99 protein-coding genes and 1 riboswitch (2 of these 100 running past the window's edge) are annotated in these 114,856 nt (G+C 72.0%); of the genes, 52 read left to right on the top strand and 47 right to left on the bottom strand.

All coding sequences use genetic code 11. The features are described 5' to 3' along the window. Positions 1-840: the 3' portion of an MFS transporter gene (locus ACFYXA_RS15075; protein WP_389032590.1), read on the top strand. The gene continues 384 nt to the left of window position 1, outside the view; 840 of the gene's 1,224 nt are visible here — the last part of the coding sequence; its start codon lies off the left edge, out of view; it ends in the stop codon at positions 838-840. A gap of 101 nt (positions 841-941) precedes the next feature. Here the strand turns inward: ACFYXA_RS15075 and ACFYXA_RS15070 are convergent, their stop codons facing one another. The 3 genes from ACFYXA_RS15070 to ACFYXA_RS15060 form a co-directional block, all read right to left on the bottom strand. Further along, on the bottom strand, positions 942-2,882 hold the full coding sequence (locus ACFYXA_RS15070; protein WP_389032587.1) for a protease pro-enzyme activation domain-containing protein: 1,941 nt from the start codon (positions 2,880-2,882) through the stop codon (positions 942-944). 193 nt (positions 2,883-3,075) lie between these two features. Beyond that, positions 3,076-3,687, bottom strand: a complete 612-nt coding sequence (locus ACFYXA_RS15065; RefSeq protein WP_352249973.1) for a DUF305 domain-containing protein — start codon at positions 3,685-3,687, stop codon at positions 3,076-3,078. Continuing rightward, positions 3,684-4,349 carry a DUF3105 domain-containing protein gene (locus ACFYXA_RS15060; protein ID WP_389032584.1) on the bottom strand — a complete coding sequence of 222 codons (666 nt, stop codon included), beginning with the start codon at positions 4,347-4,349 and terminating at the stop codon, positions 3,684-3,686. The genes ACFYXA_RS15065 and ACFYXA_RS15060 overlap by 4 nt, the downstream gene beginning before the upstream one ends. 371 nt (positions 4,350-4,720) lie before the next feature. On the opposite strand from ACFYXA_RS15060, the gene glnA (ACFYXA_RS15055) reads away from it, so the two are divergent. The 3 genes from glnA (ACFYXA_RS15055) (at position 4,721) to ACFYXA_RS15045 (ending at position 7,255) form a co-directional block, all read left to right on the top strand. Next, positions 4,721-6,082: a type I glutamate--ammonia ligase gene (glnA, locus tag ACFYXA_RS15055; protein WP_351334256.1), complete on the top strand. Its 1,362-nt coding sequence runs from the start codon at positions 4,721-4,723 to the stop codon at positions 6,080-6,082. Positions 6,083-6,345: 263 nt separating this feature from the next. Next, a complete protein-coding gene (locus ACFYXA_RS15050; RefSeq protein WP_389032580.1) occupies positions 6,346-7,065 on the top strand; it encodes an SDR family NAD(P)-dependent oxidoreductase in 720 nt (239 codons plus the stop codon). Positions 7,066-7,129: 64 nt separating this feature from the next. Further along, positions 7,130-7,255: a hypothetical protein gene (locus ACFYXA_RS15045; protein ID WP_389032576.1), complete on the top strand. Its 126-nt coding sequence runs from the start codon at positions 7,130-7,132 to the stop codon at positions 7,253-7,255. A gap of 31 nt (positions 7,256-7,286) precedes the next feature. On the opposite strand, the gene ACFYXA_RS15040 is transcribed toward ACFYXA_RS15045, so the two are convergent. Continuing rightward, on the bottom strand, positions 7,287-7,730 hold the full coding sequence (locus tag ACFYXA_RS15040) for a VOC family protein (RefSeq protein WP_389032573.1): 444 nt from the start codon (positions 7,728-7,730) through the stop codon (positions 7,287-7,289). 627 nt (positions 7,731-8,357) lie between these two features. On the opposite strand from ACFYXA_RS15040, the gene ACFYXA_RS15035 reads away from it, so the two are divergent. Continuing rightward, entirely contained in the window at positions 8,358-11,387 is a 3,030-nt protein-coding gene (locus ACFYXA_RS15035; protein ID WP_389032570.1) for a bifunctional [glutamine synthetase] adenylyltransferase/[glutamine synthetase]-adenylyl-L-tyrosine phosphorylase, read from the top strand. Positions 11,388-11,958: 571 nt separating this feature from the next. On the opposite strand, the gene ACFYXA_RS15030 is transcribed toward ACFYXA_RS15035, so the two are convergent. Then, entirely contained in the window at positions 11,959-12,795 is an 837-nt protein-coding gene (locus tag ACFYXA_RS15030; RefSeq protein ID WP_352249944.1) for a phosphatase PAP2 family protein, read from the bottom strand. 78 nt (positions 12,796-12,873) lie between these two features. Beyond that, positions 12,874-13,902 (bottom strand): LacI family DNA-binding transcriptional regulator, encoded by a 1,029-nt coding sequence (locus tag ACFYXA_RS15025; protein ID WP_352249942.1) that lies wholly within the window; start codon positions 13,900-13,902, stop codon positions 12,874-12,876. Between the two features lie 391 nt (positions 13,903-14,293). On the opposite strand from ACFYXA_RS15025, the gene ACFYXA_RS15020 reads away from it, so the two are divergent. From ACFYXA_RS15020 to ACFYXA_RS14985, 8 genes are all read left to right on the top strand, one after another. After that, positions 14,294-15,565: an extracellular solute-binding protein gene (locus ACFYXA_RS15020; RefSeq protein WP_389032566.1), complete on the top strand. Its 1,272-nt coding sequence runs from the start codon at positions 14,294-14,296 to the stop codon at positions 15,563-15,565. A gap of 130 nt (positions 15,566-15,695) precedes the next feature. Continuing rightward, a complete protein-coding gene (locus tag ACFYXA_RS15015; protein ID WP_389032563.1) occupies positions 15,696-16,700 on the top strand; it encodes a carbohydrate ABC transporter permease in 1,005 nt (334 codons plus the stop codon). A gap of 13 nt (positions 16,701-16,713) precedes the next feature. Next, a complete protein-coding gene (locus tag ACFYXA_RS15010) occupies positions 16,714-17,625 on the top strand; it encodes an ABC transporter permease subunit (RefSeq protein WP_352249936.1) in 912 nt (303 codons plus the stop codon). 156 nt (positions 17,626-17,781) lie between these two features. Further along, the gene (locus ACFYXA_RS15005) at positions 17,782-19,446 is read left to right on the top strand and encodes a glycoside hydrolase family 13 protein (protein ID WP_389032560.1); all 1,665 of its coding nucleotides are present in this window, start codon (positions 17,782-17,784) and stop codon (positions 19,444-19,446) included. Between the two features lie 154 nt (positions 19,447-19,600). Continuing rightward, on the top strand, positions 19,601-20,980 hold the full coding sequence (locus tag ACFYXA_RS15000; protein WP_389032558.1) for an alpha-amylase family protein: 1,380 nt from the start codon (positions 19,601-19,603) through the stop codon (positions 20,978-20,980). 116 nt (positions 20,981-21,096) lie between these two features. Next, positions 21,097-26,493: a pullulanase-type alpha-1,6-glucosidase gene (gene pulA, locus ACFYXA_RS14995; RefSeq protein ID WP_389032555.1), complete on the top strand. Its 5,397-nt coding sequence runs from the start codon at positions 21,097-21,099 to the stop codon at positions 26,491-26,493. Between the two features lie 72 nt (positions 26,494-26,565). Beyond that, positions 26,566-28,188 (top strand): SpoIIE family protein phosphatase, encoded by a 1,623-nt coding sequence (locus ACFYXA_RS14990; RefSeq protein ID WP_389032552.1) that lies wholly within the window; start codon positions 26,566-26,568, stop codon positions 28,186-28,188. 58 nt (positions 28,189-28,246) lie between these two features. Next, positions 28,247-28,603: a 5-carboxymethyl-2-hydroxymuconate Delta-isomerase gene (locus tag ACFYXA_RS14985; protein ID WP_389032549.1), complete on the top strand. Its 357-nt coding sequence runs from the start codon at positions 28,247-28,249 to the stop codon at positions 28,601-28,603. Between the two features lie 4 nt (positions 28,604-28,607). Here the strand turns inward: ACFYXA_RS14985 and ACFYXA_RS14980 are convergent, their stop codons facing one another. The 3 genes from ACFYXA_RS14980 to ACFYXA_RS14970 all read right to left on the bottom strand — a co-directional run bounded on the left by ACFYXA_RS14980 (position 28,608) and on the right by ACFYXA_RS14970 (position 32,104). Further along, positions 28,608-29,324 (bottom strand): TetR/AcrR family transcriptional regulator, encoded by a 717-nt coding sequence (locus ACFYXA_RS14980; RefSeq protein ID WP_352249926.1) that lies wholly within the window; start codon positions 29,322-29,324, stop codon positions 28,608-28,610. A 58-nt stretch (positions 29,325-29,382) separates the two neighbouring features. After that, positions 29,383-31,308 (bottom strand): hypothetical protein, encoded by a 1,926-nt coding sequence (locus tag ACFYXA_RS14975; protein WP_389032544.1) that lies wholly within the window; start codon positions 31,306-31,308, stop codon positions 29,383-29,385. A gap of 286 nt (positions 31,309-31,594) precedes the next feature. Next, on the bottom strand, positions 31,595-32,104 hold the full coding sequence (locus tag ACFYXA_RS14970) for a tetratricopeptide repeat protein (protein WP_389032541.1): 510 nt from the start codon (positions 32,102-32,104) through the stop codon (positions 31,595-31,597). Positions 32,105-32,208: 104 nt separating this feature from the next. Here ACFYXA_RS14970 and ACFYXA_RS14965 point away from each other — a divergent pair, with 104 nt between their 5' ends. Further along, on the top strand, positions 32,209-32,682 hold the full coding sequence (locus ACFYXA_RS14965) for a hypothetical protein (RefSeq protein ID WP_389032538.1): 474 nt from the start codon (positions 32,209-32,211) through the stop codon (positions 32,680-32,682). Between the two features lie 140 nt (positions 32,683-32,822). On the opposite strand, the gene ACFYXA_RS14960 is transcribed toward ACFYXA_RS14965, so the two are convergent. The 6 genes from ACFYXA_RS14960 to ACFYXA_RS14935 form a co-directional block, all read right to left on the bottom strand. Beyond that, positions 32,823-34,460, bottom strand: coding sequence for a DUF1996 domain-containing protein (locus ACFYXA_RS14960; RefSeq protein WP_389032536.1), 1,638 nt, complete (start codon positions 34,458-34,460; stop codon positions 32,823-32,825). Between the two features lie 195 nt (positions 34,461-34,655). Then, a complete protein-coding gene (locus tag ACFYXA_RS14955) occupies positions 34,656-35,660 on the bottom strand; it encodes an NAD-dependent epimerase/dehydratase family protein (RefSeq protein ID WP_389032533.1) in 1,005 nt (334 codons plus the stop codon). Between the two features lie 97 nt (positions 35,661-35,757). Beyond that, positions 35,758-36,378, bottom strand: a complete 621-nt coding sequence (locus ACFYXA_RS14950) for a winged helix-turn-helix domain-containing protein (protein WP_389032530.1) — start codon at positions 36,376-36,378, stop codon at positions 35,758-35,760. Between the two features lie 400 nt (positions 36,379-36,778). Then, a complete protein-coding gene (gene glnII / locus ACFYXA_RS14945) occupies positions 36,779-37,807 on the bottom strand; it encodes a glutamine synthetase (RefSeq protein ID WP_352249912.1) in 1,029 nt (342 codons plus the stop codon). 394 nt (positions 37,808-38,201) lie between these two features. Continuing rightward, positions 38,202-38,891 carry a hypothetical protein gene (locus ACFYXA_RS14940; RefSeq protein ID WP_352249910.1) on the bottom strand — a complete coding sequence of 230 codons (690 nt, stop codon included), beginning with the start codon at positions 38,889-38,891 and terminating at the stop codon, positions 38,202-38,204. Positions 38,892-39,014: 123 nt separating this feature from the next. Continuing rightward, a complete protein-coding gene (locus ACFYXA_RS14935; RefSeq protein ID WP_352249908.1) occupies positions 39,015-39,374 on the bottom strand; it encodes an arsenate reductase family protein in 360 nt (119 codons plus the stop codon). Positions 39,375-39,531: 157 nt separating this feature from the next. Between ACFYXA_RS14935 and ACFYXA_RS14930 the strand changes: the two genes are divergently transcribed. Then, positions 39,532-39,801 (top strand): hypothetical protein, encoded by a 270-nt coding sequence (locus ACFYXA_RS14930; protein ID WP_352249906.1) that lies wholly within the window; start codon positions 39,532-39,534, stop codon positions 39,799-39,801. 49 nt (positions 39,802-39,850) lie between these two features. Here the strand turns inward: ACFYXA_RS14930 and ACFYXA_RS14925 are convergent, their stop codons facing one another. Then, positions 39,851-41,530 (bottom strand): alpha/beta fold hydrolase, encoded by a 1,680-nt coding sequence (locus tag ACFYXA_RS14925; RefSeq protein WP_352249904.1) that lies wholly within the window; start codon positions 41,528-41,530, stop codon positions 39,851-39,853. 186 nt (positions 41,531-41,716) lie between these two features. Here ACFYXA_RS14925 and ACFYXA_RS14920 point away from each other — a divergent pair, with 186 nt between their 5' ends. Continuing rightward, a complete protein-coding gene (locus ACFYXA_RS14920; protein WP_352249902.1) occupies positions 41,717-41,992 on the top strand; it encodes a hypothetical protein in 276 nt (91 codons plus the stop codon). A gap of 75 nt (positions 41,993-42,067) precedes the next feature. Here ACFYXA_RS14920 and ACFYXA_RS14915 read toward each other — a convergent pair whose 3' ends face one another. The 5 genes from ACFYXA_RS14915 to glnA (ACFYXA_RS14895) form a co-directional block, all read right to left on the bottom strand. Next, complete coding sequence (locus ACFYXA_RS14915) at positions 42,068-42,457, bottom strand: hypothetical protein (RefSeq protein WP_389033405.1); 390 nt, start codon at positions 42,455-42,457, stop codon at positions 42,068-42,070. A gap of 56 nt (positions 42,458-42,513) precedes the next feature. Beyond that, complete coding sequence (locus ACFYXA_RS14910) at positions 42,514-43,101, bottom strand: hypothetical protein (RefSeq protein WP_389032523.1); 588 nt, start codon at positions 43,099-43,101, stop codon at positions 42,514-42,516. A gap of 2 nt (positions 43,102-43,103) precedes the next feature. Further along, positions 43,104-44,030, bottom strand: coding sequence for a zinc metalloprotease HtpX (gene htpX, locus ACFYXA_RS14905; RefSeq protein ID WP_352250011.1), 927 nt, complete (start codon positions 44,028-44,030; stop codon positions 43,104-43,106). 121 nt (positions 44,031-44,151) lie between these two features. Next, on the bottom strand, positions 44,152-44,409 hold the full coding sequence (locus ACFYXA_RS14900) for a hypothetical protein (protein ID WP_352249896.1): 258 nt from the start codon (positions 44,407-44,409) through the stop codon (positions 44,152-44,154). A gap of 149 nt (positions 44,410-44,558) precedes the next feature. Next, the gene (glnA, locus tag ACFYXA_RS14895; RefSeq protein ID WP_130437118.1) at positions 44,559-45,968 is read right to left on the bottom strand and encodes a type I glutamate--ammonia ligase; all 1,410 of its coding nucleotides are present in this window, start codon (positions 45,966-45,968) and stop codon (positions 44,559-44,561) included. 221 nt (positions 45,969-46,189) lie between these two features. Here glnA (ACFYXA_RS14895) and ACFYXA_RS14890 point away from each other — a divergent pair, with 221 nt between their 5' ends. Then, positions 46,190-46,657: an RDD family protein gene (locus tag ACFYXA_RS14890; RefSeq protein WP_130437119.1), complete on the top strand. Its 468-nt coding sequence runs from the start codon at positions 46,190-46,192 to the stop codon at positions 46,655-46,657. Positions 46,658-46,748: 91 nt separating this feature from the next. Here ACFYXA_RS14890 and ACFYXA_RS14885 read toward each other — a convergent pair whose 3' ends face one another. The 4 genes from ACFYXA_RS14885 to lipB all read right to left on the bottom strand — a co-directional run bounded on the left by ACFYXA_RS14885 (position 46,749) and on the right by lipB (position 49,931). Beyond that, on the bottom strand, positions 46,749-47,450 hold the full coding sequence (locus ACFYXA_RS14885; RefSeq protein WP_352249893.1) for a DUF4191 domain-containing protein: 702 nt from the start codon (positions 47,448-47,450) through the stop codon (positions 46,749-46,751). A gap of 69 nt (positions 47,451-47,519) precedes the next feature. Further along, the gene (locus tag ACFYXA_RS14880; protein WP_130437121.1) at positions 47,520-47,720 is read right to left on the bottom strand and encodes a hypothetical protein; all 201 of its coding nucleotides are present in this window, start codon (positions 47,718-47,720) and stop codon (positions 47,520-47,522) included. Between the two features lie 280 nt (positions 47,721-48,000). Beyond that, positions 48,001-48,990: a lipoyl synthase gene (gene lipA / locus ACFYXA_RS14875; RefSeq protein ID WP_352249891.1), complete on the bottom strand. Its 990-nt coding sequence runs from the start codon at positions 48,988-48,990 to the stop codon at positions 48,001-48,003. A 131-nt stretch (positions 48,991-49,121) separates the two neighbouring features. Next, positions 49,122-49,931: a lipoyl(octanoyl) transferase LipB gene (gene lipB, locus ACFYXA_RS14870; protein WP_351093345.1), complete on the bottom strand. Its 810-nt coding sequence runs from the start codon at positions 49,929-49,931 to the stop codon at positions 49,122-49,124. A 234-nt stretch (positions 49,932-50,165) separates the two neighbouring features. Between lipB and ACFYXA_RS14865 the strand changes: the two genes are divergently transcribed. After that, positions 50,166-51,740, top strand: a complete 1,575-nt coding sequence (locus ACFYXA_RS14865) for a regulator (RefSeq protein ID WP_389032517.1) — start codon at positions 50,166-50,168, stop codon at positions 51,738-51,740. A gap of 80 nt (positions 51,741-51,820) precedes the next feature. Here the strand turns inward: ACFYXA_RS14865 and ACFYXA_RS14860 are convergent, their stop codons facing one another. Together ACFYXA_RS14860 and ACFYXA_RS14855 are read right to left on the bottom strand one after the other, a co-directional pair. After that, positions 51,821-53,251 carry an NAD(P)/FAD-dependent oxidoreductase gene (locus ACFYXA_RS14860; protein WP_352253530.1) on the bottom strand — a complete coding sequence of 477 codons (1,431 nt, stop codon included), beginning with the start codon at positions 53,249-53,251 and terminating at the stop codon, positions 51,821-51,823. 198 nt (positions 53,252-53,449) lie between these two features. Next, on the bottom strand, positions 53,450-54,349 hold the full coding sequence (locus tag ACFYXA_RS14855) for a TIGR01777 family oxidoreductase (RefSeq protein WP_352253532.1): 900 nt from the start codon (positions 54,347-54,349) through the stop codon (positions 53,450-53,452). A gap of 71 nt (positions 54,350-54,420) precedes the next feature. On the opposite strand from ACFYXA_RS14855, the gene ACFYXA_RS14850 reads away from it, so the two are divergent. Further along, on the top strand, positions 54,421-54,954 hold the full coding sequence (locus ACFYXA_RS14850) for a GNAT family N-acetyltransferase (RefSeq protein ID WP_352253534.1): 534 nt from the start codon (positions 54,421-54,423) through the stop codon (positions 54,952-54,954). A 31-nt stretch (positions 54,955-54,985) separates the two neighbouring features. Here the strand turns inward: ACFYXA_RS14850 and ACFYXA_RS14845 are convergent, their stop codons facing one another. Continuing rightward, positions 54,986-56,170: a MarP family serine protease gene (locus ACFYXA_RS14845; RefSeq protein ID WP_352253536.1), complete on the bottom strand. Its 1,185-nt coding sequence runs from the start codon at positions 56,168-56,170 to the stop codon at positions 54,986-54,988. Positions 56,171-56,367: 197 nt separating this feature from the next. Here ACFYXA_RS14845 and ACFYXA_RS14840 point away from each other — a divergent pair, with 197 nt between their 5' ends. Further along, positions 56,368-57,222, top strand: coding sequence for a peptidoglycan recognition protein (locus tag ACFYXA_RS14840; protein WP_389032512.1), 855 nt, complete (start codon positions 56,368-56,370; stop codon positions 57,220-57,222). On the opposite strand, the gene ACFYXA_RS14835 is transcribed toward ACFYXA_RS14840, so the two are convergent. The 7 genes from ACFYXA_RS14835 to ACFYXA_RS14805 all read right to left on the bottom strand — a co-directional run bounded on the left by ACFYXA_RS14835 (position 57,212) and on the right by ACFYXA_RS14805 (position 68,190). After that, the gene (locus ACFYXA_RS14835) at positions 57,212-57,730 is read right to left on the bottom strand and encodes a DUF4240 domain-containing protein (RefSeq protein ID WP_389033401.1); all 519 of its coding nucleotides are present in this window, start codon (positions 57,728-57,730) and stop codon (positions 57,212-57,214) included. The two genes, ACFYXA_RS14840 and ACFYXA_RS14835, sit on opposite strands and share 11 nt — an antisense overlap. Positions 57,731-57,887: 157 nt before the next feature. Next, positions 57,888-60,599 carry a pyruvate dehydrogenase (acetyl-transferring), homodimeric type gene (gene aceE, locus ACFYXA_RS14830; RefSeq protein WP_389032509.1) on the bottom strand — a complete coding sequence of 904 codons (2,712 nt, stop codon included), beginning with the start codon at positions 60,597-60,599 and terminating at the stop codon, positions 57,888-57,890. Positions 60,600-61,127: 528 nt separating this feature from the next. Next, positions 61,128-61,766: a GntR family transcriptional regulator gene (locus tag ACFYXA_RS14825; RefSeq protein ID WP_130437130.1), complete on the bottom strand. Its 639-nt coding sequence runs from the start codon at positions 61,764-61,766 to the stop codon at positions 61,128-61,130. Between the two features lie 216 nt (positions 61,767-61,982). Beyond that, the gene (sucB, locus tag ACFYXA_RS14820) at positions 61,983-63,797 is read right to left on the bottom strand and encodes a 2-oxoglutarate dehydrogenase, E2 component, dihydrolipoamide succinyltransferase (protein WP_389032505.1); all 1,815 of its coding nucleotides are present in this window, start codon (positions 63,795-63,797) and stop codon (positions 61,983-61,985) included. A 60-nt stretch (positions 63,798-63,857) separates the two neighbouring features. After that, on the bottom strand, positions 63,858-65,246 hold the full coding sequence (gene lpdA, locus ACFYXA_RS14815) for a dihydrolipoyl dehydrogenase (protein WP_351093326.1): 1,389 nt from the start codon (positions 65,244-65,246) through the stop codon (positions 63,858-63,860). A 283-nt stretch (positions 65,247-65,529) separates the two neighbouring features. Continuing rightward, positions 65,530-67,068: a leucyl aminopeptidase gene (locus ACFYXA_RS14810; RefSeq protein WP_352253685.1), complete on the bottom strand. Its 1,539-nt coding sequence runs from the start codon at positions 67,066-67,068 to the stop codon at positions 65,530-65,532. Between the two features lie 297 nt (positions 67,069-67,365). Continuing rightward, complete coding sequence (locus ACFYXA_RS14805; RefSeq protein ID WP_389032501.1) at positions 67,366-68,190, bottom strand: adenosylcobinamide-GDP ribazoletransferase; 825 nt, start codon at positions 68,188-68,190, stop codon at positions 67,366-67,368. A 61-nt stretch (positions 68,191-68,251) separates the two neighbouring features. On the opposite strand from ACFYXA_RS14805, the gene ACFYXA_RS14800 reads away from it, so the two are divergent. Further along, on the top strand, positions 68,252-69,013 hold the full coding sequence (locus ACFYXA_RS14800; RefSeq protein ID WP_389032498.1) for a hypothetical protein: 762 nt from the start codon (positions 68,252-68,254) through the stop codon (positions 69,011-69,013). 346 nt (positions 69,014-69,359) lie between these two features. On the opposite strand, the gene cobT is transcribed toward ACFYXA_RS14800, so the two are convergent. After that, entirely contained in the window at positions 69,360-70,520 is a 1,161-nt protein-coding gene (cobT, locus tag ACFYXA_RS14795; RefSeq protein WP_389032495.1) for a nicotinate-nucleotide--dimethylbenzimidazole phosphoribosyltransferase, read from the bottom strand. Positions 70,521-70,704: 184 nt separating this feature from the next. Between cobT and ACFYXA_RS14790 the strand changes: the two genes are divergently transcribed. Then, a complete protein-coding gene (locus ACFYXA_RS14790; RefSeq protein ID WP_351093316.1) occupies positions 70,705-71,634 on the top strand; it encodes a class I SAM-dependent methyltransferase in 930 nt (309 codons plus the stop codon). A 39-nt stretch (positions 71,635-71,673) separates the two neighbouring features. On the opposite strand, the gene ACFYXA_RS14785 is transcribed toward ACFYXA_RS14790, so the two are convergent. Next, entirely contained in the window at positions 71,674-72,891 is a 1,218-nt protein-coding gene (locus ACFYXA_RS14785; RefSeq protein ID WP_389032491.1) for a bifunctional adenosylcobinamide kinase/adenosylcobinamide-phosphate guanylyltransferase, read from the bottom strand. Between the two features lie 113 nt (positions 72,892-73,004). Between ACFYXA_RS14785 and ACFYXA_RS14780 the strand changes: the two genes are divergently transcribed. Continuing rightward, a complete protein-coding gene (locus tag ACFYXA_RS14780; protein ID WP_130437139.1) occupies positions 73,005-73,217 on the top strand; it encodes a hypothetical protein in 213 nt (70 codons plus the stop codon). 67 nt (positions 73,218-73,284) lie between these two features. Here the strand turns inward: ACFYXA_RS14780 and ACFYXA_RS14775 are convergent, their stop codons facing one another. After that, on the bottom strand, positions 73,285-73,986 hold the full coding sequence (locus tag ACFYXA_RS14775) for a methyltransferase domain-containing protein (RefSeq protein WP_352246364.1): 702 nt from the start codon (positions 73,984-73,986) through the stop codon (positions 73,285-73,287). An 83-nt stretch (positions 73,987-74,069) separates the two neighbouring features. Beyond that, positions 74,070-74,699: a DUF3043 domain-containing protein gene (locus ACFYXA_RS14770; RefSeq protein ID WP_130437140.1), complete on the bottom strand. Its 630-nt coding sequence runs from the start codon at positions 74,697-74,699 to the stop codon at positions 74,070-74,072. A 271-nt stretch (positions 74,700-74,970) separates the two neighbouring features. Here ACFYXA_RS14770 and ACFYXA_RS14765 point away from each other — a divergent pair, with 271 nt between their 5' ends. The 5 genes from ACFYXA_RS14765 (at position 74,971) to ACFYXA_RS14745 (ending at position 80,514) form a co-directional block, all read left to right on the top strand. Beyond that, positions 74,971-75,771, top strand: a complete 801-nt coding sequence (locus tag ACFYXA_RS14765; RefSeq protein ID WP_130437141.1) for a PspA/IM30 family protein — start codon at positions 74,971-74,973, stop codon at positions 75,769-75,771. A 33-nt stretch (positions 75,772-75,804) separates the two neighbouring features. Continuing rightward, positions 75,805-76,083 carry a hypothetical protein gene (locus tag ACFYXA_RS14760; RefSeq protein ID WP_352246351.1) on the top strand — a complete coding sequence of 93 codons (279 nt, stop codon included), beginning with the start codon at positions 75,805-75,807 and terminating at the stop codon, positions 76,081-76,083. A gap of 175 nt (positions 76,084-76,258) precedes the next feature. Beyond that, a complete protein-coding gene (locus ACFYXA_RS14755) occupies positions 76,259-77,485 on the top strand; it encodes a sensor histidine kinase (protein ID WP_389032485.1) in 1,227 nt (408 codons plus the stop codon). Beyond that, positions 77,482-78,162 (top strand): response regulator, encoded by a 681-nt coding sequence (locus ACFYXA_RS14750; RefSeq protein ID WP_389032482.1) that lies wholly within the window; start codon positions 77,482-77,484, stop codon positions 78,160-78,162. The genes ACFYXA_RS14755 and ACFYXA_RS14750 overlap by 4 nt, the downstream gene beginning before the upstream one ends. Positions 78,163-78,261: 99 nt before the next feature. Then, a complete protein-coding gene (locus tag ACFYXA_RS14745; RefSeq protein ID WP_389032479.1) occupies positions 78,262-80,514 on the top strand; it encodes a PQQ-binding-like beta-propeller repeat protein in 2,253 nt (750 codons plus the stop codon). Positions 80,515-80,547: 33 nt separating this feature from the next. Here the strand turns inward: ACFYXA_RS14745 and nadA are convergent, their stop codons facing one another. After that, positions 80,548-81,732: a quinolinate synthase NadA gene (nadA, locus tag ACFYXA_RS14740; protein WP_389032476.1), complete on the bottom strand. Its 1,185-nt coding sequence runs from the start codon at positions 81,730-81,732 to the stop codon at positions 80,548-80,550. A 278-nt stretch (positions 81,733-82,010) separates the two neighbouring features. On the opposite strand from nadA, the gene erpA reads away from it, so the two are divergent. Continuing rightward, on the top strand, positions 82,011-82,367 hold the full coding sequence (erpA, locus tag ACFYXA_RS14735; RefSeq protein WP_130437147.1) for an iron-sulfur cluster insertion protein ErpA: 357 nt from the start codon (positions 82,011-82,013) through the stop codon (positions 82,365-82,367). A 78-nt stretch (positions 82,368-82,445) separates the two neighbouring features. On the opposite strand, the gene ACFYXA_RS14730 is transcribed toward erpA, so the two are convergent. Beyond that, positions 82,446-84,449 carry a hypothetical protein gene (locus tag ACFYXA_RS14730; protein ID WP_389032473.1) on the bottom strand — a complete coding sequence of 668 codons (2,004 nt, stop codon included), beginning with the start codon at positions 84,447-84,449 and terminating at the stop codon, positions 82,446-82,448. A gap of 144 nt (positions 84,450-84,593) precedes the next feature. Then, positions 84,594-84,830: a hypothetical protein gene (locus ACFYXA_RS14725; RefSeq protein ID WP_352246346.1), complete on the bottom strand. Its 237-nt coding sequence runs from the start codon at positions 84,828-84,830 to the stop codon at positions 84,594-84,596. Positions 84,831-84,962: 132 nt separating this feature from the next. On the opposite strand from ACFYXA_RS14725, the gene ACFYXA_RS14720 reads away from it, so the two are divergent. Beyond that, positions 84,963-85,937, top strand: a complete 975-nt coding sequence (locus tag ACFYXA_RS14720) for a carbohydrate kinase family protein (protein WP_352246345.1) — start codon at positions 84,963-84,965, stop codon at positions 85,935-85,937. Between the two features lie 6 nt (positions 85,938-85,943). Here the strand turns inward: ACFYXA_RS14720 and ACFYXA_RS14715 are convergent, their stop codons facing one another. Further along, positions 85,944-87,326 (bottom strand): cysteine desulfurase/sulfurtransferase TusA family protein, encoded by a 1,383-nt coding sequence (locus ACFYXA_RS14715; protein WP_389032469.1) that lies wholly within the window; start codon positions 87,324-87,326, stop codon positions 85,944-85,946. Between the two features lie 284 nt (positions 87,327-87,610). On the opposite strand from ACFYXA_RS14715, the gene coxB reads away from it, so the two are divergent. The 4 genes from coxB (at position 87,611) to ACFYXA_RS14695 (ending at position 92,130) form a co-directional block, all read left to right on the top strand. Next, positions 87,611-88,570 (top strand): cytochrome c oxidase subunit II, encoded by a 960-nt coding sequence (gene coxB, locus ACFYXA_RS14710; protein ID WP_352246343.1) that lies wholly within the window; start codon positions 87,611-87,613, stop codon positions 88,568-88,570. Next, positions 88,567-90,303: a cytochrome c oxidase subunit I gene (ctaD, locus tag ACFYXA_RS14705; RefSeq protein ID WP_130437152.1), complete on the top strand. Its 1,737-nt coding sequence runs from the start codon at positions 88,567-88,569 to the stop codon at positions 90,301-90,303. Before coxB ends, ctaD begins: the two co-directional genes overlap by 4 nt. Further along, on the top strand, positions 90,300-90,698 hold the full coding sequence (locus ACFYXA_RS14700; RefSeq protein ID WP_130437153.1) for a cytochrome c oxidase subunit 4: 399 nt from the start codon (positions 90,300-90,302) through the stop codon (positions 90,696-90,698). Before ctaD ends, ACFYXA_RS14700 begins: the two co-directional genes overlap by 4 nt. Positions 90,699-90,861: 163 nt before the next feature. After that, positions 90,862-92,130, top strand: a complete 1,269-nt coding sequence (locus ACFYXA_RS14695) for an Ig-like domain-containing protein (protein ID WP_389032464.1) — start codon at positions 90,862-90,864, stop codon at positions 92,128-92,130. 115 nt (positions 92,131-92,245) lie between these two features. Here ACFYXA_RS14695 and ACFYXA_RS14690 read toward each other — a convergent pair whose 3' ends face one another. Then, entirely contained in the window at positions 92,246-92,647 is a 402-nt protein-coding gene (locus tag ACFYXA_RS14690) for a hypothetical protein (protein WP_130437155.1), read from the bottom strand. A gap of 179 nt (positions 92,648-92,826) precedes the next feature. Here ACFYXA_RS14690 and ACFYXA_RS14685 point away from each other — a divergent pair, with 179 nt between their 5' ends. The 6 genes from ACFYXA_RS14685 to ACFYXA_RS14660 all read left to right on the top strand — a co-directional run bounded on the left by ACFYXA_RS14685 (position 92,827) and on the right by ACFYXA_RS14660 (position 99,923). Next, entirely contained in the window at positions 92,827-93,447 is a 621-nt protein-coding gene (locus ACFYXA_RS14685; RefSeq protein WP_130437156.1) for a heme-copper oxidase subunit III, read from the top strand. A gap of 64 nt (positions 93,448-93,511) precedes the next feature. Further along, the gene (locus tag ACFYXA_RS14680) at positions 93,512-94,324 is read left to right on the top strand and encodes a c-type cytochrome (RefSeq protein ID WP_130437157.1); all 813 of its coding nucleotides are present in this window, start codon (positions 93,512-93,514) and stop codon (positions 94,322-94,324) included. Then, positions 94,321-95,388, top strand: coding sequence for a Rieske 2Fe-2S domain-containing protein (locus ACFYXA_RS14675; protein ID WP_352246341.1), 1,068 nt, complete (start codon positions 94,321-94,323; stop codon positions 95,386-95,388). The genes ACFYXA_RS14680 and ACFYXA_RS14675 overlap by 4 nt, the downstream gene beginning before the upstream one ends. After that, entirely contained in the window at positions 95,385-97,007 is a 1,623-nt protein-coding gene (locus ACFYXA_RS14670) for a cytochrome bc complex cytochrome b subunit (RefSeq protein WP_351093291.1), read from the top strand. Before ACFYXA_RS14675 ends, ACFYXA_RS14670 begins: the two co-directional genes overlap by 4 nt. A gap of 118 nt (positions 97,008-97,125) precedes the next feature. After that, entirely contained in the window at positions 97,126-98,190 is a 1,065-nt protein-coding gene (gene trpD / locus ACFYXA_RS14665; RefSeq protein ID WP_352246340.1) for an anthranilate phosphoribosyltransferase, read from the top strand. A gap of 73 nt (positions 98,191-98,263) precedes the next feature. Then, a riboswitch (SAM riboswitch) is annotated at positions 98,264-98,380 on the top strand. Positions 98,381-98,561: 181 nt separating this feature from the next. Further along, positions 98,562-99,923 (top strand): aminotransferase class V-fold PLP-dependent enzyme, encoded by a 1,362-nt coding sequence (locus tag ACFYXA_RS14660; protein WP_389032457.1) that lies wholly within the window; start codon positions 98,562-98,564, stop codon positions 99,921-99,923. A 136-nt stretch (positions 99,924-100,059) separates the two neighbouring features. Here the strand turns inward: ACFYXA_RS14660 and ACFYXA_RS14655 are convergent, their stop codons facing one another. Next, positions 100,060-100,341 carry an Lrp/AsnC family transcriptional regulator gene (locus ACFYXA_RS14655; protein ID WP_130437162.1) on the bottom strand — a complete coding sequence of 94 codons (282 nt, stop codon included), beginning with the start codon at positions 100,339-100,341 and terminating at the stop codon, positions 100,060-100,062. Next, positions 100,338-101,072 carry a rhomboid family intramembrane serine protease gene (locus tag ACFYXA_RS14650; protein ID WP_352246363.1) on the bottom strand — a complete coding sequence of 245 codons (735 nt, stop codon included), beginning with the start codon at positions 101,070-101,072 and terminating at the stop codon, positions 100,338-100,340. The genes ACFYXA_RS14655 and ACFYXA_RS14650 overlap by 4 nt, the downstream gene beginning before the upstream one ends. 181 nt (positions 101,073-101,253) lie before the next feature. Between ACFYXA_RS14650 and ACFYXA_RS14645 the strand changes: the two genes are divergently transcribed. The 7 genes from ACFYXA_RS14645 to ACFYXA_RS14615 all read left to right on the top strand — a co-directional run bounded on the left by ACFYXA_RS14645 (position 101,254) and on the right by ACFYXA_RS14615 (position 109,451). Next, complete coding sequence (locus ACFYXA_RS14645; RefSeq protein ID WP_020939540.1) at positions 101,254-101,493, top strand: hypothetical protein; 240 nt, start codon at positions 101,254-101,256, stop codon at positions 101,491-101,493. 36 nt (positions 101,494-101,529) lie between these two features. Beyond that, the gene (locus ACFYXA_RS14640) at positions 101,530-102,873 is read left to right on the top strand and encodes an NYN domain-containing protein (protein ID WP_351334350.1); all 1,344 of its coding nucleotides are present in this window, start codon (positions 101,530-101,532) and stop codon (positions 102,871-102,873) included. Between the two features lie 210 nt (positions 102,874-103,083). Then, the gene (locus ACFYXA_RS14635) at positions 103,084-104,118 is read left to right on the top strand and encodes an NlpC/P60 family protein (protein ID WP_351093280.1); all 1,035 of its coding nucleotides are present in this window, start codon (positions 103,084-103,086) and stop codon (positions 104,116-104,118) included. Positions 104,119-104,340: 222 nt separating this feature from the next. Continuing rightward, positions 104,341-105,351: an NlpC/P60 family protein gene (locus ACFYXA_RS14630; protein WP_389032452.1), complete on the top strand. Its 1,011-nt coding sequence runs from the start codon at positions 104,341-104,343 to the stop codon at positions 105,349-105,351. A gap of 47 nt (positions 105,352-105,398) precedes the next feature. Then, a complete protein-coding gene (locus tag ACFYXA_RS14625) occupies positions 105,399-106,589 on the top strand; it encodes a hypothetical protein (protein ID WP_389032449.1) in 1,191 nt (396 codons plus the stop codon). A gap of 31 nt (positions 106,590-106,620) precedes the next feature. Then, positions 106,621-107,763, top strand: a complete 1,143-nt coding sequence (locus tag ACFYXA_RS14620) for a glycosyltransferase family 4 protein (RefSeq protein WP_389032446.1) — start codon at positions 106,621-106,623, stop codon at positions 107,761-107,763. 101 nt (positions 107,764-107,864) lie between these two features. Continuing rightward, positions 107,865-109,451: a GMC oxidoreductase gene (locus ACFYXA_RS14615; protein WP_389032443.1), complete on the top strand. Its 1,587-nt coding sequence runs from the start codon at positions 107,865-107,867 to the stop codon at positions 109,449-109,451. 51 nt (positions 109,452-109,502) lie between these two features. Here the strand turns inward: ACFYXA_RS14615 and ACFYXA_RS14610 are convergent, their stop codons facing one another. Continuing rightward, positions 109,503-111,299, bottom strand: a complete 1,797-nt coding sequence (locus ACFYXA_RS14610) for an AMP-binding protein (protein ID WP_352246334.1) — start codon at positions 111,297-111,299, stop codon at positions 109,503-109,505. 353 nt (positions 111,300-111,652) lie between these two features. On the opposite strand from ACFYXA_RS14610, the gene ACFYXA_RS14605 reads away from it, so the two are divergent. From ACFYXA_RS14605 to ACFYXA_RS14585, 5 genes are all read left to right on the top strand, one after another. Continuing rightward, the gene (locus ACFYXA_RS14605) at positions 111,653-112,408 is read left to right on the top strand and encodes a metallophosphoesterase (protein ID WP_389033396.1); all 756 of its coding nucleotides are present in this window, start codon (positions 111,653-111,655) and stop codon (positions 112,406-112,408) included. A gap of 93 nt (positions 112,409-112,501) precedes the next feature. Beyond that, entirely contained in the window at positions 112,502-112,942 is a 441-nt protein-coding gene (locus ACFYXA_RS14600; RefSeq protein ID WP_130437173.1) for an SRPBCC family protein, read from the top strand. A gap of 103 nt (positions 112,943-113,045) precedes the next feature. Next, positions 113,046-114,212 (top strand): ArsA family ATPase, encoded by a 1,167-nt coding sequence (locus tag ACFYXA_RS14595; RefSeq protein WP_389032439.1) that lies wholly within the window; start codon positions 113,046-113,048, stop codon positions 114,210-114,212. A gap of 56 nt (positions 114,213-114,268) precedes the next feature. Continuing rightward, positions 114,269-114,772, top strand: coding sequence for a DUF5304 domain-containing protein (locus ACFYXA_RS14590; RefSeq protein WP_352246331.1), 504 nt, complete (start codon positions 114,269-114,271; stop codon positions 114,770-114,772). A gap of 53 nt (positions 114,773-114,825) precedes the next feature. Further along, on the top strand, positions 114,826-114,856 hold the beginning of the coding sequence (locus tag ACFYXA_RS14585) for an ROK family glucokinase (RefSeq protein WP_351093264.1). It continues 923 nt past the right edge of the window; 31 of the gene's 954 nt are visible here — the first part of the coding sequence; it begins with the start codon at positions 114,826-114,828; its stop codon lies off the right edge, out of view.

Here is a 114,856-nt window from a genome sequence, read left to right as displayed (position 1 = left end):
GTGTCCCTGATGTTCCTCGGCCTGACCGTCGCCAACGTCGCGGGCGTCCCCGTCGCCACCCTCATGGGCCAGCACCTCGGCTGGCGGGCCACGTTCCTCGGCGTGAGCGCGATCGGCCTGGTCGCGATAGCCGCCCTGGCGCTGCTCATCCCGCACGACCACCAGCACGCGGCCTCCGGCGCCGGACTGCGCGGCGAACTCGCCGCCCTGCGCTCGCTGCCGGTGTGGCTCGCGCTCGGCACGACCGTCGCCGGCTTCGGCGCGCTGTTCTCCGCCTACAGCTACATCACCCCGATGCTGACCGAGTCCGCCGGGTTCGCCGACTCCGACGTGACGCTGCTGCTCGCCCTGTTCGGCGTCGGCGCCACGGCCGGCAACCTGCTGGGCGGCCGCCTCGCCGACCACCACCTGCGCGCCACCCTGTTCGGGGGCCTCGGCTCGCTGGTCGCCGTGCTGTCGCTGTTCCCGCTGCTGATGTCGGCGCAGTGGAGCGCGGCGCTGGGCGTGGTCCTGCTGGGCGTGGCCGCGTTCGCGACCGGATCGCCGCTGCAGCTGATGGTGATGGAGAAGGCCGCCTCGGCCCCCTCCCTCGCCTCCTCCGCCAACCAGGCGGCCTTCAACCTCGCCAACGCCGGCGGCGCCTGGATCGGCGGCCTCGCCCTGGCGGCCGGCCTCGGCGCCACGGCCCCCGCGGTGGCGGGCGCGGCCCTGGCCGTCCTCGGCCTCGCGGTCGCCGCGACGGCCTGGACGGTCGACCGCCGCAGGAACCCGGCCCCGTCCCCGGCGCGCATCGTCGCGAAGTCCGCCGCGGGCCGGCGCGAGGAAGCCCTGCACCACTGACCCACCCGCACGGCGCGAAGCCGCTGCGCGCGAAAGGACCCCGGAGCCCGGCTCCGGGGTCCTTCACGGTTCCGGCCCGTCCGGGCCCGGCCGTCGGGCCGTCAGCGGCGGCGGAACGACGGGACGTAGCCCCGCGCGGGCGTGCCCACGCCGGTGACGTCGTCGTAACCCCGCACCGCCGACAGTGAACTGTCCTCGCCGAGACTGCGCACGGACGTGGTCAGGCCCTCCGCACCGTCATAGCCGTTCACGTAGTCGACGCGGGCCACCGCGAGCCCCGCCGCACCCGTCGGCCGGTCGGTCACGTCGTGGTACGCAGCCGAGCCGTACCGGGCGTAGATCGCCGGGTTGGCGAAGCCGATCGCCCCGCCCCGCGCCTGCTGCGCCAGCGCCTGCACGCCCGCGATGACCGGCGCGGCGAGCGAGGTGCCGCCGATCCGGTATTCGCTGTAGCGCTGCGAGCCGTCCGGGAAGGTCTGCGTCTGCCCGACCCGGAAGCCGGTGTTCGGGTCGGCGATCGCCGAGATGTCCGGCACGACGCGGTTGCCGGCCGCGCTGTTGGCCGTGGCGAGCGCCTTCGGCACCACGCCCCGCTGGTAGTACGGCTCGGCCACGGTCCTGCTGGTGCCGCCGCCCGCACCCGAGTTGAAGGCGCCGGGGAAGTCCGTCCAGGCGGAGCCGTCGGCGGACAGGGTCGCCTTCAGGGTGCCCCAGCCGGTCTCCCACAGGTACCGGTCGCCCTTGCCGACCGCCAGCGAGGTCCCGCCGACCGCCGTCACCCACGCCGAGTTCGCCGGGGTGTCGACCTGCTTGGTCCCGGTGTTCGCGACCTCGTCGCCGTCGTCCCCGGAGGAGAAGTAGAACCCGATGCCCTCGACCGCGCCGAGCTGGAAGACCTGGTCGTAGGCGGCGGCGAGGCCCGGCGTCTGGCTGGCCTCCACATCGCCCCAGGAGTTGGAGACGATGTCGGCGAGATGGTTGTCGACGACCTTCCCGAGCGAGTCCAGCAGATCGTCGTCGTAGCAGGAGGCGGCGCCCACGTAGGTGACCTGCGCGGCCGGCGCGAGAGCGTGCACCGCCTCGATGTCGAGGGTCTCCTCGCCGTACCAGCCGGCCGCCGAGCACTCCTCGGTGCGGGTGTACTCCCCGGGCAGCACCTGGGTGAACTGCCCGCTCTTCCACGCCGCGTCACCGTGCTTCTTCGCGTAGCGGGCGGCGTCCCGGGCGATGGTCGGGGAGGCGTACGCGTCGGTGACGGCCACGCGCACCCCCTTGCCGGTGTAGCCGCCCGCCCCGTACGCGGCGCGCAACTGCCGCCCGGTGTACCCCTGCACGGCGTACGGGACCTTCGTGCCGTACGCCGACGGCAGGGACCGTGCGATGTTGGAGCCGTAAGAGGAGGAGAACGGCCCGGCGTTGCGGAACACCGCGTCCGGCGGCGGCAGTTGGTCCTTGGCCCTCGCCCGGTGCGGCGCGTTGTCCAGGCCGGTGACGGTGAGCACCGCGCCGTCCAGGCCCGCCGGCACGGTGGCCGCGGCCGAGGGCGCGCGGTAGGTCCCGGCCCCCTTGGCGTAGTCGTGCAACTGGGTGCCGAACGCCTTCTCCGCGGCGGCGACGTCACCGCTGACGGCGAGGTAACGAGGCGTGACCGACGTGACCTTGAGCCCGGCCGACGTCAACCACGCCCTCACAGCGGCCACTTGGGCGGGAGTCGCACCGAAGCGGGCCCGCGACTGCTGTGCGCTCAGGTACTCGCCGTACGAGGGCGAGCCCGGGTCGGACACCGCCCGGGCGTACGCGGCGAGGCCGGCCGCGTCCCGCCCCGCCAGATAGACCCGCGCGGACACCCGCGCGCCGTCGGGCGTCGCACCCCGGTCCGCCTCGGCCGTGGCCCACGCGGGCCTGGTCCCGGCCAGCGCGTCCCGCGCGGGACCGCCCGCGGCGTGGGCGGCCGGAACGCCGAACGCCAGCGCGCCGGCGAGCACGGGCAGTGCCGCCGCCATGGCCGCCCCGGCGCGCGGCACAGCACGGTTGGATCTCATGGAGCCCCCTGCGTGTGGTTCGTCGTGAGTGATCACTCGACGTCGGCCACTCTCCCGATGAACCGTTCATGCCAGGGGAATAGGCGCCCCAAGAACCCCCCTGGCCACCCCAAGAAGCCCCCAAGTCGCTTTCTGCCGGGGCGATTTGCGGCTTACATGCCGTGAGGGCTCAGGCCCCCGGGGGTCCGGGTGTCTAGGGCGCCTTCGCTCCGCGCTCCTCGAGGAGGTCGGCCATCAGCCGGATCTCCGACTCCTGCGCCTCGACCATCCCCTGCGCCAGGCGCTTCTCCACCGGGACCTCGCACCGCGAGACGCACGCCTCGGCCATGTGGACGCCGCCCCGGTGGTGGGCCGTCATGAGCTGGAGGTAGTAGACCTCCGCCTGGCGGCCGTCGAGAGTGCCGAGCTTCTTCATCTCGGCGTCGGTGGCCATGCCCGGCATCAGGGCGCCGTCCTCGCCGCCGGCCATGCCCTTCATGCCCATCCACGCCATCGGCCCGTCCGACGACACCTTCGGCAGCTCCCACAGATCCAGCCAGCCCAGCAGCATCCCGCGCTGGTTGGCCTGGGTCTGGGCGATGTCGTAGGCGAGCCGCCGTATCTCCTCGTCCTTCGTGCGGTCGCGCACGACGTACGACATCTCGACGGCCTGCTGGTGGTGCACCGCCATGTCCCGGGCGAACCCGGCGTCCGCCGAGGCGGCCGACGGGACCCCGGGGCCGTTGTCCCCGGCCACCGAGTAGCTGATCGCACCGGCCGCGACCAGCACCCCCGCCACGGCCACGGCGACTGACGCGTACCTCACTGCGACAGACCGCCCGTGCACGCCGCGCCCGGCTCGGGCGTCTGCTCGCCCTGCACGAACTTCTCGAAGAACGCGGCCAGCTTCGGGTCGCTCGCCCCCGTCACCGTCCGCTGGTGCCCCCAAGCGCTCAGCATGATCGGATCGGCCTGCCCCTGGACCGGGCTCATCAGCGTGTACGGCGTCTTCCTCACCTTCGCCGCCAGCGCGTCCACCTCGGCCTTGGGGACCTTGTCGGTGTACGTCACCCAGACCGCGCCGTGCTCCAGCGAGTGCACGGCGTTCATGTCGTTCAGCGCCTTGGTGTAGACGTCGCCGTTGCAGTTCATCCACGCCCGGTCGTGGTCGCCGCCCACGGGAGGCTCGGTCGGGTACTTCACCTTCTTGGTGACATGGGTACGGCCGAGCTTCCCCTGCCACGTCTTCACGCCGTCGGTACCGGTGACGAACTTGCCCGTCGCCTTGGCGTCGGCGGCCGCCGTACCGTCGTCGTCCGACTGCGACCGCACGAGGACCACGGTCCCGGCGACGAGCGCGGCGACCGCGACGACGCTCGCCGTGACGATCAGGACGCGGTTGCGGCGCTCCCGGGACTGCTCGGCGCGCCGCATCTCCTCTATGCGCGCCTTGCGTGCGGCGTTGCTGCTCTTGTTGGCGGAACCCATGGGGCTGTCCTTCGGGGGATCAGGGGGCGGAAGGGTAGGGCGGGGCCGGGCGGGGCGGTGCGTGGAACGCTGATGATCGTAAGGGCCCCGCCGCGGTTTCCGTAGGCCGCGGACAGCCGGCAACGCTCCTGGAATGGAGGGGCGGGGTGGGACGCGGGGGGCCGGGCATTACGGATGTCGGTCCGAGCAGGCAAGATGGGCGGCAGAGCAGTACGCCCGCCGTGCGTGGGGCGTTCAGGCCGGGGTCGCCGCGGCGATCAAGGTCCGCAACGCGTACGAAACGCGTGTGTGGTGGGATGCTCAGGTGCCCGACCGCCCTCCCGTGGGACGGGGGACAGGCGGCCTGACCAGCAAGGATGGGGAAGCGGAAGATGGACAAGCAGCAGGAGTTCGTGCTCCGGACCTTGGAGGAGCGCGACATCCGGTTCGTACGCCTGTGGTTCACGGACGTGCTGGGCTTCCTCAAGTCCGTCGCCGTGGCCCCGGCCGAGCTGGAGCAGGCGTTCGACGAGGGCATCGGGTTCGACGGTTCCGCCATCGAGGGCTTCGCCCGGGTCTACGAGTCCGACATGATCGCCAAGCCGGACCCCTCCACCTTCCAGGTCCTGCCCTGGCGCGCCGAGGCCCCCGGCACCGCCCGCATGTTCTGCGACATCCTCATGCCGGACGGCTCGCCCTCCTTCGCCGACCCGCGCTACGTCCTCAAGCGTGCCCTCGCCCGCACCTCCGACCTGGGCTTCACCTTCTACACCCACCCCGAGATCGAGTTCTTCCTGCTGAAGGACCGCCCCCTCGACGGCAGCCGCCCCACCCCCGCCGACAACTCCGGCTACTTCGACCACACCCCGCAGAACATCGGCATGGACTTCCGCCGCCAGGCGATCACCATGCTGGAGTCGATGGGCATCTCCGTCGAGTTCTCCCACCACGAGGGCGCCCCCGGCCAGCAGGAGATCGACCTGCGCTACGCCGACGCGCTCTCCACGGCCGACAACATCATGACGTTCCGCCTGGTCATGAAGCAGGTGGCGCTGGAGCAGGGCGTCCAGGCCACGTTCATGCCCAAGCCGTTCTCCGAGCACCCCGGCAGCGGCATGCACACCCACCTGTCGCTGTTCGAGGGCGACCGCAACGCGTTCTACGAGTCCGGCGCGGAGTACCAGCTCTCCAAGGTCGGCCGCTCCTTCATCGCCGGTCTGCTCAAGCACGCGGCGGAGATCTCCGCGGTCACCAACCAGTGGGTCAACTCCTACAAGCGCATCTGGGGCGGCGCCGAGCGCACCGCCGGCGCGGGCGGCGAGGCCCCCTCCTACATCTGCTGGGGCCACAACAACCGCTCCGCGCTGGTCCGCGTCCCGATGTACAAGCCCGGCAAGACCGGCTCGGCGCGCATCGAGGTCCGCTCCCTGGACTCCGGCGCCAACCCCTACCTGGCCTACGCGATGCTCCTCGCCGCCGGCCTCAAGGGCGTCGAGGAGGGCTACGAACTCCCGCCGGGCGCCGAGGACGACGTCTGGGCCCTCTCCGACGCCGAACGCCGCGCGATGGGCATCGAGCCGCTCCCGCAGAACCTGGGCGAGGCCCTCACCCTGATGGAACGCAGCGACCTCGTCGCCGAAACCCTCGGCGAACACGTCTTCGACTTCTTCCTGCGCAACAAGAAGAGCGAGTGGGAGGAGTACCGCTCGGAGGTCACCGCGTTCGAACTGCGGAAGAACCTGCCGGTGCTGTAATCGCAGGTCGCGGCGGGTTAGCCGCCGAGGCATCACATGGGGTCGACGGTCGCGGACCGTCGGCCCCGTTGCGTTTCATCGGCTCTGGTCCGTCCCTGGGCCGTCGGAGCGAAGGCCGACGCGCTCCAGCCACGATCGGTGTCCCCTGGAAGTCAGGAGTTGTTACCTCTTTCCCTGCCTCGCTCAACGCCCGCGCCTGAGCCGGCGGCGCCGGTTCTGCCTACCCTCGATGTAGGGGGTGACCAACCCGGAAAAGGACCGCCATGGACCTCCAGCTCAAGGACAGGGTCACCGTCGGCAGCCGGAGCATCACTCCCGAGCTCAAAGAGCTCCACGAGAAGTACGGCGTCACCGCAGTCCCGGTCGACTTGTCCACCGCGGACGGACCGGGCGCACTCGTCCGACACGCGGTGGACCAGTACGGCAGGGTCGACGTCCTGGTCAACTGTTTGGGTACCGCGACGCCCCGTCCGAGCTTCCTGGACATCGACGACGCCGAGTGGCAACGGATCTTCGACATGACCCTGTTCAGCGCGGTCCGGGCCAGCCGCGCTGCGCTTCCTCACCTGCTGGGCGTGGACGGGGGTTCCATCATCAACATCAGCTCCATCAACGCGCGTCTGCCCTTCCCCGTGGTCGTGGACTACTCCGCGGCCAAAGCCGGGCTGAGCAGCCTGACCAAGTCGCTGTCCGAGGAGTTCGCACCCCGAGGCGTCCGGGTCAACGCGATCGCCCCGGGGCCGGTTCGCACTCCCTTCTGGACGGCGCCGGGCGGCTTCGCCGATGCCACGGCAGCCCAGGCCGGCACCACCGCGCAGGAAGCCATCGATACAGTCGTGCCGGAGAGCATGGGCATCTCCACAGGACGAGTCACCGAAGCTCACGAAGTCGCCGATCTGGCTCTCTTCCTCGCCTCCCCGCTCGCCGGCAACATCACAGGAGCCGAGTTCACCATCGATGGCGGCCAGGTCAAGACATTGTGATCTCTCGCCCCTGCCTGCACACCCGGTCGCTGAGCACCGGGCGGTAGGAATCGTCCGGCCGCAGGTGGGCTCCGGGTACCTCATCGACGACCTCGACCGCCCGGGAGGGCACATACCGGTCGTGGCCCTCGCCGCGTACGTCCTGCTCGGTGCGGTGCTGGTCGGGGCAAGCCCCGACCGCCGCGATTGAGGTTCGTTTCGCGACGGCCGGTCGCGGCTGGTCAGTCCTCCAGGGGAAGGCCGGCCAGTACCTCGTGGAGCGGCTCCTTCGCCCGGCGGCGGTACTCCTGGATCGACCAGCCGTTGCCGTCCGGGTCGGTGAAGTACATGAACGTCGCGCCGTCCGCCTCGGAGTAGCGGACCGGTTCGGAGACGTCCAGGCCGCGCGCCACCAGCTCCGCGTGGGCGGCCTCGATGTCGGCCACGCACAGCTGGAGCCCCTGGTACGACCCGGGTGCCGGGCGCGGCCCCTTCGTCATCTCCCAGATGCTGTCGCCCAGCGCGATCGAACAGCCCGAGCCGGGAGGGGTCAGCTGGACGATCCGCATGCCCGGCATGACCTCCTGGTCGATATCGACGTGGAACCCGGCCTTGTCGCGGTAGAAGTCCCGGGCCCGGTCGATGTCGCTGACGGGCAACGGGACGACTTCCAAGGTGTACTGCATCGCTGTTCCCTTCCCCTGAGGCCTGCGTGCCGCTGCCTGCGGCTCTCCACACCGAAGCCGAAAACCGGCCGCCGCGCCACCGCGCCGCCCCGCCCGCCGCCGGTTCACGCCACCGCGCGGTCCCGCCCGCGGTGGGTTCGCACCATCGCGCCCGGCGGGTTCGCCTGACGATGCCGGTCCGCGGCGGGTTCGCATCCGCGCCGCCCCGCCTGCCGCCGGTTCGCGCCACCGCGCCGCCCGCGCCCGGCGGGTTCGCCTGACGATGCCGGTCCGCGGCGGGTCCGCATCCGCGCCGTCCCGCCTGCCGCCGGTTCGCGCCACCGCGCCGCCCGCGCCCGGCGGGCTCGCCTGACGATGCCGGTCCGTCCGCGGCGGGTCCGCGTCCGCGCCATCCCGCCTCGCCGCCGGTTCGTCTACCGCGCCGACCCGCGCCCGGATGGTTCGCGCCGGCCGCAGCCGTCCCGCGCGCGCCGGGTTCGCGTCACCGTGCCGCCCCCCCGCCCCCCGCCGATCCGCGCCGCCGTCGCGTCCGCCCGCGGCCGGTTTGCGGTGCTCGTCCCGGGGCTTCGGCCCAGGTCTGCGGTTAGGCTCGGTGGGTACGACCTTGATCGGACTCAGGAGGCCGGGATGACGGGGCCGGGACGCAGGAGCAGTACCTTCACTCGGCTGCTGCGGCACGGTTTCACCGACCCCTCCGCCGCCGAACGCCTCCTCGACGGCGGCGAGCTGGCCGCCGTGCGCAACGACCCCGTCCTGCTGGAGGCCCTCGGCCGGACCGCCGACCCCGACCTCGCGCTGCACGGACTCGTACGGCTGCTGGAAGCGCAGCCCGGGGCGACCGCGCGGCGGGAACTGCTCGACACCGTGATCGCCGCCAAGCCGCTGCGGGACCGGCTGCTCGGGGTGCTCGGCGCGTCCGCCGCGCTCGCCGACCACCTCGCCCGCCACCCGCGGGACTGGGAGGCCCTCGTCACCTACGAGCCGCGCGACCTCCACCCCGGGGTGGAGGAGTTCGAACGCGGGCTCGCCGAGGCGGACGACCTCGTCTCGCTGCGCGTCGCCTACCGGCGGTGCCTGCTGTCCATAGCCGCGCGGGACGTGTGCGGGACCACCGACGTCGCCGAGACCGCCGCCGAGCTGGCGGACCTCGCCACGGCCACCCTGCGCGCCGCCCTCGCGCTGGCCCGCGACGCCGCGCCCGACGACGCCGCGCTGTGCCGGCTCGCCGTCATCGCGATGGGCAAGTGCGGCGGGCACGAACTCAACTACGTCTCCGACGTCGACGTCATCTTCGTCGGCGAGGCCGTCGAGGGCGCCGACGAGGGCAAGGCGCTGCGCGCCGCCACCAAGCTCGCCTCGCACATGATGCGGATCTGCTCCGAGACCACCGTGGAAGGCTCGATCTGGCCCGTCGACGCCAACCTGCGCCCCGAGGGACGCAACGGCCCGCTGGTGCGCACCCTCAGCAGCCACCTCGCCTACTACCAGCGCTGGGCCAAGACCTGGGAGTTCCAGGCCCTGCTCAAGGCCCGGCCGGTCGCCGGCGACCTCAGCCTCGGCGAGGAGTACGTCGCCGCCGTCGGGCCGATGGTGTGGCAGGCCGCCGAGCGGGAGAACTTCGTCGCCGACGTGCAGAAGATGCGGCGCCGGGTCGTGGAGAACATCCCCGCCGCCGAGGTCGAGCGCGAGCTGAAACTCGGGCCGGGCGGCCTGCGGGACGTCGAGTTCGCCGTCCAGCTGCTCCAGCTGGTGCACGGGCGCGCGGACGCCTCCCTGCGCAGCGGCACGACCCTGAACGCGCTGCAGGCGCTCGCCGCCGGCGGGTACGTGGGGCGGGCGGACGCCGTGCAGCTCGACGACGCCTACCGCTTCCTGCGGTCCATGGAACACCGGATCCAGCTCTACCGGCTGCGGCGCACCCACCTCGTGCCCGAGGACGAGGGCGACCAGCGGCGGCTCGGACGGTCGCTGGGGCTGCGCTCCGACCCCGTGGGGGAGCTCAACCGCGAGTGGAAGCGGCACGCCGCCGTGGTGCGGCGGTTGCACGAGAAGCTGTTCTACCGGCCGCTGCTCGACGCCGTCGCCCAACTCGCGCCGGGCGAGGCCAGGTTGAGCACGGTCGCCGCCAGGGAGCGGCTCGTCGCGCTGGGATACGCCGACCCCGCGGCCGCGCTGCGGCACCTGGAGGCGCTGGCCTCCGGGGTGTCGCGCAAGGCCGCCATCCAGCGGACGCTGCTGCCCGTGCTGCTCGGCTGGTTCGCCGACTCCGCCGACCCCGACGCCGGGCTGCTGAACTTCCGCAAGGTGTCCGACGCGCTCGGCAAGACCCCCTGGTACCTGCGCCTCCTGCGCGACGAGGGCGCCGCCGCGGAGAACCTCGCCCGGGTGCTGTCCGCCGGGCGGCTCGCCCCCGACCTGCTGATGCGCGCCCCGGAAGCCGTCGCGCTGCTCGGCGACGGCGACGGCGGGCGCGGCGGCTTCGGCGGCCTGGGCGTGGGCGGCGGCCTGGAACCGCGCGGGCGCAGGGCTCTCGAGCAGGAGATACTCGCCGCCGTCGGCCGCGCGGACGGTGCGGTCCAGGCCGTCACCGCCGCGCGCGGTGTCCGACGGCGCGAGCTGTTCCGTACGGCCGCCGCGGACATCGTCGGCTCCTACGGCACCGAGTCCCAGCCCGCCGAGGCCGACCAGGGCGCCCTGGTGGACCTCGTCGGCGGGGCGGTGTCCGACCTCACGGCGGCGACCCTCGCCGGAACCCTGCGCGCGGTCGTGCGCGCGGGCTGGGGGGACACCCTGCCCACCCGGTTCGCGATCATCGGCATGGGCCGGTTCGGCGGGCACGAGCTGGGCTACGGCTCGGACGCCGACGTCGTCTTCGTCCACGAGGCGCGGGAGGGCGTCGGGGAGGAGGAGGCCGCGCGGGCCGCCGCGGCCGTCGTGGCGGAGATGCGGCGGCTGCTGCAGCTCCCGAGCGCGGATCCGCCGCTGCTGGTCGACGCCGATCTGCGGCCCGAGGGGAAGTCGGGGCCGCTGGTGCGGACGCTGAAGTCGTACGAGGCGTACTACCGGCGGTGGTCGCTGGTGTGGGAGTCGCAGGCGCTGCTGCGGGCGGAACCGGTCGCCGGGGACGAGGAGCTGGCCGGGCGGTTCATGGAGCTCGTCGACCCGCTGCGGTATCCGCGGGGCGGGCTGGGCGAGGAGGCCGTGCGGGAGATCCGGCGGCTGAAGGCGCGGATGGAGTCGGAGCGGCTGCCGCGGGGGTCCGATCCCAAGCTGCACACCAAGCTGGGGCCCGGGGGGCTGTCCGACGTGGAGTGGACCGTGCAGTTGCTGCAGCTGCGGCACGGGGCCGAGGAGCCGGGGCTGCGGACCACGCGGACGCGTGCCGCGCTGGCCGCCGCGCGGGACGCGGGGCTGCTGTCGGAGGAGGACGCGGCGACGCTCGACGAGGCGTGGGTGCTGGCCACCCGGGTGCGCAACGCGGTGATGCTGGTGCGCGGGCGGGCGGGCGACACGTTCCCGTCGGACGCCCGGGAGCTGGGCGCCGTCGGGCGGTACCTGGGGTACGGCCCGGGGCGGGTGGGCGACATGCTGGACGACTACCGCCGCACGGCCCGCCGCGCCCGGACCGTGGTGGACGAGCTGTTCTACGGCGGGTGAGCCGCGCGCCCGGGGCGGGGCACGCCTCTTGTGGTCGCGCGCCCGGGGCGGGCAGGCCCTGTGTGGCCGCGCCCCGGGCAGGGCACGCCCTGTGCAGCCGCGGGCACGCCCCCTGTGGCCGCGACCGGGCAGGGCACGCCTTGTGTCGACCCGGGCGGGGCACGCCCGGTGTGGCCGCGACCCGGGCGGGGCACGCCCTGTGTGGCCGCGACCCGGGCGGGGCACGCCCTGTGCAGCCGCGCCCCGGGCGGGACACGTCCCCTGTGGCCGCGACCGGGCAGGGCACGCCCTGTGTCGACCCGGGCGGGGCACGCCCTGTGTGGCCGCGACCCGGGCGGGACACGCCCTCTGCAGCCGCGCCCGGGCGGGCCGCGACCGGGCAGGGCACCCTCTGTGTGGCCGCGACCCGGGCGGGACGCCTGTGCAGCCGCGACCCGGGCGGGACACCCCCCCGTGGCCGCGACCGGGCAGGCCACGCCCTGTGCAGCCGCGGCCCGGGCGGGACACGCCCCGTGTAACCGCGCCGCGCAAGACACGCCCCGTGTAGCCGCGCCCCGGGGCGAGACACCCCCTACGTCTCCGGCAGCAGCACCCCCGTCGCCGTAGTCCTCGGGAGGCGGTGCGGGAGGGTGCCGTACCAGAGGCGGGACAGGGCGCAGCCGAAGGCGAGGCACAGGGCGCCGCCCACCGCGTCCAGCCAGAAGTGGTTGGCGGTGGCGACGATCACCACCAGGGTGAGGGTCGGGTAGAGCAGGCCCAGGACGCGGGCCCAGGGCGTCGCGGCCAGGGCGAAGACCGTCAGACCGCACCACAGGGACCAGCCGATGTGCATGGACGGCATCGCGGCGTACTGGTTGGACATGCTCTTCAGGTCGCCGGAGGCCATCGAGCCCCAGGTCCGGTGGACCACCACCGTGTCGACGAAGTGGGCGCCGGTCATCAGACGCGGCGGCGCCAGCGGATAGAAGTAGTAGCCGGCCAGGGCCACGCCCGTGGTCGCGAAGAGGCCCAGCCGGCAGGCGGCGTAGCGGCCGGGGTGGGCGCGGTAGAGCCAGACCAGCACGCCGAGGGTGACGACGAAGTGCAGGGTGGCGTAGTAGTAGTTCATCCCGACGATGAGCCAGGTCGCCGAGTTGACGGTGTGGTTGATCGACTGTTCGGCCGCGATGCCGAGCTGGTGCTCGGCCCGCCAGATCCAGTCGGCGTTGCGCAGCGCCTCGGTCCGCTGCTCCGGGACCGCGTTGCGGATCAGGGAGTACGTCCAGTAACTCAGTGCGATGAGCAGGACCTCGAACCACACCCGGGGCCGGCGGGGAGCGCGCAGCCGCCGCAGGGGGTTCGCGGCCGTGAAAGAGTGTGGGACGGCCTTGTCGTGGCCTTCCGGACATGTCACGGTCGGTTCGCCCATGGACACAAAGTCTGCCAGATCGGCGTTATCTCCGAATCGTCCCTCGGTGTCGTCCCACCCGCATGCCGAGGGGAGAGTTCACGCGCGGTTGCGGTCTCCGGAGGCGGTGGAGCCGCGGACGACCAGTTCGGGCATGAACACGAACTCGCTGTGCGGGGCGGGTGTGCCGCCGATCTCCTCCAGGAGCGTGCGCACGGCTGCCTGGCCCATCGCGGGCACCGGCTTGCGGATGGTCGTCAGGGGCGGGTCGGTGAAGGCGATCAGCGGGGAGTCGTCGAAACCGACCACGGAGACGTCCTTGGGGACGTCGAGTCCCCGCTGGCGGACCGCCCGGATCGCGCCCAGGGCCATCATGTCGCTGGCGCAGACCACGGCCGTGCAGTCCCTCTCCAGCAGGGCGGCGGCGGCCGCCTGGCCGCCCTCCAGGGTGTACAGGGAGTGCTGGACCAGCTCCGACTCGATGGTCTCGGGGCTGATGCCCAACTGGTCCTGCACGGCGCGGACGAAGCCCTCGATCTTGCGCTGCACGGGGACGAAGCGCTTCGGGCCGAGGGCGAGGCCGATGCGGGTGTGGCCGAGGGAGACCAGATGGGTGACCGCGAGGATCATCGCCGCGCGGTCGTCGGGGGAGATGAAGGGGGCCTGCACCTTCGGCGAGAACCCGTCGACCAGGACGAAGGGAACGCCCTGTGCGCGCAGTTGCTCGTAGCGCTGCATGTCGGCCGTGGTGTCCGCGTGCAGTCCCGATACGTAGATGATGCCGGCGACGCCGCGGTCGACCAGCATCTCGGTCAGCTCGTCCTCGGTGGAGCCGCCCGGGGTCTGGGTGGCGAGGACCGGCGTGTAGCCCTGGCGGGTGAGGGCCTGGCCGATGACCTGGGCCAGCGCCGGGAAGATCGGGTTCTCCAGCTCCGGCGTGATGAGGCCGACGAGGCCCGCGCTGCGCTGCCGCAGCCGGACGGGGCGCTCGTAGCCCAGCACGTCGAGGGCGGCGAGCACGGACTCACGGGTGGTGGCGGCGACGCCGGGCTTGCCGTTGAGCACCCGGCTGACGGTCGCTTCGCTCACCCCCGCCTGCGCTGCGATGTCGGCAAGCCGTGTGGTCACAGGGCTGGACTGTACCCGCCGGGCGACACCCGGCGCACCGGACGGCCGCAGTGGCCGACCGGTCGAACGGCCGGGCCCGGGCTGCTGTGTCATCGCGCTCCCTCTGGAAAGTGAAAGCAAGGGTTTGCAGAACCTTGCAGGGGCGTCCGTATAGCGCTCGACCCTTGTGAACAAGCGTCTCATGACGGTCGCCGAGAGGTCACGCCCGGATAACTTCGAAGCCGTCTTGCGCTTTTTTGCTGCAAGGTCTTTCGCGACGCTTACAACGCTGTTACGTTCACGTCGCCCGGCGGCCGCCGCAACGGCGCAGTCGGCAAGTCGGCAAGTCGACAGGGGCGCGGACGGGACCGCCCCCTGTGGCTACTCGGGCCTTACCCTCAAGGAGAACTCAATGCGGCGTGGCATAGCGGCCAGCGCGCTGGTGGCGTCCCTCGCCCTCGCGGCGACGGCGTGCGGCGGGAGCGACAGCGGCGACTCGGCCGGCGGCCCGGTCACCATCACCTGGTGGGACACCTCCAACGCCACCAACGAGGCGCCGACGTACCAGGCCCTGGTCAAGGAGTTCGAGGCCGCCAACAAGGACATCAAGGTCAAGTACGTCAACGTCCCCTTCGACCAGGCGCAGAACAAGTTCGACACCGCCGCCGGCTCCAAGGGCGCCCCGGACGTGCTGCGCTCGGAGGTCGGCTGGACCCCCGCCTTCGCCAAGAAGGGCTTCTTCCTGCCGCTGGACGGCACCGAGGCCCTCGCGGACCAGGCGAAGTTCAAGCCCAACCTGATCCAGCAGGCCCAGTACGAGGGCAAGACCTACGGCGTGCCGATCGTCACCGACACGCTCGCGCTCGTCTACAACAAGCAGCTCTTCGCCAAGGCCGGCCTCACCGCCGCCCCGAAGACCTGGGACGAGCTGAAGACGGCCGCCGCCACCGTCAAGGACAAGACCGGCGTCGACGGCTACTGGGGCTCCACCCAGGCCTACTACGCCCAGTCCTTCCTCCACGGCGAGGGCGCCGACACCGTCGACGTCGACGCCAAGAAGGTCACCGTCAACTCGCCGGCCGCGAAGAAGGCGTACGGCACCTGGCTCGGCCTCTTCGACGGCAAGGGCCTGCACAAGGCCGACACCACCGCCGACGCCTACGCCCACATCCAGGACGCCTTCGTCAACGGCAAGGTCGCCGCGATCGTCCAGGGCCCCTGGGAGATCACCAACTTCTACAAGGGCTCGGCGTTCAAGGACAAGGCCAACCTGGGCATCGCCCCCGTCCCGGCCGGCTCCACCGGCAAGGCGGGCGCCCCGACCGGCGGCCACAACCTGTCGGTCTACGCCGGCTCCGACGCCGCCCACCAGAAGGCCGCGCTGAAGTTCCTCAACTTCATGACCTCCGCGAAGTCCCAGGCGACCGTCGCACAGAAGAACTCCACGCTGCCCACCCGCGACGACGCCTACACCGACCAGGTCAAGGCCGACCCGGGCATCGCCGGCTACGGCGCCGTCCTGTCCGCCGCCCGGCCGCGCCCCGCGCTGCCGGAGTACAGCTCCCTGTGGGGCCCGCTCGACAGCGAGCTGCCCAAGATCGCAGGCGGCAAGGAGACCCTCGACGAGGGCCTCGGCAACGCCGAGACGGCCATCGCCAAGCTGGTGCCCGACTTCGGCAAGTGAGCCCCGCCGTGGCCGCCCTGGACGCCGGCCACACCACGGGCACACCCGGCCGCCGGACCTCCCTCGGGGAGGGCCCGGCGGCCCCGAGCCCGCCCGGCCCACCCCCTGATCCCCCAGAAGGTGTCGAACCATGACAGTCGCCATCGACCGAGCGACCGGCAAGCGGCGCGGTGAGCGAGACCCGCGGCCCGGGCCGGGCCGGCGCCTGATGCAGGCCTATCAGAAGCACTGGTACGCCTACGCGATGATCGCCCCGGTGGCGATCGTCCTCGGCGTCCTCGTGCTCTACCCCCTCGCCTACGGCTTCTACCTCACCCTCACCGACGCCGACAGCCTCAACACGGCCCGCACCATCGGCGTCAACGAGATCGAGGCCACCTACAAGTTCATCGGCCTCGACAACTACGCCGACATCCTGTGGGGCCCGACGGCCTACGACCGCTTCTGGTCGCACTTCCTGTGGACCATCGCCTGGACCGCGCTCTGCGTCACCCTGCACTACTTCATCGGACTCGGCCTCGCGCTGCTGCTCAACCGCGAGTTCCGCGGCCGCACCCTCTACCGCATGATCCTCGTGCTGCCCTGGGCCGTCCCCACGTTCGTCACCGTCTTCGGCTGGCGCTTCATGCTCGCCGACGGCGGCGTCGTCAACGCCGCGCTGGACGCCCTGCACCTGCCCTCGCCGCTGTGGCTGGAGGACACCTTCTGGCAGCGGTTCGCCGCGATCATGGTCAACACCTGGTGCGGTGTGCCGTTCATGATGCTCTCGCTGCTCGGCGGCCTCCAGTCCATCGACTCCTCGCTCTACGAGGCGGCCGAGATGGACGGGGCCGACGCCTGGCAGCGGTTCCGGTACGTCACCCTGCCCGGCCTGAGGTCCGTCAGCTCCACGGTCGTCCTCCTCGGCGTCATCTGGACGTTCAACCAGTTCGCCATCATCTTCCTGCTGTTCGGCGACACCGCCCCGGACGCGCAGATCCTCGTCACCTGGGCGTACTACCTCGGCTTCGGACAGCAGCCGCGCGACTTCGCCCAGTCGGCCGCCTACGGCATCCTGCTGCTGGCCGTCCTGATCGTCTTCACCTCCTTCTACCGCCGCTGGCTGAGCCGCAACGACGAGCAGCTCGCGATCTGAGGCAGGAGCCCCCATGAGCACCAGCACCGCCCCCACCTCCGTCGCGACGACCGACCGGCCCGCCGGGACCGCCCCGGCGGGCGCCGTCCGCCGCCGCGGCCGGCGCGGCCCCCTCGCCACCCTCGCCACCCACGGCGTCCTCGTCGCGGCGAGCCTCGTCGCCTTCTTCCCGGTCGCCTGGCTGATCTTCCTCTCCCTCGGCCCGGACAAGGACGACTACCTGCACCCCGGCGGGATCTGGCGCAAGGCGACGCTCGACAACTACACGTTCGTCCTGGAGCACACCGCGTTCTTCGACTGGCTGCGCAGCACGCTCGTCGTCGTCCTCGGCACCACCGCCATCGGCGTGATCATCGCCGCCACCAGCGGCTACGCCGTCTCCCGGATGCGCTTCCCGGGCTACAAGAAGTTCATGTGGGTCCTGCTCGTCACCCAGATGTTCCCGGTCGCCGTCCTGATCGTGCCGATGTACCAGATCATGTCGGAGCTGCAGCTCATCGACACCTACCTCGGACTGATCCTCGTCAACTGCACCACCGTCGTCCCCTACAGCGCCTGGCTGCTCAAGGGCTACTTCGACACCATCCCGTTCGAGATCGACGAGGCCGGACGCGTCGACGGACTCAGCCCCTTCGGCGCCTTCCTGCGGCTGGTCCTGCCGCTGGCCAGGCCCGGCCTCGCCGTCGCCGCCTTCTACAACTTCCTCACCGCCTTCGGCGAGGTCGCCTTCGCCTCGACGTTCATGCTGTCCGACTCCAAGTACACCTTCGCCGTCGGCCTGCAGAGCTTCGTCAGCGAGCACGACGCCCAGCGCAACCTGATGGCCGCCACCGCCGTGCTGATCGCGATACCCGTCTCCGTCTTCTTCTACCTTGTCCAGAAGAACCTGGTGACCGGCCTCACCGCCGGCGGCACGAAGGGCTGACGCCCCGGCCGTGAGAACGACTCCCGCGCGCCCCGCCGCGCGGGCGGCGGCCGCGGTGCCCTTCCGACCCCGCAGGCACCGCGGCCGCCTCGTCACCCGCCGCCGAAACCCCGAGCACCGACCGTGACCGCGACTCCGTTACCTACCAAGGACACCATGAGCCAGCACTCCGCCGACCCGGCACCGAACTCCGCCGTCGCCACCGTCGCCAAGCGCCGCGACTGGTGGCGTGACGCGGTGATCTACCAGGTCTATCCGCGCAGCTTCGCCGACAGCAACGGCGACGGCATGGGGGACCTGGAAGGCGTACGATCCCGCCTCCCGTACCTGCGCGACCTCGGCGTGGACGCCGTGTGGCTCAGCCCCTTCTACGCCTCCCCCCAGGCCGACGCCGGCTACGACGTGGCCGACTACCGGGCCGTCGACCCCATGTTCGGCAACCTCCTCGACGCCGACGCGCTGATCCGCGACGCCCACGAACTGGGCCTCAGGATCATCGTCGACCTGGTGCCCAACCACTCCTCCGACCAGCACGAGTGGTTCCGGCGCGCCGTCGCCGAGGGACCCGGCTCACCCCTGCGGGAGCGCTACCACTTCCGCCCCGGCACCGGGAAGAACGGCGAACTCCCGCCCAACGACTGGGAGTCCATCTTCGGCGGGCCCGCCTGGACACGCGTCGAGGACGGCGAGTGGTACCTGCACCTCTTCGCGCCCGAGCAGCCCGACTTCAACTGGGAACACCCAGCGGTCGGCGACGAGTTCCGTTCGATCCTGCGGTTCTGGCTCGACATGGGCGTGGACGGTTTCCGCATCGATGTGGCACACGGACTGGTGAAGGCGGAGGGCCTCCCCGACCTTGGATCCCACGACCAGCTCAAGCTGCTGGGCAACGACGTCATGCCGTTCTTCGACCAGGACGGCGTCCACGAGATCTACCGGCAGTGGCGCGAGGTCCTCGACGAGTATGCGGGCGAACGTATCTTCGTCGCCGAGGCGTGGACCCCGACCGTCGAGCGCACCGCGAACTACGTCCGCCCCGACGAACTGCACCAGGCCTTCAACTTCCAGTACCTGAGCACCGACTGGGACGCGAAGGAGCTGCGCAAGGTCGTCGACCTCACCCTGGAGGCCATGCGGCCCGTCGGCGCCCCCGCCACCTGGGTGCTGTCCAACCACGACGTCACCCGGCACGCCACCCGCTTCGCCAACCCGCCCGGCCTCGGCACCCAGATCCGCCTCGCCGGCGACCGCGAGCTGGGCCTCCGGCGCGCCCGGGCGGCCACCCTGCTCATGCTGGCGCTGCCCGGCTCGGCGTACATCTACCAGGGCGAGGAGCTGGGCCTCCCGGACGTCGTCGACCTGCCCGACGAGGTGCGCCAGGACCCGGCGTACTTCCGTGGCGCCGGCCAGGACGGCTTCCGTGACGGCTGCCGGGTGCCGATCCCGTGGACCCGCACGGGATCGTCGTACGGCTTCGGCAGCGGCGGCAGTTGGCTGCCCCAGCCGCAGAGCTGGGGGGAGCTGAGCATCGAGGCGCAGACGGGAGCGGCCGGCTCCACTCTCGAGCTCTACCGCGCCGCGCTCGCCGTCCGCCGTGAGCAGCCCGACCTCGGCGCGGGCGACTCGGTGGAGTGGCTGAAGGCTCCGGAGGGCGTTCTGGCATTCCGGCGCGGGGAGTTCGTGTGCGTCGCCAACACCGGCGGCGAGTCGGTGACGACCCCCGCCCACGGCCGCCTCCTCCTCGCCAGCGGCGAGATCGCCGAGACGGACGGCGAGACGAAGATCCCGGCGGACACCACGGTGTGGTGGACGACGGCCTGACAGCCGGTCACGTCTCACGGGGGATCGCTTCGGCGGTCCCCCGTGAAAATGTTTACTCAGAGTTTCAACTCTATTGCTGTAAACCTTTCACGGCGGTACGTTCGCGCGGCGCCAGGCAAAGACGCCTGGCCGTCGTCGCAAGGAGTACACGCCCGTGATATCGAGATGGTCCGTCACCGCGACCGCGCTCGCCGCCACCGCCGCGGCCCTCGTCGCGCCCGCCACCACCGCACACGCCTCCCCGCCCGGCGCCAAGGACGTCACCGCCGTCCTCTTCGAGTGGAAGTTCGCCTCGGTCGCGAAGGAGTGCACCAGCACCCTCGGCCCGGCGGGCTACGGCTACGTCCAGGTCTCGCCGCCCGCCGAGCACATCCAGGGCTCCCAGTGGTGGACGTCCTACCAGCCGGTGAGCTACCGGATCGCGGGCCGGCTCGGTGACCGCACGGCCTTCAAGGCCATGGTGGACACCTGCCACGCGGCCGGTGTGAAGGTCGTCGTCGACACCGTCGTCAACCACATGGCGGCGGGCGGCGGCACCGGCACCGGCGGCTCGTCGTACACCAAGTACGACTATCCGGGCCTGTACTCCTCCTACGACTTCGACGACTGCACGTCCCAGGTGACCAACTACCAGGACCGCTGGAACGTCCAGCACTGCGAACTCGTCGGCCTCGCCGACCTCGACACCGGCGAGGACTACGTCCGCAACACCGTCGCCGGTTACCTGAACGACCTGCTCACCCTCGGCGTCGACGGCTTCCGCATCGACGCGGCCAAGCACGTCGACTCCGCCGACCTCGCCGCCGTCAAGTCCAGGCTGACCAACCCGAACGCCTACTGGAAACAGGAGGTCATCCACGGCAGCGGAGAGGCCGTGCAGCCCACCGAGTACGCGGGCAACGGGGACGTCCAGGAGTTCCGCTACGCCTACGACCTCAAGCGCGTCTTCCGCAACGAGAACCTCGCCTACCTGAAGAACTACGGCGAGGGCTGGGGCTACATGAAGAGCTCGGCGGCCGGCGTCTTCGTCGACAACCACGACACCGAGCGCAACGGCTCCACGCTCAGCTACAAGGACAACGCCGCCTACACCCTGGCCAACGTCTTCATGCTCGCCTGGCCCTACGGCGCGCCCGACGTCAACTCCGGCTACGAGTGGTCGGACGCGGACGCGGGGCCGCCCAACGGCGGCACGGTCAACGCCTGCTGGCAGGACGGCTGGAAGTGCCAGCACGCCTGGCCGGAGATCCTGCGCATGGTCGCCTTCCGCAACGCCACCCGCGGCGAGCCGGTCACCGACTGGTGGGACAACGGCGGCGACGCCATCGCCTTCGGGCGGGGCGCCAAGGGCTTCGTGGCCGTCAACCACGAGTCGGGCTCACTGACCCGCACCTACCAGACGTCGCTGCCTGCGGGGACGTACTGCAACGTCCAGAACAACACCACGGTGAGCGTGAACTCCGGCGGCCGGTTCACGGCGACCCTGGGCCCCGACACCGCCCTGGCCATCCACGCGGGCAGGGGCAGCTGTTGAGCGATCTCTGAAAGTTCTTTCCCATTGTTTCAGGACTCTTGCTGTAAGTGTTTCGGCGGCGATACGGTCGCGCGGGGTCGGACCCACAAGAGCCGTCATGCAAGGAGTCCACGTCAGTGATACCGAGATGGCCGGTGCCGTCCAGGCGCCCAACCGCCCGTGCCGGACGGGTCGCTGCGGTCACCGCGACCGCGCTGGCCGCAGCGCTCGTCCAGCCCCTCGCCGCCCGGGCCGAGACCCCGCCCGCCCCGCCGTCCGACGCACGGCTCGCCGCCCAGCCCGCCCGGCACGACGACACGCGCGAGCAGTTCTACTTCGTCCTGCCGGACCGGTTCGCCAACGGTGACACCGCCAACGACAAGGGCGGCCTGACCGGTTCGCGCCTCGCCACCGGCTACGACCCCACCGACAAGGGCTTCTACCAGGGCGGCGACCTCAAGGGCCTGACCGGGAAACTCGACTACATCAAGGGCCTCGGCACCACCGCCATCTGGATGGCCCCGATCTTCAAGAACCGTCCGGTGCAGGGCACCGGGGCCAACGCCTCGGCCGGCTACCACGGGTACTGGATCACGGACTTCACCCAGGTCGACCCGCACTTCGGCACGAACAAGGACCTCGAGACCCTCATCGACAAGGCCCACGACAAGGGCATGAAGGTCTTCTTCGACGTCATCACCAACCACACGGCGGACGTCGTCGACTACGAGGAGAAGTCCTACGACTACCTCTCCAAGGGCGCCTTCCCGTACCTGACGAAGGACGGACAGCCCTTCGACGACGCCGACTACGCGGACGGGCGGCGCGCCTTCCCCGCCGTCGACCGGGACTCCTTCCCGCGCACCCCGGTCGTCACCAGGAAGAACAAGGTGCCGTCGTGGCTCAACGACCCGACGATGTACCACAATCGCGGCGACTCCACCTTCGCCGGTGAGAGCTCCACCCACGGCGACTTCTCCGGCCTCGACGACCTGTGGACCGAACGTCCCGAGGTCGTCAGCGGCATGGAGAAGATCTACCAGCGGTGGGTGCGGGACTTCGACATCGACGGCTTCCGGATCGACACCGTGAAGCACGTGAACATGGAGTTCTGGACCCAGTGGGCGACCGCTCTGGACGCCTACGCGGCCCGGCACGGACGCGACGACTTCTTCATGTTCGGCGAGGTCTACTCCGCCGACACGGACATCACGTCCCCGTACGTCACCCAGGGCCGCCTCGACGCCACGCTCGACTTCCCCTTCCAGGAGGCGGCACGGCAGTACGCCTCCCAGGGCGGCAGCGCGCGAGAGCTCGCCTCCGTCTTCGGCGACGACTACAAGTACACGACCGACAAGGCCAACGCCTACGAGCAGGTCACCTTCCTCGGCAACCACGACATGGGCCGCATCGGCCACTTCCTGAAGCAGGACGACCCGAAGGCCACCGACGCCGAACTGCTCGGGAAGGACCGGCTCGCCAACGAGCTGATGTTCCTCAGCCGCGGCAACCCGGTCGTCTACTACGGCGACGAGCAGGGCTTCACCGGCGCCGGCGGCGACAAGGACGCCCGCCAGACGATGTTCGCGTCGAAGACCGCCGACTACCTCGACGACGACCAGCTCGGCACCGACCGCACCCACGCGAGCGCCGCCTACGACACGCACGCACCGCTCTACCGGCAGATCGCGGCCCTGGCCGAGCTGCGCAAGGCCAACCCGGCCCTCACGGACGGCGTCCAGACCGAGCGCTACGCGGCGGACGGCCCGGGCGTCTACGCCTTCTCCCGCACCGACGCGAAGACCGGCACCGACTACGTCGTCGCCTTCAACAACGCCGACGACGCGAAGTCGGCGACCTTCGCGACCGGTTCGGCGGACATGGCGTTCCGAGGCGTCTACGGCAGCAAGGACACGCTGACGTCCGGCGCCGACAAGAAGCTCACCGTCCGCGTCCCGGCCGGCTCGGCGATCGTCCTCAAGGCGGCGGGCAGGCTCGCCAGGCCCGCGACCAAGCCGGTCATCACCCTCGACGCCCCTGCCACCGGCGCCACCGGCACCGTCGAACTGGGCGCCGACGTCGAGGGCGGGCAGCTCAACCGGGTCGTCTTCGCCGCCCAGGTCGGCAACGGCGCATGGCACACCCTCGGCTCCGCCGACCACGCCCCGTACAAGGTCAGGCAGGTCATCGGCAAGGACGTACCGCCGGGGACCGCCCTGCGCTACAAGGCGGTCGTGATCGACTCGGCCGGGCGGACGTCGAGCGCGACCGCCGGCAGCACCACCGGCACCCCGCCCGCCCCCGAGCCCCCCACCGCCTCCTCCCGCGACCACGCGATCGTCCACTACAAGCGCACCGACGGCGACTACGCCGACTGGGGCCTGTACGCCTGGGGCGACCTCGCCGACGGCGAGTCCACGAACTGGCCCGACAGCCACCCCTTCGCCGGCCGGGACGCCTACGGCGCCTTCGCCTACGTCAGGCTGAAGCCGGGCGCGTCGAACGTCGGCTTCCTCGTCATCGACAAGCAGGGGAACAAGGACGTCTCCGCCGACCGCACGATCGACGTCACCAAGACGGGTGAGGTGTGGATCGAGCAGGGCAAGGAGACCGTACGGACCGAGCGTCCCGAGTACCCCGCGCAGGACAAGTCCAAGGCCGTCCTGCACTACCACCGCGCCGACGGGAACCACGACGGCTGGGGGCTGCACGTCTGGACGGGCGCCGCACACCCCACCGACTGGTCGAACCCCCTGAAGCCGGTGAAGACTGACCCCTATGGCGCGGTCTTCGAGGTGCCGCTCACCGAGGGTGCCACCAGTCTCAGCTACATCATCCACAAGGGCGACGAGAAGGACCTGCCCGCCGACCAGTCGCTGGACCTCACGGCGAACGGCCACGAGGTGTGGCTGTTGAACGGCCAGGAGAAGTACCTGCTGCCGCAGCCCGCGGGCAGCGCGGCCGCCCTCGACCTGACCACCTCCAAGGCGGTCTGGATCGACCGGCACACCGTCGCCTGGAACGGCTCCGACGCGGCCGCCTCCACCCAGCTGCTGTACTCCCGCGACGGCTCGATCGAGGTGAAGGACGGGGCGCTGACCAGCGACGACGAGCGCTGGCTGCGGCTGTCCAGGACCACCCTCACCGACGCCCAGAAAGCGAAGTTCCCGCACTTGAAGGACTACACCGTGTGGTCCGTCGACCCGCGCGACCGCGACCGGGTGCGCGAGGCGCTCAGCGGCCAGCTCGTCGCCTCCCAGCGGGCCGTGAACAGCGCGGTGCTCGCGGCGACCGGCGTGCAGATCGCCGGCGTGCTCGACGACCTGTACCCCGGGGCGACGAAGGCGGAGCTCGGGCCGACGTTCCGCCACGGCCGTCCGACGCTGGCCGTCTGGGCGCCGACGGCACAGAGCGTCGCCCTGGAGCTCGACGGCTCCACGGTGCCGATGCGGCGCGACGACACCACCGGCGTCTGGTCCGTCACCGGCCCCGCGTCCTGGAAGAACAAGCCGTACCGGTACGTCGTCCGGGTCTGGGCGCCCAGCGTCCGCCAGATCGTCACCAACAAGGTCACCGACCCGTACTCGCTCGCCCTCACCGCGAACTCCGGGCGCAGCCTCGTCGTGGACCTCGGCGACAAGTCCCTCGCCCCCGGCGGCTGGGCCGCCCTGCGCAAGCCCCGGGCTGTACCGCTGCGGGACGCCCAGATCCAGGAACTGCACATCCGGGACTTCTCCGTCGCGGACCGGACGGCTCGGCACCCCGGCACCTACCTGGCCTTCGCCGACAAGGAGAGCGCCGGTTCGAAGCACCTGCGGGAGCTGGCGAAGGCGGGCACCTCCTACGTCCACCTGCTGCCCGCGTTCGACATCGCCACCATCCCCGAGCGGAAGGCCGACCAGGCGACACCGGACTGCGATCTCGCCTCCTACCCGGCCGACTCCGACCGGCAGCAGGCGTGCGTCGGGAAGACCGCCGCGAAGGACGCCTACAACTGGGGCTACGACCCCTACCACTACACGGTCCCCGAGGGCTCCTACGCCACCGACCCGGACGGCACGGCGCGCACCGTCGAGTTCCGCAGGATGGTGAAGGCGCTGAACGAGGACGGCCTGCGGGTCGTCATGGACGTCGTCTACAACCACACCGCGGCGAGCGGCCAGGCGGACACCAGCGTCCTCGACCGGATCGTGCCCGGCTACTACCAGCGGCTCCTCGCCGACGGCTCGGTGGCGAACAGCACCTGCTGCGCCAACACCGCCACCGAGAACGCCATGATGGGCAAGCTGGTCGTCGACTCGGTCGTCACCTGGGCCAGGGAGTACAAGGTCGACGGCTTCCGCTTCGACCTCATGGGCCACCACCCGAAGGCCAACATCCTCGCGGTCCGCAAGGCCCTCGACGCGCTGACCGTGGACAGGGACGGAGTCGACGGCAAGAAGATCATCCTCTACGGCGAGGGCTGGAACTTCGGCGAGGTCGCCGACGACGCCCGCTTCGTCCAGGCCACCCAGAAGAACATGGCCGGCACCGGCGTCGCCACCTTCTCCGACCGCGCCCGGGACGCGGTGCGCGGCGGCGGCCCCTTCGACGAGGACCCCGGCGTCCAGGGCTTCGCCTCGGGGCTGTACACCGAGCCCAACTCCTCGGCGCACAACGGCACTCCGGACGAGCAGAAGGCCCGGCTGCTGCACTACCAGGACCTCATCAAGGTGGGCCTGACCGGCAACCTGGCCCGCTACCGCTTCGCCGGCGCGGACGGCACGGAGGTCACCGGTGCCGACGTCGACTACAACGGTGCCCCCGCCGGGTACGCGGACGCTCCCGGCGACGCCCTCGCCTACGCCGACGCGCACGACAACGAGTCGCTGTTCGACGCGCTGGCCTACAAACTGCCCCCGTCGGTGAGCGCGTCCGACCGGGCCCGGATGCAGGTCCTCGCCATGGCCACGGCGACCCTCTCGCAGGGGCCCTCCCTGTCCCAGGCGGGCACGGACCTGCTGCGCTCCAAGTCCCTGGACCGCAACTCCTTCGACAGCGGTGACTGGTTCAACGCGATCCACTGGGACTGCCGGGACGGCAACGGCTTCGGGCGCGGGCTGCCGATGGCCGCCGACAACGCGTCCAAGTGGCCGTATGCCAAGCCGTTGCTCGGCACCGTCTCGGTGGGCTGCCCGCAGATCGAGGGGGCCTCTGCGGCCTACCGCGACCTGCTGCGGATCCGTACGACGGAGAAGGACTTCTCCCTCGGCACGGCCGAGCGGGTGCAGTCCCGGCTCTCCTTCCCGCTGTCGGGGAAGGACGAGACGCCCGGCGTGATCACCATGCGCCTCGGTGACCTGGTCGTCGTCTTCAACGCCACGCCGACCACCCAGGAGCAGCGACTCGCGGTGGCGGCCGGGACCGGCTACCGCCTGCACCCGGTGCAGGCGGCGGGCGCGGACCCTACAGTCAAGTCCTCGACATACCAAGCGGAATCGGGCACGTTCGCCGTTCCGGGCAGGACCGTGGCGGTCTTCTCCCGCACACGCTGAACAAGGGCTTACCTTGGTGGAGCGGGCCACGGACGCGGTCCGCTCCACCAAGGGGTGCCCGAGGGCTGACATTTGGACGTCGACGGCAAGCGGACCGACGCGACCGTCCTGGTCGTGGACGATGTGCCGGCCAGCCGGTTCGCCATGGGCGCGCTGCTGCGCCGCGCCGGCCACCAGGTCGTCCCCGTGGCCAGCGGCCGGGAGGCGCTCGTCGAACTCGACGTGCGGCTGCGCCGTGGCGCCCTGCCCGACGTGGCGCTGGTCGACGTGGGCCTGCCCGACATGAGCGGCTTCGACCTGTGCCGCCGGCTCAAGGCCCGCCCGCACATGGCCGGATTACCCGTCGTGCACTTCTCGGCCGCCGCCCTCGCCTCCGGCGACCGCTGCCAGGGACTGGACGCGGGCGGCGAGGCCTATCTGACGATGCCCGCCGAACCCGAGGAGATCGCCGCCGTCGTCCGGGCCGCCGTGCGCGCCGCCCGGCTGCGGGCCGGCGACCAGGCGCTGGCCCGCAGACTGTCCCTGCTGTCGGAGACCATCGTCACCGTGCAGTCGGCGCGCTCCCTCCAGGAACTCGCCGACGCCGCCGCCGAGGGCGCCGGGCGGCTCACCGGCGGACCCGCCGCCGTCTTCGTCCTCGCCCCGGACGACGAGCTCTACCGCGGTGCCTCCCGCGACCGCACCTCCCTCGCGCTGCCCGACGCGGACGCCCACCGCACCGTGGCCGCGCTGCTGCGCCGGCTCACCCGCGGACAGGCCGGGGTGCAGATCACCACCGTGCCCGCCCCGCTGTGGCCGGCCGGCTTCTTCCGGCCCGGCCTCCAGCACGACGCCCGCCTGGTGCTGGTGCCCACCCAGGACGGCAGGGCGTCGGTGTGCCTCGCCACACCCACCCGTGAGGTGCGCAGGGTCGACCCCGAGCGGGAGGCGGTGGCCGCCCGGCTCGCGCAGGCCGCCGCGCTCGCCGCCCAGCCGCTGCTCATGTACCAGGTCGAGCGGCACGTCGCCCTCACCCTCCAGCACAGCTTCCTGCCCCAGCCGCACCGGCTGCCCGAACTGCCCGGCGTCGACATCGCCGTCCGCTACGTGCCCGCCTCCCGGGACACCGAGATCGGCGGCGACTTCTACGCCGCCCAGCGCACCGCCGACGGCGTGCTCACCGCCGTCGGCGACGTCGTCGGGCACTCGCTGGAGGCGGCCACCGTCATGGTCGAGATCCGGCACGCGCTGCGCGCCTACTGCGTCGACGAGAGCGACCCGGCCGTGCTCGCCGAGCGCCTGGACCGGATGCTCCAGCACCACCACCCCGAGGTCACCGCGACGGTGTGCCTGGCGCTGATCGACCCCGGCACCGGAGAGACCCGCGTCGCCAACGCCGGTCACATCCCGCCGCTCGTCGTCCGCGACGGCCGCGGCGCCGACTACGTCAAGGCCGCCGGCCCTCTGCTGGGCCTCGGCGTGCCCCACCCGCCGCCCACCGAACTGCGCTTGGCGCCCGGCGACCGGCTCCTCATGGTCACCGACGGTCTGATCGAGACCCGAGGCATCGACCTCGCCGTCTCCATGGAGCACCTGCGGGCCGCGGCGGCCGGCGCGCTGCCAGGCCTGGACGCCCTGTGCGACACCCTGCTCGGCTGCTTCGGCCACGACCGGGACGACGACATCGCGATGCTGGCGCTGAGCCGCACCGGCTGAGCGGGGCCCACCAGCGCCGGCGCACTAGGGTGATCGCGACCCCAGAACAGGAGTGCCCATGCCGCAGATCACCGTCGACTACTCCGACCGGCTCGCCGACGACTTCGACCGGCCCGGATTCGCCCGGGCGCTGCACACCGCCGTCGTCGACATCGCGGCCGCCAAGCCGCCCGCCTGCAAGACGCAGTTCCGCCGCACCGAGGACGCCGTCGTCGGCCCCGACACCGAGGGGCACGCCATCGTCCACGTCCACATCGGGCTGCTCGCCGGACGCAGCGAGGAGACCAGGTCCCGGCTGACCGACGTGGTGCTGGACCTGCTGCGCCAGTACGTCAAGCCCGCCGGGTCACTGGCCGTGCACGCCTCCGCCGAGGTCCGCGACCTCGACCCCTCCTACCGCAAGTACGACGCCTGACCGGTCAGGACGCCAGAGCGATGAGCCCGGCCGCCAGTGTGCCGAAGGGGCCGTCGGCCGGCTCGTCGCCCAGGACGGGCCGCAGCAGCTCACGCAGCCGCGGGTCGTGGGCGGCGCTCACCGCGGCGAGGGCGGCGAAGTCCTGCACGAGCTGCACCTCCAGCTCCTCGCGCGGGATGCGCCGCCCGTCCAGCCACAGCAGCGCGGTCGACTCGGCCAGGGAGATCCAGGAGCGGACGACCAGCTCCAGACGCGCGGGCGGATCACAGACGCCCAGATGCGACAGGATCTCCTCGTAGGCGGCCTGACGCACGGAGTCGATGAGCGCGTTCGTGGTCGAGACATGACTGATCGTGTCCGCTGCTGCGGCGGAGACCGCCGGGCCGCCGCGCATCAGGGCGGAGAAACCGGGACCGTGCGCGTCGACGAAGTCGAAGAACCGGCCCATCACCCGCAGCAACCGCGCCCCCAGCGGCCCTTCGTGCGGCTCGGCGAACCGGCTCCTCAGATCCTGCGCGGCCCGCTGCAACGCGGCCTCGTACAGACTGAGTTTGCCGGGGAAGTAGTGGTAGACGAGAGGGCGGGAGATACCGGCGGTCGCGGCTATCTCGTCGATGGAGACCTCGTCGGGCGAACGACGGGCGAACAGTTCGAGGGCGACGCCGATCAACTGCTGCCGACGCTCCTCCACACCCATCCTGCGGCGGACCCCGGTAGTCATAAGACCACCTTACCGATCGAATCCGGACGCGAACGGACCGGACCTTTCACGCCGTTCGTCACCGCAGTCCGCTGACCGACCGCCCGCCCTTCAACGTCCCCTCCAGATCAGCCCGCGCGCCCCGCTTCGTCCGCACGGCCAGCAGATTGCCGGCGGACTCCCCGCGCACCCCGCCGGTCGCCCGCACCGACTCCGCCGCGCGGTCACCGGCCGCGAGGAGGTACCAGGAACCGGCCTCGGACTTCCACAGCACACCCGCCAGGACGTGCGGGTCGCGCGGACCGCACGCCGGCACGTCCCCGGCCGCCGCCACGACCGCCCCGAACAGACCGCCCGGCGTGCGGAACTGGGCCAGCGCCCGCGTCCCGTCGCCCCGCCAGGTCTCCGCCCGCGTGCACACCCAGCCGCCGGAGCCGCTCCCGTCGGGCAGCGGCTGCCGCGCGTACGCCCAGGCGTTGACCGACCGCACGCCCTGCGCGCGCACCTCGCCCAGCGAGCAGGCGAACGGCGCCCAGGCGCGCAGCGCCTCCGCGCCCGTCGCGTCCTTCGGCGCGGCCGGCCGGCCGGCGGTGATCCGGGCGGGCAGGATCTCGCCGAGGTCGCTCAGCAGGTACGAGCCGGACGCGTCCGACAGTTGCAGCACGTTCCAGGTGGTGCAGGCCCCGGCGCGGGTCGCGGGGCTCGCCAGAGGCGAGGTGACACCGCGGGTCAGCGTCAGGTTCATCAGCCCCGCGCCCGGCTTCGACAGGTCCCGCTCGGCCGCCTGGCGCACCCAGGGGGCCGCCAGATAGCGGACGTTGCCGTCGGCCCGGTCCAGCACCACCGCCCCGGCCTCCGGGCCGAGCGCGCCGTCCGCCCGCGCGAGGTCGAGGACGGCGCCGGCCGTGCCGTTCTCCGGCTCGGCGTAGCGGGCGATGCGCAGACCGTCGTAGAGGATCACCACGCGCGCGACGCCGACGTCACCCGCGTAGAGCAGCTGGGGCGGTCCGGAAGGGCCGCCGGCCGGAGTGCCGGGCGTCGCCGAGACCCGGACCGCGTCACCGGGGCGCGCCCACACGGCGAGCGCCCGGCGCAGCAACGCGTCGTCCCCGGTGAGCTCGCCGCGCGCGGGCCACACGGAGAAGTCGGCGCGGGTGGCGGTCTTCCAGGCGACGGGGGAGACCCGGACCAGCCGGCCCGGGTCGAGGGCGGCCTCCGCCGCGGGGTTGCGCGCGTACGGCGGGGCGGCGGCGCCGTCGGGACCCCAGTCGCGGTCGGGCAGCGCGAACAGCGCGCCGCACACGGCGAGCGCGGCCGCGGCGGCGAGCGCGGCCCGTGTGTGCCGGCGGCGGCGCATCAGGTCGGTGGGGCGGGCCTGGAGCGAGCAGGGGTCGAACTCGGGGGACTCCAGCAGGGAGTACCGGGCGGGGACGGCGCCGGCCGCTTCCAGCGCGGCGTCCACGTCGTCCACCCCGGCCTCGGTCAGCGCCCTGCGCACCTCAGCGTCGTCGAGTCGCTCAAGGCCCCGCAGCACGTAGGCGGCGCGGGCCGGGGCCGACAGCGAGGCCAGCGACTGGTCCAGGGCGAGTTCCTCGGCGCCGCCGGAACGGGGGAAGAGACGCAGCCCCCACACCATCGGCAGCACCGGCGGCACCAGCGCGTGCCGGGACCTGCGGGCCCGCTGCCTCAGCGGCAGAGTGGCCTCCAGCGCCGAGCGCAGCACGCGCAGCCGGACGTAGCCGTAGCCGGCGTCGCCGTCGCGGGCGGTGGACTGGGCGGGGATGACGGGGGCCGGGGCGCCGGGGCGGGGCAGGGCGCGCTGGGCGAGGGCGTGCGCGGTCAGGACGCGCCGGCCGCGGCCGAGATCCGGGGAGAGCACCAGGTAGGCGATCCGGACGAGACGCGGATAGTGCTCGACGAGCGCGGCCTCGGCCTGCTCGACGTCGACGACCCGATCGGCGACGGATCCGGAAACGGGGCGCGGGACGACATCCTGTGGCTGCACGCCCAGGGCAACGAGCGAGCCGACGGATGGTCACACGGGCCGAGCGGCTTCGCTGCGCCGGGCGGACGCGGACGCGGGTGGGCTGCCGCGGTGTTCGTGTTGTTCCGCCCCGGACGGCCCGTTCCGCCGGGTGGACTGTGCGGTCGGGCGAGCTGTAGCGCCGAGCGAGCCGTCGGGCCGGGTGAGCGGCCCTGCCGTTCGGGCGGCTTGTGCGGGTGAGTTGAGCGGCGGGGTGCGCGGGCGCGGGCACGGGTGAGTGGTCGGGCGGGTGGATGGCCCCGCAGGGTCAGTTCTCCGGTTCGGTCAGGGCTCGGGCGTAGTTCGCCATCGACCGCTGGTAGCGGGGGAGATGGGCTGCCAGGGCCTCCAGGACCAGGGCGAGGCCCTCGCGGTCGCGGTCGAGGCTCGACAGGCACAGCGCGAGTGTCGCGCGGACTGCGTCGTCCAACTCGTCGGAAGGGGCGTCCAGTTCCGGGGTGAGGAGCTTGACGCCTTCCTCCGGCCGCCCCACGTTCCGCAGGGAGCTGGACAGCTGGATCTTCGCGCGCCGCCCCCGGTACCCGTCGAGGCCGCCCGCGAGCGCCTCCCGGTACAGCGGGACCGCGCGGTCGGAGTGCCCTGTCGAGTCCCAGGCGCAGGCCCGCTCGAACAGGCCCAGCGGGCTGTCCGCCGGCAGTTCCGCGGCCAGCGCGTCGATCACGGCCCGGAAGTCGGCCGCATCCTGTTCGCCGTAGGTGTCGAAGGAGGCCCAGGCGGCGGCCACCCGGTCGTCCCATGCTCGGTCGTCGTGGTTCACCGGCCCACCTTGGCACGGGTGGGGCCGCCGGGGCACCGGTATTTTGAGCGGACCGTGCGCGGGAGCCGTATCCAGGACGAGGCTCTTCCAGGGAGGACGGACAGATGAAGGTGACCCGACCGATGCTCGCGGCGGCAGCCGCCGCGGCGGCGCTCGTGCTGACCGGCTGCGGCGGCTCCGGCGGTTCCGGCGGTGACGCTCCGGCCGTCCCCGAGGCCGCCACGGGCAGCCTGGAGCAACTGGCCGCCGAGGTGAAGTGCAAGCCGAACATGCAGACCGACGCGGACGAACTGCGCCAGGCCATCTGCAAGAATCCCGAGGGCAAGTTCATCCTCGTCACCTTCGCCACCGACCGCGGACAGCGCGAGTGGATCAACGGGGCGAAGGACTACGGCGGTCACTACCTGGTCGGCCGCAAGTGGGTCGCCGTGGGCGAGACCAGCACCGTGACGGCGCTGCGCAAGAAGCTCGGCGGCGACATCGAGGAGGGCACGGACCACTCGGCGCACACGGGGTCGCACGAAGGCCACGAGGGCTCGGCCGAACCCTCCGCCGGGGCGACGCACTCCGGTCACTGAACCGGCTGCCGAAGTCGCCGCTCAGCAAGCACACTGAGCGCTCGGAAGACGGACACAGCACGAAGGCCGGCGGTGAGGGAATCTCACCGCCGGCCTTCGGCGTTTCACGACCGGACCGCCGGGGGCGCGGTCCTAGGCCGTCACTGGCACTTCTGGCCGCTGTTGATGCAGTTGACCATCTTGTTCATCAGGTTCTTCGAGAAGAAGTTGATGAAGTCGTTGTGGTCGGTGATCGGCTTGTGCAGGTTCTCCGGGAAGGAGTCCACCGCGTACGCGTTCACGACCTGGCCGTTCTGGATCTTGGGAGCCGGAACGTTGTAGACCAGTCGGACCTGCAGCTGGGGGATCGCCTTGAAGCCGTTCGCGCAGCTGCCGTCACCCTGCACGAAGGCCACGTGCGTACGGTGGTTGGCGCTGTCGATGTTCTTGCCGTCCCAGCAGCTCTGGAAGTTGGACGTGCGCACGACCTGGCTGCCCTGCGGGCAGATCGGGTACTTGTCCTTCAGCTGCACCTTGTTCTCGAAGCCGGTGCAGCTCCAGTTCACGTTGGCGTTGGCGTTGCCGTTGACGAAGGCCTTCGCGTCACCGGTGATGATGCGCAGGGCCGTCGGCATCGCGACGACGTTGCCCTTCTTGTTGCCGACGAACTTCAGCTGCGCCTGGGCGGGCTGAAGGATCTTGCCGACGTTGCCTTCCTTGCCGCCGCCGTCCTTGTTCTGGTCGAAGTCCTGCGAACCGTCCTGGACGCGGAGCACCGGCCAGAAGTACGAGGACTTGTCGCCCTGGTTCTGGCAGCTGGTGCCGGCGCCCGCCAGCTCCTGGTCGCTCGCGAAGGCGTCGTTGTTCTGGTTGCCGACGTAGTCGTGCAGGTGGTGCGCGCCGTTGGTGACACCGGGGGCCACGATCACGTTGTCCGTGTTGTGGTTGTCGTTGCCGTTGGTGCCGCACTTGGTGGTGAAGGAGCCCTTCGAACCGCCGTTGCCGTTGGCGGCGAGTCCGTTCTGGCCGACACCGAGCTGGGCGTTGTTCCCGGCCTTGGTGATGTCCACGAAGTCCGCCGCGACCGGGCCGTTGCCGGCCTGACCGCCGTTGCCCTGCTGACCGCCGTTGTTCTGGCCGCCGTTGTTCTGCTGGCCGCCGTTCTGCTGCTGGCCGCCGTTGTTGTTCTGGCCGCCGTTCTGCTGCTGGCCGCCGTTGTTCTGCTGGCCGCCGTTCTGCTGCTGGCCACCGTTGTTGTTCTGGCCGCCGTTCTGCTGCTGGCCGCCATTGTTCTGCTGGCCACCGTTCTGCTGGCCGCCGGCGTTGGTCTGCACGACCTGCGGCGTGCAGCCCGACAGCTGGTTCAGGTTCGCGGCCTGCCCGCCGGCCCGCTGGATGTTGATCCGGATGCGGTCGATCGTGGCGGCCCGCTTTTCCTTCAGGGGGCCGAGGATCGCGTTGTTCACGAATCCGGGGTCACCTGCCTGGGCCTGACGGGTGGAGGCGAGCCGGGCGTAGGCCTCGGTGATCTGCTTGTCCAGCAGCGCCAACTCCTGGTCGACACCAGAGCGTGCGCCCCTGGGCACGTTCGTCAGCTTCTGCCCCACGTCGGGGCAGGAGATGGTCGCCACCTGCCCGGCCGCGGCCTTGACCTGGTTGTTCTGCGACGAGTTCTTCTCGTGCGCGGAAGCGTAGAAATTCGCCCAGACAAGCCCGCCCCCACCGAGCGCTAGGGCCGCCGATGCTGCTATGGCCTTGCCGGCCATCGATGAACGGCGTTTACGTGTGTTGCGTCCCATGGAACTCCTCTGACTTCCTTGCGGGGCAGCATTGAGGCGCCCGACAGGAGTGAAGCGGCGTCCATCCATACGCATGCCGCCCCGCAGGTGTTCAGCGGTCTCAGAAATTGATGAGAGGTCCGTGGAACAATTCGACCCCAACGCCCCCACAGGCGACATAGCCAACACGCCTGTGTCTCAAGGGAGTTGTGTGGATCACGCCTCCTCCAGGCGGGCGAGCACCTTCGCCTCCACCTCCGGGTCCAGTCCCTTGCTCGTCCGGTCGGGACGCTGGGGAGCGGTGCCGCCGATCGCGCCCAGCCATCGCCAGGTGTCGGCCACCGTCTCCCCGACGGGCCGGCAGTCCAGCCCCGTCGCCACCGCCCGTGAGACGTCCGCGGCGTACACGCTGTCGTGCATCTCGCTGTCCGGCGGCACCCACATCGGCAGTTGCGTCCACGGCTCGATGCCCGCGTCCAGGATCACCTGCGGCTCGGCCCACCGCAGTTCGGCGGCCCCGCCGGTGACCTGCACGCAGGATTCGAGCAACTCGCCCATGGTCGCGTGCCTTTGGGGGCTCATCAGGTTGTAGGGGCCGCTCAGTTCCCGCTCCACCGCCCCGACGGTCCACTCGGCGAGGTCGCGGACGTCGATGTACTGCAGGGGCAGCTCGCGGGGCCCCGGCGCCAGGACCGGGCCGCCGCGGGCGATCCGGGTCAGCCACCAGGGCAGCCGGCCGACGTTCTCGTACGGGCCGATGATCACGCCGGCCCGGACCAGCACCGAGGCCTCGGCCCCGAACGCGGCGATCGCCGCCAGCTCGCCGCCCCGCTTGTCCCGGGCGTAGTCGGTCTTCTCCGCGTCGGGCTCGGCGCCCTCGACCACGGCCGCGTCCTCGGCGTACCCGGCGGGCGGGGCGTACGCGTACACCGAGCAGCTCGACACGTACACGTACCGGCGGGCGCGGCCCCGCAGCAGCCGCGCCGCCTCGTGCACCGCGCGGGGCGCCCCCGACCAGGTGTCGACGACGGCGTCCCACTCGCCCTCCGCGAGGGCGGCCAGGCCCCCGGACGCCGTGCGGTCGCCGACCAGCGACCGTGTCCCGGGGGCGGGCGTGTGCCGCCCCCGGTTGAAGACCGTCACGTCCCAGCCGCGCCCGAGGGCCGCCTCCACGACGGCCCGTCCCACGAACTCCGTACCACCCAGTACCAGTAGTTTCATGCCGGTGACTGTGCCCGGCCCGGGCACGGGAGGGAACCCCGGTCTGCCGACGGCAGAACAGGTCGACGGGAGCGGGGCGTCCGGGGCCGGCGTCCGGTCAACGCCCGGTCGGCGGCGTGTACTTGTAGCCGACCCGGCGCACCGTCTGGATCGAGTGGCGGTGCTCCGCGCCCAGCTTGCGGCGCAGCCGGGCGACGTGGACGTCGACCGTGCGGCCGTCGCCCACGTGGCCGTAGCCCCACACCGTGGTGACGAGCTGGTCGCGGGTGTGCACCCGGTTCGGGTGCGCCACGAGGTGGGCGAGCAGCTCGAACTCCAGGTAGGTCAGGTCGAGTTCCCGCCCGTCGACGAAGGCGGTGCGCTGCACGGGGTCGACCCGCACAGGCCGGTCGTCCGTGTCCGCCTCCACTGCGGCGGTCACCGGGGCGGCGGTGTCCTCCGGCCGGTCGGGCACCGCCACCGGCAGGAACGGCGGCTGCTGGTCGGCCGGGACGAGCACCAGGTAGCCGACCATCTCGGGCCGTCCGGGCAGGGCGGGCAGGGTGTGCTGCGGGGCGGGCAGCCAGGTGGCGCCCGGCGGGAGGAAGTCCGCGACGTCCACCACCTCGTCCCGGTCCACGGCCCGCAGCCGGTGACGGGCGGGCACGGGGGCGGTCGCGGCGCCGGAGACGGCCGGGGCGGAGAGGGGAGCGGCGGAGAGAGAACGAGTGGTCGCCATGAGAGGTCAGCTCTTTCGCGCGAGGAGTTCGTCGGGAGGACGACGGCCGCGATTCGTGGTCGGGCCTGTCGAGGGACGTACGTCGTGCGCGCTGGCCGAAGGCCGGGGTGAACGGCTTTAAAGGGCCTGCGCGTTCCTCACGCGGCAACACACCCGGTCGAAGTCGTGATGCTGACGGGAAGGCCAGAAGGGCTCGAGGTCGTAGCGACCCGAGGCGCAGAACTTCTGGAAGCCGGTCATGTGCCCATTGAAGCAGACACACGCCCGTCACAGCAGACTCCTCTCACAGCTTGGACGCCTCGCCCGCGTCCGTGTGGCGTGAAGTCGCCGTCGGCGGGGACGCGGAAGGGGCGTCCACCGCCGACGACGGTGGACGCCCCTTCCGGGAGCGCGAGCGGGATCAGACCTGGCCGGCCTTCTCCAGGGCGGAGCAGCAGGTGTCCACCAGCAGACGGGTCACCGTGTACGGGTCGACGTTGGCGTTGGGGCGGCGGTCCTCGATGTAGCCCTTGCCGTCCTTCTCCACCTGCCACGGGATGCGCACCGAGGCGCCGCGGTTGGAGACGCCGTAGGAGTACTCGTTCCACGGGGCGGTCTCGTGCAGGCCGGTCAGGCGGTCGTCGATGCCGGCGCCGTAGTTCTTGACGTGGTCGAGCGGCTTGGAACCCTCGCCGAGCGACTCACACGCCGTGATGATCGCCTCGTAGCCCTCGCGCATCGCCTTGGTCGAGAAGTTGGTGTGCGCGCCGGCGCCGTTCCAGTCGCCCTTGACCGGCTTGGGGTCGAGGGTCGCCGAGACGCCGAAGTCCTCGGCGGTGCGGTAGAGCAGCCAGCGGGCCACCCACAGCTGGTCGGAGACCACCAGCGGGGACAGCGGGCCGACCTGGAACTCCCACTGACCGGGCATGACCTCGGCGTTGATGCCGGAGATGCCCAGGCCCGCCTTCAGGCAGTTCTCCAGGTGCGCCTCGACGACGTCACGGCCGAAGATCTCGTCCGCGCCGACACCGCAGTAGTAGCCGCCCTGGGGGGCCGGGAAGCCGCCCTTGGGGAAGCCGAGCGGGTAGCCGTCCTTGAAGAAGGTGTACTCCTGCTCGATGCCGAAGATCGGCTCCTGGTCGGCGAACCTCGCGGCGACCTCGGCCAGCGCGGCGCGGGTGTTGGTGGCGTGCGGGGCGAGGTCGATGTCGAGGACCTCGCACAGCACCAGGACGTCGTCGCCGCCGCGGATCGGGTCCGGACAGACGAAGACCGGCTTGAGCACGCAGTCCGAGGCGTGGCCCTCGGCCTGGTTGGTGGAGGACCCGTCGAAGCCCCAGATCGGCAGCTCGGCACCCTTGGCGTCGTCCGCGAGGATCTTCGTCTTCGAGCGAAGCTTGGCGGTCGGCTCGGTGCCGTCGATCCAGATGTACTCAGCCTTGAAGCTCACGGGCCACATCCTTCGGGGGTGTGTCAGGGCGCGATGCGGGTGCTGCGGCGCTGCGGCACTGGGGCGCCGCGGTTCGATGTGCGCGAGCTTGTCAACAGGCGATTTCCCGGCCGTTGCCCGAGTGTGAACCCCGTGTTACCTGGTGGTGCCGTGACCCGCCCCAGGGCGTGAGACCGCCCGCGCGCGTGCGGCGGCTCGTATGCGAGCGGTCCCGCCTGTTCGTGGCCGCGAACAGAACGGGACCCACTGCGACACATACGAGGTGACGGCCCGGGCGGGCGAGCTTGCTCGCGGGGAGACGGACGTCCGGTCGGACGCGTCCCCTCACGTGCCCCCGCTCGCCGCGCCCTCCGGTAGGGGCCGGCGCCTCAGCGAGTCACCTCTCGTCGCCGCCTCACCCCACCTTCTCGATCACAGCCCGGCGGATCAGGAACTTGCCGGGCTCACGGACCTGTTCGAAGGCCGCGTTGTTCAGCAGCACACAGCTGCCGGACACCGACGTCACCTCGACGGTCGTGGACTTGTTGTTGTCGAGGTTGGTGACCTTCAGCTTCGTCCCCGCCGGGAACTGGTTGCTGGACGCGGCCGGGGCGCCGCCCTCGCCGGAGAGGGTGACCGTCGAGCCGTTGCAGACCTGCTGACCGGAGGCGGCGCCACCGGCACCGCCGCCGTTCCCGGCAGGGGCGCTCTGCGCGGGGGGTGCCGCGGACTGGGCGGGCTGCGAGGGCTGCGCGGGCTGGGCCGACTGCGCCGGCTGCGTGGTCTGGGAGCCCTGAGCCGACTCCCCGACGACGCAACCGGACGCCTCCTGCTGCACCTTGATCTGCGCGATGACCGCCTCGCGGTTGGCGATCCTGGCCGCCGACTGCGCGTCGGGCTTCGCCTGCTGGTCCGCGATGAACCGCTGGTTGTTGCCGAGAGCGGTGGCGAGACCCTGACAGACGGTCGACTCGGCGGCCGTCTGCGGGCTCTGCGCGGCGTTCGAGGTGGTCGCCATGACGAAGGCCCCGCCTCCCGCCACGCTCGCGGCGCTCACGAACAGAGCGAGCTTCTTCTTCGTGCTGAGAGTTCTCCTGCGCGACATGCGCGCCTCCTGAGAGGTAGGGGAGCGTACGCCGCTATGTACGAGATCCCGAACGAGGTTACTCAGTGGTCACGGAAGCCGGTCGAGTGGCGCGCGTCACAACTGCCCCCCGGGGAGCCGCTGTTACCGGGACAGAGCGTCCCGAACGGCCTCGTCCGTGCGGGCCACGACCGCCGTGCCGTCGTCCGCCGTGATGATGGGGCGCTGGATGAGCTTGGGGTGCCGGGCGAGCGCACTGATCCACCGCTCGCGCGAACCGGCGTCCCGTTCCCACTCCTTGAGCCCGAGCTCCACGGCTTCGGCCTCCCCGGTGCGGGTGATGTCCCACGGCTCCAGGTTCAGCCGGTCGAGCACGCCCCTGATCTCGTCCTCGCTCGGCACGTCCTCCAGGTAGCGGCGGACGGTGTACTCGGCTCCCTCGGCGTCGAGCAGGCTCAGCGCGCTGCGGCACTTGGAACAGGCGGGGTTGATCCAGATCTCCATGGGTTCACGGTATCCGCAGGGGGTGCGGCCGGAACGCTCGGGAGGCCCCGAAAGCCCCTGTGGCCAGGGGCTTTTGTCAGTGGTCGGCAGTAGAATAGAAGCAGTGTTCGAGGGTCCCGCCGGAGTCGCCGGCGGGCGCCCTGACCGCGACAGGAGGATGCCCGTGCCCGCTGCCGCACTCGACCTGCCCCACGTCCCCGTCCAGAAGAGGGCGCTGCCGCCCGGCCGGCCGCGCGACTGGTACATCACCCACAACCGCCGCCTGAAGGCGATGCGCCTCGCCATCGCCCTCCTCGACTCCGGCGTCTACCTTCCCGGCCAGGCCCGCAACGAGAGGATCCGCAGCACGGCCCGACTCCTCGGCATCCACCCGCCGTCGGACACGACGTGCCACATGGTGCGAGCCCTGATGCGCTACTCCCGCTGACCCCCCGGCCGGGCGCCCGCCCCATCGGCCCGCGCCCGGCCCACCCGACCTACCGTGCCACCGGGACCTCCGGCGTCACGACGGTGCCGTACTTGGCCGATGCCTGCGTCACGTACTCCTCCAGACGGGCGCCCAGCCGCTCAGGGGTCAGGTCCGTTCGGCCCAGGTCCCTCCACGGACCCGCCAGTTTGGCCGCGTCGGGTGCGTAGCCCAAGGCGTCGAGCAGGAGCCAGTACAGGTGGTCGGGTCCGTCGGCCAGGCGGCGGCCGCCGTGCGCCTCGTAACGCTCACGGAAGCCGAGCCCGTGCTCGGGACCGTGCAGCAGCGCCAGCGCCGTCGAGCAGTGGGCGACGTCCAGATCGGCCGGCCCCCACGAGGTCTCCACCCAGTCGACGATCCCGCTGATCCGCGGCCCGTCGCCGGCGTCGTCGAACAGCACGTTGCCCGGATGGAAGTCCCGGTGCAGGAAGCACCCTTCGTACGACGGCGGTTCGCGGCGGATCACGTCCACCGCCCGCTCCCACGGCGCCCCCTCCGGCGCCCGCACCCGCTCCGGTGACGTCCAGGCCTGGTAGGCGCGCGGCAGCGGATCCGGCACGACCGCGTGGATCCGGGCGAGCCCGCCCGCCAGCAGGTCGAGCCGCCGCTCCAGGTCCTCTTCGTCCACCCGCACCCGGCCGGGCAGCAGGGACGCCAACAGGCTCGGGTGGTCGCAGTGTTCGGCCGTCGCGTCGACGGCGACCAGCCGTGCCGACGGGATCCCCTCCTCCCCGGCGAGCAGCCTCAGCACCGACGCCTCGCGCTCCAGCAGCCCCGGCGCGTGACGGCGGAAGAACGGCTTCACGAACGTCCTCAGCACCAGCCCCGTGCCGTCGTCGAGCGTCAGCCGGCGCATCTGCGCGCTCCAACCGCCCTTCAAAGGTTGGGAGTCGCGCACGGTCCGGCCCCGCGGCACCTGTTCCGCCAGCCAGGAGCGGGTCGCGGTCCAGCCGCGATCACTCAGACCGGTCAGCAGCGCCGACGCGAACTCCTTCGCGTCGGACGGATGATCCCGGAACCACAGACCCAACCGGTGCTCCGCTTCCGGGAGTTCGAAGCGGGTGTACTGCGCGCGCGTCGCCAGGGCATCCTGCACGGCCTCCGTCACCGCCGCCGGGATCACCGCGTCCGTGCCCGGCACGGCGAGCACCGCGCGGCCCTCGAAGTCACGCAGCGCCGAGAGCGCGGGTGAGTCCCGCCAGCTGTCCGCCGTGCGGATGACCGCGCTGAACCGCCCGTCCCCCTCACCGAACGGCTCCTCCCACGCCTCACCCGCGTACACCGCCGGCGCACACAACCCCACCGCGGCCACCCGACCGCCGTAGTGCGCGACCAGATCGGCCACGGTGTGCCCGCTCATGCTGAACCCGGCCAGCACCAGCGCCCCGTCCGCCGGGACGAACGCGTCGATCACCGACACGGCCTGCTCGAACCGCCGCCGCAGGCTCGACTCCCGCAGCTCACCGCTGCTTTCACCGTGCCCGGAGAAGTCGAAGGCGAGCGAGCGGCAGCCGTGCGCCGCGAACTCGCCCACCAGCGGCAGGAGTCGGGCCGCGCTGCTGTCGCCGGCGCCGTGCAGAAGGACGACGGTGCCGGCGGCGCCCGGGCCGCCGCCGGCCTGGACGCCGCTGAGACGTTCACCGCCGTGCTCGTGCAGAAAGGGCGTCAGGGAGAGGGGCTGCTCGCTCATCCGCCCATTGACTCACGCCGCCCGGCCCCTCGGAGCGCCGTTCCGCGCCGAAAAGGAGATGCACGGCGAGTGACGGACTCCTTACGCTGAGAGCACCCCCCACCGCATCACACCACCCGCACCCCATCCATCACGCCCTACGACCACGCACAGCCACCCGATCCCCGACCAGGAAGGAGGCACACCATGGGTACCGTCGTCCTCTCCGGCACCGTCGTCCTGGTGGTCCTGGGATTCGGCAACCACCTGTACTGGCTCGCCGCCGTCGCCGTCCTCTTCCTGTACGTGCGCCACGGACGCGACGCGACCTCCCAGGCCGCTCCCGGCCCCACCCCGAGTGCCGGGCCCACCTCCTACAAGGCCTACCGTGACCGCCGCGACCAGCAGGCCAAGTGGGAGCGGCGCTACCGCAGGGAGCGTCCCGTCGAGTCCCGCCGGCAGGACCGCGAGCGCGCCAACTGAGGCGCACCCGCCCGGGAGTGGGCGCCCCCGGCCGTCACAGGCCGGGAGCGCTCCGCAAGGGGGTGCCTGGTGGGGTCAGGCGCCGGGGTCGACCTCGGGGTGCGTGAACCGCACGGGCTGGCCCAGGGACCGGGCGTAGCCGATCTCGGCCCGGGTGCTGTCCCCGATGTAGTCGCCGACCACGAGCACATCGTCAGCGAGCCGGATCTTCGCCCGGTGCAGGTCGTCGAGTCGAACCTTCAGCGCCTCGGCCTCGACGGGATCGGACCACAGTTCGTGCGGCGACTTCAGGTCGCACCCCGGCTTGACGACGATCTTCCCGGCTTCGGTCTCCCGCAGATCGGCCTCGGCCATCTCGGCCATGAAACGGGTGGAGCCGCAGATCGCGACGATACGCGGGAGGCTCAGCCGCTTCTTCGCGTCGGCGAGTGACTCCTCGGGGGTGAGCGGTCGCGGGTATGATATCGGTTTGATCCCTCGGGTCACAGCTCGGTCGGGTCACTGCTCACTCGGGTCACTGCTCAGTCGGCCAGTCCGGGTGCGCCCCAGATGGGGAACCAGCGCGACTTGTCGGGCTCGATCCGCAGATCGGCCCTGAGCAGGGCGGCTGTCTGGATCTCCAGCGCGTTGTCGCGTTTCCCGGGGTCGGAGCGGATGCACAGCGGATAGAACGTACCCCTCTTGTAGAGGTACACCAGCCCCAGTGTCCGCCCCGTCTCGTCGCGGAAGCCGGCCAGGGAGCACAGGAGTTGAGGGCCGAAGCCGTTGGCCTCCATCGAGCTGTTCACCGCGTGCAGGTCGTTGACGAGCAGCGACAGCTCGTCGGGCGCCCGGCGTGAGACCAGCCAGGAGTAGCCGTAGTCGTCCCGGGCGAGTTCCACCGGCGGGCCCGTGCGGTCGGCGTCCGCGTCGAGGAGGGCCTGCACCTCGCGGTGCGTCTGCTCGAACGCGGCGCCCTCGACCGTCGCGAAGCACACCGCGCCCTGCCCGGTCGGGGTGAACCCGGTCGCCGCCTCCAGCGTCACCGCCGCCGACGGCAGCGCGAACAACTGGTCGAGATCGGGCGCGACCGGCTTCGTACGGCCGAGGAGGATGTCGAGCAGCCCCATGCTCAGCCCGCCTTCCCGGGAGCCGCCGCCCCGCCCAGCTCGGCCGAGATCCGGCCCAGCTGGTCGAGCCGCTGCTCAAGGCTCGGGTGGGTGGAGAAGTACCGCTCGAGACCGGGCTCCCTGCCGGACGCCGGGGTGAAGTAGAAGGCGTTGAAGGCCTGGGCCGTGCGCAGGTCCTTCGTGGGGATCCGGGCGATGTCGCCCGAGACCTTGGTGAGCGCGGCCGCCAGTGCCGAGGGCCGGCCGGTGAGCAGCGCCGCCGCCCGGTCCGCGGCCAGCTCCCGGTACCGCGACAGCGCCCTGATCAGCAGGAAGCTGACCGCGTACACGGCCGCCGAGACGCCCATCACCGCGGCGAAGACCATCGCGGTGTTCTGGTCCCTGCGTCCTGTGCCGAAGACCTGCGAGTAGAAGGCGAACCGCACGATCAGGCCCGCGATCACACCGAGGAAGGACGCGACGGTGATCACGGCGACGTCCTTGTGCGCCACGTGCGACAGCTCGTGCGCGAGCACGCCCTCCAGCTCCGCGGGCTCCAGCCTGCGCAGCAGCCCCGTGGTCACGCAGACCACGGCGTGGTCGGGGTCGCGCCCGGTCGCGAACGCGTTCGGCATGTCCATCTCGGACACGGCGACGACCGGCTTCGGCATGCCGGCCATCGCGCACAGCCGGTCGACGACCGCGTGCAGCTCGGGATACTCCTCGCGTTCCACGACCCGCCCGCGCATGGCGAACATCGCGATCCGGTCGGAGAACCAGAACTGCGCGACGAACATCGCCGCGATCAGCACGACGACCAGCAGCCAGGACTTCAGCAGGACGATCAACGCGGCGACGAAGGCCACGTACAGCAGGCCGAGCAGGAACATCGTGACCGTCATCCGCACGGTCAGGCCCCGGTCGCCCTGGAAACGGCTCCGCATCTGCATCACCACCCCGCGCTCAGGCACTCGTCCCAAGCCCAGTGTGCCCCCACACACCCCATGACCGGGTCGCGCCCGCACCTAGGTGCCGCAAAGGGTCACGGGCGAAACGCCCGCGAGGGCCTCTCTAGTACGGCGACCGGTACTGCGCGTACCCCAGCAGGAAGATCACCGCGGCCACGCAGCCCAGCACGATCGTCGTCGACACCCAGGACGATCTGCGCGGTGCGGCCGGGGTCGGGTCGGCCCGGAACGGCTGCGGCTCGGGCGGGTTCTCCTTCCAGCGGGCGGCCAGCATCCGGGCCCGCGCGGAGGGCTCCTTGTGCTCCGCCGCGTCCGCCCATCTGAGGTCGAACTCCCTCTCCACGTCGTCCTGTTCGGACATCCCCGTCTCCCCGTCGCCTCTGTCGAACAGCTGTGCACGAACCATACGACGACCCGCCGGGCCCCTGCCAACGAAACGACGGCGCCCCCGCCCTGAGGAACAGGAGCGGGGGCGCCGGGAGCCTCACGCGTCACGCACGCGCGGTCCGGTCACACGTCGAAGTACAGCTCGAACTCGTGCGGGTGCGGACGCAGCTGGAGCGGCGCGATCTCGTTGGTGCGCTTGTAGTCGATCCACGTCTCGATCAGGTCGGACGTGAAGACGTCACCGGCGAGCAGGAACTCGTGGTCCGCCTCGAGGCGGTCCAGGACGGCCGGCAGCGAGGTCGGGACCTGCGCGACGCCCGCGTGCTCCTCGGGGGCCAGCTCGTAGAGGTCCTTGTCGATCGGCTCGGCCGGCTCGATCTTGTTCTTGATGCCGTCCAGGCCCGCGAGCAGCAGCGCGGAGAACGCCAGGTACGGGTTGCCGGAGGAGTCGGGCGCGCGGAACTCGACGCGCTTGGCCTTCGGGTTGGAACCCGTGATCGGGATACGCATGGCCGCGGAGCGGTTGCGCTGCGAGTACACCAGGTTGACCGGCGCCTCGAAGCCCGGGACCAGGCGGTGGTAGGAGTTCACCGTCGGGTTGGTGAAGGCCAGCAGCGACGGGGCGTGCTTGAGGATGCCGCCGATGTAGTAGCGGGCCATGTCCGACAGGCCCGCGTAGCCGGCCTCGTCGTAGAACAGCGGGGAGCCGCCGGCCCACAGCGACTGGTGCACGTGCATGCCCGAGCCGTTGTCGCCGAAGATCGGCTTCGGCATGAAGGTCGCGGTCTTGCCGTTGCGCCAGGCGACGTTCTTCACGATGTACTTGAAGAGCTGGAGGTCGTCGGCCGCGGCGAGCAGCGTGTTGAACTTGTAGTTGATCTCGGCCTGGCCGGCCGTGCCCACCTCGTGGTGCTGGCGCTCGACCTTCAGGCCGTTCTTCTCCAGCTCCAGGGAGATCTCGGCGCGCAGGTCGGCGAAGTGGTCGACCGGCGGGACCGGGAAGTAGCCGCCCTTGTAACGGACCTTGTAACCGCGGTTGTCCTCCAGCGCACCGGTGTTCCAGGCGCCGGCCTCGGAGTCGATGTGGTAGAAGGACTCGTTCGCGGAGGTCTGGAAGCGCACGCTGTCGAAAACGTAGAACTCGGCCTCGGGGCCGAAGTACGCGGTGTCCGCGATACCGGTCGACGCGAGGTAGGCCTCGGCCTTCTTCGCCACGTTGCGCGGGTCACGGGAGTACTGCTCGCCCGTGATCGGGTCGTGGATGAAGAAGTTGATGTTCAGCGTCTTGTCACGGCGGAACGGGTCCACGCGCGCGGTCGACAGGTCGGCGCGCAGCGCCATGTCGGACTCGTGGATCGCCTGGAACCCGCGGATCGACGAGCCGTCGAACGCGAGCTCCTCGTCCGGGTCGAACGCCTCGACGGGCACCGTGAAGTGCTGCATGACGCCCGGCAGGTCGCAGAAGCGGACGTCGACGAACTTGACGTCCTCGTCCGCGATGAACTTCTTGGCCTCGTCGGCGTTCTGGAACATCCAGCTCCTCCTACTCCCGACCGTCGCGCCGGGGTGGTAGTTCGTTCGTGCGGCCAGTGCGGTGGCACACGCTGACCCCGACCCTAGGGACGGGTGATTTCTCGGGCGTGACCCATTTGTTTCGCAGAAGTTAACCGCCCTCGGTTCCACCGTAGCCCCGCCGGCGGGCGCCGCCACCCCCGCCGTGCCCGGGTCGTACGCGGGCGCAGTACCGTGGTCGGGTGGACAACAGGCAAGCACTCGGATCGTGGCTGTCCGGGCCCCGCGCGGCCATGGAGGACGCCGGCGCCGACTTCGGGTACCGGGGCGAGCAGCTCGGCCTGCCCGAGTCGGGACCCGGCTCGATCGCCCGTCCCGGCCGCCGGCTCGGCGCGCTGGCCGTCGACTGGGGGCTGTGCCTCCTGATCGCATACGGCCTGATCACCGACGGCTACGGGCAGGCGACCAGCAACTGGGCGTTGCTCATCTTCTTCGTGACCGGCGTGCTGACCGTCGGCACCCTCGGCTTCACCCCCGGCAAGCGGCTCTTCGGCCTGCGGGTGGTCGCCCTGGACACCGGCACGGTCAACCCGCTGCGCGCCCTGCTGCGCACCGCGCTGCTCTGCCTCGCCCTTCCGCCCCTGATCTGGGACCGCGACGGCCGCGGCCTCCACGACCGGCTGGCCAGGACCGTCGAAGTGCGGATCTAGATCTAGAAGGACTTCAAAGAGAAGAGACGAAGGAGGGGCGCCCGGTCGATCGGGCGCCCCTCCTTCGTCGTCGACGGGGGTCGGACAGGGGTCAGCGGGTCTTCGGGCCGCCCCTCGGCATGCGCATGCCCTTGGGCATCGGGCCCTTGGGCAGCGGCATGTTGCTCATCAGGTCGCCCATGGCGCGCAGCCGGTCGTTGGTGGACGTCACCTGGGGGCCGGTCAGCACCCGCGGCAGCTTCAGCATGGTGGTCCGCAGCTTCTTCAGCTCGACCTGTCCCTCGCCCGTGCCCACGATCAGGTCGTGCACCGGGACGTCCGCGACCACGCGGTTCATCTTCTTCTTCTCGGCGGCCAGCAGGCCCTTCACCCGGTTCGGGTTGCCCTCGGCGACCAGGACGATGCCGGCCTTGCCGACGGCCCGGTGCACCACGTCCTGGCTGCGGTTCATGGCCACCGCCGGGGTGGTGGTCCATCCTCGGCCGACGTTGTCCAGGACGGCCGCCGCAGCGCCCGGCTGGCCTTCCATCTGGCCGAAGGCGGCCCGCTCGGCCCTGCGGCCGAACACGATCGCCGTCGCGAGGAAGGCGAGCAGGAGGCCCAGGATGCCGAGATAGATGGGGTGGCCGATCAAGAAGCCGATCGCGAGGAAGACACCGAAGGTGACGATTCCGACAGCCGCGAGCACAAGACCGATCTTCTTGTCGGCCTTGCGAGTCATCTTGTAGGTCAGGGCGATCTGCTTCAGTCGCCCGGGGTTAGCGGCGTCCGCCGCCGTGTCCTTCCTCGCCATGCCACGCAGTCTACGTGGCCCCGGCGGCGCCGACGACGGCAGTGTCCGGCTGCTGGAAGGCCGGGCCGGTCAGGAGGTGACGGAGGTGAACTCCTCGAGGACGCGCTGCGCCTCGAAACGGTCCTTGGCGCGGCGGCGGTCCTCCAGCACGGAGGTCCAGGCGTTGCGCCGGGCGGTGCGCTGGCCGCCGCTCATGAGCAGGGACTCGACGGCGCGCAGGGCGTCGGTGAAGGAAGGGATCGCGGTGGCGCGGACGGGCGCGGCCTGCATGTGGAGGTCCCCCTCGGTGCGGCTTGGGCACGAAACGACGTGATCGACGTGAAGTGGTACCAGCGTCACTGTTTGGTGTTACCAGGGCGTGACCGACCGGTCAAACGTCCATGAAGCCCCGGTGCGCTGGGCATAAACGCCGACGCGGCCCTGACGTATGCCCTCATCTGCGAGGACGGTCAGGACCGCGTCGTTTCGGCCGCTACCGGCCAGTAGCCGCTTGTGCCCGAATTCACACGCTTGCCCGGCGGCCATCCGGGGAACGGTGATTGACCCGGCGTCAGACGGCCTGGGCTGCCGCGACCTCGTCGCCGAGCCGCGAAGCGGAGGACTCGCGCGACTCCATCGCCATCCCGTAGAGCCGGCCGGCGCGGTACGACGAGCGCACCAGCGGGCCCGACATCACACCGGAGAAGCCGATCTCCTCGGCCTCCTCCTTCAGCTCGACGAACTCCTGCGGCTTCACCCAGCGCTCCACCGGGTGGTGGCGCACCGAGGGCCGCAGGTACTGGGTGATGGTGATGAGCTCGCAGCCCGCCTCGTGCAGCTGGCGCAGCGCCTCGCTGACCTCCTCGCGGGTCTCGCCCATCCCGAGGATCAGGTTCGACTTGGTGACGAGCCCGTAGTCGCGGGCGGCGGTCAGCACGCCGAGGGAGCGCTCGTAGCGGAAGCCGGGGCGGATCCGCTTGAAGATGCGGGGCACGGTCTCGACGTTGTGCGCGAAGACCTCGGGCCGGGAGTCGAAGACCTCGCGCAGCAGCTCCGGGACGGCGTTGAAGTCGGGGGCGAGCAGCTCGACCTTGGTGTGGCCGCCCTCGCGCCCCGCGGTCTGCTGGTGGATCTGGCGCACGGTCTCCGCGTACAGCCAGGCCCCGCCGTCCTCCAGGTCGTCGCGGGCGACGCCGGTGATGGTGGCGTAGTTCAGGTCCATGGTGACCACGGACTCGCCCACGCGGCGCGGCTCGTCCCGGTCGAGGGCCTCGGGCTTGCCGGTGTCGATCTGGCAGAAGTCGCAGCGCCGGGTGCACTGGTCGCCGCCGATGAGGAACGTCGCCTCGCGGTCCTCCCAGCACTCGTAGATGTTGGGACAGCCGGCTTCCTGGCAGACCGTGTGCAGGCCCTCGCTCTTCACGAGCTTCTGCATGGCGGTGTACTCGGGACCCATTTTCGCCCGGGTCTTGATCCACTCGGGCTTGCGCTCGATGGGGGTCTGGCTGTTGCGGACCTCCAGGCGCAGCATCTTGCGTCCGTCGGGTGCGACTGCGGACACGACCGGCTCCCTAGCGATTGATTCTTCGGCGGCTTTAAGCGTACGCCCGTTGATTCGAAACCCGGTGCGGGTGTCGGCCCCGCTGGGGGCGGCCGCCCCCAGGCCCCCGCTTCGGCCTGACGGCCTCGTCCTCAGACGCCGGACGGGCTCAGGGGCTCCTCGATGACCCGCGGCTTCAGGTCCGCGTTCCCCAGTACGTCCGTCAGATGGCGCTCCACGACCGGCAGGACCTCCTCGATGGTCACCTCGCGGCCCAGCTCGTGGGAGAGGGAGGTGACGCCCGCGTCGCGGATGCCGCAGGGGATGATCTTGTCGAAGTTGGATGTGTCCGGGTTCACGTTCAGAGCGAAGCCGTGCATGGTGACGCCCTTGGCGACCCGGATGCCCATGGCGCAGATCTTGCGGTCCTCGCGCCGCTGGCCGGCGTTGGAGGGGGCGTACTCGGGGCCGTTGAGGCGGGGGTCGAACTCGTCGTCGGTCAGCCGGGGGTCGAAGTCGAGGGAGAGCCCGCCCAGCGCGGGGCGCTGCTCCACCGGGTCGCCGAGGACCCAGACCCCGGCCCGGCCCTCCACCCGGCTGGTCTCCACGCCGAACTCCGCGCAGACCCGGATCATCGCGTCCTCCAGGCGGCGCAGGTGGGCGACGACGTCCACCGGGCGCGGGAGCTTCTGGATGGGGTAGCCGACCAGCTGGCCCGGGCCGTGCCAGGTGATCTTCCCGCCGCGGTCCACGTCGACGACCGGCGTTCCGTCCAGCGGCCGCTCGTCGTCCGCCGTGCGCCGGCCCGCCGTGTACACCGGGGGGTGCTCCAGCAGCAGGACGGTGTCGGGGACCTCGTCGGCGAACCGGGCCGCGTGCACCCGGCGCTGCTCGTCCCAGGCCTCCTGGTACTCGACGGCGTCCGCGCCGAACCCCATACGCACGAACCGCAGCTCGCTCACGGTGAAGCGCCTCCCTAGACGTGACTGGCGCGAACCGCGCCCACGCCACTGTACGTCCGCCCCCGGCACGTCAGCCGTGCGGCCAATCCTCACACGATCGGATGAATGAACGTCGAGATGTGCGACCGCATGCTCACGCTCAGCTACATTCGCGCCGTTCACGAGGCCATTAGGGCTGCTCACAGGGCAATCCGGGCACTTCAGCAGCCCGGAAGGCAGGAGACCGCACCGCAGATGACGGAACGACCCGCGCAGCGCACTCCCAACCGCCAACTCGCCGCGCTCATCGCAGAAGCGGGCTTCTCCAACGCGGGTCTGGCCCGGCGCGTCGACCAGCTCGGTCTCGAACACGGCCTGGACCTCAGATACGACAAGACCTCCGTCACCCGGTGGCTGCGCGGTCAGCAGCCCCGGGGCACCACTCCCGCCCTGATCGCCGAGGTCTTCACCCGGCGCCTGGGCCGCCGGCTGACCGCCCAGGACCTCGGCCTGGACGCCTGCGCGCCCGTGTACGCGGGGCTGGAGTTCGCCGGCACGCCCGAGGAGGCCGTCGACATCGTCGGCGGGCTCTGGCGCAAGGACTCCGGCAGCCATGCCGAACTCCGCAAGATCGCCTTCACGCCGGCGGGTCTCGTGGTGCCCAGCCGGGACTGGCTGATCGGGCGCGCGGACGACAGGGTCGCGCGCGAACAACCATCGGCGGGGGCCGTGGCCCCGGCGTCGGCCCCCGCCGCCGCGGGAGCCGGGGCGCTCCCCGCGCCGGGCGGCGCTGCGGCGGTGGCCCGGGTGCCGTCCCAGGCGCGTCCCGGGAGCAGGCCCGCCGCCCCGCCGGGCGGCGTCGGCAGGGCCGGGCCCGGCGGCTCCGGGGTCCCCCGGCAGCGGGGCCCCGTCGAGCGCGGCCCCGGCCAGCGGGTCACCGGCGGCGACATCGCGGCGCTCCGCTCCGTCGGCGAACTCTTCCGCACCCTCGACGACATGTACGGCGGCGGCCACGCCCGCCAGGCCCTCGTGCGCTACCTGGAGCACGAGTGCGAGCCGATGCTGCGCGGCGCCTACGGCGAGCAGACCGGACGCCGGCTCTTCGCCGCCGCCGCCGACCTCACCCGCCTCGCCGGCTGGACCTCCTTCGACATCGCCGCGCACGGGCTCGCCCAGCGGTACTTCGTACAGGCGCTGCGGCTGTCGCAGGCCGCGGGGGACCGGGCCTACGGGGCGTACGTGCTGGTCACCATGAGCCGCCAGGCCGTCTACCTCGGCCACGGGCGGGAGGCGGTGCAGCTCGCGCGCGTCGCCCAGCAGGGCGTCGGCGGCGGCGCGCCGCCCGTCGTCCAGGCGCTGCTGCACGCGGCGGAGGCGCGGGGGCACGGGACGCTGGGGGAGGTGCGGGCGTGCACCGCCTCCCTGGTGCGGGCGGAGCGGGCGCTGGAGACGGCCAAGCCGGGGGACGAGGTGCCGTTCTGGGCGCGGTTCTTCGACGAGGGGCAGCTCGCCGACGAGTTCGGGCACTGCCACCGGGACCTTCAGCAGTTCCGGGCGGCGGCGCAGCACGCCGAACGGTCCCTGCGGCTGCGCCCCGCAGGGTACGCGCGCAGCCGGCTCCTGTGCCGGGTGGTGCTGGCGTCGGCGCGACTGGGCCTGGGGGAGCTGGAACAGGCGTGCCTGCTGGCGGCCGAGGCCGCGGGCCAGGCCGCCGAGATGCGCTCCGTGCGGGCGGTGGAGTACGTACGGGACTTCGAGCGACGCCTGGAGCCCTACCGGGACGCGGGCCCGGCCAGGGTGTACCGCGAGAGGGTGGCGGCACTGGGCTGACGACGGCGGCGGGGGCGGGCGGTCGCTTCGCCCGCCCCCCGGCCCGCGTGGGCGGGATCCCCAGGGCCCCGCCCCCGCGTTCAGGCCGCTGCCTGCCGGGGCGCCGTCGGCGCGGGGTCGGCCGAGTGGAGGGACCCGGCGGCCCCGAGGTCGGCCAGGATCGCCGCCGCCGCCCGATGCGCCGAGTGCAACGCCCCCTGCACGGTGCTGCTGTCCCGGTGGTCGCCGCACACGTACAGCCCCGCCAGCAGCCGCACCGGCCGCCGAAGGTCGTGCGGAGCCGGCATCGCGGGGACCGCCTCCGGGGTGTGGTGCACGGCGAGCGTCTCCCAGCGGGCGGTCGGGACGCCGTACAGCCGGGCGAGATGGATACGGACCGCGGTGTCCACACCGGGCGGCGGCGGGCCGAGGACCGTCGAGGAGATCAGCGTCCGCCCGGCCGGCGCCCGGCTCGGGTCGACCCCGCTGACCACCGCCGTGTGGGCGACCGGGCCGCCCCGGTCGGCGTCCAGGACCAGCGAGGCCCCGGTCGCCGGCGGCTCGTCGGTCGTGTGGTGCAGGACCGTCACGGGGTGGAAGTCAGGCACCCGCAGCCCGGGCAGCAGCTCCGCCGCCGTACGGGCGTCGGTCGCCACCAGCACCGCCCGGCAGCGGAACACCCCGTGCTCGGCGGTGGCCACCTCGGTCGTCGACACCGAGGTGACCCGCACCCCCGTGTGCACGGTCCCCGCCGGCAGCGTCCGTGCGAGCAGCTCCGGCAGCACGTCCGCGCCGCCCTCGGGCAGGCACAGCCGCCCGGCGGCGAACGCGTGCAGTGCCAGGTCGGCGCACCGGCTGGAGGTGGTGAGCTCCGGGTCGCACAGCAGCGCGGCGAGCAGCGGACGCAGGAAGCCGTCGATCGTACGGGCGGGCAGCCCGCGGGCCGCCAGGGCCTGCGCGGCCGGCGCCTCGGGGCGGCGCAGCAGCTGCTCCACGGGTGTGGCCGCGAGCCGGGTCAGCGCGGCGCCGAGCCGCGCCTGGTCCACGGCGGTGCCCAGCGGCGCCCCCGCACGCACCCGCGGCGGGACCGCCACGGCCCCGGGCGCGGCGGCACGCGGCTTGGACAGCCCCCCGGGACGAGGCAGCGCCCCCGGCCGAGGGGCGCTCGCCAGGGCGCGCACGGCGTGAAGTGCGCCCCTCGCGCTCCGCGCACCTCCCACGCCCGGCTGTGCGCCTGCGCGGTGGCGGCTCCCGTCGCTGTGCAGCAGCACCCCCGGGGCGAACGGACGCAGCACCAGCGCGTCCAGCCCCGGGGCGAGCGCCAGTTCGGGATACGCCGTGGACAGCAGCTGTCCGATGCGGTCGAGCCGGAAACCGTCGACCTTCTCGGTCGCCATGCGGCCGCCCACACAAGGGGCGGCCTCCAGGACCGTCGTCGTCACTCCTGCGCCGGTCAGCCGATGCGCCGCGGAGAGACCGGCGACCCCGGCCCCCACGATGACGACGTCTGCCTGGTAAGCGGGCTCAAGCACGTGCCCCTCCTCGCCTCGAGGTTGCGCGGCCGGTGGAGACGTGATGCCCCCAACAGGCTTCCGGGATACCCGAGTTCGGATCGAGGGTAGGGCCGCGAACGGTCGGGAACAGTCGCACATGGACGGGGCACGGTCGCACGGCGGTCGCATACGGCCCTCGGTCGAAAACACCCGCCCCGACAGTGAACTGAAGGTGCCTCAGGCGGCGCGCAGGGCGTCCTCGATCCCGGGGAACGCGAAGGTGAACCCGGACTCCAGCAGCCGCTTCGGCACCACCCGCGCGCTGCCCAGCACATCCCCGGCCATCTCGCCCAGCGCCGCCCGCAGCACCGGCGCCGGCACCGGGAGCAGCGTCGGCCGGCGCAGCACCCGCCCCATCGCCGCCGTGATCTCACGGTTTCTCAGCGGCTCCGGCGCGGTCAGGTTGAACGGCCCCGACAGGTCGTCCCGGTCCAGCAGATGCCGCAGCGCCGCGACCTCGTCGTGCAGCGACACGTACGACCAGTACTGCCGTCCGTCGCCCATCCGCCCGCCCAACCCGGCCTGGAAGAGCGGGAACAGCCGCCCCCAGGCGCCGCCGCCCCGGGCGACGACCAGCCCGGTGCGCGCGAACACCGTCCGCACGCCCGCCTCAGAGGCCGGGGCCGCGGCCGCCTCCCACTCCACGCACAGCTCCGGCAGGAAACCCCGCCCGGCGGGCGCGTCCTCGTCGACGATCCGCTCGCCCGTCTCGCCGTAGAAGCCGATGGCACTGCCGTTGACGAGGGCCCGCGGCCGGTCCCGCTCGGGCAGCGAGGCCACCGCGCGGGCCAGCGCCGCCGTGCCGTGCACCCGGCTGTCGTGGATCCGCTGCTTGTAGGCGTCCGTCCAGCGGTGGTCGCCCACGCCCGCACCCGCCACGTTGACCACCGCGTCGCACCCGGCGAGCCCGGCCTCGTCCACCCGCCCGCGCTCCGGATCCCAGCGCACCTCGCCGTCGCCCCGGGGCGCACGGCGCACCAGGCGCACCACCTCGTGCCCGTCCGCGGCCAGGGACCGCACCAGGGCGCCGCCGATGAGACCGGACGCGCCGGCCACCACGATTCGCGTAGCTACCATGCCGCCATCCTGCCCGGAACCCGCGGAAAACCCCGCCCCGAACCCGGCGGACGGACCATAGGGTGACCCGCATGCCCACCGCCCCCGACGCCCCGCGCACACCCCCGCGCCCGCACTACGACGCCCCGCGCATACGCCCGGCCCGGCCCGCCGACGACGACGCCCTCGCCCTTCTCGACCGGCTCACCTGGTCCCCGCTGCACGCCGTCACGCCCGAGCCGCAGCCGCCGTACGGGCCCTTCTTCGACGAACGCCACCTCCCCGAGGACCACTTGGTCGCCGAACTCGGCCCCCGCCTCGTCGGCTATATCCGCCTCGGCTTCCCCACCGGCCTCGCCTGCAACGCCCATGTCCGGCAGATCCAGGGCCTCGCCGTCGCCGACGAGGCACGCGGCCGCGGAGTGGGGCGCGCTCTGCTCCGCGCGGCCGTCGAGGAGGCCTGCCGGCGCGGCGCACGCCGGCTCACCCTGCGCGTCCTCGGCCACAACGCCCCCGCCCGGGCGCTCTACGCGTCCGAGGGCTTCGTGGTGGAGGGCGTCCTGCCGCAGGAGTTCCTGCTGCGCGGGGAGTACGTCGACGACGTCTTCATGGGGCGCCCCCTGTAGACGCCGCGCCCGGCGACGCCGGTGCGCCCGCTCACGACTCGATCAGGCCGCCCGTGTCCACCGCCTGCGTCGCCGTCGCCGCGCGTTCGGCGTCGTCGGCGACCTCCGCCGCCGTCAGGACGTAACCCGTCTCGGCGTCCGAGGTGGAGCGGGCGAAGACCACGCCGAAGACCCTGCCGTCGGTGGTCAGCAGCGGACCCCCGGAGTTGCCGGGCCGGACGGTCGAGCGGATCGAGTAGATCTCGCGGGTGACCGTCGCGTCGTTGTAGATGTTCCGGCCGATCGCGTCCACCCGGCCCGCGACCGTCGCCGCCTGGAGGTCGAGGCCGCCGTCCTGCGGATAGCCCGCGACCACCGCCGCGTCCCCGCGGGAGGCCGCCTCGTCGAAGCGCAGCAGCGGCGCGCGCAGGTTCGGGACGTACAGCACGGCCACGTCCTTGGCCGGATCGAACAGCACCACCCTCGCGTCGTACGAAGGACCCACGCCCCCGATGCGCACGGTCGGGTAGTCGATGCCCGCCACCACGTGCGCGTTGGTCATCACATGCTCGGCCGCGTACACGAACCCGCTGCCCTCGCGGCCCTGACTGCCCGCGGCGCCCTCGACCTTCACCGTGCTCAGCTTGGCCGCGCTGGTCGCGGCCGGCGTCACGTTGTCACCGGAGGGCCTGGCGACCTCGGCCGTCGACTCCGTCTCGAACGGGTTGAACACCTGCGGGAAGCCCGCCTGGGTGAGCGCGGACGTCGCCCGCGCGAACCACGCCGGGGTGGTGTCCGGCATCGAGTGCTGCACCGTGCCCAGCAGCCGGGACTCCCGGATAGCCGACGTCACCATCGGCGACGCCGACGCGCCCAGCACGCTCGCCGCCACCCACGACACGATCAGCACCGCCGCCGCGTTCGCCGCGGCCCCGCCGACCCCGTCGGCCACCCGCAACGGCCCCCGGTCCAGCTCCCTGCGCAGCCGCAACGCCAGCCGGCTCGCCAGCTCGTGCCCGACCGCCGCCGGCACCAGCACCGTGAGCACCGCCGTCACCGTCGCCGCCGTCGTACCCGTCGTCACCAGGCCCATCACCCACGGCAACGCCCAGACGCCCACCGCCGCGCCACCCACGAAACCGGCGAGCGAGACACAGCCGGCCACCAGTCCGCGCCGGTACCCCGAGGCCGCGTACGCCAGCATCACCAGCACCAGCAGGATGTCGAGCAGGTCCACGCGGCCGCCTTTCTCAGGGATCCTCTAGTACGTGCGGGACCGGCCCGGTGATCAGCCGTGATTCGGCCACACGCGCGGGGAGGACCTGACCGGTCACGCGTGCGTCTACCCGGAAAACGGTGCGGACAGGGACGATGGTTCCACCACGTGGCACACCACACATCGCGGACCGGCACGAACCCGCCGACAGTGGGACCATGCGTGCCATCCGACAGGCCGCCCACCTCAGGGCGCGAGGACGGCCCCCGGCGCGGCCGCCCAGGCCGCTCCTCGTGATCCTCGTCTGCCTGCCCGGGCTCGCCGTCCTCGCCCTGGCGCTGTGCGCGGACCGCGCCGAGCGCGCCGCCACCGCCCGCGCCCCGCACTCCGCCCGCTCCCGTCACACGGCGGCGCACCTCGCCCCCCGGCCGCCCGTCGAACCGCGCTCCGTCTGGCTCGCCGACCTCGCCGGCCGCACCCAGCCGCCGCCCCGCCTCGACGACCAGGTCGTCGCCGTCTTCGTCCACCACACCGACTCGCCCAACGCCTACGACTGCGCCGACGCGCCCCGCCTCATCCGCCACCTCTACGCCGGCCAGACCGGCGCCCGGGGCTGGGACGACATCGGCTACAACTTCCTCGTCGACCGCTGCGGAACCATCTACGAGGGCCGCGCCGGCGGGATCGACCGCGCCGTCACCGGCGCGCACACCCAGGGCTTCAACCACCGCACGGCGGGCGTCGCCGCGCTGGGCACCTTCACCGCCGGGACGCACGTGCCGCAGCCGATGCTCGACGCGATCGCGGCCCTCGCCGCCTGGAAGCTCGGCCCCGCCGGAATCGACCCCAGGGCGACGGTCCGGCTGACCTCCAGCAACAGCCGTAGCCGCTACGACGCCGGTGTCACCGTCTCCCTGCCCGCCCTCGCCGGCCACGACGACGGCTTCGAGACGACCTGCCCCGGCGCCGCCCTCACCGCGCGCCTGCCGGAGATCCGGCGGACGGCGGCCCGGCTCCAGGGCCGCACCGACGCCACCTCGGTCCCCGCGTCCACAGGAACGCTCACTCCTTGAACCGCTCCCACAGCCGGGGGTAGCGCTCGGCGAGGACGCGGGCGTTCTCGAAGTCGAGGGGCGTGTCCTCGGGTTCCGCCCGCGCGGGCGCGATGCCCAGGTCCGGGGCGACGGTCCCGGTGAGCTGCTCGTAGGCCTCGTCGGCCGCGTAGCCGAGTTCCTCGCCGTCGCCGTCGAGCTCCTCGTCGAAGTCGCCCAGCAGGTCGGCGAGCGAGTCCGGATCGTGCACCGCCCCCTCGTAGACCTCCCGGCCCTGGCCGATCAGCCAGCAGCGGAAGAAGTCGAAGGCGTCGTCGCTCGCCCCGTCCAGCAGCACCCAGGCGGCGCCCCACAGATCCCAGGTGTACGCGCGGTTGTAGCGGGCCTCGAAGTGACGGGCGAAGTCCAGCACCAGATCCGGGTCCAGCCGCAGCAGCCGGTCCACGAGCACGTCGGCCTGTTCCTCGGGGTCCCCCTCGGCGGCCTCACGGGCGGCGTCGACCAGCTCCCAGAACTCCGTCTCGTCCATCACGGGTCCCAGCATCGTGCCTGGAGGGGCGGGACGCACCCGGAGTGCGGCGCATTCACCGCCCCGGTACGGCTCCGTGAACGCCGCCCGGACAGGAACGGCCCAGGGGGTCGGGAAGGCGAGCCCTCCCGACCCCCTGGGCCTGTCTCCGACGGAACTACAGCCCGTACCGCCCCCGGGCCTCCTTCACGGCCGTCGCCTGCACCTCGCCCCGCTTCGCCAGCTGGGCCAGGGCCGCGACGACGATCGACGGCGCGTCGACGCCGAAGTGACGGCGGGCCGCCTCACGGGTGTCGGACAGACCGAAGCCGTCCGCGCCGAGCGAGGAGTAGTCCTGCTCGACCCACTGGGCGATCTGGTCGGGGACCTGGCGCATGTAGTCGGAGACCGCGAGCACCGGGCCCTCCGCGCCGTTCAGCGCCTGCCGGATGTACGGGACCCGCTCCTCGCCGCGCAGCAGGGCCGCGTCGGCCTCCAGCGCGTCCCGGCGCAGCTCCGTCCACGAGGTCGCCGACCACACGTCGGCGGCCACGCCCCAGTCCTCGGCGAGCAGCTTCTGCGCCGCGAGCGCCCAGTGGATCGCCGTACCGGAGCCGAGCAGCTGGACGCGCGGCGCGTTGGCAGCCGGGTTGAGCCCCGCCGACTCCGCGGTGTTGAAGCGGTACAGGCCCTTGATGATGCCCTCGTCGATGCCGAGGCCCGACGGCTTGGCCGGCTGCGGCATCGGCTCGTTGTAGACGGTGAGGTAGTAGAAGACGTCCTGGTCCTCACCGTCGGCCGCCTCGCCGTACATCCGGCGCAGACCGTCCTTGACGATCGTGGCGACCTCGTACGCGAACGCCGGGTCGTACGTCAGCGCCGCCGGGTTGGTCGCGGCGATGACCGGGGAGTGGCCGTCGGCGTGCTGGAGGCCCTCGCCGGTCAGCGTCGTACGGCCCGCCGTGGCGCCGACGAGGAAGCCGCGGCCGAGCTGGTCGCCGAGCTGCCACATCTGGTCGGCCGTGCGCTGCCAGCCGAACATCGAGTAGAAGATGTAGAACGGGATCATGGCCTCGCCGTGCGTCGCGTACGACGTGGACGCGGCGATGAAGTCGGCCATCGAACCGGCCTCGGTGATCCCCTCGTTGAGGATCTGGCCGTTCTGGGCCTCCTTGTAGTACATCAGCTGGTCGCGGTCGACCGGCTCGTACGTCTGGCCCTTGGGGGAGTAGATCCCGAGGGACGGGAAGAGCGACTCCATGCCGAAGGTGCGCGCCTCGTCGGGGACGATCGGCACCCAGCGCTTCCCGGTCTCCTTGTCGCGGACCAGGTCCTTGACCAGGCGGACGAAGGCCATCGTGGTGGCGACGTTCTGCGAGCCGGAGCCCTTGTCGAAGGAGGCGAACGCCTTCTCCGCGGGCGCGGGCAGCGGCGCGACCGGGTGCACGCGGCGGGCCGGGGCCGGGCCGCCGAGGGCCGCGCGGCGCTCCTGGAGGTAGCGGACCTCGGGCGAGTCGGCGCCGGGGTGGCCGTAGGGGACGACCCCGTCCTCGAACCGCGCGTCCGGGATCGGCAGTTCGAGCAGGTCGCGCATGGCCTTGAACTCGTCCACCGTCAGCTTCTTCATCTGGTGGTTGGCGTTCTTCGACGCGAAGCCCGGGCCGAGGGTGTGGCCCTTGACCGTCTGCGCCAGGATGACCGTCGGCGCGCCCTTGAACTCGACCGCGGCCTTGTAGGCGGCGTACACCTTGCGCGCCTCGTGGCCGCCTCGGGAGAGGTGGAAGCACTCGAGGATCTTGTCGTCGCTCAGCAGCTTCGCCATCTCGGCGAGCGCCGGGTCCTTGCCGAAGAAGTCCTCGCGGATGTAGGCGGCGTCGCGGGTCTGGTACGTCTGCACCTGGGCGTCCGGCACCTCGCGCAGGCGGCGGACGAGCGCGCCGGTGGTGTCGAGCTGGAGCAGCTCGTCCCAGGCGGTGCCCCACAGGGTCTTGACGACGTTCCAGCCGGCGCCGCGGAACTGGGCCTCCAGCTCCTGCACGATCTTGAAGTTGGCGCGGACGGGACCGTCGAGGCGCTGCAGGTTGCAGTTGATGACGAAGGTCAGGTTGTCCAGGCCCTCGCGGCTCGCCAGCGCGAGCGCGGCCGTCGACTCGGGCTCGTCCATCTCGCCGTCGCCGAGGAAGGCCCAGACGTGGGAGGCGGAGACGTCCTTGATGCCGCGGTTGGTCAGATAGCGGTTGAAGCGCGCCTGGTAGATCGCGGAGAGCGGGCCGAGGCCCATCGACACCGTCGGGAACTCCCACAGCCAGGGCAGCCGGCGCGGGTGCGGGTACGACGGGAGGCCGTTGCCCGCCGCCTCCTGGCGGAAGTTGTCGAGGTGGTGCTCGTTGAGCCGGCCGTCCAGGAAGGCGCGGGCGTAGATGCCGGGGGAGGCGTGGCCCTGGATGTAGAGCTGGTCGCCCGAGCCGGGGGAATCCTGCGATTCCTTGCCCTTGAAGAAGTGGTTGAAGCCGGTCTCGTAGAGCCAGGCCGCGGAGGCGAAGGTGGCGATGTGGCCGCCGACGCCGTGCTTGCTGCCCCTGGTCACCATCGCGGCCGCGTTCCAGCGGTTCCAGGCGGTGATCCGGGCCTCCAGCGCCTCGTCGCCGGGGGCGGCGGGCTCGGCGGAGGTGGGGATGGTGTTGACGTAGTCCGTCTCGAGCAGCTTGGGCAGCGCGATGCCGTTGCCCTCGGCACGCTCCAGCGTGCGCCGCATCAGGTACGCGGCACGGTGCGGCCCGGCCGCCTGGGCGACCGCGTCCAGCGAGGCCTGCCATTCGGCGGTCTCCTCCGGGTCCCGGTCGGGGAGCTGGTCGAGCGCGCTCGGCTGGTTGGCGTGGGGGTCGGTCATGTCGCCGCCTTCCTCAGTCGAAGGGGGTTCCCTCATCGGTCGGGGATCGGGGTGCCCTTGTTCTTGGCAGGACAGGGCGGTGGGGCTCGGGTGAGAGCCCGTCGGCGACAATAACCCGGTGATCGATGATCGATCAAAGGGTTGCGGGGCAAAACCTCTTGATCACGAGAAAGTCGGCACGGGGTGTCTCCGACGGGGGCACGGGGTGTCTTTGTGGGCGGAGTTTCTGCAGGTGAGGTTGGCTGGTGGGTGTGGGTGTGGGTGCGGGTGCGGGTGCGGGTTGTGGGGGCTGGTCGCGCAGTTCCCCGCGCCCCTTGGGGGTTGTCGCTGGGCTGGGGGAGCGTTGGCGTCGGCTTGGGGGATTCGGGTGCGGGTCCGTGGGGGTTTGTCGCGCAGTTCCCCGCGCCCCTAGGGGAGTTGTCGCTGGGGTGGGGGAGCGTTGGCGTCGGATATGGGGATTCGGGTGCGGGGCCGTGGGGGCTGGTCGCGTAGTTCCCCGCGCCCCTTGGGGAGTTCCCCGCGCCCCTGTCAGGGGGTCGGGTCTGCTGCTCGGGGGGCGCAGCCGAGGACGTGGTTCTTCACCAGGCGGCCTATGTCGGGGTCGCGGTTCTGGAAGGCTTCCACCAGGGCCTGGTGCTCCTCCGCGTACGACTGCTGGACCGTGCCCAGCCAGCGGATCGACAGAGCCGTGAAGACCTCGATGCCCAGGCCCTCCCAGGTGTGCAGCAGCACCGAGTTGCCCGCCGCGCGCACCAGTTCGCGGTGGAAGCCCACTGTGTGCCGCACCTGACCGGTGCCGTCGGCGGCGCGGTCGGCCTCGTAGAGCGCCGCCACGTGCGTCTCCAGGGCCGAGCAGTCCTCCGCCAGCCGCGCGGCCGCCAGCTCCGCCGCGATCGCCTCCAGGCCGGCCCGGACCGGGTAGCTCTCCTCCAGGTCGGCCGCGGTCAGGTTCCGCACCCGGACGCCCTTGTTCGGCGCGGACTCGATCAGCCGCAGCGATTCCAGCTCGCGCAGCGCCTCCCGCACCGGTGTCTGGCTGACCTCCAGCTCGGTGGCGATCCGCCGCTCCACGATCCGCTCGCCCGGCTTCCAGCGACCGCTGACGATCCCCTCCACGATGTGCTCGCGGATCTGTTCGCGCAGCGAGTGGACGACGGGCGCGGTCATGTGTGCTCCTTAGCGAGGGGCCGCGCATCGGCCCCTGGGGCGGCGGTGACGTGGAGAAACAATACGGCCGTCAGCCCGTGCCGGAAGGTGCGCGGGGGCGCTTTCCCGCAGGTGAGACGAGACTTACACGCCTGGGTAACACGACGGCGCCCCCACCGGAAGCCCGAGGGCTTCGGCGGGGGCGCCGTACGACCGTGCGCGGGTCGGCGGAAGGGCTCAGAGGCCGAGCTCGACCTCGAACTCGCCGGCCTCCAGGATCGCCTTCACCGCGGTCAGGTAACGCGCGGCGTCGGCGCCGTCCACCAGACGGTGGTCGTAGGACAGGGTCAGGTACGTCATGTCGCGGACGCCGATGACCGTGCCCTCCTCCGTCTCGATGACGGCCGGACGCTTCACCGTGGCCCCGATGCCGAGGATCGCGACCTGGCCCGGCGGCACGATGATCGTGTCGAAGAGCGCACCGCGCGAACCGGTGTTGGAGATGGTGAAGGTCGCGCCGGACAGCTCGTCCGGGGTGATCTTGTTGGCGCGGACCTTGCCCGCGAGCTCCGCCGTGGCCTTGGCGATGCCGGCGATGTTGAGGTCGCCCGCGTGCTTGATGACCGGGGTCATCAGGCCCTTCTCGGAGTCCACCGCGATCCCGACGTTCTCGGAGTCGAAGTAGGTGATCGTGCCCTCGGCCTCGTTGATCTTGGCGTTGATGACCGGGTGGGCCTTCAGCGCCTGGGCCGCCGCCTTCACGAAGAACGGCATCGGCGAGAGCTTGACGCCCTCGCGCGCGGCGAAGGAGTCCTTGGCCTTGGCGCGGAGCTTCATCAGGCGGGTGACGTCGACCTCGACGACCGAGGACAGCTGCGCCTGCTCGTGCAGCGCCTTGACCATGTTGTCGCCGATGACCTTGCGGATGCGCGGCATCTTGACGGTCTGGCCACGGAGGGGGGAGGCCTCCAGGGTGGGCGCCTTCTTCGCGGCCGGGGCAGCGGCGGCGGCCGGGGCCGGAGCGGCGGCGGCGGCCTTCGCGGCCTCGGCGGCGGAGAGCACGTCCTGCTTGCGGATCCGGCCGCCCACGCCGGTGCCCTTGACGGAGCCCAGGTCGACGCCGTTCTCGGCGGCGAGCTTGCGCACCAGCGGGGTCACGTACGCGCCGTCGTCACCGGCGCCCGAGGCGGCGGGGGCGGGCGCGGCCGGGGCCGCCGGGGCGGGAGCCGGTGCGGGCGCGGGAGCCGGAGCGGACGGGACCGGCTCGGGAGCCGGAGTGGTCTGCTGCTGCGGGGCCGGAGTCGTGGGCGCCTGCGGAGCCGGGGCCGGAGCGGCGGGCGCCGCCGGGGCCGGAGCGGGCGCGGCCGGGGCGGGGGCCTCGGCGGCCGGAGCCGGGGCGGCGGGGGCCGGAGCGGCGGCCGGAGCCGCGCCCGGGGCGCCGATGACGGCCAGCTTGGCGCCGACCTCGGCGGTCTCGTCCTCGCCGACGACGATCTCCAGCAGCACACCGGAGGTGGGCGCCGGGATCTCGGTGTCGACCTTGTCCGTCGACACCTCCAGCAGCGGCTCGTCGGCCTCGACGGAGTCGCCGACCGACTTCAGCCAGCGGGTGACGGTGCCCTCGGTGACGGACTCGCCCAGCGCGGGCAGGACCACGTCGGTGCCCTCGGCGGAACCGCCGCCGGCAGCCGCCTCGGCGGTGGGAGCGGGGGCCGGGGCCTCCTGCTCGGTGGAGGGGGCGGCCGCGGCCGGCTCGGGAGCGGGCTCGGCGACCGGCTCGGCGGCCGGGGCCGGGGCGGCGGCCGGCGCGCCGGTGCCGTCGTCGATGAGGGCCAGCTCGGCGCCGACCTCCACGGTCTCGTCCTCGGCGACCTTGATGGAGGCCAGGACGCCGGCGGCGGGCGAGGGGATCTCGGTGTCGACCTTGTCGGTCGACACCTCCAGCAGCGGCTCGTCGGCCTCGACGCGCTCGCCCTCGGCCTTCAGCCAGCGGGTGACAGTGCCCTCGGTGACGCTCTCGCCGAGCGCCGGAAGGGTTACGGAAACCGCCATGGTTTCTGTTGCTCCTTACGAATTGCGGAAGTCTGGATCGTCGCTTCGTCGACCGAGGGGTCAGTCGTGCGCGTGCAGCGGCTTGCCCGCGAGGGCCAGGTGCGCCTCGCCGAGCGCCTCGTTCTGCGTCGGGTGGGCGTGGACGAGCTGGGCGACCTCGGCCGGCAGCGCCTCCCAGTTGTAGATCAGCTGGGCTTCGCCGACCTGCTCGCCCATGCGGTCGCCGACCATGTGGACGCCGACCACGGCGCCGTCCTTGACCTGGACGAGCTTGATCTCGCCCGCGGTCTGGAGGATCTTGCTCTTGCCGTTGCCCGCCAGGTTGTACTTCAGAGCGACGACCTTGTCCGCGCCGTAGATCTCCTTGGCCTTGGCCTCGGTGATGCCGACGGAGGCGACCTCGGGGTGGCAGTACGTCACCCGCGGGACACCGTCGTAGTCGATCGGTACGGTCTTCAGGCCGGCCAGGCGCTCCGCCACCAGGATGCCCTCGGCGAAGCCGACGTGCGCGAGCTGGAGCGTGGGCACCAGGTCGCCGACGGCGGAGATGGTCGGGACGTTGGTGCGCATGTACTCGTCGACGAGGACGTAGCCGCGGTCCATCGCGACGCCCTGCTCCTCGTAGCCGAGGCCCTGCGAGACCGGGCCGCGGCCGACGGCGACCAGCAGCACCTCGGCCTCGAACTCCTTGCCGTCGGCGAGGGTGACCTTGACGCCGTCCTGGGTGTACTCGGCCTTGTCGAAGAAGGTGCCCAGGTTGAACTTGATGCCGCGCTTGCGGAAGGCGCGCTCGAGGAGCTTGGAGGAGTTCTCGTCCTCGACCGGGACGAGGTGCTTCAGACCCTCGATGACGGTCACGTCCGCGCCGAAGGACTTCCACGCCGAGGCGAACTCGACGCCGATGACACCGCCGCCGAGGATGATCGCGGACTTCGGCACGCGGTCCAGGACGAGGGCGTGGTCGGAGGAGATGATCCGGTCGCCGTCGATCTGCAGGCCCGGCAGCGACTTGGGCACGGAGCCGGTCGCCAGCAGGATGTGACGGCCCTGGATGCGCTTGCCGTCCACGTCGACGGAGGTCGGGGACGACAGCCGTCCCTCGCCCTCGATGTACGTCACCTTGCGGGAGGCGACGAGTCCCTGGAGGCCCTTGTACAGGCCGGAGACGACGCCGTCCTTGTACTTGTGGACCCCGGCGATGTCGATGCCCTCGAAGGTCGCCTTGACGCCGAACTGCTCGCTCTCACGGGCCTGGTCGGCGATCTCGCCCGCGTGCAGCAGGGCCTTCGTGGGGATGCAACCCCGGTGCAGGCAGGTCCCGCCGACCTTGTCCTTCTCGATCAGGGCGACGTCCAGGCCCAGCTGCGCCCCGCGCAGTGCCGCGGCGTAACCGCCGCTGCCGCCGCCGAGGATCACTAGGTCGAAAACGGTGCTGGCGTCGTTCGCCACGTCACGTCCTCCATGCATGTGCGCCGTGCGCCGGTCGTCGCTGACCGCCGGCGGCTGGTGTCCGGCCGCTCTTTCTCCGGCCCTGTGGTGGGGGCCCTGTCCTGCCGAGCCCCATCTTTGCACTTGTGGGAGACCGACGAGACGCCGGGCTGCTGTGTGAGACACCCCACCGGTCCGACAAAAGGGGCGCGGGGAACTGCGCGACCAGCCACTTACGGTCCGCACCCGCCACGTGACAGGTCGGCCCGAGTGACGAGGCGCACAGCCCCCGCCCCCGGGGGGATCAGCCCAGGTCACCCGCGGCGGTCAGCTCCGCGAGCCGCACCAGCGTCCGCACAGCCGTCCCCGTCCCGCCCTTGGGCGTGTACCCGAAAGGCCCGCCCTCGTTGTACGCGGGCCCGGCGATGTCCAGGTGCGCCCAGGCGATCCCCTCGCCCACGAACTCCCGCAGGAACAGCCCCGCGACGAGACCGCCGCCCATCCGCTCGCCCATGTTCGCGATGTCGGCGGTGGCCGAGTCCATCCCCTTGCGCAGGTGCTCGGGCAGCGGCATCGGCCACGCCGGCTCGCCGACCTCCTCCGCCGCCTCGTACACCGCGGAGCGGAACGCGTCGTCGTTGGCCATGACGCCGAACGTCCGGTTGCCCAGCGCCAGCATCATCGCGCCGGTGAGGGTCGCGACGTCCACGATCGCGTCGGGCTTCTCCTGCGAGGCCGCCCACAGCGCGTCGGCGAGGACGAGGCGTCCCTCGGCGTCGGTGTTGAGCACCTCAACCGTCTTGCCGCTGAACATCCGCAGCACGTCGCCGGGGCGGGTGGCGGAGCCGGAGGGCATGTTCTCGGCCAGCGCCAGCCACGCGGTGACGTTGACGTCGAGACCGAGCCGCGCGACGGCGACGACGGCGGCGAAGACCGCCGCGGCGCCGCTCATGTCGCACTTCATCGTCTCGTTGTGGCCGGCCGGCTTCAGCGAGATGCCGCCCGAGTCGTAGGTGATGCCCTTGCCGACGAAGGCGAGGTGCTTCTTCGCCTTGGACGAGGTGTACGACAGCTTCACCAGGCGCGGGGCCGACGCGGAACCGGCGCCGACGCCGAGGATGCCGCCGTAGCCGCCCTTGGTGAGCGCCTTCTCGTCGAGGATCTGGATCTTCACGCCGTGCGCCTTGGCCGCGTCCTGCGCGATCGCGGCGAACGCCTCGGGGTTGAGGTCGTTCGGCGGCATGTTGATCAGGTCGCGGGCGCGGTTGAGCTCCTCGGTGACGGCGCCGGCGCGGGCGAGCGCGGCCTTGTGGGCGGCGTCGCGCGGCTTGCCGCCGAGCAGGACGGCCTCGGCGAGCGGGGCCTTGCCGTTCTTGGCCTTGGGGTCCTTGGCCTGCTGCTTGTAGGCGTCGAAGGAGTAGGCGCCCAGTCCGACGCCCTCGGCGACGGCGCCGAGGTCGGCGGCGTCCGTCACGGGCAGGGCGAAGGCGGCCTTCTTGGCGCCGGCGAGGGTGCGGGCGGCCACACCGGCCGCCTTGCGCAGGGCTTCGGCGTCGTAGGAGGCGTCCTTCTCGGGCTCCCCGCCCAGACCCACCGCCAGCACGAGCGGCGCCTTGAAGCCGGCCGGGGCGGGCAGCTTCGTCACCTCTCCCTCGGCGCCGGTGGCCCCGAGGGTCTCCAGGACGGCGGCGAGCCGGCCGTCGTAGGCCTTGTCCACGGCCTCGGCGCCCGGGGCGACGACCAGGTTCGACGACCTGGAGGCAGGGCCCTTGGCGACACCGATCACGATCGCGTCGGCCCGCAGGCCGGGCGCCGCGGCGGTGCTGAGAGTGAGAGCAGTCACGGTGGTGAAATCTCGCTTCCGATGTGAAGTTGCGGTGGCCGAAAGTGGTGGGCCGACCGGACCCGACAGCCGACCCTAGATCCGGGCCGGGGGAGCGGTCGTCACCGGGGGTGTGTCCCACCGGCGCGGCGAACCGATGGGGCGGACCCCGCAATGAGCCTACGCGTGCGCGTGCGGTCGCTCACGCACGCGGGTGTCAACCAGGCTGCGGCGCCACGGCCCTGAGCCGATCCTCGCACCCCGCCAGCCCCGCCACACATGACAAACAGGACAGTCGTGAAGGCCCGCGGAGTTGCCCTAGCCGCCCAGGCAGAGGGCGATCAGGGACGTGGTCGCCGCCGTCTCCGCGACGGCGCCGAAGACGTCCCCGGTGACGCCGCCGAAGCGGCGGACCGAGTGGCGCAGCAGGAGTTCGGCGGCGGCGACGGCGAGGACGACCGCGAGGGCCGCGCGGACGGCGTCGTACGGGCCCGTGAGCGCGCCACCGGCGGCCGCGGCGGCGACGCAGACGGCCGCCACGGCCGCCGCCCGCCGGGCCGGGACCGCCCCGGCGACCGCCGCGCCCAGCCCCTCCGGCCGGGCGGCCGGCACGCCGGTGCGGGCGGCCAGGGTGAGCGCCAGCCGGGCCGCGACCGCCGAGACGACGGCGGCGGTCGCGCCGCGCGTCCAGGAGGCGTCGTAGAGCCGCGCCAGCGCGGCGACCTGGGCGAGCAGCGTGAAGAGCAGGGTGAGCACGCCGAACGGCCCGATGTCCGACTGCTTCATGATCCGCAGCGCGTCCTCGGCGGGACGGCCGCTGCCCAGGCCGTCCGCGGTGTCGGCGAGCCCGTCCAGGTGCAGACCGCGCGTCAGGACGGCGGGCACGGCGGCGGAGGCGACCGCGGCGAGCAGCGGGCCCGCGCCCGCGAGCAGGGCCGACAGCCCCAGCACGGCCGCGCAGCCGCCGACGACCACCCCGACCGCGGGGGCCGCGGTCATGCCCCCGCGCGCGGCCGAACGGTCCCAGCGGGTCACCCGGACCGGCAGCACGGTCAGCGTGCCGAAGGCGAACCGCAGGCCGTCCGGGGCGGAGGCGGCGGACGGCGGGACGGGCGGCGAGGCGGGCGGCGGGGGTGTGGACACCGGCGCAGGTTACCCGGCGGTCGGACGGGCGGCCGAGGAGCGCCGGGATCAAAATGCGCATATGGGAGATTGGCTGCAGCGCAACATCGTCGAGCCGGGCAAGCTCCCGCTGCTCCTCGCCCTCACCGCCTTCGTCCTGACCTTCGTCGTCACCCGGACGGTCACCCGTCTGATCCGCGCCGGGAGGGGGCCGTTCGGCAACGTCAGCGCGGGCGGGCTGCACATCCACCACGTCGTGCCCGGCGTGATCCTGACCGTCCTCGGGGGCTTCGGCGCGGTGGCCGGCGGTCAGCACGGCTTCGGCTCGGCCGCCTTCGCGGTCGTCTTCGGCGTAGGCGCGGGCCTCGTCCTCGACGAGTTCGCGCTGATCCTGCATCTGGCCGACGTGTACTGGACGGAGGCGGGCCGGCAGAGCGTGGAGGCCGTCGTGCTGACGGCGGCCCTCGTGGGCCTGATGCTGGTGGGCTTCTCGCCGTTCGGCGTCAACGACCTGACCGCGGACGAACTCCAGGACCGCGGCACCGTGATCGCGACCGTCGGCGGCAACTTCCTCGTCGCCCTCGCCGCGCTCACCAAGGGCAAGCTGAAGATGGCGATCTTCGGGGTGATCGTCCCGTTCATCGCCCTCATCGGCTTCGTCCGCCTCGCACGCCCCGGCTCGCCCTGGGCCCGCCGCTTCTACCGCCACCGCCCCCGGGCCCGGGCGAAGGCCGCACTCCGCGCCTACCACCACGACCGCCGCTGGAGCGGCCCCACCCGGGCCATGGCCAACTGGCTCGGCGGCAAACCGACGCCGGAACTGGAATCGGCGAGCCACAAGTAGGCCTGCCGGCCGGACCCGGGGCTGCAACGGCCTGTGCGCTCGACGGGGGCTCACCCCTCGGCCTGAACGGCCTTCCCCGGCTCGGCTCCATCGCCGGCCGCGACCGGCTTCTCCAGGTCCAGGCTCTCGCCGGCCGCGACCGGCTTCTCGGCGAGCTGTGAGCAGGCCTGCCGGCCGGGCCTGGGGCTGCAACGGGCCTGGGTGCTCGACGGGGTCTCAGCCCTCGGCCTGAGCGGCCCTCTCCGGCTCGGCCTCACCGCCGGCCGCGGCCGGCTTTTCGGCGAGCCACGAGCAGGCCTGCCGGCCGGGCCTGGGACTCCAAGGGTTCTGGGCGCTCGGCCGGGGCTCACCCCTCGGCCTGAACGGCCTTCCCCGGCTCGGCCTCATCGCCAGTCGTAGCCGGCTTCTCCAGGTCCAGGCTCTCGCCGGCCGCGGCCTGCTTCTCCGGCTCCGGTTCCGGCTCCGGCTTCTCCGGGAGTTCGGCTGCCAGGGCCGACGCCGCCTGTACCAGGGGGAGGGCCAGCAGCGCCCCCGCGCCCTCGCCCACCGTCACGCCCTGGTCCAGCAGGGGCTCCAGCGCCATCCGGTCCAGCGCCTTCGCCTGCCCGGGCTCCCCGCTGCGCTGCCCGGCCAGCCACCAGTCCGGCGCCCGGAACGCGATCCGCTGTCCGACGAGCGCACAGGCCGCCGCCACCACCCCGTCCAGGACCACGGGCAACTTCCGTACGGCGCACTGCAGCAGAAAGCCCGTCATGGCCGCCAGGTCGGCCCCGCCGACCGTCGCCAGCAGCCGCAACTGCTCCCCGAGCACCGGCCGCGCCCGCCGCAACGCGTCCCGGATCGCCGCGCACTTGCGCATCCAGGCGAGGTCGTCGATCGCCTCACCGCCCCGCCCGGTCACCACCGACGCGTCCGTCCCGCACAACGCGGCGACCAGCACGCCCGCCGCCGTCGTCCCGCCGACGCTGACGTCGCCCAGCACCACCAGGTCCGTCCCGGAGTCCGCCTCCTCGTCGGCGACCGCCACCCCGGCCAGGAACGCGGCCTCCGCCTCCTCGAGCGTCAGCGCGTCCTCGACGTCGATACGGCCGCTGCCGCGCCGCACCCGGTGCCGTACGACGTCCTCGGGGAACGCGCCCGGATCGCAGTCCAGCGACATGTCCACGACCCGCACCGGCACCCCCAGCCGGCGCGCCAGCACCGACACCGGACGGCCGCCCTCCAGCACCTCCCGCACCAGCTCCGCCGCGCTCCCCGCGGGCCGCGCCGAGACGCCCAGTTCGGCGACCCCGTGATCACCGGCGAACAGCACCACCCGCGGCCGCTCGACGGGCCGCACGGGCACCGAACCCTGAGCCGCCGCCAGCCACTCGCCCAGGTCGTCCAGGCGCCCCAGCGAGCCGGGCGGCACGCTCCGCCGCTCCCGGCGCGCCTCCGCGTCGCGTCGCACCCCGCCGTCGGGGCGCTCGATCAGGTCGGTGAAGTCGTCGAGATTCAGCGAGCTCATTCGCCGAACAGTACCGGCACTGATCGAACGCTTCAGCGCCACTCGACCACCACACCCCCACGACGTCGTTGCACCCCCGATCGCGATCCCATACGTTCCGGTTTGCCATGAATCTCCATATTTGACCGCCTTCCCCCCTCTGCCCACCCGATGTCCCAGTGCTTCCCCCTCCCCGGAGCCGCTCATGCCCCCCAGGCCCATCCACGAGCCGCGCCGCGACGACTGCCCCTGGTGCGGCTCGAAACGGCTGCGCACCCGGCTGCGCGCCCCCGACCTGCTGCACCACCGGCCCGGGACCTTCGTGGTCGACGAGTGCCTCGACTGCGCGCACGCCTTCCAGAACCCGCGCCTGACCGCCGAGGGGCTCGCCCTCTACCTGCGCGAACCGGAGGCGGGCAGCGGCCGCGGCCTCACGGAACGCGTCCTCGCCGCCCGCACGAGCCGGCGGCGCCTGAGAGCCGTCGCCCGGACGATGCTGCGCTTCCCCGAGCCGGAGAGCTGGCTGGACGTCGGCACGGGACACGCGCTGTTCCCGCAGGCGGCCAAAGAGGTGTTCCCCTACACGGCGTTCGACGGCCTGGACCCCACGCCCCGGGTGGAGCGGGCGAGATGGGCCGGCCGGATCGAGGAGGCCCACGTCGGCCGTCTGACGACACCCGGGATCACCGCCCGCCTGCGGGGCCGCTACGACGTCGTCAGCATGCTGCACCACCTGGAGCACACTCCGGACCCCCGGGAGGAACTCGCCGCAGCCCTCGCCGTGTTGCGGCCCGGCGGGCGTCTCCTCCTCGAACTCCCGGACCCGCTCAGCGCGTTCGCCCCGCTGCTCGGCAAGTGGTGGGCGCCGCACGGCCAGCCGCGCCACCTCCACCTCCTCCCCCTCGCCAACGTCCGCGCCGAACTGGAGTCGCGGGGCTGCACGATCGTCGCGGCCGACCGCAGCGCCGCCCACGTCCCCCACGACCTCACCGCCGCCCTCGTGCTCTCCCTCCCGCGCGCCCGCCAGGTCACCCCCCTCCTGGCGGCCGCCACAGCCCTCGACCACAGCCTCTCCCCGGTGCTGCGCCACACCCGCTTCAGCAACACCTACCGCCTGATCGCCCGGCTCCCCTGAACCGGCGGCGCGCACCGCACGCCCCGGCCCGCGGGCCCCTCATCCCCGCAGAACGACCCCCTGCCCCGCCACCACCAGCACCACCTGCTCGCACTCGCCGGCCACCGCCGCGTTCAGCCTCCCCAGCTCGTCCCGGTAGCGCCGCCCGGAGGCCGTGGCCGGCACGATCCCCGACCCCACCTCGTTGGAGACCAGCACCACCGTCCGCCGGGTCGCCCGCAGGGCCCCCGCCAGCTCCGCGACCCGCCTGCGCAGCTCCCGCTCACCGCCGCCCGCCCACTCCGCGTCGTCCCACGCCCCGACGGAGTCCATCGCGTCCGTCAGCCACAGGGAGAGGCAGTCGATCAGCAGCGCGGGCCCGTCCTCGCCCAGCAGCGGCACCAGGTCGCACGTCTCCGCCGTCCGCCACGACCCCGGCCGCCGCTCCCGGTGCAGGGCCACCCGGGCCGCCCACTCCCCGTCCCCGCCCCGCGTCCCCCCGGTCGCCACGTACAGGACGTCGGGGAAGGACTCCAGCCGCCGTTCCGCCTCGACCGACTTCCCCGACCGCGCCCCGCCCAGCACCAGCGTCCTGCGCGGCACGTCCGGCACGGCCGACACGTTCTCGTACGAGCCCGCCGTCAGCGTCGACCCGTCCGGCACCGCCCGCGCGCCCGCCGCCGCGAGCCGCCGCCGCGTCTCCGCGCCCGGTGGCACGTCGTGGTCGAGGTGGACCGCCACGACGTCCGTCGTCGGCCCGACCGCGCCCACCGCCCGCAGCTTCGCCAGCGCGTCCGGCCGCCCCACCACGTCCGCGAGGACGATGTCGTAGCGCCCGTCGGCGTCCACCGGCTCATGGAGTCCGGCCGGCGCGCCGCCCGGCGGGAGATACAGCAGCCGCTGCCCGTCCGGCCCGGTCACCGCGTACCCGGTGCCGGGCGCGTCCAGCGCGACCGCCCGCACCCGATGCCCCGTCAGCTGCGTCAACTCCCGTCCGTCCGGCACCCGTCCGGGCTGCGGCAGTCCGGCCGGCACCTCCACCGGCGGCCCGTCGTGCGGGTGCGACAGCAGCACCTGCCGCACCCCGGTCAGCGAACGCCCCGCCCGCGCCGCCGCGAACGCCGCGCCCGGCGTCAGGTCCAACAGCAGCGCGCCGTCCACGAGAACGGCGGTCGCCGCACGCGCGTCCGCCCCGAGCGAGGTCGCGCAGACCGCGCACGGACAGTCGGGGCGGGGGAGTCCCGCGGGGGCGCCGGTACCGAGCAGAGTGACTTCCACGAACCGATTTTCGCTTGTCGCCGCCGGTCTTGCGCATCCGACTAGGCTGCGAGCAGGAGCCGGACCAAGATCCGGCTTCTGCGTTGTTCGCGCTCGATACGTTGGAGGTGTACATGGCGGCATGGACGTGGCGGTTCGAGAAGGCCGACGGCACGGAGGTCCAGCCCGCGGTGGAGCCCGAGGAGTTCACCACTCAGGGGGACGCCGAGTCCTGGATCGGGGAGCACTGGAAGGCCCTGCTCGAAGGCGGCGCAGACCAGGTGCGGCTGTTCGAGGACACCACCGAGATCTACGGCCCGATGAACCTGCACGCCGACGAGTCGTAACCCCCACGAGCTGGGGCGGCCACCCACCCCGGCCGCCCCACCTGCGGCCCGCTCCGGCCGGCGTCTCTCAGCCCCTGACGCCGCACAGGTGCAGCAGAGCCGCTATCCGGCGGTACGGGTCCGTGCGGCCTGCTCGTTCCTCGGCGGCCAGCAGGGCTTCCACGTCGGCCGGGATCTCCGCCCCGTCCGCCGCCAGGTCCGTGAACACCCGGACGCCGTACCAGGCCTGGAGCGGCGCGCCGATGCCGGCGAGGGTCGCCGTCAGCGTGTCCAGGCGGTCCGCCCGCACCTCCAGGCCGAGCCGGTTGCGATAGGAGACGGTGTCGAAGGCGGCCTGGGCGCCCGCCCAGTCGCCGGCCAGGCCGGGCCGCAGGGCGAGCGCGTCGCCGTTGCGGACGAGCAGCGACAGCAGCCCGCCCGGGGCCAGCACCCGCGCCAGCCCCGCCAGCAGCGGGTCCGGCTCCTCGACGTACATCAGCACGCCGTGGCACAGCACGATGTCGAAACTGCCCGGCAGGAAGTGCACGCCGGTGTCCCGGCCGTCCCCCTCGATGATCCGCATCCGCTCCCGGATGCCCTCCGGCTCCCCGGACAGGGCCGTGCGGGCCGCGGCGATCATCGTCGCGTCCTGCTCCAGGCCCGTCACCCGGTGACCGAGCCGGGCCAGCCGCAGCGCCTGCGTGCCCTGGCCCATCCCGACGTCGAGCACGCGCAGCCGCTGCCCGACCGGGTAGCGCCCGGCTATCTGCTCGTCGAGCTGGCGGGCCACCAGCTCCTGCCGCACCACGTCACGCAAGCCGCCCAGCGTGTTCAGCCAGGCCTGCGCCGCACCCCCGGAGAAAGAAGCAGCGCTCAGGGCCGCGCTCCACGCTTGACCTGCGGCTTGGGCAGCCGCAGCCGACGCATCTGGAGGGAGCGCATCAGCGCGTACGCCACCGCGCCGCGCCGGTTCTCGTCGGGGAAGCGCTCGGCGAGCCGCTTCTTCAGACGGAAGCCGGTGACGATGGAGTCCAGCACGATGAGCACGATCACCACGAGCCACAGCAGCAGCGCCATGCTCTGCAGGGAGGCCACCCGGACCATGCTCAGCACGAGGATGACCACGGCCATGGGCAGGAACCACTCCGCCACGTTGAACCGCGAGTCGACGAAGTCGCGCGCGAACCGGCGCACCGGACCCTTGTCCCGGGCCGGCAGATACCGCTCGTCGCCCCCCGCCAGCGCCTGACGCTGCCGCTCCATCTGGGCGCGGCGCTCGTCGCGCTGACGCTTGGCGGCCTCCTTGCGCGTCATCGAAGTGTTGGCGACGCTGCGGCGCTGGGACTGGGCCACGCTGCGCTTGGGCGTGGGCCGGCCCTTCGGGGCCTGCGGGTCGCGGGGCTGCTTGGAGTCGGTCAGCGGCGCCTTGTCGGCGACTGCGGCCTTCTCTTCCTTGGCACGGCTACGGAACACAAAACCCAAGGGTAAGCGCTTCTCGGGCATGGACCCCAGCCCGGCGGGGAACGATCCGGCAACACCAGTCGTCTCAAGTGGGGACAGACCGGGCGGAGACGGGGTGAGAGGGGGCACCCGATGCCCCCCGCTCACCCTGAGGAGCGCCTACTCCCCAGGCGGGAGCCAAGGCTTCACCAGTCGTCCTTGGGGATGAGCGCATCCGTCTCCGAACAGTGCGTCAATGGATGCAGGGCCCGTACTGTGGGTCCTGTCGCAGACCTGTGAGCTGGAGTCCGTCAGAAGGGGGCGCGCGAAGCCCATGAGCGGTGTCATGAAGCGTATGGGGATGATCTTCCGCGCGAAGGCGAACAAGGCCCTTGACCGGGCCGAGGACCCGCGCGAGACCCTCGACTACTCGTACCAGAAGCAGCTGGAGCTCCTTCAGAAGGTCCGCCGCGGCGTCGCCGACGTGGCCACCTCCCGCAAGCGGCTGGAACTCCAGCTCACCCAGCTCCAGTCGCAGTCCTCCAAGCTGGAGGACCAGGGCCGCAAGGCGCTCGCGCTCGGCCGGGAGGACCTCGCCCGCGAGGCGCTCTCCCGCCGCGCCGCCCTCCAGCAGCAGGTCACCGACCTGGAGACCCAGCACGCCACGCTCCAGGGCGAGGAGGAGAAGCTCACCCTCGCGGCCCAGCGGCTCCAGGCCAAGGTCGACGCCTTCCGCACCAAGAAGGAGACCATCAAGGCCACCTACACCGCGGCCCAGGCGCAGACCCGCATCGGCGAGGCGTTCTCCGGCATCTCCGAGGAGATGGGCGACGTCGGCCTCGCCATCCAGCGCGCCGAGGACAAGACCGCCCAGCTCCAGGCCCGCGCCGGCGCCCTCGACGAGCTCCTCGCCTCCGGCGCCCTCGACGACCCCACCGGCATCGCCAAGGACGACCTCCAGGCCGAGCTGGACCGCCTCTCCGGTGGTACGGATGTAGAGCTGGAGCTCCAGCGCATGAAGGCCGAGCTCGCCGGCGGCCCCTCCGCCGGGCAGCAGGCCATCGAAGGCGGCACGAGCCAGCAGGCGCAGCCCCAGCAGCAGCCGCAGGACACCCCGCGCTTCGACAAGCAGTAGCCCGGCGCCGGGACCGCACTCCGAGGAGGGCGCATGATCGTACGGATCATGGGGGAGGGCCAGTGGACGCTGGCCGACTCCCATCTGAGCGAGCTGGACATGCTGGACGACGAGCTGCTGAAGGAGATGGAGGGCGGCGACGCCGACGGCTTCCGCCGCACCCTCGGCGCCCTCCTGCACGCCGTTCGCCGCCTCGGCGAGCCCCTCCCGGACGAGACCCTGGAACCCTCGGAACTCATCCTCCCGGCCCCGGACGCCAGCCTGGAGGAGGTCCGCGCGATGCTGAGCGACGGCGGACTGATCCCGGGCTGAAGCTTCGGTGTCGGGGGCTTCCGGCCCGTCCGGGGGTCCCCTCCGAGGGAGATCGAGTCTTCAGGGCCGATGCGGGGGATGGGGGCGGCAGCCCCCGGCAACGTCCACCGGAGCGACGCTCACTCACCACCGCGACGTCCACTCGAAGCGGCGCCCACTGTAAAGGCACGGCACCTTGACACCCCTCGCCCGAGCCCAGCGCCAGTTGAGAGCCCACCCCCTGGCCGCCGACGCCACCCTCGCCGCGGGCGTCCTGGTCTGCATGCTGGCCGGCTCCTTCGTCGACCCGCACGGCGAGCGCGGCGTCAGCTGGAGCCTGCGCACCCCCGACCCGCTGAGCCTGCTGCTCATGACCCTCAGCGCCGCCGCTCTCGTCTTCCGGCGCAGCGCCCCCATGACGGTCCTCGCCGTCACCGGCAGCCTCTCCCTCGTCGAGTCCGTCACCGGCGACCCCCGTGCGCCGGTCGCGATGTCCGCCGTCGTCGCCCTGTTCACCGTCGCCGCCGCCACCGACCGCGCCACCACATGGCGGGCCGGCCTGGTCACCATGACCGTCCTCACCGGCGCGGCCATGCTCGCCGGCCCGCTGCCCTGGTACGCCCAGGAGAACCTGGGCCTGCTGGCCTGGACCGGCATCGGCGCCACCGCCGGCGACGCCGTCCGCAGCCGCCGGGCCGCGCTCCAGGCCATCCGGGAGCGGGCCGAACGCGCCGAACGCACCCGCGAGGAGGAGGCCCGCCGCCGGGTCGCCGAGGAGCGCCTGCGCATCGCCCGCGACCTGCACGACGTCGTCGCCCACCACATCGCCCTGGTCAACGTCCAGGCCGGGGTCGCCGCCCACGTCATGGACAAGCGGCCCGACCAGGCCAAGGAGGCCCTCGCGCACGTCCGCGACGCCAGCCGCTCCGCGCTGAACGAACTGCGCGCCACCGTCGGCCTGCTCCGCCAGTCCGGCGACCCCGAGGCCCCCACCGAACCCGCCCCCGGCCTGGACCGCCTCGACGAGCTCGCCGGCACCTTCCGCAGCGCCGGCCTCCAGGTGGAGGTCGCCCGCGACGACCAGGACACCGCGCTCCCCGCCGCCGTCGACCTGGCCGCCTACCGGATCATCCAGGAGGCGCTGACCAATGTGCGCAAGCACGCCGGGGACCACGCCAAGGCCGAGGTCAGCGTCGTCCGCGTCGGCCCGCACATCGAGGTCACCGTCCTCGACGACGGCTCCGGCGACGCCCCGGCGCAGCAGGCCGGCGGCGGCCACGGCCTGCTCGGCATGCGCGAACGCGTCACCGCCCTGCGCGGGACCCTCACCGCCGGTCCGCGCTACGGCGGCGGCTTCCGCGTCCATGCCGTCCTGCCGCTCAAGACACCCAGCGCCGCCGCAGCAACGGAGGACCCCGTATGAGCATCCGTGTCCTGCTCGCCGACGACCAGGCACTGCTGCGCAGCGCCTTCCGTGTGCTCGTCGACTCCGAGCCCGACATGGAGGTGGTCGGCGAGGCGTCCGACGGCGCCGAGGCGGTGCGGCTGGCCAAGGAACGCGAGGCCGACGTCGTCCTGATGGACATCCGCATGCCCGGCACCGACGGCCTCGCCGCGACCCGCCTGATCAGCGCCGACCCGACGCTCACCGACGTACGCGTGGTGATCCTGACGACGTTCGAGGTCGACGACTACGTGGTGCAGTCGCTGCGCGCGGGCGCCTCCGGCTTCCTCGGCAAGGGCAGCGAGCCCGACGAACTGCTGAGCGCCATCCGGGTCGCCGCGGGCGGCGACGCCCTCCTGTCGCCGGCCGCCACCAAGGGCCTGATCGCCCGCTTCCTCGCCCAGGGCGACCCCGACGACATCCGCGACCCCGCCCGCGCGCGGGCGCTTGACGCCCTGACCGTCCGTGAGCGGGAGGTCCTCGTCCAGGTCGCCGGCGGCCACTCCAACGACGAGATCGCCGAACGCCTGGAGGTCAGCCCGCTGACCGTGAAGACGCACGTCAACCGGTCCATGGCCAAACTGGGCGCCCGCGACCGCGCCCAACTCGTGGTGATCGCCTACGAGTCCGGGCTGGTCCGCCCGAGAGCGGACTGAGCCCCGACGCCGACTCCGGCGGCGCCGATTCCCTTTCCAGGGCGGGGGTTTCCTATCCTGTGAGCTCGAACTGCTCTGCGGGGAAGGGGGACCGGGGCGGTGGCGCTGCACAAGGACGACCCGAAGTCGCTCGGCGGGTACCGGATCGTCGACCGGCTCGGCGCCGGCGGCATGGGCGTCGTCTACCGGGCCGTGTCCGGGTCGGGCCGCGAGCTCGCCGTCAAGGTGGTGCACGCCCAGTACGCCGAGGACGCCGTCTTCCGCACCCGTTTCCGGCAGGAGATCGATGCCGTCCGCAAGGTGAGCGGCGCCTTCACCGCGCCCGTCGTGGACGCGGACCCGGAGGCCGTACGGCCGTGGATGGCCACCCAGTACGTGCCCGCGCCCTCGCTCGCCGCCCGGATCCGCGACGAAGGCCCGCTCAGGCAGCCGGAGTTGCGCCGGCTCGCCCTGGGACTGGTGGAGGCGCTGCGGGAGATCCACCGGGCCGGGGTCGTCCACCGCGACCTCAAGCCGGGGAACGTCCTGATGGCCGAGGACGGGCCCCGCGTCATCGACTTCGGCATCTCCCGGGCGACGGAGAACCAGACGCTGACCGAGACCGGCCACTTGATCGGCACCCCGCCGTTCATGTCCCCGGAGCAGCTCACCGACGCCCGCACGGTCGGGCCGCCCTCGGACGTCTTCTCCCTCGGCGCGCTCCTGACGTTCGCGGCGACGGGCCGCGGCCCCTTCGACGCGTACAGCCCGTACCTGACGGCGTACCGGGTGATGAACGAGCAGCCGGACCTGACCCGTCTGCCCCAGTCCCTCCGAACGGTCGTGGCCCACTGCCTGGCCAAGAACCCGGACGAGCGCCCCGAACTGGCCGACCTGCTGAAGCAGTTCGCGGCCGCGCTGCCGGAGCCGCACCCGGACGACGGGGCGACGATGACCCTGCGGTTGCCCGCCCCCGCCCCCGCCCCCGCCCCGGCTCCCGCCCCTGCGGCCTCGGTAGCCTCGGCCGGGCGCACCTCGCGTCCGCGCACGACGCCCGTCGTCGTCGGCCTCCTGAGTGTCCTCGTCGTCGCGCTCACCGCTTACCTTGTCAACGGCCCGCTGAAGGGTGGCGGGGCGACGAAGACAGGCGTCTCGGGCTCCGGGGAGTCCCGGTGGGGGACCCTGCCGGAAGGCTGGAAGCCCTGGCGGGCGACGGTGTACGACTCAGCCGCCGCCGGTGTCGTGAGGGCACCCGGCGAAGCGGACCCGGCATCGCAGGGCGGATCGCCGTCTTGTGCCCTGAGCGAGGGCGCTCTCTACTGCGGGGGCCCAGCGACGTTGCCGACCCGGGTGGACGCGCGGACCGGCAAGACGCTCTGGCGAGCCGACTCGGTGCCCTCGGGGGTGCCCGCAAAGCGATACGGGAGCCTGGTCATCGCAGCGCGGGGCTCGGTGGTGCTGGTGCAGCAGGTGGTCTCGAACGCCGCGGGGAACGATCAGACGACCAGCCTGGTCGGCCTCGCCACGGACAGCGGTCGGCCGCGGTGGACCCGCATGCTGGGCATGGCGGGCGGGGCGTTCTTCGATCCGACTCTCATCGGCGATCTGCTTCTCCTCCCGGCCGGCGGAGCCCGGGTGACCGCCCACTCGCCGATCGACGGGACGGAGCGCTGGACCGCTGCCCTGCCCGCCGACCACGTCTGCGCGTTGCACGACGTCGAGGGACGCCCGTATGCCGCCTGCTTCGACCGCGATGTGGACGGCGGTGACGGCAGCCGGCTCGTCGTCGTCGCCGTCGATCCGACGGACGGCAGCACCCGGACTGTGACGTCCGTCCCGTTCGACGGCGTCTATCTGGGCACCGCTGACGACCAGTTGGTCTTCGCGGGATTCCACGACCGCGAGAGGAGCTACAAGGATCAGGGTTTCACCCAGCTCGTGCTGATCGACCCCGAGACCGGCTCCCGGCGCACGGTGCAACTGGAGGGCGAGCCCCGGGGAAAGCCCGCGTTGGCGCACGGTGTGCTGTGCTTCGCCTCCACCAGCGGCCAAGTGACGGCGATGTCGCCCACGACCGGCGAGCGGCTGTGGCAGACCGCGACGACCGTGGACCAGCCCGACCGTCCGGTGGTCGACGGACGAGGGGAGACGGTGTACACGGCCAGCGCCAGCGGACGCGTGGCGGCCCTCGACATCGGCGACGGCACTCTGCTGTGGGAGTCCTTCCCCCGCGCCGAGAGAGTGGGCAACGGCTACTCGGGCTACGACTCGGCGAACATCTACTTCGACCAAGGTGCGCTGGTGGTGTCCACCCCTGACGGCACGCTGTTCAGCCTCGACCCGGCGAACCCGCGACGCGGGGCGTCGGAGTGACCAGCCACTCCGACGCCCGCCTTCGGCACACGTCTACGGCAGCGCCAGCATCCGCTCCAGGGCCAGCTTCGCGAACGCCTCCGTCTCCTTGTCGACCTCGATGCGGTTGACCAGCTTGCCCTCGGCCAGGGACTCCAGGGTCCACACCAGGTGGGGCAGGTCGATGCGGTTCATGGTCGAGCAGAAGCACACCGTGCGGTCGAGGAAGACGATCTCCTTGCCCTCGGGAGCGAAACGGTTCGCCAGCCGCCGCACGAGGTTCAGCTCGGTGCCGATCGCCCACTTCGAGCCGGCCGGGGCGGCCTCCAGCGCCTTGATGATGTACTCGGTCGAACCCACGTAGTCCGCCGCGGCCACGACCTCGTGCCGGCACTCGGGGTGGACCAGCACGTTCACGCCGGGTATGCGGGCGCGGACGTCCTCCACCGACTCCAGGCTGAAGCGGCCGTGCACCGAGCAGTGGCCCCGCCACAGGATCATCTTGGCGTTCCGCAGCTGCTCGGCGGTGAGGCCGCCGTTCGGCTTGTGCGGGTTGTAGATCACGCAGTCGTCCAGGGACATGCCCATGTCGCGGACGGCGGTGTTGCGGCCCAGGTGCTGGTCCGGCAGGAAGAGGACCTTGTCGCCCTGCTCGAAGGCCCAGTCCAGGGCCCGCTTCGCGTTCGACGACGTGCAGATCGTGCCGCCGTGCTTGCCGGTGAACGCCTTGATGTCCGCGGAGGAGTTCATGTACGACACCGGGACGACCTGCTCGGCGATGCCCGCCTCGGTCAGCACGTCCCAGCACTCGGCGACCTGCTCGGCCGTGGCCATGTCGGCCATGGAGCAGCCGGCGGCGAGGTCGGGCAGCACGACCTTCTGGTCGTCGGAGGTGAGGATGTCCGCGGACTCCGCCATGAAGTGCACACCGCAGAACACGATGTACTCGGCGTCGGGGCGCGCGGCCGCGTCCCGGGCCAGCTTGAAGGAGTCTCCCGTGACGTCGGCGAACTGGATGACCTCGTCGCGCTGGTAATGGTGCCCCAGGACGAAGACCTTGTCCCCGAGCTTCTCCTTGGCGGCGCGGGCCCGCTCCACCAGGTCCGGGTCGGACGGGGAGGGGAGGTCGCCGGGGCAATCGACGCCCCGCTCGCTCTTCGGGTCGGCCTCCCGGCCGAGCAACAACAGGGCGAGGGGAGTCGGCTGTACGTCGAGCTCCGGGGTTGGGGCGGTGGTCACGGCACGCACCCTTTCTACTTTTCGTCGATCTGACGTTATCTATGATAACCCGCTTCACGTCACTTTGACGATGGTCATTGCGTCGATGTGACGTGAATCCCTGGCCCACCCGGGCGGACACTGTGCGCTCCCACGCGTGTGTGCGAGCATGAAGGGCAGAGGGGCGCGGGAAAGACCGGAACACGACTCGTTCGGGCCCCTCGGCCCGGAATGAATCCGCGGCCCCGTCGGTTGCAACCGTCGGCAAGCAGTCTCCGTACAACCCGGGAGAGATGTAGATGTCCGTATCGGACGAGACCAGCACCGTCACCGACGGCATCATCCTGACCGACGCCGCCGCGTCGAAGGTCAAGGCCCTGCTCGACCAGGAAGGCCGTGACGACCTCGCCCTGCGCGTGGCCGTCCAGCCCGGCGGCTGCTCCGGCCTGCGCTACCAGCTCTTCTTCGACGAGCGGTCCCTCGACGGCGACGTCGAGAAGGACTTCGACGGCGTCAAGGTCGTCACCGACCGCATGAGCGCTCCGTACCTGGGCGGCGCCACGATCGACTTCGTGGACACGATCGAGAAGCAGGGCTTCACGATCGACAACCCGAACGCGACCGGCTCCTGCGCCTGCGGCGACTCCTTCAGCTGAGCCGTACCGGACGACGGGAAGGCGGCGGCCCCTCTTGCGGGGGTCGCCGCCTTCCGCGTTCCGTCCGCCGGCCGCCCGTCACGGCAGCCGCGCGCCCGGCTTCTCCAGCGGGACCTGCTTGCCGTCCGAGCCGACCACGGTCCGGCTGCCGAGCGGCTCGTCCAGCGTCACCGTCTTGTGGAACACCTTGGCGATCTTGATGCAGACCTTGTCGGGCCACGGCGTCGCGGTCACGGTGACCTCGACCCGGTCGCCGCGCTCGGTCGCCGCCGCCGTGTAGTCGGCGCACACCCCGCCGGTGAAGGCGACCGTCAGCTCCCGCCCCTCGGCGGTGTAGCCGTCGACCTTCACGTCCTGCGTCGTCGCGCCCGAGCTGGCCCCGCCGGACGGGCTCGCCGTCGCGGGCCCGCCCAGGTACTCCGGCTCGACGGCCGGATGCGTCACCGTGTACGTGCCGTCCCCGGCGCCCCGCACCTCGAACAGCCACGACGGCACCAGGACCTGCCGCCCGCCGGAGGAGTGCGGGGCCAGCCCGAACACCGCCTCCTCGACCGTCACCGTCTGCTTGCGCGTCTGCTTCCCCGGCATCTCGGCCGACGGGGCGCACGGGCTCGCCAGCCGGTCCTCCCTGCCCTGCGGACGGCCGTCCAGCGGGGCCGAGGTGGCGCAGCCGCCGATGCCCATCCGGTGGTCGGTGCCGGGCGCGGCGTTCATCCGGTCCAGCGTCTCCCGCGCGCTCAGCACGGGGTACGAGTCTCCCTCGGCCGGCGTCTTCAGCTGCCCGTTCCCGGAGACGACCTCGCCCTGCCCGTTGACGGTGACGCCGGTCGTCCAGCCGTAGGTGGGCAGACCGCCGAACTCGGCGTCGGCGTTCACCATCCGCTGGGCGCCCGCGACCTGGCTCGCGTCGATCTCGGCGTCGCTCTGGCCGACGGCCTTGAGGACCGGCTCGGCCGCCTTCTTCGCCGCCTCCTCGCTCACCGGAGCGCCGGTCGCGGAGCCCTGCGCGCAGACGGCCGCGCCGCTCTTGCAGGAGTCGGTGCCGGGGACGTACCGGTTGAACGTCCACAGGCCGGGCGCCTGCTTCTCCACCCGCAGCACCGGACCGGAACCGTCCGTCCCGGCGCCGACCTTCCAGCTCTGCCCCTCGGTGACCGGCGTCCCCTTCACCCCGAGCGCGGCCGCCAGCCGGGCCACCTCGGCCTCGCTGACCGCGCCCTTCGCCCAGTACACGGGCGCGGAGTCGGGACCGTCCGGGAGGGTGCCCTCGGCGCGGTAGACCACCCCGTAGGGGTTCGGCTCACCGGGCGCGATGCCGTTGCCGCCGCCGCTGTCACTGGCGTTGCCCGAGGGAGCGGTGGCCGCGTTGTAGTCGTCCAGCACGAGCGCCGGCGGCGCGCCGTCCTTGGCGGAGGACCCGGCCGTCGACTCGCCGCCGCCCCCGCCGGCCGCGTTGGCGGCGAGATAGGCCCCGCCGCCGCACACCAGCAGCACGGCCGCGGCGACCGCGGCCACGACGGCGGGCGATCGCCGCCGCCCGCTTCGCGCCCCACCCGCCACGGGCCCCACATCCCCGAGCTCGCCCCCGGCGACTGCGGCGCCGCCGACGGGTTCGGAGGCCGGGACGGGCTCCGCCTCGGGCGAGCCGACGGAAGCGGTGGTCGCCGCGGCCGCGGACTCGGCAGCCACACCAGACTCCGCGCCGGCACCCGCCTCGGCCTTCGGCTCGGCTTCCGCCTTCGGTTCCGCCTTGGCCTTCGGCTCGGCTTCCGCCTTCGGTTCCGCCTTGGCCTTCGGCTCGGCTTCCGCCTTCGGCTCCGCGTCGGCCTTCGGCTTCGGCCCGGCGTCGGCCTTCGGGTCCGCGTCGGCCTTCGGCTCCGCTTCCGCCTTGGCCTCCGCCTTGGCCTCTGCCTTGGTGTCCGCCTCGGACTCTGCCGTGTTCTCTTCCGCCGGGTCGGTTTCCGGCGCGTCGGCCGTCACGGGCTCGGTCCCGTCGACGGGCTCCGTCGTCTCCGTCTCCGGTGTGGCCCCGTCCTCCGGTCCGCGTGCGGCGTCGTCGTTGTCGGGTCGCTCGGTGTTCACCGCATCGCTCCTTCGGCTGCGCTGTCGTACCTCACATCCCCTTTACGGGGGACAGCGATGGGACGCAGCGGGGGAGCGCACGGTTCCCCCACGCGCTCCGGTCGAAGGATCAGCCACCCGAACGGCCCAGAAGGCCGGGTGGTCTCAGTTCCCGTACTCGGGCATGGCCTCAAGGAGCCGGGCCGACGTGGCCGGTACGGTCACCCCGTGCAGCAGGGAGAGCGGAACCGGCCGGGAGGCGCTCCGCTCCGGGGCCGCCCAGTGCGGCGTCATCCGCGCGCAGTCGCCCCGCAGCGAGGCCAGGCCGCCGTCCAGGTCACCGGCGAGATCGGCGGTGGAAGAGGGGGCCGAAGCGGGCGCGTACGCCTTGAGGTTCGTCATAGCGGCACCGTACGCACGGGGGTGCGAGCGAAGAAAGATCTACTATCGGGTAGTTTCTGAGGCTTCGGCGACGGCGGTCGACCGGGTAGCGTGAACTGTCAATCCCGCTCCCCACACAGGAGAGTCCACGCCGTGCGCATCGCAGTCACCGGCTCCATCGCAACCGACCATCTCATGACGTTCCCCGGCCGCTTCGCCGACCAGCTCGTCGCGGACCAGCTCCACACGGTCTCGCTCTCCTTCCTGGTCGACCAGCTGGACGTACGGCGCGGCGGGGTCGGCGCGAACATCGCCTTCGGCATGGGCCAGCTCGGCACCGAGCCGGTCCTGGTCGGCGCCGCCGGCTCCGACTTCGACGACTACCGGGCCTGGCTCGACCGGCACGGCGTCGACACCGAGTCGGTCCGCATCTCCGAGACCCTGCACACCGCCCGCTTCGTGTGCACCACCGACGCCGACCACAACCAGATCGGCTCGTTCTACACCGGCGCGATGAGCGAGGCCCGCCTCATCGAGCTCAAGACTGTCGCCGACCGCGTGGGCGGTCTTGACCTGGTGCTGATCGGCGCCGACGACCCGGAGGCGATGCTTCGCCACACCGAGGAGTGCCGCGCCCGCTCGATCCCCTTCGCCGCCGACTTCTCCCAGCAGATCGCCCGTATGAACGGCGAAGAGATCCGGATACTGCTGGACGGCGCGACGTACCTGTTCTCCAACGAGTACGAGAAGGGCCTCATCGAGTCCAAGACCGGCTGGAGCGACGAGGAGATCCTCTCCAGGGTCGGCCACCGCGTCACCACCCTCGGCTCGCGCGGTGTCCGCGTCGAGCGGGCCGGCGAGACCCCGATCGAGGTCGGGTGCCCCGCCGAGGACCGCAAGGCCGACCCGACCGGCGTCGGCGACGCCTTCCGCGCCGGCTTCCTCTCCGGCCTGGCCTGGAACGTCTCCCTGGAGCGCGCCGCCCAGATCGGCTGCATGCTCGCCACCCTCGTCATCGAGACCGTCGGCACCCAGGAGTACCAGCTGCGCCGCGGCCACTTCATGGACCGCTTCGCCACGGCCTACGGCGACGAGGCGGCGGCAGAGGTCCGCAAGCACCTCGGCTAGGACAGTTCAGGAGACCCGGCGGACCAGGTATGCCGTACCCCGGTCCGCCGGCTCCTCGCCCGCGTACTCCTGGCCCCGCATCTCGCACCAGGCCGGGATGTCCAGCCGGGCCGCCTCGTCGTCGGACAGGACGCGCACTGTCCCGCCGACCGGCACGCCCCCGAAGGCCTTCGCCAGTTCGATGACGGGGACCGGGCAGCGCTTCCCGAGCGCGTCCACGACCAGTTCCCCCCGCCCGACGCCGGCGGCGGCGGCCGCCGACGGCGCCCCCAGCTTCTCCCGCACCTCCGCCACCACATCCGGCAGCACGGCGAGGAACCGCTCCACGTCCTCCTCCGCGGCCCCCGCGGGCAGCGACACCCGCACGTTCCCCTCGCTCAGCACCCCCATCGCCTTCAGCACATGGCTGGGCGTCAGCGTGCTGCTGGTGCACGACGACCCGGACGACACCGAGAACCCCTCCCGGTCCAGCCCGTGCAGCAGCGCCTCGCCGTCGACGTAGAGGCACGAGAACGTGACGGTCCCGGGCAGCCGGCGCTCCGGATCCCCGACCACCTCCACATCGGGCACCAGCCGCGGCACCCGGGCCCGGATCCGCTCCGTCAGCTCCCGCAGCCGGGCCGCCTCGGCCGCCGCCTCCGCCCGCACCGCCCGCAGCGAGGCCGCGGCGGCGACGATCGCCGGAAGGTTCCCGAACCCGGCCGCCCGCCCCGACTCCCGCTCGTCCACCGGCCCCCGGGCCACGAACCGCACCCCCTTGCGCACCGCCAGCAGCCCCACCCCGGGCGGCCCGCCCCACTTGTGCGCGCTCGCCGTCAGCAGCGACCAGGGGCCCGGCACCGGCCCCCACCCGAGCGACTGCGCCGCGTCCACCAGCAACGGCACCCCCGCCGCCCGGCACACCTCGGCCACCTCGGCCACCGGCTGCTCGGTCCCCACCTCGTGGTTGGCCGACTGAAGGCAGGCCAGCGCCGTGTCCGAACGCAGCGCCTCCTCGTACGACCCCACGGTCACCGCCCCCGACCGCTCCACCGGAACCCGGGTCACCGCACCGCCGTCCGCCTCGAACGCCTCCGCCGAATGCAGTACCGAGGAGTGTTCGACGGCTGACACGATCAGGTGGCGTCCGACCCGCCGCCGCCCCGCCAGCGCCCCCGCGACACCGCTGTGCACGGCCTGCGTCCCGGACGACGTGAACACCAGCTCGTCCGCCCGGCAGCCCACCGCCTCGGCCGCCGCCTCCCGAGCCGCGTCGAGCAGCAACCGAGCCCGCCGCCCCTCCCGATACAACCGCGAAGGATCAGCCCACCCTTCATCCAAAGCAGCCAACAGCCCCTGCCGGGCAACGGGATGAAGAGGAGCGGCGGAACCAGCGTCGAAGTAGGCCACACGTCAACGCTAAGCGCCCCAAAGGGGCGCGGGGAACTGCGCGATCAACCACCACCGGCCCGCACGCGCCGAACAAGCCGCGATTCCCGGGCTGTCAGGCGTCTGTCCCCACCCCTTCGGGGTCGCCCCCGGCGCGTATGCCACCCTCCCCGCGAACCCCCGGAGGGCGTCGGCTAGGGTTTGGTCCGCATAAACATCCAAACCCCTGCCCGACGCAGGGCGGCGACCGACCAGCGAGAAGGCCGCAGCCAACCGCGCGGGCGAGACTCTCGGGAAGGCGCTACGTGAGTCCCAACGGCTCCGACCGCTCGCCGCGGCGCCCGATGCGGCGGAAGCTGCTGCAGGCACTGACCGCGGGCCTGGTCCTTGCGACCGCAACCGGTTGCACATGGAAGGACTTCCCCCGCCTTGGCATGCCCACCCCGACCACGGAAGAGGCTCCGCGGATCCTCTCCCTGTGGCAGGGATCGTGGGCTGCCGCGCTCGCCGTCGGCGTGCTGGTGTGGGGCCTGATCCTGTGGAGTGCGATCTTCCACCGGCGCAGCCGCACGAAGGTCGAGGTACCTCCGCAGACCCGTTACAACATGCCCATCGAGGCCTTGTACACGGTGGTCCCGATCATCATCGTCTCGGTGCTGTTCTACTTCACGGCCCGTGACGAGTCCAAGCTCCTCAGCCTGGAGAAGAAGCCCGACATCACGGTCAACGTGGTCGGCTTCCAGTGGAGCTGGTGCTTCAACTACATCCAGAACGTCGACGGTTCCACCGGTGACGCGAAGACCGACGAGAACCTGGCCGCCATCCCGGACAGGTTCAAGAAGGACTTCCCGGCCGACGCGGGCGGCGTCTACACCTGCGGCACCCCCGGTGAGCGGAACCCGCAGACCAACAACCCCGGGCCGACCCTCTGGCTCCCCGAGGGCAAGACGGTCCGCTTCGTCCTCACCTCGCGGGACGTCATCCACTCCTTCTGGGTGGTGCCGTTCCTCATGAAGCAGGACGTCATCCCGGGCCACACCAACGCCTTCCAGGTGACCCCCAACCGGGAGGGCACCTTCCTGGGCAAGTGCGCCGAGCTCTGCGGCGTCGACCACTCCAGGATGCTGTTCAACGTGAAGGTCGTCTCCCCCGAGCGCTACGAGCAGCACCTCAAGGACCTCGTGAAGAAGGGGCAGACCGGTTACGTTCCGGCTGGCATCGAGCAGACGAGCCACGAGAAGGAACGGGAGTCGAACATCCTGTGAGCATCCTCAACGAACCCCAGGGTGCCGCGGCAGCGGGGTCCCACTACCAGGACGAGCTGCCGGTCCGGCGCCAGCGTCGCGGTGAAGTGGTCGTCAAGTGGCTGACCACGACCGACCACAAGACGATCGGCACGCTGTACCTGGCCACGTCGTTCGCGTTCTTCATCATCGGCGGCGCCATGGCTCTCCTCATGCGCGCCGAGCTGGCCCGTCCGGGCCTGCAGATCATGTCGAACGAGCAGTTCAACCAGGCGTTCACGATGCACGGCACGATCATGCTGCTGATGTTCGCGACGCCGCTGTTCGCCGGTTTCGCTAACTGGATCATGCCGCTGCAGATCGGCGCGCCCGACGTGGCGTTCCCGCGGCTGAACATGTTCGCCTACTGGCTGTACCTGTTCGGCTCGCTGATCGCCGTCGCCGGCTTCCTCACGCCGAACGGCGCCGCCGACTTCGGCTGGTTCGCCTACGCCCCGCTGTCGGACGCGATCCGCAGCCCCGGCATCGGCGCCGACATGTGGATCATGGGTCTGGCCTTCTCCGGCTTCGGCACGATCCTCGGCTCGGTCAACTTCATCACCACGATCATCTGCATGCGCGCCCCCGGCATGACGATGTTCCGTATGCCGATCTTCACCTGGAACGTCCTGCTGACCGGTGTCCTGGTCCTGCTGGCCTTCCCGGTGCTGGCGGCCGCGCTGTTCGCCCTGGAGGCGGACCGCAAGTTCGGCGCCCACGTCTTCGACGCGGCCAACGGCGGCGCCCTGTTGTGGCAGCACCTCTTCTGGTTCTTCGGACACCCAGAGGTGTACATCATCGCCCTGCCGTTCTTCGGCATCATCTCCGAGGTCATCCCGGTCTTCTCCCGTAAGCCGATGTTCGGCTACATGGGCCTGATCGCCGCGACGATCTCCATCGCCGGCCTGTCCGTGACCGTGTGGGCGCACCACATGTACGTCACCGGCGGTGTGCTGCTGCCGTTCTTCTCCTTCATGACGTTCCTCATCGCCGTCCCGACCGGCGTGAAGTTCTTCAACTGGATCGGCACGATGTGGAAGGGCAGCCTGTCCTTCGAGACGCCGATGCTCTGGGCCACCGGCTTCCTGATCACCTTCACCTTCGGTGGTCTGACCGGTGTCATCCTGGCCTCGCCGCCGATGGACTTCCACGTCTCCGACTCGTACTTCGTGGTGGCGCACTTCCACTACGTCGTCTTCGGCACCGTCGTCTTCGCGATGTTCTCCGGCTTCCACTTCTGGTGGCCGAAGTGGACGGGCAAGATGCTGGACGAGCGCCTCGGCAAGATCACCTTCTGGACGCTGTTCGTCGGCTTCCACGGCACCTTCCTGGTCCAGCACTGGCTGGGCGCCGAGGGCATGCCCCGCCGGTACGCCGACTACCTGGCGGCCGACGGCTTCACCGCCCTGAACACGATCTCGACGATCGCCTCGTTCGTGCTCGGCCTGTCGATCCTGCCGTTCCTCTACAACGTGTGGAAGACGGCCAAGTACGGCAAGCCGGTCGGCGTGGACGACCCGTGGGGCTACGGCCGCTCCCTCGAGTGGGCGACCTCCTGCCCGCCGCCGCGGCACAACTTCCTCACCCTGCCGCGGATCCGCAGTGAATCCCCGGCGTTCGACCTGCACCACCCGGAGATCGCCGCGCTCGAGCAGCTGGAGCACGCCGACCACGGCACCGGCGCCATCGCGGGCAGCAAGGAGGCCGGCAAGTGAAGATCCAGGGCAAGATGTTCATCTGGCTGAGCGTCTTCGTCCTCGCCATGGCGGTCGTCTATGGCGTGTGGTCGAAGGAGCCGGCCGGCACCACGGCCCTCTTCCTGGCCTTCGGCCTGTGCATCATGGTCGGCTTCTACCTGGGCTTCACCGCCCGGCGGGTCGACACCGGCGCCCAGGACAACAAGGAGGCGGACGTCGCGGACGACGCCGGCGAGCTGGGCTTCTTCAGCCCGCACAGCTGGCAGCCGCTGTCCCTGGCCATCGGCGGCGCCCTCGCCTTCCTGGGGGTCGCGGTCGGCTGGTGGCTGCTGTACTTCGCGGCACCCGTGATCCTCGTCGGCCTGTTCGGCTGGGTGTTCGAGTACTACCGCGGTGAGAACCGCACGCAGTGACACCCGGCGGCGCCCGGCATGAGGCGCCGCACCGGCCGCTGAACGCGGCAGAGCCCGGACCCTCCGCAAGGAGCGTCCGGGCTCCTGCGTTCGCCGCAACGAGTGTCACCCGTGCGTGTCTCCCAGCGCGCCGCCGTTGACACGGCTTCCTAGCGTGATCCACATGAGCCACGCACCCCGCCCCCGCCCCCACCCCCGTACCGTCGTCGGCTGCACCCTGCTGGTGATCGCCCTGGCCGAGGGCGCCGTCGCCTGCGGCCAGGACGACAACCCCCTCGCCGCGCGCCCCTACGACGCCACGGACCAGATCGCCTTCAACGGGCCCACCGGCGAGGCCGAGAAGGCCGACCCGGACAAGCCCCTGGAGATCACCGCGCGGGCCGCGGACGGCCGTATAACGGACGTCACCGCCCTCGACGCGACCGGCCGCTACATAGCCGGCGAGCTGTCCGCCGACGGCGCCCGCTGGCACAGCACCGAGCCGCTGGCCGCCGACGCCCGCTACACGGTCCGCGTCAGCACCGAGGACGAGGACGGCGCCCCCGGCCGCCGCGTCCTGTCCTTCGTCACCGGCAAGCCCGCCGACAAGAAGCGCCTGACGGTGGCGTTCGGCCCGCAGGCCGGCACGTACGGCGTCGGCCAGCCCCTCACCGCGGAACTGAGCCAGCCCGTCAAGGACCCCGCGCAGCGCGCCCTCGTGGAACGGGCCCTCAAGGTGGAGTCGCAGCCCGCCGTCCAGGGCGGCTGGCACTGGGTCGACGACAAGCAGCTCCACTACCGCCCGCAGGAGTACTGGCCCGCCCACGCCACGATCCGGGTGCACAGCAACCTGGACGGCATCAAGATCGGCGACCGCCTCTGGGGCGGAGCCGGCAAGGACCTCTCGCTCACCATCGGCGACCGCGTCATCGCCCTCACCGACGCCGCGTCGCACACGCTGACGCTCACCAAGAACGGCGAGGAGGTCAAGCGGCTCCCGGTCACCACCGGCAAGCCCGGCTTCGAGACCCGCAACGGCGTCAAGGTCGTCCTGGGCAAGGAGTACTTCGTCCGGATGCGCGGCACCAGCATCGGCATCCCCGAGGGCTCCTCGGACTCGTACGACCTGCCCGTCTACTACGCCACCCGCGTCACCTGGAGCGGCGAGTACGTGCACGCCGCCCCCTGGTCGGTGGGCTCCCAGGGGTACGCCAACGTCAGCCACGGCTGCACCGGCATGAGCACCGCCAACGCCGCCTGGTTCTTCGACCACGTCCGCCAGGGCGACGTCGTGCAGGTCGTCAACAGCAACGGCCGCACGATGGAGACCTTCGGCAACGGCTTCGGGGACTGGAACGTCGACTGGAAGAAGTGGACCGAAGGCAGCGCGTTGACGGCCGACGCGCACAGGACGCAGCCCGACACGACCCGCCTGCGCCCGACGGCCGTATAGAGGGCCTCCAAGCCGCCCAGGGCCGGCCAACAGGCACCCGGAGCAGCTCAGGGCATCCAGAGCCGCCAGAACCAGCCGATAGCCCCCAAAGGGCGCAGGGCCGCTCAGAGCCCCCTCAGGCGCTCTGCAGCCGCTTCTCGCGCAGCAGGGCGGCCAGCGCCGCCGCGAACTCCACCGGGTCCACCGGCAGCGTCACCGCCGCCTCCGCCCGGCTCCAGGTGGCCAGCCAGGCGTCCTGCGGCCGTCCGATGAGCAGCAGCACCGGCGGGCACCGGAACACCTCGTCCTTGATCTGCCGGCACAGCCCCATGCCCCCCATGGGCACGGCCTCCCCGTCCAGGACCACGACGTCGACCCCGCCCGCGTCCAGCTCCTTCAGCACCGCCGCGTGCGTCGCGCACTCGATGAACTCCACGACGGGGGAGTCCGGCGCGGGCCGCCGTCCGGTCGCCAGCCGCACCTGCTCCCTGGTCCGGGCGTCGTCGCTGTAGACCAGCACCGTGGCGGTCGCCTGCATGGTTCCTCCGCGTCATTGGAGTGGAACTTCCGGGTACCGATGGGGCGGATGCTACTCCCCTGAAGACCACGTCAACACCTGTCGGAACACCCCCGTGGTGGGCCATCCGGGCACTCCACACGGTACGGACACTCCGAACGGCACCCCCGGGAGTGAGGGCGAGATAAGCGACCGACATAATGTCGGTCGTGGCGACAGCAACGACAGTAGATACCGGGCACGCGCACCCGTCGGTCAACCGGCCGAACCTCACCAGCGTCGGAACCATCATCTGGCTGAGCTCCGAGCTGATGTTCTTCGCGGCCCTCTTCGCGATGTACTTCACCCTGCGATCGGTGACGGGTCCAGAGTTCTGGAAGGAACAGGCCGCAGCCCTGAACTTCCCGTTCTCGGCGACGAACACCACGATCCTGGTGCTCTCCTCGCTCACCTGCCAGCTCGGCGTGTTCGCCGCCGAGCGCGGTGACGTGAAGAAGCTCCGGGGCTGGTTCATCGTCACCTTCATCATGGGTGCGATCTTCATCGGCGGTCAGGTGTACGAGTACACCGAGCTGGTCAAGCACGAGGGCCTCTCGCTCTCGTCCGACCCCTACGGCTCGGTCTTCTACCTGACCACCGGCTTCCACGGCCTGCACGTGACGGGCGGTCTCATCGCCTTCCTGCTGGTCCTCGGACGCACCTATGCGGCCAGGAGGTTCACCCACGAGCAGGCGACCGCCGCGATCGTCGTGTCCTACTACTGGCACTTCGTCGACGTCGTCTGGATCGGCCTCTTCGCCACGATCTACATGATCAAGTAGCCGGGGCCCGCACCCGCACATTCCAGAAGCATCGACGCAGAAGATCCTGACACCGGGGTAATCCGTGAAAAAGCTCTCCGCACGACGACGCCATCCGCTGGCGGCGCTCGTCGTCCTACTCCTCGCGCTGGCATGCACCGGGGGGCTGTACGCCGCGTTCGCACCCGCGAGCAAGGCGCAGGCAGATGAAACCGCTCAGTCCCTCGCCATCGACGAGGGCAAGAAGCTCTACGCCGTAGGCTGCGCCAGCTGCCACGGCACCGGCGGTCAGGGCACCTCCGACGGTCCGAGCCTCGTGGGCGTGGGCGCCGCCGCCGTCGACTTCCAGGTCGGCACCGGCCGTATGCCCGCGGCGACCTCCCAGGGCGCCCAGGTGCCGAAGAAGAAGGTCGTCTACACGCAGGCCCAGATCGACCAGCTGGCCGCGTACATCGCCTCGCTCGGCGCCGGTCCGTCCGTCCCGACCGAGGCCGAGTACGGTCCGGAGGGCGCGGACATCGCCAAGGGCGGTGAACTGTTCCGCACCAACTGCGCGCAGTGCCACAACTTCACCGGCAAGGGCGGCGCCCTGACCCGGGGCAAGTACGCCCCCTCGCTCGAGGGCGTGGACCCGAAGCACATCTACGAGGCCATGCAGACCGGCCCGCAGAACATGCCCTCCTTCCCCGACACCACGATGTCGGAGCAGAACAAGAAGGACATCATCGCGTACCTGAACGCGGTCAACGGAGATGAGACGGAGAGCCCCGGCGGTCTCGAACTGGGCGGCCTCGGGCCGGTCAGCGAGGGTCTGTTCGGCTGGATCTTCGGTCTCGGCGGACTGATCGCCGTCGCCGTGTGGGTCGCCGCCCGGACCGCAAAGGCCAAGAAGTCATGAGTAGCCAAGACATTCCAGAAGAGAACCTGCCCGCTGAGCAGGACGCCCGCCACGGCGAGCCCGGCGCGGTGAGGGTCGCGGACGAGCAGCACCCGTTCGCGGACCCGGGGCTGCCGCCCCACGAGCACCGTGTCCAGGACATCGACGAGCGGGCCGCCAAGCGGTCCGAGCGTACGGTCGCCCTCCTGTTCACGCTGTCGATGCTGGCCACCGTCGGCTTCATCGCCTCGTACGTGACGATCCCGCACGACAAGTCGATCTTCGTGTTCCCGATCGGTCACATCAGCGCGATGAACTTCGCGCTGGGCCTGACCCTCGGCACGGCCCTGTTCAGCATCGGCGCCGGCGCGGTCCACTGGGCCCGCACGCTGATGTCGGACGAGGAGGTCGCCGACGAGCGTCACGCGATCGAGGCGAGCCCCGAGGTCAAGGCCAAGGTCATGGCCGACTTCAAGCAGGGCGCCAAGGAGTCCGCGCTCGGCCGGCGCAAGCTGATCCGCAACACGATGTTCGGCGCTCTGGCCCTGTTCCCGCTCTCCGGCGTCGTGCTGCTGCGCGACCTCGGCCCGCTGCCCGGGGACAAGCTGCGCCACACGCTGTGGGGCAAGGGCAAGCTGCTCGTCAACATGAACACCAACGAGCCGCTGCGTCCCTCGGACGTCGCGGTCGGCTCCCTCACCTTCGCCAAGCCGGAGGGTCTCGAGGAGACCGACCACGACTTCCAGAACGAGATCGCCAAGGCCGCCCTGATGATCGTCCGTATCCAGCCGGAGAACATCAAGGACAAGCGCGAGCTCGAGTGGTCGCACGACGGCATCGTGGCGTACTCGAAGATCTGCACCCACGTGGGCTGCCCGATCTCCCTGTACGAGCAGCAGACGCACCACGTGCTGTGCCCCTGCCACCAGTCCACCTTCGACCTGTCCGACGGTGCCCGAGTGATCTTCGGCCCGGCCGGTCACGCCCTGCCGCAGCTGCGTATCGGTGTGAACGACGAGGGCTACCTCGAGGCGCTCGGCGACTTCGAAGAGCCCGTCGGTCCTGCATTCTGGGAGCGCGGATGAGCAACAAGGACGACCGCCGCAAGGCGCCCGCAGGTGAGCGGGTCGCCGACTGGGCCGACGGTCGGCTGGGGATCTACTCCCTGGCCAAGGCCAACATGCGCAAGATCTTCCCGGACCACTGGTCCTTCATGCTGGGCGAGATCTGCCTCTACAGCTTCATCATCATCATCCTCACGGGTGTGTATCTGACGCTGTTCTTCCACCCGTCGATGAACGAGGTGGAGTACCACGGCTCCTATGTCCCCCTCCAGGGACAGCTGATGTCCGAGGCGTTCAACTCGACCATGCACATCTCCTTCGATGTGCGCGGTGGTCTGCTGATCCGGCAGATCCACCACTGGGCCGCGGTGATCTTCCTCGCCGGCATGTTCGTGCACATGATGCGCGTCTTCTTCACCGGCGCGTTCCGCAAGCCGCGTGAGATCAACTGGCTGTTCGGCTTCCTGCTGTTCGTCCTGGGCATGTTCACCGGTTTCACCGGCTACTCGCTCCCGGACGACCTGCTCTCCGGCACCGGTGTCCGCTTCACGCAGGGCGCGATCCTGTCCGTGCCGATCGTCGGCACGTACATCTCGATGTTCCTGTTCGGCGGGGAGTTCCCGGGCGGCGACTTCGTCGCGCGGTTCTACTCGATCCACATCCTGCTGCTGCCGGGCATCATGCTCGGGCTCGTGGTCGGCCACCTGATCCTGGTCTTCTACCACAAGCACACGCAGTTCGCGGGTCCCGGCCGCACCAACAAGAACGTCGTCGGCATGCCGCTGCTGCCGGTCTACATGGCCAAGGCCGGAGGCTTCTTCTTCCTGGTCTTCGGCGCCATCGCGGCCATCGCCGGCATCGCGTCCATCAACCCGATCTGGGTGCTCGGTCCCTACCGTCCGGACCAGGTGTCCACCGGCGCCCAGCCCGACTGGTACATGGGCTTCGCCGAGGGCCTGATCCGCGCCATGCCGGGCTGGGAGATCAACATCTGGGGTCACACGCTGGTCCTGGGCGTGTTCGTCCCGCTGGTGCTCTTCGGTCTGTTCCTCGGTGTGATCGCCCTGTACCCGTTCATCGAGTCCTGGGTCACCGGCGACAAGCGCGAGCACCACATCCTGGACCGTCCGCGCAACGCCCCGACCCGCACGGCCTTCGGCGTCGCCTGGATCACCGGCTACGTGATCATGCTGATCGGCGGTGGCAACGACATCGTCGCCACCCACTTCCACCTGTCGATCAACGCGGTCACCTGGTTCGTCCGGATCGGCTTCTTCGCCGGACCGGTGCTGGCCTTCGTGGTCACCAAGCGGATCTGCCTCGGCCTCCAGCGCCGCGACAAGGACAAGGTGCTGCACGGCCGCGAGACCGGCACCATCAAGCGCCTGCCGCACGGTGAGTTCATCGAGGTGCACGAGCCGCTCAGCCAGGAGGCCCTGTACACGCTCACCGCGCACGAGCAGTACCAGCCCGCCGAGATCGGCCCCACGGTCGACGAGAACGGCGTCGAGCGCAAGGTGAAGCGTTCCGAGAAGGTCCGCGCCAAGCTGAGCAAGGCGTACTACGGCGAGGAGAACCAGATCGCCAAGCCGACCGTCGAGGAGTACCGGGAGATCACGAGCGGCCACGGCCACCACTGATCACTGCGTCGCCACACCACACTGAAGGGCCCCGTCCGGTGTTCGGACGGGGCCCTTCGGTTCCCCGCGGCTGGATAGGGTGGGACCGCACTCTTCTACGACACCCAGGAGCGGCCCTATGAGCGCTGTGACCCCCGCTGGAGGCGACACCGCGGCGGGCCGCTCCTGGCCCGCTCTGCTGAACGGCCTGCTGGAGGGCCGCGACCTCTCCGCGGACGACACGGCCTGGGCGATGGACCTGATCATGCGCGGCGAGGCCACCGACGCGCAGATCGCCGGGTTCGCGGTGGCGCTGCGCGCCAAGGGCGAGACCGTCCAGGAGATCACCGGCCTGGTCCGGACGATGTACGCGCACGCCAACGTCATCGACGTGCCCGGGCGGACCGTCGACATCGTCGGCACCGGAGGCGACGGCGCGAAGACGGTGAACATCTCCACGATGTCGTCGATCGTCATCGCCGGCACCGGGGCGAAGGTCGTCAAGCACGGCAACCGGGCCGCGTCCTCCGCGTCCGGCGCCTCCGACGTTCTTGAGAAGCTCGGCGTCAATCTCGAACTGACCCCGCGGCGGGTGGCCGAGGTCGCCGAGGAGGCCGGGATCACCTTCTGCTTCGCGATCAAGTTCCACCCGGCGCTGCGTCATGTGGCCGCCGCGCGCGGCCAGTTGGGCATCCGCACCACGTTCAACGCCCTCGGCCCGCTGACCAACCCGGCCAGGGTGAAGGCGCAGGCGGTGGGCGTCGCCGACCCGCGGATGGCCCCGCTCATCGCGGGCGTCTTCGCCGAACGCGGCAACTCCTCGCTGGTGTTCCGCGGCGACGACGGCTTCGACGAGCTGACCACGACGTCCACCTCCCGGGTCTGGGTCGTCCGCGACGGCAAGGTCACCGAGGAGACCTTCGACCCGCGGGACGTCGGCATCGAACTGGTCGGGGTGGAGGCGCTGCGCGGCGCCGACCCCTCGTACAACGCGGAGGTCGCGCGCCGGCTGCTGGACGGCGAGAGGGGCCCGGTCCGTGACGCCGTCCTGCTGAACTCCGCGGCGGCCCTGGTGGCGCTGGACCCCTCGGACGCGCCGCTCACCGAGCAGCTCCGCGCCGGCATGGACAAGGCGGCGCAGTCCGTCGACTCCGGCGCGGCCAAGCGCGCGCTGGAGCGCTGGGTGGCCGCCAGCAACGCGTAGCCGGACGTGACGCGGTCCCGCGATCCGGACACGGGTTGCGGGACCGCGAACCCATCGCGTACGTTCCTTGGCAGGTCATGAGTGACAGTCATGAGGCCCCGGCCGACTGTCCGGCAACCCTCCGTCCGTGGCGGGGTGCCCCGGGTGAAGACCAGGCCGTGGGCAGCGAGGTCCTCGGCAAGCGCGGATCCCTCACGCTCTTGAGATGAGCACAGCCCAGGGATCCTGGTCATCGAGGGAGCCTTCCGTGAGCAAGCGAATGCGATAGGGCCGCAGAGCCCCGCCTCCGCACACCCCTTTCACCCCTTTCCCGCGCTTGAGCCGCATCCGCTCGCGTGGTGAATCCGCCTGTCTCTCACGGGAGTTCCGCCATGTCCGTCTCCACCGCTGCCGTCGCCCCGTCGCTTTGTGCCCCGCTGCCCGTTCTGGGCGGGGACGTCACCGTCCCGCTCGTCACGGGCGGCGAAGTCGCCTACGCGGCGCTCGACTACGCGGCCAGCGCCCCCGCCCTCCAGCGCGTCTGGGACGACGTGGCGGCCTACGCGCCGTACTACGGCAGCGTCCACCGCGGCGCCGGCTACCTCTCCCAGCTCTCCACCGACCTGTTCGAGAACGCCCGCCGGACGGTCGCCGAGTTCCTCGACTGCCGCGCCGACGACCAGCTGGTCTTCACCCGCTCCACCACCGACTCCCTGAACCTGCTCGCCGCGGCCCTGCCCGCCGGCTGCCAGGTCTTCGTCTTCGAGACCGAGCACCACGCCTCGCTGCTGCCCTGGCGGGACGCCCGCGTCACCTACCTCGACGCCCCGCGCACCCCGGGCCAGGCCGTCGAGACCCTGGAGCGTGCCCTCGCCGCCCGTGACCCCCAGGGCCCCGCCCTGGTCTGCGTCACCGGCGCCTCCAACGTCACCGGCGAGCTGTGGCCCGTACGGGAGCTGGCCGCCGCCGCCCACGCGCAGGGAGCCCGGATCGTCCTGGACGCCGCCCAGCTGGCCCCCCACCACCCGGTGTCCGTCCGTGACCTGGACGTCGACTGGGTCGCCTTCTCCGGCCACAAGCTGTACGCCCCGTTCGGCTCCGGCGTCCTGGCCGGCCGCGCCGACTGGCTCCGGGCCGCCGACCCCTACCTCGCCGGCGGCGGCGCGAGCCGCAAGGTCACCCGGCGCGAGGACGGGGGAGTGGACGTGGAGTGGCACGACAGCGCCGCCCGCCACGAGGCCGGCTCACCGAACGTCATCGGCGCCTACTCCATCGCGTCGGCCTGCAAGGCCCTCACCGAGGCCGGCTTCGACACGCTGGTCGCCCGCGAGCGGCACCTGATCGCCAAGGTCCGCGAGGGCCTCGCGGACGTCCCCGAGGTCCGGATCCTCTCCCTCTTCGGCGACGACGCCCCGCGGGTCGGCGTGATCTCCTTCGTCGTCGAGGGCTGGAACAGCTCCCACTTCGCCGCCGCCCTCTCCGCCGAGTACGGCATCGGCGTCCGCGACGGCCTCTTCTGCGCCCACCCCCTGGTCCGCACCCTGCTGGGCACGGACCCCGAGACCCAAGGCGAGTGCGGAGCCCCCGAGGCGGCCCCGGGCGAGAAGTCCCTCAACGCCATCAGGGTGAGCTTCGGCGCGGGCACCCCGGACGAGCACGTGGACCGCTTCGTCCACGCGGTGCGGGAACTGGTGACCGAGGGCGCGAAGTGGCAGTACAGGACGGAAGACGGCCGCTGCGTACCGGCGGTGTGACGCAGCGGACGTCGGGGGCGACGCCTTGGGGGCGCGGGGCTGTGTCGATATGCGGCTTCGCCGCGTGGGCGCGACCAGCCACCGCCGGCCGCCGGCCGCGCACGATCCACGCCCCGCAGACGCCTGGGCGAACGCCCTAAGAGTCCAGCCCGATGGCGAACGCGGCCTCGAGGTCGTGCTGGGAGTACGTGCGGAAGGCGACGTGCGTGTCCGTCCCGAGAACACCGGGGATCTTGCTGATCCGCCCCGGGATCACCTCGGCGAGGTCGTCGTGCCGGCGCACCCGCACCATGGCGATCAGGTCGTACGTCCCGGTCACGGAGAACACCTCGCTCACGGACTCCAGTGAGGCGATCGACTCCGCGATCTCGGGAATCCGGTCCACGCTGGTCTTGATGAGGACGATCGCGGTGATCACGGCTGGTTCTCTCCCTCGGGGGACGGAGTCGGGGCGGGTTTCACTCTAGTGGGCACGTTGAACCGGGCCCACGCGTAGCCGAAGCCCAGGCCGAACCCCATCAGGTGCGCCAGGTACGCCACCCCGGGCCCAGGCCCGGCCCGCCCCGCCGCCAGCCACTGCAGCGCCGCCCAGAAGGGCAGCACCACCCACGCGGGGAACCGCAGCGGCAGGAAGAAGAGGAACGGCAGGAGACTGGTCACCCGCGCCCGGGGGAACAGGTACAGGAACCCGCCGAGGATCGCCGAGATCGCCCCGGACGCCCCCACCAGGGGCTGTCCGGAGCCGGCGTTGGCGGCGGCGTACCCCGACAGGGCGAGGTAGCCGCAGCCGAGGAAAAACAGCGAGAACTGCACGCGGCCCATCCGGTGCTCGGTCATCGCCCCGAAGACGTAGAGGAAGAGCATGTTGCCCAGCAGGTGCACCCAGGTCCCGTGGACGAACAGGGCCGTGGCCGGGGTGAGGAGGGCGCGCGGGGAGCCGTCGAACAGGTCGGCCGGGATGACGCCCCAGCGGCGGAAGTAGGCCCGCTGCGCGGCCGCGAGCTCCTCGCCGGAGCCGTACGCGGGATTGAGGCCGGAGGCGGGGCTGATCGCGAAGAGCACACAGCACAGCGCGATCGTTGTGTACGTCACCGGTGCGGCGGGGTGCCGGATCGCCCGGTCCAGAGCCCCGTTCCAGTCGCTGATCATGGACCAGAGCATGACGTAACGGGACGCACACCCCCGTACCGCCTCGCCGCCGTGGACGGATGGGCGGCGAGTACCCGCCAGGCCGTAGGGTTACGAGCCACACGCACAGGGTGCCCCCCGGGGCGTCCGGTGGGTGCCCGACCAGCGGAAGACCGACACTAGAAGGAAGCGGACAGTCACGATGACGGTTCCCCTGCCGACCGCCACGACGCGGTGGCGCTGCACGCTGTGCGGCAATCTCACCCGGTTCGACGTGACGCGCTCGTCGAAGGTCGTCGAGTACGTGCACCTCGATCTGGCGGGTGAGCCGAACGTCGAGGAGCGCGAGGTGGTCAGTGAGACCATCGAGTCGGTGCGGTGCCGCTGGTGCAACGCCGTGGACCAGGTGGAACTCGTCGACAGGCCGGGCGCCGGCTCCTGAGGGAGCAGGGCCCGCACAGCTAGTGGGGTGTGACGGATGGTGGAGAGCGCAGGCGGGGGGCCGGGCGACGGCGCCGCTGAGGTGCTCGACCGTCCGCTGCCCGACGGCGTGCGCCGCCGGGTCGTGCAGATCGTCTCGGACGCCTTCGGCGGGCTGACCGTCGGTGAACTGCCCGCCCAGTTGCGGCAGTACGCCCGGTTCGCCCCGAACCGCCGGGCCAAGTTCGCGGGCAACGCGATGGCGGCCGCGCTGGAGACGGACACGCTGTTCCGGCAGCGCATCGCCGAGAAGTTCAGAGAGGCGCAGCCGGAACTCGCCGGCGCCCTCGACTCCGGCTCGCCGCCCCCGGCCGCGGATCCGCTCGATGTGGCGGCCGCGGCCTACGTACTGCGGCCCGTCGACTGGGTGAAGCTGGTCACGGCTGCCGGCGAGGAGGCGCAGCGCGCGGACGCCGAGCGGGCCGACGAGGAGAGCCGGGCGGAGCTGGAGCGGCTGCGGGAGGAACTCGCGCAGGCCCGTGAGCACACCCGGGCCGAGACCGAGCGGCTGCGCGTCGAGCTGGACGCGGTGAAGAAGGAAGCGGAATCGCTTCAGCGCAAGCTGCGTTCGGCCCTCAGCGACGTCAAGCGGGGTGAGGCGGCGCTGCGCAAGGCGCAGGAACAGGCCGAGGCCCAGCGGGCCGAGGGGCAGGCGCAGGTGTCCGCCGCGGAGAGCGAGTCGCGGCGGCTGAAGGCCCGGCTCGGGGAGGCGGAGGCCGCCCTGGAGGCCGCGCGGCGGGCGGCGCGCGAGGGCCGCAGCGTCGAGGACATGCGGGTGCGGCTGCTGCTGGACACCGTGCTGGACGCGGCCCAAGGGCTGCGCAGGGAACTGGCGTTGCCGCCGGTGTCGGTCCGTCCGGCGCAGACCGTGGACGCGGTCGAACCGGGGCGGATGACCCCGAAGGACATCGCCGCGCGCGCCCTGTCGGAGAACGACCCGGCGATCCTCGACCAGTTGCTCGCGCTGCCGCAGGCCCATCTCGTGGTCGACGGCTACAACGTCACCAAGACCGGCTATCCGCAGATGCCGTTGGAGAAGCAGCGGCTGCGCCTGCTCGGCCAGCTCTCTCAACTCGCCGCCCAGACCGGCGCCGAGGTCACCTGTGTCTTCGACGGGGCCGAACTGGCCGCGCCGGTGCTGCTGGCGCCGCCGCGGGGGGTGCGGGTGCTGTTCTCCAAGCCGGGCGTCACCGCCGACGAGCTCATCCGCCAACTGGTGCGCGCCGAGCCGCCGGGCCGGCCGGTCATCGTCGCCTCGACCGACCGCGAGGTGGCCGACGGGGTCGCCAAGGCGGGGGCGCGGCCTGTCGCTTCTGCGGTACTCCTGAAGCGACTGACCTGAAGGTCAACGTAAAGGTTTAATGCCCGAATTGGCGCAATCATCACGCAACGTAGCGTCAACCGGGCATCACCGCACGTGGATTGAGGTCAAAAAATGCGGTGCGTAACCGAGATTTTTTGGCTCAGGATTTGAAGTGATCACGGGGAGGTCACTAGGGTCTGCCTTCGAACCTCCACACGAGTGATCACTCACAAGAAGGAGTCGTCCTCCGTGGCGTCCCACCGTCGACCCAAGCAGCCGAGCCGCGCACGCGTCACCGTGCTGACCACCGCCGCCGCTGCCGCTGTGGCCCTGAGCTCGCAGGCGGCCAACGCCGCGCCCAGTGAGAAGCCGACCAAGGACGAGGTCAAGGCCAAGGTCGACGCGCTCTACGAGCAGGCCGAGCAGGCCACGGAGAAGTTCAACGGGGCCAAGGAGAAGCAGGAGAAGCTCCAGAAGGAGATCTCCACCATCCAGGACAACGTGGCCCGCGGTCAGGACGAGCTCAACGGGCTCCGCGACAGCATAGGTCTCGCCGCGGCGGCCCAGTACCGCACCGGCTCCATCGACTCCTCCCTCCAGCTCTTCCTGTCGTCCGACCCGGACGACTACCTGGACAAGGCCTCCGCGGCCGACCAGCTCAGCGCCCAGCAGGTCGAGGCGCTGAAGAAGATCCAGGACAAGCAGCGCGAACTCGCCCAGGACCGCGCCGAGGCGTCCGAGAAGCTCAAGGACCTCGCCACCACGCGGACCGAACTGGGCAAGAAGAAGAAGGAAGTCCAGTCCAAGCTGGCCGAGGCGCAGAAGCTGCTCAACACGCTCTCCGCCAAGGAGAAGGCCGCGCTCGCCGCCGCCGACGCCCGCGCCAGCCGTGACGCCGGCGACCGCGTCGACCTCGGCAACACCGCCCCCGCCTCGGGCCGCGCCATGGCCGCCTTCCAGGCCGCGCAGAGCAAGATCGGCTCGCCGTACGTCTACGGCGCCACCGGCCCGTCCTCGTTCGACTGCTCGGGCCTGACCTCCTGGGCCTTCGCCCAGGCGGGCGTCCAGATCCCGCGCATCTCGCAGGACCAGGCCAACGCCGGCACCCGGATCTACTCCCAGTCCGACCTCAAGGTCGGCGACCTGGTCATCTTCTACGGCGACCAGCACCACGTCGGCTTCTACGCGGGCAACGGCCAGGTGCTGCACGCCCCGCGCACCGGCACCGTCGTGCGCTACGAGTCGATCGGCAACATGCCGTTCCAGTTCGGCGTCCGGATCTGAGCGGGCCGGCCGACCAGCCGGCCACCGCCATCAAGATCACGACACCGTGCCGCCCGAACGGGCGAATCGCCACGACGTGAACTGACCCCGCACCCCGCCCATGACCTGCGTCATAGGCGGGGTGTCACGTTGTGTGCCCGCGGAGGTCTTTGGTGGGCCCCCGGTGGCGGGGCTACTGTCTGGCCCGTTCCTCGTCCGCCAGTGGAAGGAGCGCGGCTTCCCGTGGGGTCCCATCGCCGCCTTGCATCGTCCGGGTTCGACCGGGGCGCCTTCGGCGTCCTGTCCGTCGCGACCGCAGCCTTCGGCGCCCTCGCCGCCGTACCGGCCCCCGCCGCACCGCTCGACGACACCCGCGCCGAGGTCGACCGCCTCTACACGCAGGCGGAGAAGGCCACCGAGGCCTTCAACGAGGCGGCGGAGCGCACCGGGACGCTGCGCCGCCAGGTCGGCGAGTCGCAGGACCGGGTCGCCCGTCAGCAGGCGCGCGTCAACGACCTGCGCGAGCGGCTCGGCGCGTTCGCCGGCGCCCAGTACCGCTCCGGGGGCCTCGACCCGGCCCTGGCGCTGCTGTTCTCCGACGACCCGGCCGACTACCTCGACCGGGCCCTGGCCCTCGACCGGATCACCCTCCACCAGGCGGGCGAACTCAAGGATCTCCAGGGCGCGTTGCGTGAACTCGCCCAGGAACGCGCCGAGGCCGTGCGCAGGCTCGGTGAACTCGACAAGAGCCGCAGGGCGGTCGCCGCGCACAAGCGGAGCGTCGAGCAGAAGCTCGCCAGGGCACGGCAGTTGCTGAACTCCCTGCCGTCCGCGGAGCGCGCCGCGTACGACAGGGCCTCCCGGTCAGGCCGCGGCCACCTGTCCGGCCCCGGCGGCGCGGCGGCCTCGGGCCGCGCGGCCGCCGCCCTGGCCGCCGCCCGCTCCGCGCTCGGCAAACCGTACGTCTGGGGCGCCAACGGCCCCACCGGTTTCGACTGTTCGGGCCTCGTGCAGTGGTCCTACGCACAGGCCGGCCTCTCCCTCCCGCGCACCTCGCAGGCCCAGGCGCACGCCGGCCACCGCGTCCCCCTCTCCCAGGCCCGCCCCGGCGACATCGTCACCTACCGCTCCGACGCCAGCCACGTCGGCATGTACGTCGGCGACGGCCAGGTCATCCACGCCCCGTACCCGGGCGCCCCGGTCCGCTACGACCCGGTGGGGATGATGCCGGTGTCCTCGGTCACGCGGCCTTAGCGCTCTGTGCGGCCGGGTGCCGCATGGGGCCCCCGTACGATCGGGGGATGGCCGGGCAGAGGCGAATCCGCGGGGTGCGAACCGTCACCGCCCTGCTGCTCGCCCTCCTCGTGGGCTGCGGCGGGGCGCACCCGCCCGCGGACACCGCGCAGGACACCGCGCAGCGCCTGCTCGACCGCCGCGCGGCGGCCGTCCTGGCCCACGACGCCGACGCCTACGCCGCCACCGGCGAGCGCGCCGGGTACGCCCGCCTGCGGTCCCTGCCGCTGGCCTCCTGGTCCTACCGGGTCACCTCGGCCCGCAGTGACGGGGACTCCCTCACCGCCGAGGCGGAGCTCAGCTACCGCGTCGACGGCTACGACCGGGCCCCGGTGACCGCCGCCCGCACCCTGCGCCTGGCCCGCACCGCCGCCGGGACCTGGGCGGTGGCCTCGGAGCGGCCCGCGCCGAAGGCCGGCGCACAGCTGTGGGACCAGGGCGCGGTGACCGTCGCCCGGGGCGCGCACAGCCTGGTCCTCGGCGTCGGCCGCACCGGCGGGCAGCTGCGGGCCTTCGCCGACCTGGCCGACCGCGCGGTCCCGGCGGTCTCGGCGGCCTGGGGCGAGGACTGGGCGGGGCACGTCGTCGTCCTCGTGCCTGGGTCGCTGGACGGCATGGCGGCGCTGCTCGGCTCGCCGGCCGCCTCCTACCGGGGGATCGCCGCCGTCACCACGGGCGAGACAGGCGGCGCGCCCCGGGCCCCCGCGGACCGGATCATCGTCAACCCCGACGCCTACGGCGTCCTCGGCCCCGTGGGCCGGCAGGTCGTGCTCACCCACGAGACCGCGCACGTCGCCACCCGGGCCCACACCGGCCCGGCGACCCCGCTGTGGCTGTCCGAGGGGTACGCGGACTGGGTCGGCTACCGCGGCACCGGCCGCACCCCGTCCCAGGTGGCCCCCGAACTGCAGAAGGCGGTCACCAAGGGCCGCACCCCGACGGCCCTGCCCGCCGACGAGGACTTCGCCTTCACCGGCGACGCGACCCGGCTGGCCCGCGCCTACGAGTCCGGCTGGCTGGCCTGCCGTCTGATCGCCGCCCACTGGGGCGAGGCGCGCCTCGACGCCTTCTACCGCGCCGTCGGAGCCCACCCCCGGCGCACGGACGCACTGGAACAGGCGATGAAGTCCACCCTGAGCACCACCCCCGAGGCCTTCACCGCGACCTGGCGGACCTACGCGGAGGAGCAGCTCGGCTGAACCGGCCGGCGGTTGGATAGGGTCGGCGGCGATGGACAAGACCCTGATCGTGACGAACGACTTTCCGCCCCGGCCGGGGGGGATCCAGGCGTTCCTGCACAACATGGCGCTCCGTCTCGACCCCGAGCGGATCGTCGTCTACGCGTCCACCTGGAAGCGGGGCCGGGAGGGCGTCGAGGCGACGGCCGCCTTCGACGCCGAGCAGCCCTTCACCGTCGTCCGCGACGCGACGACGATGCTGCTGCCCACGCCCGCCGCGACCCGGCGGGCCGTCGGGCTGCTCCGGGAGCACGGGTGCACCTCGGTGTGGTTCGGGGCGGCCGCGCCGCTCGGGCTGATGGCGCCCGCGCTGCGCCGGGCCGGGGCGCGCCGGCTGGTCGCCACCACGCACGGCCACGAGGCCGGCTGGGCCCAGCTGCCGGCCGCGCGGCAGCTGCTCGGGAGGATCGGGGACACCACCGACACGATCACCTATCTGGGGGAGTACACGCGCTCGCGGATCGCGACCGCACTGAGTGCCGAGGCCGCGGCACGCATGGTGCAGCTGCCGCCGGGCGTCGACGAGAAGACCTTCCACCCCGGCTCCGGCGGCGACGAGGTGCGGGCGCGCCTCGGCCTCACCGACCGGCCGGTCGTCGTCTGCGTCTCCCGTCTCGTCCCGCGCAAGGGACAGGACACGCTGATCCGGGCGCTGCCCCGGATCCTGGCCGCCGAGCCCGAGACGGTGCTGCTGATCGTCGGCGGCGGGCCGTACGAGAAGGACCTGCGCCGGCTGGCGCACGAGCGGGGCGTCGCCGGCTCGGTGCGCTTCACCGGTTCGGTGCCCTGGTCGGAGCTGCCCGCGCACTACGGTGCCGGCGACGTCTTCGCCATGCCGTGCCGCACCCGCCGCGGCGGACTCGACGTGGAGGGCCTCGGCATCGTCTACCTGGAGGCGTCCGCGACCGGGCTGCCCGTGGTCGCCGGCGACTCCGGCGGCGCGCCCGACGCCGTCCTCGACGGGGAGACCGGCTGGGTCGTCCGCGGCGACTCCCCCGAGGACGCCGCCGACCGGATCGTCCCCCTCCTCGCCGACGAGGAGCTGCGCCGCAGCATGGGCGAGCGCGGCCGGCGGTGGGTCGAGGAGAAGTGGCGCTGGGACCTGCTGGCGGATCGGCTGAAAGACCTGTTGTAGAACCGGCGCGACCTCTGGCGGTATGCGAAGAAACCGCCCATGCTGCGCACATGACACCAAAACTGATCCAACGTCAGCTGACGAGACGTCAAATCCTTGGAATGGCCGCCCTTCAGACGGCGGCCACCCTCGGATTCACCCGCGTAGGCCTCGCCTCCGCCCACTCCGCCGAGCCCGACGCGGTCGACTCCGCGCCCGCCATCGTGGTCGGCTCCGGCTACGGCGCCGCCGTGGCCGCCCTCCGTCTCGGCCAGGCCGGCATCCGCACCCTCGTCCTGGAGATGGGCCGCCTGTGGAACACCGCCGGCCCCGACGGCAAGGTCTTCTGCTCCACCATCGCCCCCGACCAGCGCTCCATGTGGTTCCGCACCCGCACCGAGGCCCCGCTCGCCAGCTTCCTCTGGCTGGACGTCGTCAACAAGGACATCAGCGCCTACCCCGGCGTCCTGGACCGCGTGCACTTCGCGAACATGTCCGTGTACGTCGGACGCGGCGTCGGCGGCGGCTCGCTCGTCAACGGCGGGATGGCGGTCACCCCGCTGCGGTCCTACTTCGCCGAGCAGTTCCCGACGGTCGACGTCAACGAGATGTACGGCACCTACTTCCCGCGCGCCCGTTCGATGCTCGGCGTCAACTCGGTCGACCCCGCCTGGTTCGAGTCCACCGACTGGTACCGGTTCACCCGGGTCTCCCGCAAGCACGCCCAGAACGCCGGCCTGAAGACCGCCTTCGTTCCCAACGTCTACGACTTCGGCTACATGCGGCGCGAGGCGGACGGCACGGCCACCAAGTCGGCGCTCGGCGGCGAGGTCATCTACGGCAACAACCAGGGCAAGCGCAGCCTCGACAAGACGTACATCGCCGCCGCGCTCGGCACCGGCAACGTCACCGTGCACACCCTGGAGAAGGTCCGCGCGGTCAGCCGCGCCGCCGACGGCACGTACGTCCTCACCGCCGACCGCATCGACGTGACCGGGAAGGTCGTGGAGACCAAGCAGTACGGCTGCACCTACCTCTTCCTCGGCGGCGGCAGCGTCGGCACCAGCGAACTCCTCGTGCGCGCACGGGAGACGGGCACGCTGCCCGCGCTCGACGCGAGCGTCGGGGCCGGCTGGGGAACCAACGGCAACGTGATGCTGGGGCGGGCCAACCACCTGTGGGACACCGTCGGCGCCAACCAGTCGACCATGCCGGTCATGGGCATCGACGACTGGGCCAACACCGCCAACCCCGTCTTCGCGGAGATCGCCCCGCTGCCCACGGGCCTGGAGCACTGGGTCAGTCTCTACCTGGCGATCACCAAGAACCCCCAGCGCGCCGCGTTCACCTACGACAGCGCTTCGGGCGGTGTGAAACTGGGCTGGTCGGCGGCGCAGAGCGCCGTCTCGGTCGGCATGGCGAAGAAACTGTTCGACCGGATCAACTCGGCGAACTCCACCATCTACCGCTACGACCTGTTCGGCTCACCGAGCAAGGTCTTCGCCGACGACTTCACCTACCACCCCCTGGGCGGCTGCGTGCTGGGGAAGGCGACCGACGACTACGGCCGGGTGAAGGGGTATTCGAAGCTCTACGTCACCGACGGCTCGCTCGTGCCCGGGTCGATCGGGGTGAACCCGTTCGTCACCATCACCGCGCTCGCCGAACGCACGATGGCGCGGGTCCTCGCCGAGGACACCGCGCCATGACCCGCACCCCGAGCGCCTGATGACACTCCGTCAGGAGGGCTGAGAAGACCGCTACTTGGCGTAGATCGCCTCGATCTCCGCCGCGTAGTCCTTCGCCACGACGTTGCGCTTGAGCTTCAGCGACGGCGTGAGGTGGCCCGAGTCCTCCGTGAACTGGGAGGAGAGAATGCGGAACTTCCGCACCGATTCCGCCTTCGACACCGCGGCGTTGCCGTCGTCGATCGCCGTCTGGACCGCGGCCAGCAGGTCCGCGTCCTCGCACAGCGACGCCGCGGTGGACCCGGCCGGCTTGCCGTGGTCGGCGGCCCAGCGGTCCAGGAACTCCTCGTCGAGGGTGACCAGCGCGCCCACGAACGGCCGCCCGTCGCCCACCACCATGCACTCCGCGACCAGCGCGTGCGCCCGGATGCGGTCCTCGATCACGGCCGGTGCGACGTTCTTGCCGCCCGCGGTGACGATGATCTCCTTCTTGCGGCCCGTGATGCTGAGGTAGCCGTCCTCGTCCAGGGTGCCGATGTCACCGGTGTGGAACCAGCCGTCGGCCAGCGCCTCCGCCGTCGCCCCGGGGTTGTTCCAGTACTCCTTGAACAGGTGCTCGCCGTGCAGCAGCACCTCGCCGTCGTCCGCGATGCGCACCACCGAGCCCGGCAGCGGCTGCCCGACCGTGCCGATCTTCTGCCGGTCCCAGGGGTTGAACGCGGTCGCCGCACACGACTCCGTCAGGCCGTAGCCCTCCAGGACGGTGAAGCCGATGCCGCGGAAGAAGTGGCCGAGACGCTCGCCCAGCGGCGCGCCGCCGGAGATCGCGTACTCGCCCCGGCCGCCCAGCACCGCGCGCAGCTTGCTGTAGACCAGCCGGTCGAAGACCTTGTGCTTGATCCGCAGGCCGATCGACGGACCCGAGGGCAGGTCCATCGCCCGGCTGTACGCGATCGCGGTGTCCGCCGCCTTGTCGAAGATCGCGCCCTTGCCGTCCGCCTGCGCCTTCGCCCGCGCCGAGTTGTAGACCTTCTCGAAGACGCGCGGCACGCCCAGGATCAACGTCGGCCGGAAGGAGGCCAGTTCGTCGGTGAGGTTCTTGATGTCCGGGACGGTGCCCAGCTTGATCGGCGCCATCATCGGGGCGATCTGCACCAGCCGGCCGAAGACGTGCGCGAGGGGGAGGAAGAGCAGGACGCTGCACTCGCCGGTGCGGAACAGCGGCCGCAGCCGCTCCACGATGTTGCCGCACTCGGCGAAGAAGCTGCGGTGGCTCAGGACACAGCCCTTGGGGCGCCCGGTCGTGCCCGAGGTGTAGACGATGGTGGCCGGATCGTCGGCCTTGGCGAGCGAGCTGCGCTCCTCGACCGCCGCGTCGGAGACGTCCCTGCCGAGCTGCCCGAGCTCCTCCACGCCCCCCTTCTCGATCTGCCACACGTGCTTGAGGGCGGGCAGCGTGTCCCGCACCGACTCCACGGCGGCGGCGTGCGCGTCCAGCTCCACCACGACCGCGGTGGCGCCCGAGTCGGAGAGGATCCAGCCCACCTGCTCCGGCGAACTGGTCTCGTACACCGGCACGGTCACCGCGCCCGCGCACCAGATGGCGAAGTCGAGCAGCGTCCACTCGTAGCGGGTGCGCGACATCAGGCCGACCCGGTCGCCCGGCTGGACGCCGGCGGCGATGAGGCCCTTCGCCGCGGCGTGCACCTCGGCCAGGAACGCCGTGGCAGACACGTCCTGCCAGACGCCGCCCGCCTTGCGGGCGATGACGGCGACGTCAGGGTGCTGCGCGGCGTTTCTGCGGACGATGTCGGTCAGATTGCCGTCCGCGGGGACCTCGTACAAAGCCGGAAGGCTGAACTCGCGCAAGACTGCTGCTCCTCATAGGGCGCCGGCGCCACGACGTTGTGCGATGCGACGGTGCGGTCCAAGGCTCGGGCAGTGCCCAGATCCGCCGACGGGCGGGGACCCGTTGGCCGAAACCTGAGCACGACTGGACTGCCCGGACGTTACCCGCCGGTATGGCTTCTTTGACAGGGGGGCCCGGCGAGATGTTCGCTGCGTCACACAGATTGGTGTTTCCTCGCGCACAGTAGTCCACCGCTTTACTAACTGGCCAGTAACCGGTATTCCGGCCGCCACTGTTCACAGGCGCGCCGCGCCTTCTACCCTTGATCGCCATGGCACCCACACCGTCCGGCAGCGGCAGGACACGCATCCACGTGGTCAGCGACGTGCACGGCAACGCGCGCGACCTGGCCCGCGCCGGGGAGGGCGCGGACGCCCTGATCTGCCTCGGCGACCTGGTGCTCTTCCTGGACTACGCCGACCACTCCCGCGGGATCTTCCCCGACCTCTTCGGCGTCGAGAACGCCGACCGGCTCGTCGAACTGCGCACCGCCCGCCGCTTCGAGGAGGCGCGGGAGCTCGGGGCGCGGCTGTGGGCGGGCGTCGGCGAGGACCGGGCCGCGGTGATCGAACGAGGGGTGCGCAAGCAGTACGCCGAGATGTTCGCGGCGTTCCCCACTCCTACGTACGCGACCTACGGCAACGTCGACATCCCCCGGCTGTGGCCCGAGTTCGCCGGTGAGGGGACGACGGTGCTGGACGGGCAGCGGGTCGAGATCGGCGGCTGGGTCTTCGGCTTCGTGGGCGGGGGCCTGAAGACGCCCATGCGCACGCCGTACGAGATCGGCGACGAGGAGTACGCGGCGAAGATCGAGGCCGTCGGCGAGGTCGACGTGCTGTGCACGCACATCCCGCCGGAGGTGCCGGACCTCGTCTACGACACCGTCGCGCGCCGCTTCGAGCGGGGCAGCCGGGCGCTGCTGGACGCGATCCGCAGAACCCGCCCCCGGTACTCCCTCTTCGGCCACGTCCACCAGCCGCTGGCGCGCCGGATGCGGATCGGGCCCACCGAGTGCGTCAACGTGGGGCACTTCGCCGGCGCCGGAAAGCCGTGGGCGCTGGAGTTCTGACGGGGCGCTACGAGGGTGGGGTGACAACGGCGCGGCGCACGCGCGGTAGCCTTCACGCTGCACACACGGACCGCGTCTGGAGGAGCCGGGGCGATGGCGGAGCACACCAGTTCGAGCATCACGATCGAGGCGGCGCCGGCCGAGGTCATGGGAGTGATCGCCGACTTCGCCCGCTACCCCGAGTGGACCGGCGAGGTGAAGGAGGCCGAGGTGCTCGCCTCCGACGCGCAGGGGCGCGCCGAGCAGGTCCGCCTCGTCATGGACGCGGGCGCGATCAAGGACGACCAGGTCCTCGCGTACACCTGGACCGGCGAGCACGAGGTGTCGTGGACGCTGGTGAAGTCCCAGATGCTGCGCTCCCTCGACGGCTCGTACCTGCTCAAGCCGGCCGGCGCGGGGGCGACCGAGGTGACGTACGTCCTCACCGTGGACGTCAAGATCCCCATGCTCGGGATGATCAAGCGCAAGGCCGAGAAGGTCATCATCGACCGGGCCCTTGCCGGCCTGAAGAAGCGGGTCGAGTCCGGCAAGTAGCGGGCCTCCCCGGCCGCGTCGGCCCACCGGGCCGATCCGGCCGGCCCCGCCCGGTTCACCGGGCGCCCGGGAGGAAGCTGATCGTCCGTTACCGTTCAGCCTCATGCGCACCCTCCTGATCACCGGCCCGGGCGGCAGCGGACGCACCACCGTCGCCGCCGCCACCGCGCTGAAGGCGGCCGGCCGCGGCGCCGAGGTCCTCGTCCTGAGCGCGGACCGCGCCGACACCCTGGGCGCCGCCCTCGGCGCGCCGACAGGAGCCGCGCCGACCCGGATCACGCCCCACCTCACCGCCTGGCGCCCCGACGCGGCCGCCGGCTTCCGGGACGACCTCGCCGCCTTCCAGGACCGTGCCTCCACCGTCCTCGACCTGCTCGGCGCCTCCCGCCTCGACCCGGAGGAGGTCACCCCCCTCCCCGGCGCCGAGGAGCTCACCCTCCTGCGCGCCCTGCGCGACGCCGCCCTCGCCGAGACCCACGACCTCCTGGTCGTCGACCTCCCGCCCACCCCGCAGGCCCTCGCGCTCCTCGCCCTCCCGGAGGAACTGCGCCGCTACCTCCGCCGCCTGCTCCCCCCGGAACGCCAGGCAGCCCGCGCCCTGCGCCCCGTCCTCGGCCGCCTCGCCGGCGTTCCCATGCCCGCCGAGTGGCTGTACGAGACGACAGCCCGCTGGGATCTGGAACTGGCCGCCGTCCAGGCCGTCCTCGCCGACCGCGGCACCTCCGTGCGCCTGGTCGCCGAGCCCGGACCGGCCGGCGAGGACGCCGTGCGCGACGCCCGCCTCGGCCTCGCCCTGCGCGCACTGCCCGTCGAGTCCCTCGTCGCCAACCGCGTCCTGCCCGAGGAGGCGGCCGACGGCGGCGGCCTCCTCGCCCGGCTCGTCTCCCAGCAGCGCAAGACCCTCGTGGACTGGGGCGAGGCCCGCCCCGTCGCCCACCTCGGCCACGACCCCCGCGGCGAGGACGACCTCACCGCGCTCGCCGTGCCCGACGTCAACGCGGGCGTCCCCCCGGTCGAGTGGCCCGTCGCCGACCGGGTCGCACAGGACGGCGTCCTCGTCTGGCACATCCCCCTGCCCGGCGCCATACGCGACGATCTCGACCTCGTCCGGCGCGGCGACGAACTCGTCGTCACCGTCGGCCCGTTCCGCCGGATCGTGCCGCTGCCGTCCGCGCTGCGCCGCTGCACCGTCGACGGGGCCGCCCTGCGCGACGGCGAACTGCGCGTTCGGTTCGCGCCGGATCCCGGGCTGTGGCCGCCGGCACGGTGAACGGCATACCGCCGTTCGGGTAACGTCGTAAGGACGAACCGTAGTCAGGAGCCGTCATGAGCGAAGAGCGCCCCACAGGCGACGCCGACGAGGGCTCGGGACGGACGCGCGCCACCGACGCCGACGCCTGGGCCACCGCCTGCGCCGAGGACCTCGCCGAGGAACGGGCCCGCCGCCGGGCCCAGCACGGCCCGCCGCCCGGCTCGGCCGCCGAGGAGCTGCGCAAGCTCGTCGAATCGGTCGCCGACCGGCTCTCCGGGCTCCAGTCCCCGCTGCTCGGCGCGGTCGCCGGACCCGCCGCCCAGCAGGTCGTGCGCCAGGTCGTCCAGCAGGCCAAGGCCGCCGTCGAACCCGTCATCGAGCGCAACCCGGACGTCTTCGACCACCTCGCCGCGGCCGGCGGCGAACTGCTCGCCGCCTACCGCTCCGCCGTCCAGCACCAGGAGCAGCGCTGGACGGCCCGGACGAGCGACCCGAGCCGCCCCTTCGGCGGCCCCGACGCCCCCCGCGGCGACGGCGGCGACGACCCCGGCCCGACCCAGCGCATCGACTTGGACTGACCCCACTCGGGTACGGTTGGCCGTAGCGGGGCTCGACCGAAACTGAGGGATTCATGGGACTCACCATCGGCGTCGACATCGGCG

Source organism: Streptomyces sp. NPDC002566 (assembly GCF_042889585.1).
GTDB lineage: Bacteria > Actinomycetota > Actinomycetes > Streptomycetales > Streptomycetaceae > Streptomyces.
This window is presented reverse-complemented; position numbering and strand designations above follow the sequence as displayed.

Coding starts and splice junctions, on each gene's coding strand:
- ACFYXA_RS14935 (WP_352249908.1), bottom strand. CDS start 39,374: ATGGAGATCTGGATCAACCCCGCCTGTTCCAAGTGCCGCAGCGCGCTG.
- ACFYXA_RS14940 (WP_352249910.1), bottom strand. CDS start 38,891: ATGTCGCGCAGGAGAACTCTCAGCACGAAGAAGAAGCTCGCTCTGTTC.
- ACFYXA_RS14660 (WP_389032457.1), top strand. CDS start 98,562: ATGTCCGTCTCCACCGCTGCCGTCGCCCCGTCGCTTTGTGCCCCGCTG.
- ACFYXA_RS14770 (WP_130437140.1), bottom strand. CDS start 74,699: ATGCCCGAGAAGCGCTTACCCTTGGGTTTTGTGTTCCGTAGCCGTGCC.
- ACFYXA_RS14920 (WP_352249902.1), top strand. CDS start 41,717: ATGGGTACCGTCGTCCTCTCCGGCACCGTCGTCCTGGTGGTCCTGGGA.
- ACFYXA_RS14885 (WP_352249893.1), bottom strand. CDS start 47,450: ATGGCGAGGAAGGACACGGCGGCGGACGCCGCTAACCCCGGGCGACTG.
- glnA (WP_130437118.1), bottom strand. CDS start 45,968: ATGTTCCAGAACGCCGACGAGGCCAAGAAGTTCATCGCGGACGAGGAC.
- ACFYXA_RS14595 (WP_389032439.1), top strand. CDS start 113,046: ATGCGCACCCTCCTGATCACCGGCCCGGGCGGCAGCGGACGCACCACC.
- ACFYXA_RS14910 (WP_389032523.1), bottom strand. CDS start 43,101: ATGGGGCTGCTCGACATCCTCCTCGGCCGTACGAAGCCGGTCGCGCCC.
- ACFYXA_RS14880 (WP_130437121.1), bottom strand. CDS start 47,720: ATGCAGGCCGCGCCCGTCCGCGCCACCGCGATCCCTTCCTTCACCGAC.
- ACFYXA_RS14675 (WP_352246341.1), top strand. CDS start 94,321: ATGAGTAGCCAAGACATTCCAGAAGAGAACCTGCCCGCTGAGCAGGAC.
- ACFYXA_RS15070 (WP_389032587.1), bottom strand. CDS start 2,882: ATGAGATCCAACCGTGCTGTGCCGCGCGCCGGGGCGGCCATGGCGGCG.
- ACFYXA_RS14625 (WP_389032449.1), top strand. CDS start 105,399: ATGGCCGGGCAGAGGCGAATCCGCGGGGTGCGAACCGTCACCGCCCTG.
- trpD (WP_352246340.1), top strand. CDS start 97,126: ATGAGCGCTGTGACCCCCGCTGGAGGCGACACCGCGGCGGGCCGCTCC.
- ACFYXA_RS15050 (WP_389032580.1), top strand. CDS start 6,346: ATGGACCTCCAGCTCAAGGACAGGGTCACCGTCGGCAGCCGGAGCATC.
- ACFYXA_RS14615 (WP_389032443.1), top strand. CDS start 107,865: ATGGCCGCCCTTCAGACGGCGGCCACCCTCGGATTCACCCGCGTAGGC.
- ACFYXA_RS14835 (WP_389033401.1), bottom strand. CDS start 57,730: ATGGACGAGACGGAGTTCTGGGAGCTGGTCGACGCCGCCCGTGAGGCC.
- ACFYXA_RS14690 (WP_130437155.1), bottom strand. CDS start 92,647: ATGCAGGCGACCGCCACGGTGCTGGTCTACAGCGACGACGCCCGGACC.
- htpX (WP_352250011.1), bottom strand. CDS start 44,030: ATGCAGATGCGGAGCCGTTTCCAGGGCGACCGGGGCCTGACCGTGCGG.
- ACFYXA_RS15030 (WP_352249944.1), bottom strand. CDS start 12,795: ATGGGCGAACCGACCGTGACATGTCCGGAAGGCCACGACAAGGCCGTC.
- ACFYXA_RS15015 (WP_389032563.1), top strand. CDS start 15,696: ATGACAGTCGCCATCGACCGAGCGACCGGCAAGCGGCGCGGTGAGCGA.
- ACFYXA_RS15060 (WP_389032584.1), bottom strand. CDS start 4,349: ATGGGTTCCGCCAACAAGAGCAGCAACGCCGCACGCAAGGCGCGCATA.
- ACFYXA_RS14650 (WP_352246363.1), bottom strand. CDS start 101,072: ATGATCAGCGACTGGAACGGGGCTCTGGACCGGGCGATCCGGCACCCC.
- ACFYXA_RS15035 (WP_389032570.1), top strand. CDS start 8,358: ATGACGGGGCCGGGACGCAGGAGCAGTACCTTCACTCGGCTGCTGCGG.
- ACFYXA_RS14960 (WP_389032536.1), bottom strand. CDS start 34,460: ATGGGACGCAACACACGTAAACGCCGTTCATCGATGGCCGGCAAGGCC.
- aceE (WP_389032509.1), bottom strand. CDS start 60,599: ATGACCGACCCCCACGCCAACCAGCCGAGCGCGCTCGACCAGCTCCCC.
- ACFYXA_RS14765 (WP_130437141.1), top strand. CDS start 74,971: ATGAGCGGTGTCATGAAGCGTATGGGGATGATCTTCCGCGCGAAGGCG.
- ACFYXA_RS15040 (WP_389032573.1), bottom strand. CDS start 7,730: ATGCAGTACACCTTGGAAGTCGTCCCGTTGCCCGTCAGCGACATCGAC.
- ACFYXA_RS14600 (WP_130437173.1), top strand. CDS start 112,502: ATGGCGGAGCACACCAGTTCGAGCATCACGATCGAGGCGGCGCCGGCC.
- cobT (WP_389032495.1), bottom strand. CDS start 70,520: ATGAGCTCGCTGAATCTCGACGACTTCACCGACCTGATCGAGCGCCCC.
- ACFYXA_RS14985 (WP_389032549.1), top strand. CDS start 28,247: ATGCCGCAGATCACCGTCGACTACTCCGACCGGCTCGCCGACGACTTC.
- ACFYXA_RS14780 (WP_130437139.1), top strand. CDS start 73,005: ATGGCGGCATGGACGTGGCGGTTCGAGAAGGCCGACGGCACGGAGGTC.
- ACFYXA_RS14980 (WP_352249926.1), bottom strand. CDS start 29,324: ATGACTACCGGGGTCCGCCGCAGGATGGGTGTGGAGGAGCGTCGGCAG.
- ACFYXA_RS14645 (WP_020939540.1), top strand. CDS start 101,254: ATGACGGTTCCCCTGCCGACCGCCACGACGCGGTGGCGCTGCACGCTG.
- ACFYXA_RS14925 (WP_352249904.1), bottom strand. CDS start 41,530: ATGAGCGAGCAGCCCCTCTCCCTGACGCCCTTTCTGCACGAGCACGGC.
- ACFYXA_RS14950 (WP_389032530.1), bottom strand. CDS start 36,378: ATGGCGACCACTCGTTCTCTCTCCGCCGCTCCCCTCTCCGCCCCGGCC.
- ACFYXA_RS14930 (WP_352249906.1), top strand. CDS start 39,532: ATGCCCGTGCCCGCTGCCGCACTCGACCTGCCCCACGTCCCCGTCCAG.
- ACFYXA_RS14620 (WP_389032446.1), top strand. CDS start 106,621: ATGGACAAGACCCTGATCGTGACGAACGACTTTCCGCCCCGGCCGGGG.
- sucB (WP_389032505.1), bottom strand. CDS start 63,797: ATGGCGGTTTCCGTAACCCTTCCGGCGCTCGGCGAGAGCGTCACCGAG.
- ACFYXA_RS15005 (WP_389032560.1), top strand. CDS start 17,782: ATGAGCCAGCACTCCGCCGACCCGGCACCGAACTCCGCCGTCGCCACC.
- ACFYXA_RS15010 (WP_352249936.1), top strand. CDS start 16,714: ATGAGCACCAGCACCGCCCCCACCTCCGTCGCGACGACCGACCGGCCC.
- ACFYXA_RS14590 (WP_352246331.1), top strand. CDS start 114,269: ATGAGCGAAGAGCGCCCCACAGGCGACGCCGACGAGGGCTCGGGACGG.
- ACFYXA_RS14965 (WP_389032538.1), top strand. CDS start 32,209: ATGAAGGTGACCCGACCGATGCTCGCGGCGGCAGCCGCCGCGGCGGCG.
- ACFYXA_RS14685 (WP_130437156.1), top strand. CDS start 92,827: ATGTCGGTCGTGGCGACAGCAACGACAGTAGATACCGGGCACGCGCAC.
- ACFYXA_RS14760 (WP_352246351.1), top strand. CDS start 75,805: ATGATCGTACGGATCATGGGGGAGGGCCAGTGGACGCTGGCCGACTCC.
- ACFYXA_RS14800 (WP_389032498.1), top strand. CDS start 68,252: ATGGGAGATTGGCTGCAGCGCAACATCGTCGAGCCGGGCAAGCTCCCG.
- ACFYXA_RS14790 (WP_351093316.1), top strand. CDS start 70,705: ATGCCCCCCAGGCCCATCCACGAGCCGCGCCGCGACGACTGCCCCTGG.
- ACFYXA_RS14865 (WP_389032517.1), top strand. CDS start 50,166: ATGACGGAACGACCCGCGCAGCGCACTCCCAACCGCCAACTCGCCGCG.
- ACFYXA_RS14850 (WP_352253534.1), top strand. CDS start 54,421: ATGCCCACCGCCCCCGACGCCCCGCGCACACCCCCGCGCCCGCACTAC.
- ACFYXA_RS14750 (WP_389032482.1), top strand. CDS start 77,482: ATGAGCATCCGTGTCCTGCTCGCCGACGACCAGGCACTGCTGCGCAGC.
- ACFYXA_RS14825 (WP_130437130.1), bottom strand. CDS start 61,766: ATGACCGCGCCCGTCGTCCACTCGCTGCGCGAACAGATCCGCGAGCAC.
- ACFYXA_RS14955 (WP_389032533.1), bottom strand. CDS start 35,660: ATGAAACTACTGGTACTGGGTGGTACGGAGTTCGTGGGACGGGCCGTC.
- ACFYXA_RS14900 (WP_352249896.1), bottom strand. CDS start 44,409: ATGTCCGAACAGGACGACGTGGAGAGGGAGTTCGACCTCAGATGGGCG.
- ACFYXA_RS14670 (WP_351093291.1), top strand. CDS start 95,385: ATGAGCAACAAGGACGACCGCCGCAAGGCGCCCGCAGGTGAGCGGGTC.
- ACFYXA_RS14855 (WP_352253532.1), bottom strand. CDS start 54,349: ATGGTAGCTACGCGAATCGTGGTGGCCGGCGCGTCCGGTCTCATCGGC.
- glnA (WP_351334256.1), top strand. CDS start 4,721: ATGGACAAGCAGCAGGAGTTCGTGCTCCGGACCTTGGAGGAGCGCGAC.
- ACFYXA_RS15020 (WP_389032566.1), top strand. CDS start 14,294: ATGCGGCGTGGCATAGCGGCCAGCGCGCTGGTGGCGTCCCTCGCCCTC.
- ACFYXA_RS14725 (WP_352246346.1), bottom strand. CDS start 84,830: ATGACGAACCTCAAGGCGTACGCGCCCGCTTCGGCCCCCTCTTCCACC.
- ACFYXA_RS14840 (WP_389032512.1), top strand. CDS start 56,368: ATGCGTGCCATCCGACAGGCCGCCCACCTCAGGGCGCGAGGACGGCCC.
- ACFYXA_RS14695 (WP_389032464.1), top strand. CDS start 90,862: ATGAGCCACGCACCCCGCCCCCGCCCCCACCCCCGTACCGTCGTCGGC.
- ACFYXA_RS14640 (WP_351334350.1), top strand. CDS start 101,530: ATGGTGGAGAGCGCAGGCGGGGGGCCGGGCGACGGCGCCGCTGAGGTG.
- erpA (WP_130437147.1), top strand. CDS start 82,011: ATGTCCGTATCGGACGAGACCAGCACCGTCACCGACGGCATCATCCTG.